A 100,461-nucleotide genomic window follows, 5' to 3' on the forward strand; every position below is an offset into this window, starting at 1 on the left:
GCCCAGGCCGTGCAGCGACGACTCCAGGTGCTGCAGTTCGACTGGGCGTCGGAGTGCGTACGGGAGGTGCTCGGACCGGCCGAGGGAACGGCGAGCGAGGCGGCGGAGCGGTGCCTCGGGGTGCTGCGACGGTTCTCGGAGGACATCACGGAGCTCGTGCGGTCCGAGACCGCGGACTGGATGGTCGAGTTCCGGGCCGGGCCGGCGCCGATGGGGATGCAGGCGCTGGTGTCCGGCAGCGGGGTCGGGGGGCGTACGGAGCACTGGGCGCCGCCGGGGCGGTTCCCGCTCCAGTCGATGACCCGTCCGAACATGCCGCGGCAGCGGCCCCCGGAGCCGCCGCGCTGATCGGTGACCGGCGATCGGTGGCTCCGGGCGGGCTGGTGGTTCCGGGACGGGGGCCCGGCCGTCGCGTCAGCTGAAGATGATCATTGAGCCTTGGGCGAGACTACGGGTCACCGCCGCGTGCAGGCCCAGCCAGACGTGCCGTTCCCGGGCGAACGGACTGTCGTCGTACGGAATCGGGCCCGCCGGCTCCTCCAGGGAGGTCGGTGCGGCGGGCGGTGCGGGGGCGGCCGGCGGGTTCGCCGGGTCGATGCCGATGGAGGGGGCGACGAACTCCAGCTCGCGCAGCAGCCCGTGTGCCGAGCCCAGCGGGCCGCCGCCCTCCAGCAGCTCGTCGTTGGTGAGCGGGGAGGGGAAGTCCACGGGGACGTACGCCCCCGCGTGGTCGTAGTGCCAGACCAGATGGGACTGCTGCGCGGCCGGCTCGAACATCTCCAGCAGCTGCTCGTAGTCCCCGCCCAGTTCGTCGACGGGTGTCACGGCGAGGCCGCTCAGCTGGAGCAGATAGGCGCGGCGCAGGAAGTGCAGGGCGTCGTAGTCGAAGCCCGCCACGGGGGCCACGTCGCCGGTCAGGCCCGGCATGTAGGCGTAGACGGGTACGGCCGGCAGTCCGGCATCGCCCAGCGCCTTGTCGTAGATGGCTATCTCTTCGGCGAACGGATTGTCGGGGCTGTGGCACAGCACATCGACGAGGGGGACCAGCCACAGGTCACAGGCCACGAAGTCTCGCTCTCCAACGGTTCCCGCAAGGGTGCGTGCGATGGTCGGGACAGCGTAATGCGATCGGCACGTTGCGCACAGTGGTCCCTCACGACCGGCTCGGGAATACCTTGCCGACGGGGCTGGTCGCCCCTACGGCGCCTTCGGCTTCCCGCCGTGTCCCGGGTGCGCCGGGTCGCCGGCCGCGAGCCGGTCCGCCCACATCAGCGCGTGGGCGTTGTAGTCGTCGATCGCCGCACGAACCGCGTCGTGCTCGCCCAGCGTGATGGCCGCGACCAGGGCGGGATGGCCGTTCCAGAGCCAGTCCCGCACGTCCACGTCGCTGCGCAGGTACGGCACGGCGAACACCCAGCACTGGACGCGCAGCCGGTGCAGGAAGTCGGTGATGTACGGGTTGCCGACGAGCGCGCCGAGCTCCCGCCAGAAGCGCAGGTCGTAGCCGATCAGGATGTCGAGGTCGCCGCCGCGCGCCGCCCGCGCGGCCTCATCGGCTCTGCGCCGCACCGAGACCAGGGACTCCCGGTACTTCGCCGCCCGCGCGCGCGAGGGCGGGGGTCCGGCGAAGATGTCGCGGATGACCCCGTCCATGACCAGGGTGCGGGCCTCGACCATCGCCCGGTAGTCGGCCACGGTGAACTCGTGCACCCGGAATCCGCGGTGCTGATCGGATTCGAGCAGGCCCTGCGCCGAGAGGTCGAAGAGCGCCTCGCGCACGGGCGTCGCGGAGACCCCGTACTGTTCGGCGATCTCCTTGACGGTGAACTCCCGCCCCTGCTGCATACGCCCGGCGAGCACCTCGTCACGCAGCGCGTCCGCGATCTGCTGCCGCAACGTACTGCGGGTCACAGTTCCGCCCGCGCCCATGGCGACCCTCCCTCTTCGGCTGCGGCCACCTTAAGCCAGGGCCGGTGTGCCCGGTTCCGGGCAGAGGGAGGGGCGCCGTACGGGATGCGTACGGATGTGTCGGCCGGATGCGTCAGACGGTGTGCTCGTCCGCGACCGACAGGGCCACGTCCAGTGCCGCCAGCCCCTCCTTGGCCTCGGCCTCCGTGACGTTGCAGGCCGGAACGGCGTGGGTGCGGTTCATGTTGATGAAGGGCCACAGGCCGTTCTTCTTGCACGCAGCGCCGAAGGCCGCCATCGGAGCGTTGGCCTCGCCCGACGCGTTGTACGGGACGAGGGGCTCGCGGGTCTCCCTGTCACGGACCAGTTCCAGCGCCCAGAACGCGCCGAGGCCGCGCACCTCGCCGACCGACGGGTGGCGCTCGGCGAGCTCGCGCAGGCCGGGACCGAGGACCGTCTCGCCGATGTGGGCCGCGTGCTCGACGACCTTCTCGTCCTCCATCACACCGATGGTGGCGACGGCGGCGGCGCAGGCCAGCGGGTGACCGGAATAGGTGAGTCCGCCGGGGTAGGGGCGGGTCTCGAAGGTGGCGGCGATCTCGGCGGAGACGGCGACGCCGCCGAGCGGCACATAACCCGAGTTGACGCCCTTGGCGAAGGTCATCAGGTCGGGCGTGACGTCGAAGTGCTCGGCGGCGAACCACTTGCCGGTGCGCCCGAATCCGGCCATCACCTCGTCGAGGACGAAGACGATGCCGTACCGGTCGCAGATCTCGCGGACACCGGCGAGGTAGCCGGGCGGCGGCGTCATGATCCCGGCCGTGCCGGGGATCGTCTCCAGGATGATCGCGGCGATGGTGGCGGGTCCCTCGAAGGCGAGGGTGTCCTCGAGGTGCTGGAGGGCGCGGGCGCACTCCTCGGCCTCGGTCTCGGCGTAGAACGGCGAGCGGTACAGGAACGGGGCCCAGAACCGGACGACGCCCGCCGAACCGTTGTCGGACGGCCAGCGGCGCGGGTCACCGGTCAGGTTGATGGCCGTCGAGGTGGCGCCGTGGTACGAGCGGTAGGCGGAGAGCACCTTCGTACGGCCGGTGTGCAATCGGGCCATCCGGACGGCGTTCTCGACGGCCTCGGCACCGCCGTTGGTGAAGAAGATCTTGTCCAGGTCGCCGGGGGTCCGCTCGGCGATGAGACGTGCGGCCTCGGAGCGGGCGTCGATCGCGAACGCGGGGGCGAAGGTGGCGAGCTTGCCCGCCTGCTCCTGGATCGCGGCGACGACGGTGGGGTGCTGGTACCCGATGTTGGTGAAGACGAGGCCGCTGGTGAAGTCCAGGTAGCGGTTGCCGTCGTAGTCCCAGAAGTACGCCCCCTCGGCGCCGGCGACGGCGAGCGGGTCGATCAGGCCCTGGGCGGACCAGGAGTGGAACACGTGGGCACGATCGGCGGCCTTCACGGCCGCACCGGCCGCGGAGTCGACCTGCGGAGCGTGGGATCCATGGGAGGCATGAGGGGTCATGCGGCGAGCGTAGGTCGTGCGGTGAGCGGCTCGACATGGCCATCTTGTATGGCGTGGGGCGGTTTGGTGGGCAGGGTGTCGGGTCGGCGGCTCGCGGTGTCCCGGCCCGGCCTTCCGCCGGACGCTATTCTCTGCCGCATCGGCGGCGTGTCGCCGGAGGGGGAAGGACTGCACACCATGGACAAGCTCGGCTCCGGGGATCCGCAACGCATCGGCGCATACCGCCTGCTGGGGCGGCTGGGCGCGGGCGGCATGGGGCAGGTCTACCTGGCCCGCTCCGACCGCGGCCGTACGGTCGCGATCAAGCTGGTACGCCGGGAGCTCGCCGAACAGCAGGAGTTCCGCGACCGCTTCCGTCAGGAGGTGCGGGCCGCCCGCCGGGTCGGGTCGGCCTGGACGGCCCCCGTGCTCGACGCCGACACCGAGGCCGCGGTGCCGTGGGTCGCGACCGGGTACGTCGCCGGACCTTCCCTCCAGGCCACCGTCTCCGGGCGTGCGGGCGTCCCGGCACCCCCTGGCCCCGGGGCGTACGGTCCGCTGCCCGAGCGTTCGGTCCGCATCCTGGGCGCCGGGCTGGCCCACGCACTCCGGTCCATCCACTCCGCCGACCTCATTCACCGGGACCTGAAGCCGTCCAACATCCTGCTGACGATCGACGGTCCGCGGGTCATCGACTTCGGCATAGCCCGGGCGCTCGACACGGTCACCGACGGGGGCCTCACCCGCACCGGCTCGCTGGTCGGATCGCCCGGCTTCATGGCGCCGGAGCAGGTGCGGGGCGAGCGGGTGACCGCGGCATGCGATGTGTTCTGCCTCGGCTCGGTGCTGGCGTACGCGTCGACGGGCCGGCTTCCGTTCAGTGGGGCGGACAACGAGGTCCATGCCCTCCTCTTCCGGATCGCGCAGGAGGAACCGGACCTGACCGGTGTCCCGGCGGACCTGGTCGGCCTCGTCCGGGACTGCCTCCGCAAGGACCCGGCCGACCGGCCGACCACGGGCGCCATCCTGGAGCGGCTGGTGGAGGGCGATACGGCCGAACCGTGGCTGCCGGGCGCGCTGATCGCCCAACTGGGCCGTCATGCGGTGGAGTTGCTGGACTCGGAGGACCCGGAGGAGTCGGCGGGGGCCGCTGAGCCGCAGGACGCGGTGCCACCCGCGGGCGATCCCCAGCCTCCGCCGGCCCAGGCGCCCGGCGCAGTCCACGCGCTCCCCACGGTGATCGGCGCCCAGCCCCCGGCCCCGGGCCCGGTTCCCGGTTTCGGACCGCCGCCCGGGCCCCTGCCGCCCGGACAGCCCGCCCCCGGGTACGGCTACCCGCAGCTGCCTGCACAACCGCACGCCGGCCAGGGCTACGGCTATCCGCAGCAGCACCCCGGCTTCGGCCCCACGCCCCCGTACGGCCCGCTCCACCCCATCGTCCCGCCCGGCGCGCAGCCTGCGCCGACGCGACGCAGCACGGGGTCGACCATCGCGCTCGTCGCGGTCGCGGTGCTCGTCGCGATCGGTGCCGGCGGCTCGGTGTACGCGCTCATGAGCGACGACGGCAAGGAGCCCGCCGCGTCGCCCACCACATCCCCCTCCGCCTCCTCCGGCCCGTCGGACTCCGCCACCCCCGACGACTCCCCGTCCTCCACCGGCCCGTCCCCCGGCGACGAGTCGAAGAACGGCGACGGCCCCATCCCCGAGGCCTACCTCGGCACCTGGTCCGGCACCATCGACAACGCCGCGGGCCACTCCACCCGTGAACTCGTCATCCAGCAGGGCAAGGTGGGCCAGGCCGTCCTCACCCTCACCGCGGAGGGCCCCGTCGACAGCGGTGGCACCTACCGCTGTGTCTTCCAGGCGGACCTGACCTCCGAACCCTCCCCCGACGAACCGATCCGCATCGGGCCCTCCACGGTGACGCTCGGCGAACCCATGTCGTCCTGCACCCCGGGCAAGGCCACCACACTCACCCTGCTCCCCGACGGCACTCTGCGCCGCGAGAACACGGAGACCGGCGAGCAACTCACGTACACGAAGGGCGGCTGACCCTCCGTCGGACCGGTCCGGCACCAGGCCGAGCGGGGCGTTGCGAGGCCGAGCGGGACGTTGCGGGGCCTGTCAGCCACCGGTCCCGCAAATGTGGGCGGCGTGTCATTGGCATGCCATAGCCTGCGATCCGGGCCGCGCCCCTCTCTCGTCTCCGGGTCCGTGCGGCCCTCTCTTACCGTGGGGGTAGACATCACTGTGCGTGCGCGCACAAACCGGTCTTCACCACGACCATGACGTACTACAAGAACCGCTCGCACAGGCTGAACCTGGAGATCTACTACCAGGGCAAGTGGTACGACGCGGGCTCGCAGTACTTCAAGCTCGGCACCAACGGCAAGTCCGCCGTGACGCTGGCCGGTACGCACGACACCGGCTACCGGATGCGCGTGCGCGCGTCGTACACCAACGGCTCGTCCGGCGACAGCATCAACTCCACCACCTACGGCGCCTGGAAGTACTTCTACTTCACGAAGTAACCGGGCGAGAGGGTCGGCTGCGGGGCCGGGCGGATGCTCGGCCCCGCAGTGCCGTCCCGTACGCATCGCGCACCACGGCCGGCTGCGGGTCGGCCGTCACACGGTTCCGGCGCCGTCCGCGACATCCAGCGCGTGGAACGCCAGCCACAAGTCGTGGCGTGCGCTCGGGGTCTGGAGCAGTGAGCGCTGAAGCACGGCTTCGAGCCGGGTGAGGCGTTTTCGGATTCCCGGTACGGAGATACCCAACGCGACTGCGGTCGGCCCGAGTTGGGCCTCGCACTTCAACCAGGTACGCAGGGTGGGCTCGGCCGCCGTGCCGGCCGCGGCGAGCGGGCGCAGCTGCTCGGCCGCCCACTGCCCGACGGCGGGACCCCGCAGGATCTCGTCGAGCGCGCCGGCCGGTACGGGCTCCGCGGGCCGGGCGGCGCGCGCGGGTACGGCCCTGATACGCAGGGCCAGGTCGAGCGCGGCCTGATCGGCGACCCGGTTGAGGTCCAGGCCGAGCAGCTCGCCGATCAACCGCAGTCGTGCGGCCAGGGTGTTGCGGTGGATCTTCAGGTGCTGCGTCGCATGCGACGAGAACGCCAGCCAGGAGGAGAGGGTCGCCGCCAGCTCCTGGCTGCCGGGGTCCTGGCTGCGTCGTGGCAGGTGTGTGAGCAGCGGTGCCAGCAAGGTGTCGGCCCACTGCGCGCCCGCCTCGCCGACGACCAGGGCCGGTTCCGGTGCCGAGCCGAACCGGGCGTGCCGCACGGGCATACCGCGCGCCACGGCCAGGGCGTGGAACGCCTGCCGGTATCCGGTCGCCGTGTCGCTCAGCGGCACGTCCTCGCTCACGCCCACGACGCAGTCGTCCACCACGGCGGCGACGTCGAGGCCGAGTCGCGGATCGGCGCCGTCCGGCCCGGCGGGCACGATGAGGATCAGGTGGCGTGCGTACACCGGGCACCGCACGATCCAGGACCGGCCGCCGGAGATGTCCGCGCACACCCGCGCCACCTCGTCCCGCCGGCCGCCCGAGCACTGCACCACACAGACCTGGACGGGGTCCGGCAGCGTGGGTTTCAGCGCGCCCGCCACCTGATGGGCGATGGAGAGCTGGCCGGTCATCAGCAGATGCAGCACCGCTTCCCGGCCGCGGGACTCGGCGAGGTCGACGCGGCGGCGCTTGCGTTCGACCGTCTCGGCCGCCCAGCACATGGTCAGGGGCATCGCCACATCCGCGAGAAGCGTGGCCAGCCCGTCCGGCAGCGGCCGGCGGGCGACGACGGCGAGGATCGGTGCGGGGGCGTCGGGAGTGCCGTCGAGAGGGAACAGCAGGGCGGTGTCCGGGCCCTTGTCGAGGGCGAAGGAGCGGCCGGGAAGAGCTGTCAGCTCCTTCACGCCCTCGGTGGCGAGCGCGAGGGCCGAGGCGCTCGTGAGGTCCGGGGTGCGGGCCACGCCGCGCAGGACGGTGCCGTCGCTGTCGAGCAGACCGGCCCAGCCGCCGGCCCGACCCGACACCCAGCGCAGCAGCTCCGGTGAGCCGCCGGCGCGGGCCAGGCGGTGCATCCGCAGCACGTCGTCGGCACGTTCCCCTGCTCGCACCGGTCCCTTGCTCCCTCCTCGTCCCGCACTCCGCAGAAAAGCGGAGTGCAGCGTACCGGTTTGACTGTGCGAACTGATACCCCTGTAACCCCCACACAGTGCGAATTGAATCTCCCTGCTGTCTACCCGCGGTCCTAGAGTCCGAACGTGTTCCGGGGGCGTCGGGGGAACACGCGGCCGCCTCGGACTCGGGGGACGACGGGGAGGCGCGGCGGCAGCGACCCACGGGGGTGGTCGCTGTCGTCGGCCGCACCGTCCCTGGGCCGATTGTCAGTGGCGCCGCCTAACGTCGGGTCATCACCTGGACCGACGGAGAGGGGCGCCCCGCCATGGAGTTCCGTATCGATCGCAGTGCACTGACCGATGCCGTGGCCTGGGCGGCCCGCGTGCTGCCTGCTCGCTCGCCCGTGCCGGTGCTCGGCGGACTGCTGCTGGAGGCGGACAGCGGGTGGCTGCGGATCTCCGGCCTCGACTACGAGGCGTCCGCCCGCATCGAGGTCGAGGCGGAGACCGTACGGGCCGGACGGGTGCTGGTCATGGGGAGACGGCTGCTCGATGTGTGCCGGGTGCTGCCCGAAGGTCCGGTGGTGTGCGCGGTGGAAGGTTCACGGTTCTCGGTGACCGGCGGCGGCGCCCGGTTCGGGCTGTCGGTGCTGCCGCTGGACGACTATCCGGCGCTGCCGCCGCTGCCCGGGGTGCTGGGGGCGGTGGACTCGGAGGAGTTCGCCGCGGCCGTCGCCCATGTGGCGGTGGCCGCGGGCCGGGACGACACACTGCCGACCCTCACCGGGATCCGGGTCGGACTCGACGGCGACACGATGACGCTGGCCGCCACCGACCGGTACCGCTTCGCGGTGCGCACGCTCGCATGGAAGCCGGCGACGGCGGACGTCTCGGCCGATGTGGTGGTGTCGGCCCGGCGCCTGACGGAGATCGCCCGTTCCTTCGGCCGCTCCGGCATGGTCAGCGTCGCCCTGGATGCCGGATCGGCCGGCTTCGAACTCGCCGGAATGCGCACCACGGTCCGGCTCCTGGACGGCCGGCTCCCCCGGCACGACAAGCTGTTCACGATGGCGGACCCGACGACCGCGGTGACGGACCGGGCGCCCCTGGTCGAGGCCGTCAAGCGCGTCGCGGTGGTCGCGGACGGCGACAGCCCGCTCCAACTGACCTTCTCCGGCGACTCGGTGCTGCTCCAGGCCGGGTACGAGGACGACGTCGCGTCCCAGCGGCTGTCTGCCGTCCTGGAGAGCGCCGATGAGCTGACGGTCGCTTTCAATCCCTCGTACCTGATGGACGCCCTGGCCTCGTTCGACGCCCCGGTCGTCCAGTTCGGTCTGATGGGTCCCGGCCAACGCGCCATGATCACCGGCCGGACGGCCGAGGGCGGCACGGCGGAGCCGGACCGGGACGCCGCACCTCGTCCGACGCACCGGCACCTGTTGATGTCGGTGAAACCACTGGTCTGAGGCCGCGAGGAACGACCGGACCTCTGCAACCGGAGCCTCCGGTGAACCCTCCTGGAACGCCGAAGCGGGGGCGCGTCCGGGCCCTGGCCGGACGCGCCCCCGTCGGGCGGAGGGATCCACAGGCTGTGGATCGGCAGGTCGGTTCAGCGGTGGGATCAGCAGCTCAGGTTCGAGCCGGGGGTGGTGCCGAGGATCTGCACGAAGGCCTGGTACCGGTCGATGCGGCTCTGGACCTGGGCCGGGTTGCCGCCGTTGCATTCCAGCGAGCCGTTGATGGAGCGGATCGTCTCGCCGAAGCCGGCGCCGTTGACCATCGCGTTGTGGGCGGTCATGGTGCCCGGACCGTTCTGGGTGTTCCAGTACCAAAGACCCGTCTTCCAGGCCACGGACGCGTTCTGCTCGACCAGGTACGGGTTGCCGAGCAGGTCGATGCCGAGCGCGTCACCCGCCGCCTTGTAGTTGAAGTTCCAGCTGAGCTGGATCGGGCCGCGGCCGTAGTACGCGGACTGCCCGGCCGGGCAGCCGTAGGGCTGCCCGGTGTCGCAGTAGTGCGGGTAGTTGGCCGTGTTCTGCTCGACCACGTACACGAGTCCGCCCGTCTCATGGCTGACGTTGGCGAGGAACGCCGCCGCCTCCTGGCGCTTGACCGTGTCGCTTCCGGTGTTGGCGAAGCCCGGATAGGCGCTCAGGGCCGCGGTCAGTCCGCTGTACGTGTAGAAGGGGTTCCGGCTCGGGAACATCTGGTTGAACTGCGCCTCGCTGACGACGAATCCCGACGGGGTGCCCGGATCCGTTCCGCCACCGCAGCTGCCCTGGTCCGCCCAGACGTCGGAACTGCCCGGCCGCTCGTTCTGGGTCCACCACTTCGCGGTCCAGTTGTGCCCGTTGTACGAGGCCGCCCCGCCGCCCGTATAGACGGACGAGGCGTTCCAGGGTGCCGCGCATTCGGCCGCCGATGCGGTGGAGGCGGGGAGAACGACGAGCATCGCGACGACCGCGCCCAGCGCGGCCATCATGCCCATGACGCGTCGCATCATGTGATCACTCCTTCGGCGCGGTGCACCGAGTTCATCGGTGCACCGCCATGGGGGGTGACCGTCACTCAAGCGCCGCTGGTCTGTACCTGTCAAGGTCTAGACCAGCGCGTGAAATCTTTCCGAAGAGGCGCCGCGGAGCGCGTTCACGACGAATGCGCCGCGCCGGAGAGGCCCTAAACAGGAGGAATTCCGGAAGGAGTTCATTCGGATCATGCGGCGTACAGACGGCCGGAGCCGAACGAAAAACCTTCGGGCCCGTCCAGCATGCGGAACGACGGACCGGCCGGCCCGCCGGACCCGGCGACTGCGCGAACACCAGGCGAACGTCAGCCGAAAGGATCCGGCCGGCCGCCCCAACTCCCCTACGGCGCACATACGGTGACCCGAACCGGAGTCCGGTGGCACACGCGTGCACGCGTTGGACGAGGGGAGCGCGAGGAAGCCGTGGAGTGGTTCAGCGCCGAGAACATCGTGGCCGTGTGCACCGCCGTGCTCGGTGTCCTGGCCTCCATCGGAGTGCTCTGGTACGAGCGCCGCGTACCCCGCCGCAAGCGCATCGGCTACCGGGTCCAGATGGACACCCCGATCGGCAGCGACGTCAGCGAGGGCCGGGCCAATGTCCGGCTCGGGCTCTTCAGCGAGACGCCCGACATGGCCGATGCCACGCTCGTCCTGCTGCGCGTCGAGAACGACGGCTCGCAGTCCATCGCCGACAACGACTACACGGGCCGTGAACTGCACGGACTGACCGTGGAGTTCACCGGCCGCACGGTACGCGGCATCGCGGTGACCCAGGCACCCGGCGCCGACCATCTGATGGAGCACTTCACCCCGGCGGGCGGGATGCGCCACAGCGGCCGGCTCATCCGGCTGCCGCGCGTCCCCCTCAACCGGGGAGAGCACTTCAAGCTGCTGGTGCTGCTCACCGGCTCGCACGTGGGCAGCCCCATCAGGATCACCGGCGGTATCCGGGACGGCGAGGTGACACCCAACAGCGCCGCCCGCCCCGACGAGAAGCCCCCGATGTTCGGCCGGGCCGCCCGGCTCATCACCGTGGCGCTGACCGTCTGCGTCATCACCCTGGCCTCGATCATCCTGGTCCGCGACGACACCCCGCCCCCGATGGGCTGCGCCCGGGGCACCCTGACGGTGACCGGATCGACCGCCTTCGAACCGGTCGTGCGGGAACTGGCGCAGAAGTACGAGAAGGAGTGCGAGGGTTCCACCGTCACCGTCGACGCGCACGGCAGCAACGCGGGGATACGGGAACTCGCCGACCGGGGCGCCGCCACCGGGAAGTCCGGCTCCCCCGCGCTGATCGCCCTCTCCGACGGCCCCAAACCGGACGGCTACCCGAAGCTGCGCGAGAACCGGGTCGCGGTCTCGCTCTTCCGCCTGGTCGTCAACGACCGGGTACCCGTCAAGAACCTCTCCCTGGCCACCGTCCGGAAGATCTACCGGGGCGACATCCGCAACTGGAAGGTGCTCGGCGGACCCGACCTGCCCGTACTCCTGGTCAGCAGGGATGCCAACTCCGGCACCCGCGAGGTCTTCCAGCGCCGCGTCCTCGGCCACAACGAACCCGCCCAGTCGTCCCGCGACTGTGCCACCAAGGACGACGCCGCGGCCCGGGTCATCCGCTGCGAACTCGACTCCACCGACCAGGTCCTGGCCACCGTCGGCCGGCTCGACGGCGCGATCGGCTACAGCGAGCTGCGCTCCGGAACCCCGCTGGAGGGGGCGCACCAGCTCGCCATCGACTCCACCGTCCCGTCCGTCGACTCGATCGGTTCCAGCACCTACCCGTACCGGGAGATCGAGTACGCCTACACGTACGGCCAGCCGCCCGCCGACTCGCTGGCCTCCAGCTTCCTGGGCTATCTGAGCCGCGGCAACGGCCAGGACGTCATCCGTACGCACGGGCATCTGCCGTGCGCGACGCCGAAGGGGCTGCGGATCTGCGGGGAGGAGTGAAAGCGCGGAGGGGGGCCGGGGCAACAGCCGCCCCGGCCCCCCTCCGCGTCGTCCGTCCTACAGGAACGAGTTGATCTCGATGGTCTCGGTACGGCCGGGGCCGACACCGATCGCGGAGATCGGGGCGCCGGACATGTCCTCCAGCGCCTTCACGTACGCCTGCGCGTTCTTCGGCAGATCGCTGAAGGTCTTGGCCTTCGTGATGTCCTCGGACCAGCCCGGCAGCATCTCGTAGACCGGCTTCGCGTGGTGGAAGTCGGTCTGGCTGTACGGGAGTTCCTCGACCCGCTTGCCGTCGATCTCGTACGCGACGCACACCGGGATCTGCTCCCAGCCGGTCAGCACGTCCAGCTTGGTGAGGAAGAAGTCGGTGAGGCCGTTGACCCGGGTCGCGTACCGCGCGATCACCGCGTCGAACCAGCCGCAGCGGCGGTCACGGCCGGTGGTGACACCGCGCTCGCCGCCGATCCGGCGCAGCGCCTCGCCGTCCTCGTCGAGCAGCTCCGTCGGGAACGGGCCGGCGCCGACGCGCGTCGTGTACGCCTTGAGGATGCCGATGACCCGGCTGATCTTCGTCGGGCCCACGCCGGAACCGGTGCAGGCGCCGCCCGCGGTCGGGTTCGAAGAGGTGACGAAGGGGTACGTGCCGTGGTCGACGTCGAGCAACGTGCCCTGACCGCCCTCGAAGAGGACGACCTTGCCCGCGTCGATGGCGTCGTTCAGGATCAGCGTGGTGTCTGCGACGTACGGCTTGATCTGATCCGCGTACTGGAGCATCTCCTCCACGATCTTCCCGGCCTCGATGGCACGCCGGTTGAAGACCTTGGCGAGGAGCTGGTTCTTCTGCTCCAGCGCGGCTTCGACCTTCTGCTCCAGGATCGACTCGTCGTAGAGGTCCTGGACGCGGATGCCGACCCGGTTGATCTTGTCGGCGTACGTCGGGCCGATGCCCCGGCCGGTCGTGCCGATCTTGCGCTTCCCGAGGAACCGTTCCGTCACCTTGTCGATCGTGACGTTGTACGGGGTGATCAAATGAGCGTTACCGCTGATCAGCAGCTTGGATGTGTCCACGCCGCGGTCGTTCAGCCCACTCAGCTCGGAGAGCAGGACGGCCGGGTCGACGACGACACCGTTACCGATGACCGGGGTACACCCCGGTGAAAGGATTCCGGAGGGGAGGAGATGAAGTGCGTACTTCTGGTCACCGACGACCACCGTGTGGCCGGCATTGTTGCCGCCCTGGTAACGCACCACATAGTCCACGGATCCACCGAGGAGGTCGGTGGCCTTTCCCTTGCCCTCGTCACCCCACTGAGCACCGAGCAGCACAAGTGCGGGCACAGGCGTACACCCCTTCCGGGCGGGGCATGTCCAAGGTCAGGGGGCGTACGTAAACGTCGTACACGCCGTACGACGATGTACGACGAAGCCTGAACCGTCGAACCGGGTGCCCCGGAATAGACGAAGCCCCTGGCGCAATAGCGCAAGGGGCTCTTGCACCAAGATGCTACCCGAGGAAGGACCGAGGTGTCGGCTGCCCAGCCCCCCGGCAACGGTGCGCACCAGCTGCTGGTGGTGATCGACCCGGTCGCCCGCCGGACCGACGGCGAGTCCGTCCGTATCGCGAAGGACGTGCTGAGCGCAGGTTCGCACGCAAAAATCTGCCTCCCGGACGGACCGGAGGAATTCGCGCGGGCCTTGTCCCGCCGGGGCAGTCGGCGTCCGGTGGTGGTCGGCGACGACCGGACACTGCTGCGCGTCGTGACGCTGCTGCACCGGGACAGGGAACTGACCGGTGAGGCGCTCGCACTGGTTCCGGTGGGCGCGGCGCCGATGCTGGAACTCGCGCATTCGCTCGGCGTGCCCATGGGTGCGGTGGCCGCAGCGCGCGCCGCGCTGGACGGTGCCGTACGCCGGCTCGACCTGCTGGTCGACGACAGCGACGGCGTCGTCCTGGGCGCCCTGTGCATCCCCGCCCTGCCCACGGCGCCGGGCTCGGCGGCCCCGCACACGGGCGTCACGGCGGTCTGGGACACCTGCCGCTCCCTCGTGCGCACCCTGGTGCGCCCCGCCCCGCCCACCTCACCCGCCGCACCTCGCACACATCGGCTGCGGGTCGAGACGGACGGGGTGGTGCTGAACGACCTGGACAGCCCGGTCGAATCGGTGACGGTGACCTCGCAGGGCGGCGGCGGAGGCCTCGCGGACGTGGTCGTCCACACCGCGAAGGGAGAAACGCTGACGGCGGAGGCCAAGGCCGTCACGGTCTCCGGCGCGGACTTCCGCTACCGGGCGGACCCCCAGGTCGCCGGGCCGGTCCGGACGCGGACCTGGACGGTGCGGGCGGGCGCGTGGGGACTGATGCTCCCGGTGGCCGAGGGGTAGCCACGCGTCGCGGGGCCGGCCGTGCGCGGGCGCGGGCGCGGGAACGGGCGCACTCTGGTAAGAGGTCCCGGAGGTGATGGTCATGATGAAGACCGCTGTCGGATGGCACATCGAGCTGGAATTCGAGGAAGACAACCACCGCACCCGCGCAGCTGCCCTCGTACGGCTCCCTGATGGCAACGAGGTACGTGCGCACGGGTACGCCAGCCGCCACCCCTCCGACTCCCAGCAGCCGAGGGTCGGCGAGGAGATCGCAGGAGCCAGAGCGATGAACGAACTCGCGATGAACCTGCTGACCAAGGCGCACGACGAGATCGACGAGGCGTCCGGCCGGACGTCTCACCCGCTGGCCTGAGCCGCCCCGGGGTTCAGGGGCCGGCGCTCCGTCCCCAGCCGTTCCGTCACGGGAGGTCGAACTTCTTGCGGTAGTCACGCCAGCGGTCCATCAGGCCGACCAGCTCCGTCTGCAGGAACTCGAAGAATTCCGCCGTCTCCGCGAGCCGCGCACCGGCGGGCGTGTCCTGGCCCAGGGTTCGTGCGCCCTCCCTGAGGGTGTGCTCCCAGCGGGTCAGGACACGGTCGCGACTGGCGAAGGTGGCGTACCAGATCTCGTTGTGCAGACGGTAGCGGTCCCGGCGCGAGCCGGGGTCGCGCTCGCGGCCGACCATGCTGACCTGGGTGAGGTAGTTGATCGCACCGGACACCGCCGCCGGGCTGATCTGCAGCTGCTCGCTGAGCTCCGCCGAGGTCATGGAGCCGTCGTCGTCCGCCAGCAGTGCGGCGAAGACGCGGGACGCCATGCGCTGCATGCCCGCCTCGGTCATCTCGGCGGCGAAGCGCTCCACGAACCGCGACACGGCCTCCTCGTCGCGGCCCTGCTCGGGTTCGTGCCCACGCCCGCCTGCGCCGGTTTCGCTGCTCATCGCCCCATCGTCTCCCCTGGAATTCCGGCGGGGATTCCCGGCCCGGACCACAACCCGACTTTATACGCTTCCTTAACTTCACAACTTTGTGAAAGTAGCGTACGTTCAAAAACATGACGAAGGCAATCACCGTGGCCGGACTGCACAAGTCGTTCGGGCGGACGCACGCACTGGACGGCCTCGACCTCGCGGTCGAGACCGGTGAGGTCCACGGCTTCCTCGGACCCAACGGTTCCGGGAAGTCCACCACCATCCGGATTCTGCTGGGCCTGCTGCGGGCCGACTCCGGCGCCGCCCAGCTGCTCGGCCGGGACCCGTGGAAGGACGCGGTCGAGCTGCACCGCCGGGTGGCGTACGTCCCCGGTGACGTCACCCTGTGGCGCAACCTCTCCGGCGGCGAGGTGATCGACCTCTACGGGCGGCTGCGCGGCGGCCTCGACAAGCAGCGGCGCGCCGACCTCGTCGAGCGGTTCGAGCTGGACCCCACCAAGAAGGGGCGGACGTACTCCAAGGGCAACCGCCAGAAGGTCGCCCTGGTCGCCGCACTCGCATCCGACGTCGACCTGCTGATCCTGGACGAGCCGACCTCCGGGCTCGACCCGCTGATGGAGGAGGTCTTCACGGACCTTGTGCGGGAGGCCGCCCGCGAACGCGGCCAGACCGTACTGCTCTCGTCACACATCCTGAGCGAGATCGAGACGCTCTGCGACCGGGTCAGCATCATCCGCCGGGGCGTCACGGTCGAGACCGGGTCCCTCGCGGACCTACGCCACCTGACCCGTACCAGCGTCACCGCCGAACTGGCCGCCGCGCCGAACGGGCTCGCACAGTTGCCCGGCGTCCACGACCTCGACGTCCAGGGCAGGCGGGTACGGCTCCAGGTGGACACCGACAAGCTCGACGCCGTACTGCGTTCGCTCACCACCTCGGGAGTACGGTCGCTGACCAGCACCCCGCCCACCCTGGAGGAGCTGTTCCTCCGGCACTACCAGGACGATGCGGCCCCGGCCGCGGAAGAGGCGATGTCGCGATGACTGCGGGAGTCGCGGTACGCGGCGGCGGCGCCGGCCAACTCACCGGAACCGATCCACTGTTCAGGCTCGCCCTGCGCCGGGACCGCATCATGCTTCCGGTGTGGGTCCTCGTGCTCACCCTGATGGTCGTCAGCGGCGGCTCGTCGATCGAGCAGCTCTACGACACTCCGGCCGCCCGCGCCGAGGTCGCCGTGTCCATGAGCGCGAACAGCTCCCTGCGCTCCATGTACGGACCGGTCTTCGGTGACTCGATCGGAGGTCTGGTGGCCTGGCGGTTCGGCGTCTTCGCCGCCACCCTGGCCGCCGTGATGAGCCTGATCATCGTCATCCGGCACACCCGCGAGGAGGAGGAGACAGGCCGTCAGGAACTGCTCTCCTCAGCGATGGTGGGGCGGCGCGCCCCGCTCACCTCGGCGCTGTTCACCGCCCTGGTCGCCAACGCGCTGGTGACGCTGTTCGTCACGGGCGGCCTCGCCGCACACGGCGGAGCAGGAGCGGCGGCGCTCGGACTCGCCGTCGGCGCGACCGGAATGCTCTTCGCCACCATGGCGGCGATCGTCGCGCAGCTCACCGAGAGCGCACGGCTCGCCAAGGGGATGACGGGCGGCGTGCTCGGCCTCGCCTTCCTGCTGCGGGCGGCCGGAGACTCCGGTGTGAACGACGGGTCGTCCGTGCTGACCTGGCTGTCGCCGATCGGCTGGGCGGAGAACATGCGGCCGTACGCCGGCGAGCGCTGGTGGGTGCTGCTGCTCTTCGGGGCGGCGATCGCGGCTCAGGCCGCGGCCGCGTACACACTGGCCGGGCGGCGCGACACCGGCATGGGCTTCCTCCCGGCACGTCCGGGCCCGGCCGAGGGCCGACTCGCCACCGCAGGTGGCCTGGCCTGGCGGCTGCAGCGCGGCACACTGCTCGGCTGGACCGTGGGCTTCGCCGTCGCGGGCGTCGTCTTCGGCGGCATGGCCGAAGGTGCGGCCGACCTGGTGGGTGACAACGAGCAGGCCAAGGAGATCTTCGCGCGGATGGGCGGACAGGAGGGCATGACCCAGGCCTTCCTGGCCGCGATGGTCGGGATGCTGGGGATGATGGCCGCGTTGTACGTGGTGGCATCGGTCCTCCGGCTGCACAGCGAGGAAACCTCGCAGCGTGCCGAACCGCTGCTCGCGAACCGCCTGGGGCGGTCGCGGTGGGCGGCCGGGCACCTGGTGATCGCGTTCGGCGGCGCGGTCGCCGTCATGCTGGTCGGCGGGCTCGGTCTGGCCGTCGGATACGGCAGCGAGTTCGGCGCGGTGCTCGGGGCGGCGCTGGTCCAGGTGCCCGCGATCTGGCTCCTCGGCGGTCTGGCGGTCCTGCTGTACGGAGCGTTTCCCAAAGCGGCCCCGGCGGCCTGGGGCGTGGTGGGAGCGTGCCTGCTGATCGGATGGATCGGCCCGGCCCTCGACCTGCCCCGGTCGGTGATGAACCTGTCGCCCTTCGGCCATCTGCCCAAGCTGCCGGGCACCGAGATGCAGTGGGCTCCGGTGCTGCTGCTCACCGCGATGGCGGTGGCGCTCACGGGCGCGGGGGTGGCGGCGTTGCGGCGGCGCGACCTCCTGACCTGAGCAACGGTCCGGCCGGCTGGACCGCATGCACGGCCGGACCTCCATGCGTCCGGCCCCCGGAAGGACAGAACCCTTCCGGGGGCCGGACGCTGCTCCTGGAGGAAGGCGGGGCCGTGCCCTGTCCGTGGCCCTGCTTGCGCCCACCGCCTTCGGTGCCGCGTCCGACGTCCTGGCGAGCCGGCGCCTCGTGCGCGGCCGGCGTGCCGGGCAGCGCTCGGCGGCTTCCCGTCACAGCTCCACGCGCAGCTCCTTCACGCCCCTGATCACGTAACCCGGGTTCCACTCCGGTTCGGCCGCCAGCCGCATCCCGGGCGCCCGGCGCAGCAACTCGCCGAAGGAGGCCGAGAGTTCGACCCGGGCCAGCGGGGCGCCCAGACAGAAGTGGATGCCGGCGCCGAACGAGACGTGCGGATTCTCCCGCCGGGACAGGTCCAGCGTCTCCGGGTCCGTGAAGCGGGCCGGGTCGCGGTTGGCCGAGCCGAAGAGCAGGGCCACCTCCGAGCCCCGCGGAATCACCGTGCCGTCGATCTCGATGTCGTCGAGGACCCAGCGCTCGAACATCTGCAACGGAGTGTCGTACCGCAGCAACTCCTCCACGGCCGTGGGCAGCAGCCCGTGGTCGGCGCGCAGGGCCGCCAGCTGCTCGGGGTGGCGCAGCAGCGTCCACCAGCCGTTCACGGTGGTGTTGACCGTCGCCTCGTGGCCCGCGTTCAGCAGCAGCACACAGGTGGAGACCATCTCCTGCTCACTCAGCCGCTCCCCCTCGTCGTACGCGGCGATGAGCGCGGAGATCAGATCCGTACCGGGGCTCCTGCGGCGCTCCGCGATCAGCTCCCGCAGATAGGCGGAGAATTCCACCGAGGCGCGAACGGCGGCGCTCGCGGTCTCCTCGGACGGGTTCAGTTCGAACATCCCGCAGATCGCCGCCGACCAGGGCCGCAGCGGAGCGCGGTCGGACGCGGGGATGCCCAGCATCTCGGCGATGACGGCGACGGGCAGCGGTTCGGCGACCGCGGTCAGCAGGTCGCCGCCGCCCGCCTCGACGAAGCTGTCGACCAGCTCGGCGGCCAGCCGCCGTACCGTCGGGACGAGCTGCTCGACCGTACGCGGGGTGAACGCCTTGGAGACCAGGCGCCGGATCCGGGTGTGGTCGGGGGCCTCCAGGTCGAGGAGCCCCTGCCCGTTGAGGGTGGTGAAGGGCTCGTACGCGGCGGGCGGGGGCGTGCGGCCGAACTCCTCGTGGGTGAAGCGGTGCAGATAGGTGCGGCCGAGGCGCCGGTCCCGCAGCAGCGCCGACACATCGGCGTGGTGCGGGACGAGCCACTGGTCCGTGGGCTCGAACCGGTGCACCCGGCCGGTGGCCCGCAGCGCGGCGTAGGCGGGGTACGGGTCGGCGACGAACGCCGGCGACCAGGGATCGAACGAAGCGGCGGACTCGGGCTGCGGAGACGGGTGCATGGGAGGACGCTAACCGCCCGGCCCGCCGGTGGGGCAGCTCAGGCCGGGGTGACCAGCCGCGCCTCGTACGCGAACACCGCCGCCTGGGTACGGTCCCGCAGACCCAGCTTCACCAGGATGCGGCTCACATGCGTCTTGATGGTGGACTCGGCGACCACCAGATGCGAGGCGATCTCCGCATTCGACAGGCCCTGCGCGATCAGAACGAGCACCTCCGTCTCGCGCTCCGTCAGATCGCCGATCCGGGTGAGCGCCGGCGGCCTCGGGGCCCCCGCGAGCCGGGAGAACTCGGTGATCAGCCGCTTCGTGACGGTCGGCGCCAGCAGCGCCTCCCCGGCCGCCACCACCCTTACCCCGTCGGCGAGCTGGCGGGCGGAGGCGTCCTTCAGCAGGAACCCGGACGCCCCGGCGCGCAGCGCCTGGTACACGTACTCGTCGAGGTCGAACGTGGTCAGCACGAGCACCTTGGCTGCCGCGTCGTTCGCGACGATCTCACGGGTCGCCTCGATGCCGTTGAGCTCCGGCATCCGGATGTCCATCAGCACCACGTCGGGCCGCAGCGCGGCGGCCTGGGCGATGGCCTGCCGGCCGTCGACGGCCTCGCCGACGACCTCGATGCCCGGCATCGCCCCCAGGAGCACCGAGAAGCCCTCGCGGACCATCATCTGGTCGTCGACGATCAGGACACGGATGTCGTTCATGAGGTCTCGCTCTGCGTCGGTTCCTGGGCCGGGGACACGGGGATGAACACGGCGATCTCGTACCCGCCGTCCGCGGTCGCCCCGGCGGTCATCTCGCCGTTCAGCATGGCGACCCGCTCCCGCATCCCCGTGATGCCGTGCCCGGCGCCCGGCGAGGGCTTCACCGGCCCGGTCGGCGGCCCGTTGACGACCCGCAGTCCGAGCCCGCCGAGCACATAGCCGATCTCGACCTTGGCGGTGGCGCCGGGCGCGTGCCGCAACGTGTTGCTGAGGGCTTCCTGGATGATCCGGTACGCCGACAGCTCGACGCCCTGGGGCAGTTCGCGTACCGCACCGGTGACGGTCTTCTCCGCCACCAGGCCCGCGTCCGCCACATTGGCGAGCAGTCCGTCCAGCTCGGCGAGGGTGGGCTGCGGGGCGTCCGGCGCCTCGTAGTCCTCGGCCCGTACGACGCCGAGGACCCGGCGCAGTTCGGTGAGGGCGGCGACGGCGTTCTCCCGGATGGTGACGAAGGCCTGCTCCAGCTCGGGCGGCGGGTTCTCCACCCGGTACGGGGCGGCCTCGGCCTGGATCGCGACCACCGACATGTGGTGGGCGACCACGTCGTGCAGCTCGCGGGCGATGGTGGTGCGCTCCTCCAGCAACGTGCGCCGGTCGCGCTCCACGGCGGTGACGGTGCGCTGCACGGTCACCTCACGCTCCGCCTCCCGGCGGGTCTGCACGACGGTCACCACGAGCAGGGCGAACGCGGAGGCCACGGCCATGGGCCCGGTGGTCGACGAGTAGTGCCAGCCGACGTTCTCCAGGAAGGTGCCGAGCACCACGGTCAGGACCCACATCCAGGCGGCGGTACGCGGCCGGGTCCGGGCCGCGACCACGACGAGCACCACCAGGTGCGAGAAGAACAAGCTCGGCACCCACGGCCAGTCGCCGCCGGTGATCACTGCTGTCACCGGAGTGAGCACCATCGACATCCAGAACGCGCCGACCGGCCGGAACAGCGTCATCGCGATGGTCAGTGCCGGGAGCAGCCCGGCCAGGACGATCTCGAACCCGGACCAGGGCCCGGGGCCGTCCGCCGCGCCGAGGCCTATGAGGGCCGTGATCAGCGCGGCCAGCCCGACCAGTGCGTGCGGCGTCCGGGCGGCCCGCGCGCGCATCCGCTCCGACAGCCGCCGGGTCAGTGCCCCGTCGGTCCGCATGGGCGCCAGCGGACGGTAGGCGAACGCATCATGGAAGAGGTCCTGCCGCAGGCCGCCTATCGCCCCTGCGGCCAGCCGGAACTCGGGGCTTCTGGTCTTGGTGGTCTCGGTCACGCTCCCAAGGTAGGCGGCCGGGCCCGCGACGTCGTCAGCAGTGATACGGATCCCGCGGCATCCGTCGCAAGGACTACTGGAGCCGGGAAATCGGTGACGAATGCGACTGCCGGATGCCTCCGGCGCCCCGTGTCACCATGCCAACTGGGCGATCTCCTCCGCCACCACCGCACACGCGTCCGCCGCCGGATCGATCAACGGGAAGTGCCCGACCTCCTCCAGGAGTGTCAGGCCCACCGTCTCGCCCGCCTTGGCCGCCGCGTCCACGAACGCCTCGGCGACCGCGTGCGGCACGGTCAGATCGGTGCGTCCCTGTACGACCGCGGTGGCGATCCCGGTCGGCAGCAGCGCGGCCGGATCGGCGTACGGGCTCCGTGCGGCGAAGTCCGCCTCCCGGCCCAGGAGTTGACCCACCGCGCCGGAGCAGACATCCAGCTCCACCGCCGTGGTGAAGTCGGCGATCGGCGCGAGGGCGACGACCCCGCGCAGCGGCGGCGCCGCGGCGAGCCGCCATGGCGACCCCTGCGGCAGTACGTGCCGGGCCGCGGCCCACAGTGCCAGCTGCCCGCCTGCGGAGTGCCCGGTGACGACGATCCGTCGCGCATCGGCCTCCGGAAGCGCGACGGCCAGCAGCCCGGGCAGCGCGTCCATCGCCGCGGCCACGTCGTCGAAGGTCTCCGGCCAACGGCCCGCGACCGGACCGGAACCCCGCTGCTGCGGGAGTTCGCTGCCGCGCCGGTACTCGACGTTGGCGACGGCGAACCCGCGGCGGGCCAGGAAGTCCGCGAACGGCGTCACATGGAGCCGGTCGTACGGCCCCCGCCACGCACCACCGTGCAGGACGACCACGACGGGCGCCCCGGCCCGCCCGTCGCGCGGGGCGTAGAAGTCGATCACCTGGTCGGGATGGTCGCCGTAGGCGGCCGAGACGTCGGGTGCGACGGCCGGATGCGAGAAGGCCGACTCGGTCTCGACTGCGTCCCGATCACGCGCGGCGGAATCCGACATGGTGCTCCAACCATCCGACAGAGGTGCCCAACTGGCCTGACCAGCGGGGACGGTATCAGCACGCGAGGCCGCGTCCCCACGGGGTTCACCGTGGGGACGCGGCAGGCGTCACACCTCGCCGAGCACCCCGTCGAGCGCCCTGCCCGACACCTCGCTCAGCACCTCACCCAGCACCCGCGCAGCCCGCTCCACATCCGCGAACCCCACGTACAGCGGGGTGAACCCGAACCTCAGCACATCCGGCCGCCGCAGGTCCCCGACGACGCCCCGCGCGATCAGCGTACGCATCACCGGCTCGGTGATCTCCGCGTCCACGCACCGCAACGACACCTGGCTGCCGCGCTCCGCGTGCGCCTGCGGGGTGACCGGAACGACCACACCCTCCGGCGCGTACGCCCGGACGCACTCCAGGAAGAAGTCCGTCAGGGCCAGCGACTTGGCCCGCACCGCCTCGACCGGCACCCCGTCCCACACGTCCAGCGCCGCTTCGAGCGCCAGCATGGACAGAATGTCGGGGGTTCCGACCCGGCCGCGTACGGAACCGTCCGCGGGCGCGTACCCGGGATCCATCGCGAACGGGTCGGCGTGCGACGTCCACCCCGGCAGCGGCGAGTCGAATGCCGCCTGATGCCGCTCGGCGACGTACAGGTACGCGGGCGAACCGGGCCCCCCGTTGAGGTACTTGTACGTACAGCCGACCGCCAGGTCCACCCCGTGCGCGTCCAGCCCCACGGGCAGCGCGCCCGCGCTGTGGCACAGGTCCCAGACGGCGAGGCCGCCCGCCGCGTGCACGGTGGCGGTGAGGCCGGGCAGGTCGTGCAGCCGGCCGGTGCGGAAGTCGACGTGGTTGAGCAGCACGACCGCGGTACGGGGCCCGACCGCGCCCGGCACGTCCCCGGGTGCGACGGGGACGAGCCGGTGCCCGGTCATCCGGGCGGCGGACTCCGCTATGTACCCGTCCGTGGGAAACGTCGTCGCGTCGACGAGGATCTCGTCGCGCCCCTCCGGTGCCAGCCGGCTCGCGGCGACGACGGCCTTGAAGACGTTCACGCTCGTCGAATCGCCGACGACGATCTGTCCGGCGGCGGCCCCGACGAGCGGGGCGATCCGGTCACCGATCCGCTCGGGCGCGGTCCACCAGCCGCTCTCGTCCCAGGACCGGATACGCAGCTCGCCCCACTCGCGGGTGAGGACCTCCTGCACCCGTGCGGGAACGTGTCGCGGCAGCGCGCCGAGCGAGTTGCCGTCGAGGTACACGCCGTCGTCGAGAGTGAACAGCTTGCGCAGATCCGCGAGTTCGTCGGCGGTGTCGAGTGCCGCGGCCCGCGCGGCGAAGGTCTCAGACATGGCTGCGCGCCGTCCACAGCTCGGGGAACACGTTCTTCGTGGCCCGCTTCTCCAGCCACGCGACCCCGGCGGAGCCGCCGGTCCCGGTCTTCGAGCCCATCGCACGCCGGGTGGCGACGAGGTGGTCGTTGCGCCAGCGCCACACCAGTTCGCCGACGTCGGTGAGCGCCTCACCGAGCCGGACGAGCTCGTCGTACCGCTCGGGGTCGGAGTAGATCTCCGTCCAGACGGCCTCGACCTCGGGGGAGGGCTCGTACTTCTGCGTCAGGTCGCGGCCGAGCACGGACTGCGGCACACCGTGGCCGCGCCGGGCGAGCAGGGCGAGCACCTCGTCGTACAGGCTCGGCTCGGCGAGCGCCTTCTCCAGCTCGGCGTGGACGCGGGGCGCGCCCCGGTGCGGTACGAGCATGGACGCGGACTTGTCGCCGAGCAGGAACTCCATCCGCCGGTACATCGCCGACTGGAAGCCGGAGCCCTCGCCGAGTGCGGCGCGGTAGGAGTTGAACTGGGCGGGGGTGAGCTGGGCGAGCGGCGTCCAGGACGCGTTGAGCGCCTCCAGTTCCCGTACCGACCGCTTCAGCGCATCGCGGGCGACCGGCAGCCGGTCCTCACGCAGGGCGTGCGCCGCGGTCTCCCACTCATGGACGATGACCGTGAACCACAGCTCCATGACCTGGGTGGTGACCAGGAAGACCATCTCGCCCGGATCGTCGGAGCGCAGGTGCTGGAGGTGGGTCAGGACATCCGCCTGGACATAGTCCTCGTACGGAGTCGTTCCCGCGAAGTCCAGGTGCGGGGTGTCCGCACCGGTGGCTTCGGGGTCGGGGTGGATCGTCGACATCGCTGTCTCCTCGACACGAGCTTCCGGGTAGCGGTCCGCCCCTTCCGTGAGGTGATGGAGCTCCGGTCCCCTGCCCGCATCCTAAGCGGACCCCGGGGAAACGTGCAGGCCCCGCAGACGGCGGTACGTCTGCGGGGCCTGCGACACCGTTGCGGAGGTCCTAACCCAGGATCTCGGCGGCGGTCGGCGACGAGTCGCGGAGGAACGTCGAGCAGCGCTCGTACTCCTCCTGCTCACCGATCGACTGGGCGGCGCGCGCGAGGGCGTGCAGGGCGCGCAGGAAGCCGCGGTTCGGCTCGTGCTCGAACGGTACGGGTCCGTGGCCCTTCCAGCCGGCCCTGCGCAGTGCGTCGAGGCCACGGTGGTAGCCGGTGCGGGCGTATGCGTACGACTCGATGACACGGCCGCCCTCGAACGCCTCGTCGGCGAGCTGCGCCCAGGCCAGCGAAGAGGTCGGGTACTTCGCGGCGACATCGGCCGGGGCCGTGCCCTTCGCGAGGAGCTCGCGCGGCTCGGGGTCGTCGGGCAGGTGGGTCGGGGGAGGTCCCCCGAGCAGGTTCTCGTGGATGGACATGGGTTCAAGTGTGCCTGGCACATGCCCGCCGGGGGTAGCCGGGCGTCCTCGGACCGGTCAGGTCCGGCCGGGGTCCCCGTTCTCGTCACGGGCGGGCCCCAGGGGAGGCGCCTCGACGGCGCAGTGCACGGTGCATGCGGGACGCGACTTGCCCTTCCGGACCGCGGGCGGTGTCCGTACGGTCGCCCAGGCGATCACCGAGCCCAGCACCATCAGGCCGGCACACATCGGCATGGCCCGCTTGAAGGCCGCTGCGAACTGACCGGCGTCGCGGTACGCCTCCGGGCCCATCCCGGCCAGCAGCGGCAGCGCGGCCACGGCGATCAGACCTGCGGCGCGGGCGGCGGCGTTGTTGATCCCGCTGGCCAGCCCGGCCCGCGCGGTGTCGACGGAGGCGAGGACGGTCGCGGTGAGCGGCGCCACCAAAGTGACCAGGCCGAAGCCGAGCACGGCGACGGCGGGCAGCACACGCTGTACGTACGCGGAGACGGTGGCGTCGCCGGGCCCCACCCGCAGCATCAGCAGCATCCCGGCTGCGGCGAACAGCGGCCCGACGGTGAGCGGGATACGCGGCCCGATCCGCTGCCCCAGCTCGCCCGACGAGGCGGAGAACAGCAGCATCAGCACAGTGGTCGGCAGGAGGGCGGTCCCGGCGCCGAGGGCGGAATACCCCGCCACGACCTGGAGCTGGATGGCGGAGAGGAAGAAATAGCCGCCGAGCGCCGCATACACACAGAGCGTGACGATGTTGACGGCGGTGAACTGCCGGGACCCGAACACGGACGGCGGCAGCATGGGGTTCGCCCGCCGCCGCTCCACCTGCACGAACGCCACCCCGAGCAGGACCCCTCCCACGGCCGCCCCGATCACCGCGGCGGACGCCCCCCGGCCTGGCGCCTCGATCAGCGCATACGTCACCAGGGCAAGAGCCAGCGCGCCGAGCACGGCCCCCAGAACGTCGAAGCGCCCGTGTGCCTGGGGGTCCCGCGTCTCGGGTACGTGACGCAGCGCGACCGGCACGCAGACGGCGGCCACCGGCACATTGATCAGAAACACCCAGCGCCAACCGGGGCCGTCGACCAGCCACCCCCCGACGAACGGCCCGACCGCTGCCCCAACCCCACCGAAGCCCGACCACAGCCCGACCGCACGCGCCCGGTCGTCCGGATGAAAACTTGCCTGGATCAACGCCAGCGAGCCGGGGGTGAGGAGCGCCCCGCCCACTCCCTGGAGGGTGCGGGCACCGATCAGAACCGCGGCATTCGGCGCAATGCCGCACAGCAACGAGGCACCGGCGAACCAGATCACCCCCACGACGAAGACCTTCCGCCGCCCGTACCGGTCCCCGAGCGCCCCACCGAGGAGGATCAGCCCGGCGAGCGTCAGCATGTAGGCGGTGACGGTCCACTGAAGGGCGGCCAGGTCGGTGCCGAGGTCCTTGCCGATGCGGGGCAGGGCCACGTTGATGACGGTGGAGTCGAGCATGGCCATGCTGGACCCGAGAACGGTGGTCAGGACGACCCAGCGCCCGGGTGCGGAGGCAGCACGGATCTCACCGGCCGGTGTCTCACCCATGCGAGCAGCATCGCCGCTACGGGGCACTCCGGCCAGTCCGGGTCCGGCCGCCCCGCTCGCCGCCTGCGCCCGCAGCACGTGAGCGCTGAGTAATGTGTGCGGAAATGTCCCGGTTCCGGAGATGGATTCCATGGATGACGACGAGATCCGCTCCGCAGACGCGGGTGCCGGCGCGGCCGCGGGCGCGGGCCCCCGCCGCAGCCGCAGCGCCGCCATCGCCCAGGTGGTACCGAGGACCGCCGTGATCGCCGGCGGCGGAGCGCTGGCGATCTGGGAGCCCGCCTTCACGCTCGGCGCCTACAACGTCGTCTTCTACTACCAGATGCTCACCCTCTGGGCCGTGTCGACCGCCGTGATGCTGACCGCCCTGCTGATGCGCGAACGCGGGCCGCGGCACGGCTGGATGTACTGGGCCTGTCTGGCCCTGCCCAGCGTGTGGATCGTCATCGCCACCGTCGTGCCCCGCCACAACGGCTGGCCGGACGAGACACTTTTCCTGGCGGGCGGCATCCTCAGCATCATCGGCACCCCGCTGCTGGTCTGGGTGCTCCTGCACCTTCTGCTCTTCGGGGAGTCGGAACTCTCCGCGCGCGAACGAAGGACGGTCATCGGCGTCGTCGTGATCGTCGGTGCGCTCGCCTACGGGCTCGGCCAGTTGAACCATGTCTTTCTCACCTGCGGAGACTTCGACATCAGCGGAAACAGCGTCCCGTCGGGATGCCGGCCGGGACACGCCTCCCCGCTCGGCTGACGCACGGCGCCCCAAGGGAGCGCGTTCGCGCCTCGCCGCCGGGCGGGCGGCCGTCGGCTACCTCACGGCCTTCAGCGCCCGCACCAGCGCGTCCACTCCCGCCTCGACCTTGCTCCGCGGGCACCCCACGTTCAGCCGCAGGAACCCTTCGGCCCCGTACACCGCACCCGGCATGATCGCGACCTTCTCGCGCTCGATCAGCATCCGCTGCAGCGCCTCGTCGTCCACACCCAGGGCGCGCAGATCGATCCACGCCAGATAGCCGGCCTGCGGAGGCTGCCAGGACAGTTCGGGGAACGCCGCGTTCAGGCGTTCCGCGACCAGGTCCAGGTTCCCGGCCACGTACGCGCGTACCGCGTCCAGCCACGGACCGCCCTGCCGGTACGCGGCTATGTGCGCGGTGAGCGACAGCACCGCCGGGGAGGCCAGGCCCTCCGCCGTTTCCATCCGGCGCAGGAACTCCGTCCGGTCGGCCGGATCGCCGATGATGCCGTACGAGCCGGTCAGCGCCGGGAAGTTGAAGGACTTGGACGCGGACGAGATCACCGCCCAGCGGGCGTCACCGGCCACCCGCGTCCACGGCACATGCCGGTGGCCGTCATGCACGAAGTCCGCGTGGATCTCGTCGCTGATCACCGCGACCCCATGGAGCGCGGCCAGAGCGGCTATGTCGACCAGCTCGGACTCGGTCCACACCCGGCCCGTCGGGTTGTGCGGCGAGCAGAGCACCAGCACCTTCGCGTCGGGGCGGGCCAGCTCCCTTTCCAGCGCCCCGGGGTCTCCCAGCGGCACGCCCCGCAGCTCGCGGCCGAGACCGGTGATCGCCTTGCGGAAGCCGTCGTACGTGGGGGTGTGGACGACCACGCCGTCGCCCTCGGCCGTCCACATCTGGAGGAGCTGAGAGAACTGACTGAGCACGGACGGGCCGTAGACCAGCCGGCCGGTGTCCAGCTCGGTGCCGTACCGGGTCTCGTACCAGTGCGCGATCGCCGACCGGAAGTCGTCGTGCTGCCAGCTGGTGTAGCCGAGTACGCCATGGTCGAGGCGGGTCCGCAGTGCGGTCAGGACCTCGGGGGCCGTCTCGAAGTCCATGTCGGAGATGGTGAACGGGAGCAGCCCGTCGACCCCGAACCGGTCGGCGACCCCGTCCCACTGGACACACCAGGTGCCCCTGCGGTCGATGACGGTGTCGAAGTCATAGCGCGCGTTCGCTTGCACAGTGGGCTCCTCATGCTCGTTCGCGGACATGCCGTGGGCCCGGCACCCCAGGGAGTACCGGGCCCACGGCCGCCGTTCGTACCTACTACTTCAGCTTGGTGCCGGTGGACCGCAGGTTGGCGCAGGCCTCCGTGACGCGCTTGGCCATGCCCGCCTCGGCGGACTTGCCCCAGCTGCGCGGGTCGTAGACCTTCTTGTTGCCGACCTCGCCGTCGACCTTCAGCACGCCGTCGTAGTTGCGGAACATGTGGTCCACGATCGGGCGGGTGAAGGCGTACTGGGTGTCGGTGTCGAGGTTCATCTTCACGACGCCGTTCTCCAGCGCGGTGGCGATCTCCTGCTCGGTGGAGCCGGAGCCGCCGTGGAAGACGAAGTCGAACGGAGACGACTTGCCGTACTTGGCGCCGACGCCCTCCTGGAGGTCCTTGAGGAGCTCGGGACGGAGCACGACGTTGCCCGGCTTGTAGACGCCGTGCACATTGCCGAAGGAAGCGGCCAGCAGGTAGCGGCCCTTCTCGCCCAGGCCGAGCGCCTCGGCGGTACGCAGCGCGTCGTCGACGGTCGTGTACAGCTCGTCGTTGATCTCGTGGGTGACGCCGTCCTCCTCGCCACCGGTCGGGGTGATCTCGACCTCGAGGATGATCTTCGCGGCGGCGGCCTTGGCCAGCAGCTCCTGGCCGATGGCCAGGTTGTCGGCGAGGGTCTCGGCCGAACCGTCCCACATGTGGGACTGGAACAGCGGGTTCAGGCCCTTGGCGACGCGCTCGGCGGAGATGTCGAGCAGCGGACGTACGTAACCGTCCAGCTTGTCCTTGGGGCAGTGGTCGGTGTGCAGCGCGACCGTGACGTCGTACTTGGCGGCGACGATGTGCGCGAACTCGGCGAGGGCGACGGCGCCCGTGACCATGTCCTTGTTGTACTGGCCGCCCAGGAACTCCGCCCCACCGGTGGAGATCTGGACGATGCCGTCGCTCTCCGCCTCCGCGAAGCCGCGCAGTGCAGCGTGCAGGGTCTGGGTCGACGTCACATTGATGGCCGGGTAGGCGAACTTGCCTGCCTTCGCCCGGTCGAGCATCTCGGCGTAGACCTCGGGGGTTGCGATGGGCATCTGTCCGCTCCTTGGGATGTGCGGGTGTGCGTTGCTGGTTCCCTGACCTGGGGGCGACGTCATCGTCGCCCCCATCTTCCCAGACTCTCGCTCCGGCTCCACCCGGCGTACTCCCTCAACGTTCGGACCCGGGGAACTGAAGGCATACGACAAGGGCGGACGGTTTCACGTGAAACCATCCGCCCTCGGAGAAAATCGCAGATCAGGCCGGCAATCAGGCCAGGTCGAGGTCCGCCACAGTGTAGGCGTGGACGTACGGGAGACCGGCCTCGGCAATGGCCGGAGCGGCACCCCGCTCCACGATCGTGGCGACCGCGACGACTTCGCCACCGGCCTCGCGCACCGCCTCGACGGCCGTCAGTGGCGAGCCGCCGGTGGTCGAGGTGTCCTCGACCACCAGGCAGCGGCGGCCCTTCACGTCCGTGCCCTCGATCCGGCGCTGCATGCCGTGTGCCTTCTGCGCCTTGCGGACGACGAAGGCGTCCAGCGTCTTCCCGCGGGCGGCGGAGGCGTGCAGCATCGACGTGGCCACCGGGTCGGCGCCCAGCGTCAGCCCGCCCACGCAGTCGTAGTCCAGCTCGGCGGTCTCGTCGAGCATGACCTGACCGACCATCGGAGCGGCCGTACCGTCCAGCGTGATGCGACGCAGGTCGATGTACCAGTCGGCTTCCAGACCCGAGGAGAGGGTCACCTTGCCGTGCACCACGGCCTTGTCCTTGATCTGCTGGAGCAGCTCAGCGCGTACGTCAGTCATGGCTACGAGCTTAGGGCGTGTCCGGCTCAGAGCCTGCGCCAGCTCCAGGTCGTCGCGATCTCCAGCGGCTCGATCGGGGTCACATACCGGGGCTCGGTGTTCAGGCCGTTCGGCGGGCCCGACTGCGGCTCCACGCAGACCGCCTCCGCCTGTTCGTCGTAGACGACGACCCATTCGGCCCGGCTCTTCACCTTCAACTCCAGCTGCTCCGGCCAGGTGAGCGTCACATCGACCCCGTCGGGCATCCCGAAGCAGTCGTCCCACGGGCCGGGCATGACCGGGATCCGGCGGCCGGTCGGCAGATGATCCTCGCCCCGCTCCTCCTGCCAGGCGGCGTCGAACGCGATCTGTACGTCGCCGCCGGTCCCGAGGTTCCGAAGGAACCACGGGTGCCAGCCGGCCTGCGCCGGGAACGAGTCCCCGTACGTCTCGACACCGAACGCGAGCGTGAGTGAGTCCTCGGCCAGTTCGAAGGTCTGGGTCACCCGGCCCGGATACGGCCACGGCTCGGTGAGGTCGTAGTAGAACGCGGCCTGCGACCCGCCGGCCTTGGCGGTGCGCCAGGCCGTGTCGCGGCCGGTGCCGTGAATGGCGTGCGGCGGGGAGTTCAGGGGCAGCTGATGAGGCACATCGCCGTTGAGGAAGTGGCCGTGCCCGGTCCGCCCGCACCACGGCACCATCGGGAAGCAGCCGTACCGCTCCCCCTGCCGCAGCAACTCGGTACCACCGATCCGGAGGCTGCTGATCCGGCAGCCGTTGGCGGGGTTCACGGTCAACTCGGTGTCGTCGACGGACAGCCGGACGTTCTTCTCGCTACTGCTCACACGACGACACTACTGGCGCCACTACCTCCGGCGCCGCAGCGCCCGCCCCACCACGACCGCGGAGGCGAGCGCGAGGGCGGCCGCCGGAGCCACCCAGCGCAGGGTGGTTCCCGCAGTGGTCGGGTCGGGCGACGGCACGGGGGCGTACCGCCCGCGCGGCGGCGCGTGGTCGACCTCCTCGGCACTGCGCCCGATCATGGTCCGTCGGGCATGCGCGGCCTCGGCGGGCGGTTCGTCGGGGACGGTGAACTCCATGTCCGCGACCGGGTCGAGCGACGGCGGGGGGACAGGTGCGTCGAAGACCGAACCGGTACCGGGGAGCGACCCGGCGGCGTCGTCCTGGGCGGGCTCACCCTCGGGGGACTCCCCCGCCGTCGTCTCGTCGGCCGTCTCCGCGGCCTCCTCGATCGCCCGGTCCACGGCTTCGTCGACGGCCAGGTCCACGACTGCCCCGGCCGGTCCGTCGGACTCGCCCGCCTCCCCGTCGGCGGCCGGACCGTGGGACGCCAGCGTCTCCGTCACCAGCTGCTGCGTGAAGCGGTCCAGCAGCCGATGGGCCGCCGCGAGCGTCGCCTCACGGTCCAGTTCCACGATGCGGCCCTCGCCGCCCGCCGTGCCCGTGAAACCGATCGTCGTACCGCCGTCCGTCTCCGTCAGGCGGATCGTCAGCGCGAGCTTCGCCGAGCCGCCGCCCCGCGCCTCGACGCCCTCGCCCTCGACGGAGATCCCGGCCCCGTCCGGCAGCGCGGCCGAAGTCAGCGTGCCGCGGTACGTGATCGTGTGGCTGCCGATCCGGACCTTGAGCCGGCCGGACAGGGGGCCCGCCGACGCGTCGGCGTCCTGCTGGAGGCCCGGCACACAGCGCGCGACCCGGGCAGGATCGCCCAGCGTCCGCCGAAGGGACAGGACCGGAACCGGAACGAACACCTCATGCTCCATGGAAACCGAGCCTACTCAGGCGCGGCCGCCCCGTCAGCGCTTCCGCACCCGGAAGCGGCACTCAGCACCCAAGACCTCCGCCGCACCCTCACGGCTCCTCCCAGTACCGCGGATGCACCAGCGTCGACGGCGCCTGCTCCGACAGCCGCCCCCGCTCCGCGTACCGGGCCGCGCCCGCCAGCGCCCCTTCCGTCAGGGAGCGGAGCTTCGGTGCCCGGGAGGACAGGCCGAGCGCCGGGGCTCGCGGCCCCCGGCGGGCGAGGACGAAGCCCCAGCCGTGCGGGGCCTTCGCCCGGTCCGTCGTGCGGTCCGGGCCCGTCGTGAAGCCGGTGCGGCGGCCGCCGATGCCGTACGGGCGGGTGCTCAGGCCAGCCGCCCGCACGGATGCCTCGACCGTCCAGAACGTCCGCGGCCGGTTGTTCGGCGGCCCCCCGTGCACCACCAGGCGGCCGCCCGGCGCCAGGGCCTCGGCGATCAGGCCGTAGAACTCCGCTGAGTACAGCTTCGTGCTCGTCGTGATGCAGGGATCGGGCAGATCGGAGATCACCACGTCGTAGCCGCCGTGCCCCGCCCGCAACCAGTTGAACGCGTCGGCCGTCACGGCCGTCAGCCGCGGGTCGCGGTACGCGTGCGCGTTCAGCGCGGAGAGCGCAGGGTCCGTACGGGCCAGTCGGGTGACGCCGGGATCGATCTCGACGAGCGTGACACTCCGTACGTCCATGTAGCGCAGCACCTCGCGGGCGGCCAGACCGTCGCCGCCGCCCAGGATCAGCACCCGCGCGTGACTCCCGTCCATCGCCGGGTGGACCAGCGCCTCGTGGTACCGGTACTCGTCCTGTGCGCTGAACCGCAGCCGCCCGTCCAGATAGAGGTCCAGGGATCTGCGGCCCGTCCCGGTGAGGACCACCTCCTGCACATCGGTCTGCACAGCGACCCGCACCTGGTCCCCGTACACCGCGCGCCGCGCCGCCCGCTCGAAGTCGTCGTCCAGGACCGTGGCGGTGGCCAGCAGGGCGATCACCGACACGTTGACGAGGATCAGCAGCCGACGCGACCGCGGGGTGAGGTCCCGGCGGAACACCCACAGCACCAGCGCACCGCCCGCCGCCGCGTTGACCATGCCGGTGAGGAGCGCCCCGGTGAGCTGACCGAGCACCGGCAGCAGCAGGAAGGGGAAGGCCAGTCCGCCGACGAGCGCCCCCACGTAGTCGGCGGCGAACAGATCCGCGACCGTCCCGCCCGCGTCCTGCCGGTCGACGCGCTGGATCAGGGTCATCAGCAACGGGATCTCCGCGCCGATGAGGACGCCTATCGCGAGCGAGAACCCGACCAGCGCGAACCGGGACTCCCCGATCCAGGCGAACGACGCGTACAGCACGAGCGCGGAGGAGCCGCCGATCAGTGCGAGCCCCGCCTCGATCAGCCCGAAGCCCACTGCTGCGTGGCTGCGTAACCGTTTCGCGAGCAGCGAGCCGATACCCATCGCGAAGACCATCACGGACAGCACCACGGAGGCCTGGGTGACGGAGTCTCCGATCAAGTAGGAGGCGAGTGCGACCAGTTCGAGCTCGTACACCAGTCCGCAGGCGGCGCAGACGAACACGGCGGCCAGCACGAGGAGCCGGCCGGTCCGCGGCCGCACGGGGATTCGCGCCGTGCCCACTCGCAGCGACACCTGCTGGTCGATCATGATGCGAACGCTACGTCACGACAGCGTCGCCACCTGTCACCCACAAGGGTGCAAGTGCCGCGCACGCAACGGTGCTCAGGAGATTTCAGTGAGCCACCGCCGGCGTCCGCACGCCCACGCGGGTGCGGGTCGCCACCAACTGGCCCTCCTGCGGGTACGCATGCCAGGTGCGCCACCGCACCTGGCCCTCCGTCCGCTGCGCGAGCATGGCGGTGAAGGCGTGCGGGCTGCCGGGAAACGTCCCGGCGAGGCCGTGCGGATGATCGGTCACGAGCGCGAGGAGTTCCTGCGCACGCCCCGCGAACGAGTCCGCGGAGAGCGTCTCGACGCGCGCCGCGAATTCGTACTCCCACTCCCCGAGCCGTTTGGCGACTCCGAGCGGCAGCGGTGTGCTGCTGCCGGGGATGCAGGCCACCGTCTCGGAGCAGCTGCCGCCGTCCTCCTCGAGAAGCACCTGATGGGAGGCGCCGAGCAGACGCAGTTGCAGTTGGGCACCGCCGAGCTGGAGGTCGAGCACGGCCAGGGCGGGGAGCGGTTCGCGCCCCAGCGCCCAGGCCAGGTCGGCAGCACGGGTGTCGGAATAGGCCGTCTGGAGGGTCGTGAGCATGGGTCGGCTCCGCAAAACACGCGTGGACACAGGGACAGGGGACGCCCCCGTGGCGATGTACGTGGGAGGTGGGGAGCGCCCGATCAGGTCCAACTGGAGTCCGAGGGCTGGATGTTCTCTCCAACGAGGGAATCACGAAGTGCGACGGTCCACAGCATTTTTGCCCAACTTGACGTGGTTTCCATCCCCTCGGGGGCCCTGCGGTTCAGGTGTTCACCGGAGACGCGCTGTCCGACCCAACAAAAAGGTGCCCGGCGGGAGTTCACCCGCCGGGCACCCGGTGACGCGGACCAGCTGCCCCGTGTCAGCTGCCTCCGCCGCATCCGCCCCCGCCGCACGACGAACCACCGCCGCACGAGGAGCCGCCCCCGCACGAGTGACCACCGGAGTGACCGCCCGAGTGACTGCTGCCTCCGCAGGACGCCCCGCCGCCCGCGTCGCCGCCCGCCCACCAGCTGCCGCCGGCGGCCGCGCCGCCGGCCGCGCCGCGGCGCCCGGAGCGCCGGGAGGACGACGACTTGCTGCCGTTCGCCGACCGCCACATCGCGACGACGAAGCCGATCACAACGATCCCGGCCACCACCCCGAAGAAAGCCCCCACCGACCTCACGTCCTTCCGTCCCCCGAAGCGAGGTCTCCCGCTTCATGTTCCTTCCGCTACTTGCGTGAGTGGGGGATGCCCCCGGCCCCGCGGAGCCAAAGCAGACTTGAGCAACTTCAGAGGGTTCTCTCGGGGCATCGACCCCTGACCTGCACAGAAGGGCAGTTCAAGGGCCGTCCGTGGGTCACTGGGCCGTCCGTGGGCCGTGATCTTCCTGGGAGACGCGCCGTCCTCAGTGGGCACGAACACCTCACCCTGACGCAGGCCGCATCCGGCCCCGATTGCGGTAGTCGACCCTGCCGGTCGCGTCGACAGCGCCGGTCAGGGAGCGCCGTGGACAGCGCAGGAAGTGCGTGCCGCCGTACTGCCGAACTCGGCCTTCCATGGATCGGGGCGTCGCCTCGCACGGCGTTGCGGCCGGCCGCATCCGGGCGGTCCATGAGCTACGGACCCGCGTTCAGCGGGCCTTCCTCGGGTCGAAGTTGGACCGGCGTTCGCGCACAGCTGCCACGGCCTTGGCGACCTGGGCGTCGAAAGCGTCGAGCTGCTCGACTTCGGCAGCACTCGCGACGAAGGTGCGTCGATCACAGGCTGTGCCCGCGCGCCATATCCGCTCGATCGCGCGTGTTGCGGTGATGTCCGTCAACGGATTACCGGACACGAGGACCAGGTCCGCGCGCTGCCCGGCCGCGATACGCCCTCGGTCGGTGAGGCCGAACACTCGTGCCGGTCCGGTTGTGGCAGCGGCCAGGGCCTGCGCCGGGCTGATGCCGCACCGGACAAGGAGTTCCAGCTCCCGGTGCAGGCTTGCTCCGAACACGGTCCCCGGGTTCGGGGCGTCGGTGCCCGCCAGCAGAGTGACCCCCGCATCGGCCAGTCGCCGCACGTTGTCCTCGGCCCGCGAGTAGGGCGGCATTCCCCGGCCACGCCATCCCGAGGCACTCGAGGTCAACCGGCGTGTCCAGGCGTCCCCGAGCGGCTCGGCGAGCCGGGGGTCACCTGCCACTGCCGCGCCACCCGGTTCACCGAGGGTGTTCTCGATGGTGGCCAGCGTCGGGCCGACTACGATTCCGGCTTCGGCGATGCGTCCGACCAGAGCCTTGTCCAGCTCGGCGTCCACCGGAACGTGGGCCACCACGTCGACACCGGCGGACACAACCTCCTCGACACCGGCCACCGAGCTCACATGAGCGACGACGACCAGGCCGCGGGCATGTGCGGCAGTGACCAGCGCCTGGATGGTTTCGGAGTCCAGCGACGGCCATAGCCCCCCGGTGCCGGAGATGATCTTCAGATAGTCCGAGCCCGCCGCGATCCGTTCCGCGACGAACTGCTCGGCCTGATCAGCGGCGGTCAACGTCGGGAATGGGGCATACATCATCGACGGGTGCCCGCCGGGCGCGGTGGCACCGACACCCGAGGAACGCACATCGGCCACGTCCGGACGGGAGCCGGCCTGCTCCTTGGCCGGCGTCACCAGGTCGGGTTTGCTGAACATGTCGAGAACGGTGGTGACGCCGAAGGTCAACGATTGGGCGAGGGCGCCGGGAACGAGGTGCACGTGCGCATCGATCAGACCGGGAAGCACGGTCCCGCCACGCGCATCGATCACTTCGTCGCCTTCTCGGGCGGCCGAGGCCGCCGAGCACTCGGTGATCAGCCCGTCAGCGAACCGGACCGAAGTCCAGTCCTGCGACATCGTCCCGTCGAACACCTTCGCGTTCACAATCGTTGTTGCCGCGGCCACGGCGTCCTCCCCCAAGGGATTCTGAATAACCGGGGCAGTGGAGGTTCACCCGACGTGGGGTCCCCCGGAGGTCCTCGACCTCGCGGCGGAAAAACCACCGCTGCGCAGGGAGTCTACGACCCACGCTCAGCCGAACAGCTCGACTCCTGCCGCGACCCGCAAGTCCTCCGGACACTCTGTCCGGGCCTCTGATCTCATACTTTGCGTGTCGAGGCCGGGCCGTCCGAAGGTGACCGACGACGACAGGTGACGACAGCGCCGCCGCTGCTCAGAGGCGGCACACGGTGCACTGGCACAGGCACCCATCGGTGAAGGTAAGTTGAGCAAATCCAGAGCTTCGGCACAGGATGGCGGTCATGACACAGGGACGACCGCTGCTCAACCGCCGCCTCGCCGAATTCGGCACGACGATCTTCGCGGAGATGTCGGCGCTGGCCGTACGGACCGGCTCCATCACCTCGGTCAGGGCTTCCCCGACACCGACGGCCCCGAAGAGATCCGGGAGGCCGCGGTCCGCGCACTGCGCGCCGGACACGGCAACCAGTACCCGCCGGGCCCCGGGGTTCCCGAGCTGCGCACCGCGATCGCCGCCCATCAGCAGCGGCGGTACGCGCTCACGTACGACCCGGACTCCGAAGTTCTCGTCACCGCGGGTGCCACCGAGGCCATCGCCGCCACCCTGCTCGCCCTCGTGGAACCCGGCGACGAGGTCGTCGCCCTGGAGCCGTACTACGACTCGTACGCCGCCTGCATCGCCATGGCGGGCGGCGTCCGCGTCCCGGTCACCCTGCACCCGGACGCGGAGAGCGGTACGTACCGGCTTGACATCGACGAGCTGCGCGCCGCCGTCACCCCCCGCACCCGGCTGATCCTCCTCAACACCCCGCACAACCCCACGGGCACCGTCCTGACCCGCGAGGAGCTGGCGGCGATCGCCGAACTCGCCTGCGAGCGGGACCTGCTCGTCGTCACCGACGAGGTGTACGAGCACCTGGTCTTCGAGGGTGAACACCTGCCGATCGCCGGGTTCCCCGGAATGCGCGAGCGGACCGTGACCATCGGTTCGGCGGGCAAGACGTTCTCGTTCACCGGGTGGAAGGTGGGGTGGGTTACCGCGAGCCCCGGGCTGGTGACGGCGGTCCGCTCGGCCAAGCAGTTCCTGACGTACGTCTCCGCGGGCCCGTTCCAGTACGCCGTCGCCGAGGCGCTGAACCTCCCCGACAGCTACTTCGAGGGGCTGCGCGCGGATCTGCGGGCCAAGCGGGATCTGTTGAGCGGTGGGCTGGCCGAGGCCGGTTTCGAGGTGTACCGGCCGGCCGGGACGTACTTCGTCACCACCGACATCCGTCCGCTCGGCGGCGGGACCGACGGCTTCGCCTTCTGCCGCGCGCTGCCCGAGCGGTGCGGGGTCGTCGCCATCCCCAATGCGGTGTTCTACGACGATCAGGAGGCCGGCCGCAGCAAGGTCCGGTTCGCCTTCTGCAAACGCGAGGACGTCCTGCGCGAGGCCGTTTCCCGGCTCAAGGGTCTGTGACCCCAGGGGAATTCACCATGCCGGAGCTCGCCTTCGTCCGGCGTGCGAAGTGACAGAAGCCCGGCCGGAGGCGGCGGTCATGGTGACCGTCGCCCCGGCCGGGCCGTCGTGCGCAGGCGCTCCGGATCAGGCGCTCGGCGCCGCGTCGTCGCCGTCGGTCTTCTCGGCCGGCTCCAGGCCCAGACGCTCCAGCAGCCACTTGTCGAACTCGATCGAGGCCCGCACCCAGCTGACCGTCGACGAGACGAAGTGCTCCAGGCTGACGCCCGTACCGATGAGCATCTGCGCCTCACCGATCAGGCGGACCGAGGTCTCGGTGTCCTCGGCGCCTTCCTCGGCCTCGTGGACGTGCGTGTAGACCTTCGGCCACAGCGTGCGGCGGTTCCAGTCGTCGATCGCGTCGAGGAGGACCGGACGCTGGTCCATGGCGTGGGGACGGTCGTAGAACGTACGCACCGAGAAGACCTGCTGCTCGTCCTCACCACGGAACATGAAGTACGTGCGGAACTCTTCCCACGGCGCCGCGAGGTCGCCCTCGTCGTCGACGACGTACTTCAGCTCCATCTGCTCGAGGAGCTGCTTGACGAGGTCCTGGTCAGGGACGACGGGGCCCTCCGGTCCTGCCGCCTGCGGTTCGGGCTGGCCCCCGAAATTCGGAATCGAGGACGGGTCGATGCTCACCGTGAATTTCCCTTCGTACGGTTGCCGCCATCCTCCCCCATGGCAGGCGGGGGATGGCAACCCCCAGCTGGGCCGATCAGCTACAGGCTGACACGATCCGGCCCGCGCGGTGCTCCGGGGGAGCCGGTCCGAAGGAGGGAATGTCACGGAAGGAACACCCGGACGGACTTATGCGGGCCCGGACAGTCGTGTACGAGGGCGGGCACCGCCCTCATACACGTCAACCCGTTCGGCGTCCGGCGCCCGCCGGGTCCGTCACCGCACAGCGCCCACGATCAGGCCGGCCTCCTCGTCCTCCCCGAACACGTCCACCCGTACGGTGTCCCCGTCCCTGACCTCGCCCGCGAGGATCTCCTTCGCCAGCCGGTCACCGATCGCGGTCTGGATGAGGCGACGCAGCGGCCGCGCCCCGTACGCCGGGTCGTTGCCCTCCTTCGCCAGCCAGGCCAGCGCGGCCGGGGTGACGTCGAGAGTGAGCCGCCGGTCGGCCAGCCGCTTGGCGAGCCGGTCGATCTGGAGCGCGGCAATGTGCGCGAGCTCGTCGCCGGAGAGGGCGGAGAAGACCACCAGGTCGTCGAGCCGGTTGAGGAACTCCGGCTTGAACGAGGCGCGTACGGCCTCCAGGACCCGCGCCTTCTTCTCCTCCGGCTTCATCAACGGATCGACCAGGAACTGGCTGCCCAGGTTCGATGTCAGGACCAGGATGGTGTTACGGAAGTCCACCGTCCGGCCCTGGCCGTCGGTGAGCCGTCCGTCGTCGAGCACCTGGAGCAGGATGTCGAAGACCTCGGGGTGGGCCTTCTCCACCTCGTCCAGCAGGATGACGCTGTACGGACGGCGGCGGACCGCCTCCGTGAGCTGGCCCCCCTCCTCGTACCCCACATAGCCGGGCGGGGCACCGACCAGCCGGGCGACGCTGTGCTTCTCGCCGTACTCGCTCATGTCGATGCGGACCATGGCCCGCTCGTCGTCGAACAGGAAGTCGGCGAGCGCCTTCGCCAGCTCGGTCTTGCCGACACCGGTCGGGCCGAGGAAGAGGAACGATCCGGTGGGCCGGTCCGGGTCGGCGATACCGGCCCTGGTGCGGCGTACCGCGTCCGACACCGCCTGCACGGCCTCGGCCTGGCCGATCAGCCGCTTGCCCAGCTCCTGCTCCATGCGCAGCAGCTTCTGCGTCTCGCCCTCCAGGAGCCGGCCGGCCGGGATGCCGGTCCAGGCGCCGACGACATCGGCGATGTCGTCCGGGCCGACCTCCTCCTTGACCATGGTGTCCTTGGCGGCCTCCTGCTCGGCCTCGTCGGCCTCCGCGAGCTCCCGCTCCAGGCCCGGGATCTCCCCGTACAGAAGCTTGGAGGCGGTGTCGAAGTCGCCGTCGCGCTGGGCGCGTTCGGCCTGGCCGCGCAGCTCGTCGAGGCGCTCCTTCAGCTCACCCACGCGGTTGAGGCTCTGCTTCTCCTTCTCCCAGCGGGCGGTGAGGCCGCGCAGCTCCTCCTCCTTGTCGGCGAGGTCGCGGCGGAGCTTCTCCAGACGCTGGACGGAAGCGGCGTCGGTCTCGTTCTTCAGCGCCAGCTCCTCCATCCGCAGACGGTCGACGGAGCGCTGCAGTTCGTCGATCTCGACGGGCGAGGAGTCGATCTCCATGCGCAGCCGGGACGCCGCCTCGTCGACCAGGTCGATGGCCTTGTCGGGGAGGAAGCGGGAGGTGATGTAGCGGTCGGACAGGGTCGCGGCGGCGACCAGCGCGGAGTCCGCGATCTGCACCTTGTGGTGCGCCTCGTACCGCCCCTTGAGCCCGCGCAGGATCGCGATGGTGTCCTCGACCGACGGCTCGGCGACGAGAACCTGCTGGAAGCGGCGCTCCAGGGCGGCGTCCTTCTCGATGCGCTCGCGGTACTCGTCGAGCGTCGTCGCGCCGACCATCCGCAGCTCACCACGGGCCAGCATCGGCTTGAGCATGTTGCCGGCGTCCATGGCGGAGTCCCCGCCCGCGCCTGCGCCCACGACGGTGTGCAGCTCGTCGATGAATGTGATGATCTGCCCGTCGCTCTCCTTGATCTCGGATAGGACGGACTTCAGCCGCTCCTCGAACTCACCGCGGTACTTGGCCCCGGCGACCATGGCCCCGAGGTCCAGCGAGACCAGCCGCTTGTTCCTCAGGCTCTCGGGCACGTCGCCCTTGACGATGCGTTGAGCGAGCCCTTCGACGACGGCCGTCTTGCCGACGCCGGGCTCGCCGATGAGCACGGGGTTGTTCTTCGTACGCCGCGACAGGACCTGCACGACACGCCGGATCTCGTGGTCACGCCCGATGACGGGGTCGAGCTTGCCCTCGCGCGCGGCCGCCGTGAAGTCGGTGCCGAACTTCTCCAGGGCCTTGTACTGGCCCTCCGGGTCGGGTGTGGTCACCCGGCGCCCTCCCCTGCTCTTCTCGAATGCGTCCAGCAGCTTCTTCGCACCGGCGCCCTGCTGGGTGAGGATCTCACCGGCGCGGCCGCCCTCGGCCGCGATACCGATCAGCAGATGCTCGGTGGAGAGGTAGTCGTCGCCGAGCTCCTTGGCTCGCTGCGAGGCATCGGAGATGACGGCGAGCAGCTCGCGGTTGGGCTGCGGCGGGGCGACGGTCGCCCCGGTGACGCTGGGCAACGACGCGAGCAGCCGGTCCGTCTGGGTCCGTACGGCGACCTGGTCGGCGTCGACGGCGGCGAGCAGGTCGGTGATGTTCTCGTTGTCCTCGCCCTCCAGCAGAGCGAGCAGCAGATGCCCCGGGGTCAGATCGGCGTGCCCGTCCTTCACGGCCCTGCTGGTGGCCGCATTGATGGCGTCCCGGCTCTTGTTCGTCAGCTCGGCGTCCACGTGCGCTCTCTCCTCCTTGCGGTGGCTGGTCCGTCCACTTCTTTCGCGACAACTGACTCAGTCAACGTCCACAAAGTTGAGTCTATTTCACTCAAGACAGGATCCTGCCGAAAACCACCGGCCTCCTGCGGCGACCACCGGCAGAAATCCGCTCGCGTCCGAGTCAACCGGCCGGACGACCCCTGCGCCACCGCAGGACCGGACGCCGGTTGCCTACCCTTTGTCCATGGCCGTAGACGTACGCAACCCCAGCCCCGAGTACCTCGCCTTCTGGCGCGAGTACCACGTGTGCACCCTGACCACCCTCCGCCCCGACGGCACCCCTCATGTGGTGCCGGTCGGCGTGACGTACGACCCCGAGGCCGGGCTCGCGCGCATCATCACCAACAAGAGCAGCAGAAAGGTCGCCCACGTCCTGGCCGCCGGCCCGGACGGGGCACGGGTGGCGGTCTGCCAGGTCGACCGGGGCCGCTGGGCGACGCTGGAGGGCCGGGCCACGATCCGCACGGAACAGGACGTGGTCGACGACGCCGTACGCCGCTACGCGGAACGCTACGAGCGCACCCCGGCACCCAACCCGGACCGGGTCGTCATCGAGATCACCCTCGACCGGGCCCTCGGACGGGGCGCACCGGTCCGCACGGCCTGACCGCCGGCAGCTCCCGCCCACCCGCACCCGGACAGCACAGCGGCGCCACCGTGTTCAGGTCACGATGGCGCCGCTGTGTGGGGGAAGTGTCTGAGCGACATGGAACGACGGGGGATCGCTCAGGCACTGCGGGGGGTGGCGGTGATGGTTTCGGGTTCGATCAGCTGGTGGTCACGCTGATCGAGGTTGACGAAGATCATTCCGTACCGGATGGCACAACGAACGGGCTGCGGCGCCCCGCGGGGTCGACGAAGGCACCGGTAGGCGCGGACCTCTTCGTCGTCCTCCAGGACGACGACGATCGGCTCCCCGAGCAGGGTGACCATCAACGAATCGCCATGGCGGGGGAGTGCCGTGAGCAGATCGATGAAGTGCCACCCTGAGCGGTAGGCAGAGGCCATCTCCCGCCGGAAAACCCGGTCGTCCGGCGGGATGGTCATGCGCCCGCCAGATCCGCCGGGATGCTGTCCCAGCCGACATCGGAACCCTGGACACCGATGGCGGAACCGGACTGCACGCTGTCCCAGCCGACGTCCGCGGTGGACATGTTCGCTGCGAGCAGCAGCGCAGCAGCGGCAAAAGCAGTGGCAAGCACTGAGCGAAGCATTCGCTTGTACATAGTCGGCTTCGTCCTCACTTGATGGTTTCCTCTCCCCCGCCTGACAAGACGATGGCTCATTCAGGCACGTCAATGCCACAGGAGCGATGCATCATGTTCCTGCACGTACAGGACCCTGGGGGGTGGAGATTTGCCTACAACCAACACGAAACCGACACATACTCACCCGGTCACGGACCTGTGCACCGAGGGGGCTCGGCTGTACGCCAGCGCCTTGAGTGTCGGACGCATCGCCCGCGCCGAGGTGGAACCCGCACCCTGCCTCATCGAACTCGGGCTGCTGCTGCCCGATCCGGACGACGCATCGTGGCTCCGCCCGGTTCCGCCCTCCGCCGCCCTGGCTCAGCGGCTCCATCCGCTGGAACGTGAGATCCAGGACCGCAGACGGACGTCCGTGGAACTGACCGAGGCCTTCGAGCCCTTCATGGCCATCAGCGCCCAGAGTCCGGCACCCACGCACGCGATCACTGTGCTGGAAGGCATCGACCGGATCAACGGAGCACTCGATCTGGCCATCGCCGAGAGCCGCACGGAGGTACTGACCATCCAGCCCGGCGGCGGACGCAGCGAGGATGTCCTCAGCGAAGCCCTGACCCGCAGCAAACCCCTGATAGACCGTGGCATCAGTGTCCGCACCCTCTACCAGCACACGGTCCGGCACAGCCAGCGCACGTTCGCCTACGTGGAACTGATGGCCGGCGCCAAACTGCAGATACGCACACTCGAAGAACTCATCGAGCGTCTGATCATCTGCGACGAGACCGTCGCCTTCATCCCGGCCAGGGACGACCGCCGTATCGCACTCGAGCTACGGCATCCCGGTCTGGTCGCGTACCTGACGAAGGTCTTCGAACAACTCTGGCGCCGGGCCCTCCCGTTGAACGAAGCAGCCCCGTACAACCCGGCCCCCGACGGCATCACGGGCGTCCAGCGCGCCATTGCAACCCTGCTGGTCGAGGGGTACGTCGACGAGGCGATAGCCCGCCGCCTCGGCATGAACGTCCGCACCTGCCGTGCGCATGTCGCCAAGCTGTCCTCCACTCTCGGCAGCAGCAGTCGAGCCCAACTCGGCTATCTGATAGCGCGGTCAGGAATCCTGGAACAGGGTTCCTGACCGTTCGCAGCCACACCGCCCCAGCCGTCGGCCGACTGCGTGGCCACACGACAGGGGGAGCATGGTCACGCCCTCGGTGCACCAAGGGAGTTCTCCGTTCCCGGGACGTCACCACACTCTCCCGAGGGCTAGTCTTTTCGCCACCGTCATCTTGTTGCACTGCACACAGTGGGGGGGTCCCCGATGGGCACGTTGGAGGGCAAAACAGGCCACCCGCACGGAGCCGCCGAACTCTGCGAACCGGCGATCCGCCTCTACTCCGAAGCCCTGCGCAACGGGCGCATTGCCCGGATCGAGGTCGCCCCGGCTCCATGCCTCATCGAGATGGCCCTGCTCCACCACGATCCGCACGACGCCGCTTGGATGCGTCCCGTACCGCCATCGGCCGCCATGGCGCACCTGTTGCAGCCCGTCACCCGGGAGATTCTCGACCGGATACAGATCACCACCGCCCTGGCCGCATCCCTGGCGCCTCTGATGGCTCTTGCCAGCGAGGACCCCAACCTCGGGATCACAGTGCTCGAAGGCAAGCCGGTGATCAATGCCGCCCTGGAGCATGCATCGGCATCCGTACGGGAGGAGGCGCTGACCGCACAGCCGGGCGGCGTACGGCAGCAACACCTCATGCACCGAGCCCGCAGCAATGGTCTGACAGCCGTCAACCGGGGAGCTCGGCTCCGCCACATCTACCAGCATCCCGCGCGCTACAGCACGTTCCTCAGGGATTATCTGGAGGTACTGCCTCCCGACCGCGTGCAAGTGCGTACGGCGGAACAGACCATCGAGCGGCTCATCATCTTCGACCGCGCCGTGGCCTTCATCCCTGCCAACGCCGAGCGGGACATCGCCCTGGAGATCCGCCACCCCGCCCTGATCCGTTTCCTCGTGCAGGTGTACGAAGTCCTCTGGGAGCAGGCGACGCCGCTCACCGAGCCCCTGCCCACATCGTCCCCCGGCACCCCCGTCACCGCCGTACAACGCAGCATCGCGCGCCTCCTGGTCGAAGGCCACGTCGACGACGCGGTGGCCCGCAAGCTGGGCATCAGCGTCCGCACCTGCCGGTCCCACATCGCCAAACTCATGCAGGCACTCGACGCCTCCAGCCGGACCCAACTGGGCGCGCTCATCGTCCAGTCGGGCATCGCCGAGCCGGACGGCGCCGCCGCCGCCCGCACCGACGCGGAAGGCCCGCCACCCGCTTCCGGGTGACGGGCCTCGGCCGTCGTACGTGCGCCGTAACCGCGCTTATTCCTTCGGCCTCTTCGGCCGCCAGACGACCAACGCACTCGTCTGCTGCACATCCTGATACGGCACCAGATCACGCCGGTACGACGCGTGCACCTGCGCCTCGCGCTGCTGCATCGCCGCCGCCGCGCCGTCCACCGCCGCGGAGAGTTCGGCGACGCGCTGCTGGAGCGCTGCGACCTGGTTCTCCAGCTCGATGATGCGCTTGATGCCCGCCAGGTTGATGCCCTCGTCCTGCGACAGTTGCTGCACGGTGCGCAGCAGCTCGATGTCGCGGGCCGAGTAGCGCCGGCCGCGGCCGGCCGTGCGGTCCGGGGAGACCAGACCGAGGCGGTCGTACTGGCGCAGTGTCTGCGGATGCAGGCCCGAGAGCTGGGCCGCGATCGAGATCACGTACACCGGTGAGTCGTCGGTCAGTTGGTACGGATTACGTCGTCGGCCGTCCACATCATGCTCCCTTCGCGGCCTGGAACAGCTCCGCCCGCGGGTCCTCCCCCGCGGTCGCCTTCCGGTAGGCCTCCAGCGCGTCCTGCGCCTCGGGACCGAGTTCCTTCGGCACGGCCACCTCGACGGTGACCAACAGGTCGCCCCGGGTGCCGTCCTTGCGCACCGCACCCTTGCCCCGGGCGCGCATCGTACGCCCGTTGGGGGTACCGGCCGGCAGTTTCAGGGTGACCGGAGGTCCGCCGAGCGTGGGGACCTTCACCTCACCGCCGAGTGCCGCCTCCACGAAGGTGACGGGCACGGTGACCGTGAGGTTGTCGTCCCTGCGGCCGAAGACCGGGTGGGCGTCGACATGGACGACGACGTACAGATCGCCGGCCGGACCGCCGCGCTCGCCCGGGGCGCCCTTGCCACGCAGCCGGATCCGCTGGCCGTCGGAGACGCCCGCCGGAATCCTGACCTGCATGGTGCGCGACGAACGCGCCCGCCCGCTGCCCTTGCAGACGTCGCACGGGTCCTGGGCGATGAGGCCCCGGCCCTTGCAGTCCACGCAGGGATCGGTGAGCGAGAACCCGCCGCCGCTGCCACGCGACACCTGGCCGGTGCCGACACAGGTCGGGCAGACCCTCGGGGTGCCGTTCTTGTCGCCGGTGCCCGAACACGCCTTGCAGGGCGCCTGGCTGGACATCCGCAGCGGGACCGTGGCCCCGTCGACCGCCTCGGTGAAGCTGAGCGTCACCTCGGACTCGATGTCCTGGCCCCGGCGCGGCTGCACGCGTGTCCCCGCGCCGCCGCCCCGGTTGAACAGGCCGCCGAAGACATCGCCGAGACCGCCGCCGCCACCGAAACCACCGGGGCCGCCGGCTCCGCCGCCCTGGGTGCCTCCGAAGAGGTCGCCCAGGTCGAAGTTGAAGTTGCCTCCCGCACCACCGGGACCGGCCCGGAAGCCGCCGTTCCCGAAGAGGGCGCGCGCCTCGTCGTACTCCTTGCGCTTCTTGGAGTCGCCGAGGATGTCATTGGCCTCGGAGATCTCCTTGAAGCGCTCCTCCGCCTTGTCGTCGCCCTTGTTGGCGTCCGGGTGGAACTCGCGGGCGAGCTTGCGGTACGCCTTCTTGATCTCGGCGTCGGTGGCGTCCTTGGGGACGCCGAGGACCTTGTAGTAGTCCTTCTCGACGAAGTCCTTCGTGCTCATCGACGTCCCTCCTTCCGGACGATCGGCCGGGCGACCGGCCCGAGGGCCGGTCGCCGGGGCAGACGGTGGGCCCCTCGGTGGTCGGACGAAATGTCAGACCTCCTCGGTGCCACCGCTCTCCTCGTCGTCTGTCTTCTCTTCTTTCGCCGCGGCAGGGGCCGCCCCCGGCTGGGGTTCGGCCACCGCCACCCGCGCGGGGCGGATGGTGCGCTCGCCGATGCGATACCCCGGCTGGAGGATCGCCACGCAGGTCGTCTCGGTTACGTCCGGCGCGTACGAGTGCATCAGCGCCTCGTGGATCGTCGGGTCGAAGGGCTCGCCCTCCTTGCCGAACTGCTGCAGGCCCAGCTTGGCGACGACCGTCTCGAGCGATTCGGCCACCGACTTGAACCCGCCCACGAGCTCGCCGTGTTCCCTGGCGCGACCGACGTCGTCGAGCACGGGCAGGAGCTCGGACAGGAGACCCGCGACAGCGATCTCCTTGACCGTGACCCGGTCCCGCTCGACGCGGCGGCGGTAGTTCTGGTACTCGGCCTGGAGCCGCTGGAGGTCGCCCGTGCGCTCGGAGAGCGCGGTGCGGACCTGGTCCAGCTGGGCGGTGAGGCCGACTGTCTGTACTGAGTCCCCGGCCGGGGACGCCCCCTCCTCCGAAGAGGGGGCGGCGTCCTTCGGCTCAGCTCCGTCAGGGGTGGCGCCGGAGGGGACGTCAGGCTTCTCCTCGAAGCCCGGAGTCTCCTCGGTCACACCGCACCGCCCTTGGCGTCCCGCTCGTCGTCCACGATCTCGGCGTCGACGACGTCGTCCGCGCCGTCGGCGTGCGCCTGGCCGGGCTGCGGGTCACCCTGCGGGCCGCCCTCGGCCTGTGCGTTGGCGTACATCGCCTGGCCCAGCTTCTGCGAGACGGCCGCGACCTTCTCGGTGGCGGTACGGATCTCGGCGGTGTCCTCGCCCTTGAGCTTCTCCTTCAGCTCGGTGAGCGCGGCCTCCACCTCTGTCTTCACGTCACCGGGGACCTTGTCCTCGTTGTCCTTGAGGAACTTCTCCGTCTGGTAGACGAGCTGCTCACCCTGGTTGCGGGACTCGGCGGCCTCGCGACGGCGGTGGTCCTCCTCCGCGTACTGCTCGGCCTCCTCACGCATCCGGTTGACCTCGTCCTTCGGCAGCGAGGAGCCACCGGTGACGGTCATCTTCTGCTCCTTGCCGGTGCCGAGGTCCTTGGCAGCGACGTGCATGATGCCGTTGGCGTCGATGTCGAACGCGACCTCGATCTGCGGGACACCACGCGGGGCCGGCGGCAGACCGGTCAGCTCGAACATGCCGAGCTTCTTGTTGTACGCCGCGATCTCGCGCTCGCCCTGGTAGACCTGGATCTGCACCGACGGCTGGTTGTCCTCGGCCGTCGTGAAGATCTCGGACCGCTTGGTCGGGATCGTGGTGTTGCGCTCGATGAGCTTCGTCATGATGCCGCCCTTGGTCTCGATACCGAGGGACAGCGGCGTGACGTCGAGGAGCAGGACGTCCTTGACCTCACCCTTGAGGACACCGGCCTGGAGCGAGGCGCCGATGGCGACGACCTCGTCCGGGTTCACGCCCTTGTTGGCCTCCTGGCCACCGGTCAGCTCCTTGACGAGCTCGGCGACGGCCGGCATACGGGTCGAGCCACCGACGAGAACGACGTGGTCGATCTCGGAGAGCTGGATGCCCGCGTCCTTGATGACGTTGTGGAACGGGTTCTTGCAGCGGTCCAGCAGGTCCGCGGTGAGCTGCTGGAACTGGGCGCGCGTGAGCTTCTCGTCCAGGTGCAGCGGGCCCTCGGCGGATGCCGTGATGTAGGGCAGGTTGATCGTGGTCTCCGTCGAGGAGGACAGCTCGATCTTCGCCTTCTCCGCGGCCTCACGGAGACGCTGGAGAGCCATCTTGTCCTTGGACAGGTCCACACCGTGACCGTTGGCGAACTGCTTCACCAGGTAGTCGACGACGCGCTGGTCCCAGTCGTCACCACCGAGGTGGTTGTCACCGTTGGTGGCCTTCACCTCGACGACACCGTCGCCGATCTCCAGCAGCGACACGTCGAAGGTACCGCCACCGAGGTCGAAGACGAGGATCGTCTGGTCGTCCTTGTCGAGCCCGTACGCCAGCGCGGCGGCGGTCGGCTCGTTGACGATACGCAGGACGTTCAGGCCCGCGATCTCGCCGGCCTCCTTCGTCGCCTGACGCTCGGAGTCGTTGAAGTACGCCGGGACGGTGATCACCGCGTCGGTGACCTTCTCGCCCAGGTACGCCTCCGCGTCGCGCTTCAGCTTCTGCAGGATGAAGGCGCTCATCTGCTGCGGGTTGAAGCTCTTGCCGTCGAGGTCGATCTTCCAGTCGGTGCCCATGTGGCGCTTGACCGACCGGATGGTCCTGTCGACGTTGGTCACCGCCTGGCGCTTGGCGACCTCGCCGACCAGCACCTCGCCGTTCTTCGCGAAGGCGACGACGGACGGCGTGGTCCTGGCGCCTTCGGCGTTGGTGATGACGGTGGGCTCGCCGCCTTCGAGAACGCTGACGACGGAGTTAGTCGTGCCCAGGTCGATGCCGACCGCACGTGCCATTTCAATTCCTCCAACTGACTACTTGAGTGGATCTGGCTCAAGGATGCATGACACCCGCCCCAGAGTCAACAGACCTGAGTGTGGTCGACTCAACTATCGTGCACACGCCACGCGCCACCTGGGGTTTGTCCGAGATGCGGGGGGCATATCCGGGCACACACCCACCGACCGATGCCGGCGATCGAGGGTGACACCTGCCGACCCGACGGCCCACACGCCCCGCTCCATCATCGCCGCATGGGATCGTTCTGTCACAAAATGCCGCGAGATGTACAAAAGCGGCATCCGATCCGTCCCACCCGGCAGGTGTGCACGATGCAGACGCAGATCACGGCGAAGCGCGCGCTGGATCTGGCCCTCGGCTCGGTCCTGCTCGTCCTGGCCGCCCCCCTGCTCGCCGCAGGGGCCGTCGCGCTCGCCGCACGGCGGCCCCCCGACGGCGTACTGACCCGCTCCGTGCGGATCGGTCTGGCCGGCCGGCCCTTCGTACTGCGCACCCTGCGCACCCGCCGGCTGCGCCTGGACCTGCTCTCCCGGCTGCCCCATGTCGTACGGGGAGAGCTCTCCCTCGTCGGACCGGAGCCACTCGCCCCGGACGACGAGCGGACCGGAACCGGCGAAGGCGCCGCGGGCGGGGCCGGCGCGCAACACTGGCGGCAGGAGCTGAGACCCGGCCTGACCGGCCTGGCTCAGGTCCGCTCCCGCTCGGGGATGCCGTGGGACGAACCGGCCCTGCTCGACCAGCACTATGCCGAGCACCACTGGCTGGGGCTCGATCTGACGATCCTGGCGGCGGCGGTACACATTCCGCTGCGCACCGCGGTCCGCAGGCTCACCCACCACGGCAAGGCACACCTGAGCGACACAGATCACCGGCTGCGCGGCTACAGCGCGGCGGAATAAGTGGATAGTGTCAGCACAGACTGATTAAGTTACTGCTTAGTAATCGCTTGTACTCCGACACGTCCCACAAGTGCCGGATCCCACCCTCGCAGGCCCGAGGAGCCCCCAAATGCAACTCGCCGCGATCATCGTGTCGCTGGTGCTGACTGTGGTCGGCGTTGCGCTCATCGCCCGAGCCGTCGCGCAGATCTACCGGTTCGTCAAACTCGGACAGCCGGTCCCGGCAGGCAGCCGCACCGACAACCCGAAGCAGCGCACGATCACCCTGGTCAAGGAATTCCTCGGCCATACCCGGATGAACCGGTGGGGGATCGTCGGCTTCGCGCACTGGTTCGTCGCCATCGGCTTCCTGACGCTGCCGCCGACGCTGCTCCAGGCGTACGGACAGCTCTTCAAGGCCGACTGGGTGCTGCCGATCATCGGCGAATGGCTGCCGTTCGAGCTCTACATCGAGTTCATCGGCCTGATGACGACGGTCGGCATCCTCGTGCTGATCGCCATCCGGCTGCTCAACCTGCCTTCCCGGGCCGGCCGCAAGTCCCGGTTCGCGGGCTCCAAGGCCTGGCAGGCGTACTTCGTCGAGTACGTCATCCTCGTCATCGGCCTGGCGATCCTGACCCTGCGCGGTCTCGAGGGCGCGATCCACCACGTGGAGGGCTACGAAGCCGCGTACTTCGTCTCGTACCCCCTGGTCCTCGCCTTCAAGGGGCTCGGCCTCGGCGCGCTCCAGAACCTCATCTACTTCACCGCGATGATCAAGATCGGCACCTCGCTGATCTGGATGATCACGGTGTCGCTCAACACCAACATGGGTGTGGCCTGGCACCGCTTCCTCGCCTTCCCGAACATCTGGTTCAAGCGGAACGCGGACGGCGCGGTCGCGCTCGGCGCGCTGCAGCCGATGACGTCGGGCGGCAAGGAGATCGACTTCGAGGACCCGGGCGAGGACGACGTCTTCGGTGTCTCCCAGGTCGAGCAGTTCTCCTGGAAGGGCATCCTCGACTTCTCCACGTGCACGGAGTGCGGTCGCTGCCAGTCGCAGTGCCCCGCCTGGAACACCGGCAAGCCGCTCTCTCCGAAGCTCCTGATCATGTCGCTGCGCGACCACGCGCACGCCAAGGCCCCGTACCTGCTCGCCGGTGGCGGCAAGGACATGGAGGGCAACGAGAAGGCGTCCGAGGAGCAGCTGAAGGACGTCCCGGCCGCGGCCCTCGCCGAGGCCGAACGCCCCCTCATCGGCACGGTCGAGGAGAACGGCGTCATCGACCCGGACGTGCTCTGGTCCTGCACCACCTGCGGTGCGTGCGTGGAGCAGTGCCCGGTCGACATCGAGCACATCGACCACATCGTCGACATGCGCCGCTACCAGGTGATGATCGAGTCCGCGTTCCCGTCCGAGGCGGGCACGATGCTCAAGAACCTGGAGAAGAAGGGCAACCCCTGGGGGCTCGCCAAGAAGCAGCGCGTCGAGTGGACCAAGGAGGTCGACTTCGAGGTCCCGATCGTCGGCAAGGACGTCGAGGACCTGTCGGAGATCGACTACCTCTACTGGGTCGGCTGCGCGGGTGCCCTGGAGGACCGGGCCAAGAAGACCACCAAGGCCTTCGCCGAGCTGCTGCACATCGCGGGCGTGAAGTTCGCGATCATGGGTGGCGACGAGAAGTGCACGGGTGACTCGGCCCGCCGTCTGGGCAACGAGCCGCTGTTCCAGCAGCTCGGCCAGGAGAACGTCGCGATGCTGAACATGGCGTTCGGCGAGGACGACGAGGACGAGACGACGAAGAAGCCCAAGTCGTCCAAGAAGATCGTCGCGACCTGCCCGCACTGCTTCAACACCATCGCGAACGAGTACCCCCAGCTCGGTGGCGAGTACGAGGTCATCCACCACACGCAGCTGCTCCAGCACCTGGTGGACGAGGGCAAGCTGATCCCGGTGACCCCGGTCGAGGGTCTGATCACCTACCACGACCCGTGCTACCTGGGCCGGCACAACAAGATCTACACGCCGCCGCGGGAGATCATCGCGAAGGTGCCGGGTCTGCGGAACGAGGAGATGCACCGCCACAAGGAGCGCGGCTTCTGCTGCGGCGCCGGTGGTGCCCGGATGTGGATGGAGGAGCGGATCGGCAAGCGCATCAACAACGAGCGCGTCGACGAAGCCCTCTCCCTCAACCCGGACATCGTCTCCACCGCCTGCCCGTTCTGCCTCGTCATGCTGACCGACTCGGTCAACGGCAAGAAGAACGACGGCAAGGCGAAGGAGTCGGTCCAGGTGGTCGACGTCTCGCAGCTGCTGCTCGACTCGGTGAAGACCCCGGCGGACCCGGCGGGTGAGCCGGAGTCCGAGAGCGCGCCGGAGCCGGAGCCGGTGAAGTAGCTTTCGCCCGCAGGAGGGGCTGATGGGGAACTCCCCCATCAGCCCCTCCTGCCATTTCCGGCCCCTTGGCTCCCACCGCTTCACACTGCTGCCCGGACGACGCTCCTGGTGTGCCGTCCACCGACGGCGAGGAGTCGGCCTACGCGGAGAACGACGGGCCGCCCGGCAGCGGAGCCGGGGCTTTCGGGACGGTTTCGTACAGGGCGGTGCCCGGCCGGCGGCGGGAGCCTCCGGGGAGGCCCCGCGCCTCCCCTCTCCCGCCATCACCTCCCGCTCCAGAAATAGTTGCGACCCCCATACAACCCTCCCGCCCCACCGCGAGTCTCCTGTTCGCCAACCGCAGGGTTACACCTGGGACAACTCCCGGCAAACACTCACGGAACGCACCCCATTGACTGCGGATGCCCGCCAGGCATCCCCGCATGCTGCAGGAGAACCCGCATGCAGAAGCACCTGCGTATCGCCCTCGCAACGGCCGCCGCGGCCGCGCTGACGGGCGGACTGCTCTCCCTCTCGACGGGCGTGGCCGGCGCCGCGGACTCCGTCCATCACCCCATGGCCGACTTCAACGGCGACCACATCGGTGACGTCGCCTTCTCCGCCGGCTGGGCGACCGTCGGCGGCAAGAAGGACGCCGGCCAGATCGTCGCCCTGTACGGCTCCGCGAACGGCGTGACGTCCACCGCCCGCAAGACGGTCAGCCAGAACACGACCGGCGTCCCCGGCAGCGCCGAGACCGGCGACGCCTTCGGCTGGGTCAGCGCGTACGGCGACTTCAACTCCGACGGTTTCGACGACCTGGCCGTCTCCGCGCGCTATGAGGACGTGGACGGCGACACCGACGGCGGCACCGTCGCGATCATGTGGGGTTCCTCCTCGGGCCTCACCGGCGGCACGACGATCAAGGACCCGGCCGTCTCCTCGCACGACCAGTGGGGCCGCACGCTCGCCGCGGGCGACTTCGACAACGACGGCAAGGACGACCTCGCGATCGGATCCACGGCGAGCACGATCTACGTCTACAAGGGCGGCATCGCCAAGACGGGCACCTCGGGCGGCCGGTACACCGTCAAGCCGCCGATCCAGTCCGGCGGCAGCAGCGGCCCGATCAACCTCACCGCGGGCGATGTGAACGGCGACGGCGCCACCGACCTCGTGGTCGACGGCTACGAGACCACGACCGACTACGGCTGGAACACCAACTACTACGTTCCCGGCTCCGCATCCGGCCTGAACGCCTCGTCCTCGAAGGCGCTGAAGCCCGGCATCATCACCGGCATCGGCGACGTCAACGGGGACGGCTACGGCGACATCGTGACCGGCCAGGAGTGGGACAAGCCCAAGGACGGCAGCCCGGTGCTGCCCGGCACGGTCGACGGCGGCAAGGTCAACATCACGTACGGCTCCGCCGGCGGCCCCGCCACGACCACCGCCATCAACCAGGACACCGGCAACGTTCCCGGTGGCTCCGAGCGCGGCGACTACTTCGGCGGCGAGCTGTCCCTCGGCGACATCAACGGCGACAGCTTCCAGGACCTGGTCGTCGGCGCCCCGGGCGAGAACCTGGGCAAGGCCGTGGACACCGGCTCCGTGACGGTCCTGTACGGCTCCGCATCCGGCATCAACACCCAGTCCGGCGGCCAGTTCTTCGCCCAGTCCACGGCCGGCGTCCCCGGCTCGGACGAGTCGAAGGACTACTTCGGCAACGAGGTCAAGCTCACCGACGTCACCGGCGACGGCAAGGCCGACCTGACGATCGGCGCGTACGGCGAGAACGGCGGCAACGGCGCGCTGACCTACCTCCCGTCCAACGGCACCCGCATCACCACGACGGGCGCGCGCTCGCTCTCGACGACGTCGGTGGGCGTGTCCACCGACGCCTACCCGGGACTGGGCGGCAACGCGGCCAACTGACCGGCCGCTTCGAGTTGTCGGGCCCGCACCGTGGGCAGGCCCGACCTCGCCGTCGGCACACCGGGTGAACACGCCCACGGCGCCAGCCGCGCCACCGGTGGTGTCTGGGTGTTCCAGGCCTCCTCAACGGGTCTGAACCTCGCCACGTCCTACAGCGTCATGGCCGGCTCCGTGGGTCTGCCCACGAGCACAGACACCTCCTGGTCGTCCGTACTCGCTCCGTGACCCCCACACGCCGCCCATTCCCTGGAGAAGTAACTGCCATGCGTCTTCGCACCACCACGGCCCTGGCCGCCCTCGTCGCGGCGGGCCTGACCCCCCTCGCCCTGCCCACCACACCTGCCTCCGCCGGTACCGCGAAGTACGCGGACGACTTCAACGGCGACGGGTACCGCGACCTCGCGGCCGCCGCCGTCGGTGTCACCGTGGGCGGTGCGAGCCGCGCCGGCGCCGTAGTGGTCAACTACGGTTCGGCATCCGGCATCAGCGCCTCCCGGCGCACGGTCCTCAGCCAGAACTCCAGCGGTGTACCCGGCACCGGTGAGAAGAACGACGCCTTCGGTTCCGTACTCGCGTCCGGCGACCTGAACAACGACGGATACGCCGACCTCGTCGTCGGGACCGGCGGCGAGGACGTCGGCGCCGACACCAACGGCGGCACGGTCGTGGTCCTCTGGGGCAGCGCCCGTGGTCTGTCCGGCGGGACGACCATCGGCGATCCGGACCCGTCCGGCCACGATCTCTTCGGCAAGTCCCTGGCCGTGGGGGACTTCACCGGCGACGGCAGAGCCGACCTCGCGGTGGGCAGCACGGGCAGCGCAGTCTGGATCTACAAGGGGGGATTCACCAAGTCATCCGGAGCCGCTTCCAAGTTCAAGCTGAGCACCGACCTGGAACCCGGCACGTCCCACGGGGCCAGGACGCTCACCTCCGGGGACTTCAACGCGGACGGCTACAGCGACCTGCTGGTCACAGGCTTCTACAACCCGAACAGCTACAGCGCCGCCGACGGCAGTCTGGTCTATCTGGGGTCCGCGACCGGCATGGCCTATCAGGACATCCTCGCCGAGGGAGACACCGTGGCCACCGGTGACCTCGACGCCGACGGCTACGACGACGTGATCGTCAGCTGGGCCTCGGGTGGCAGCCAGGGCGACGCAGGCGGTTCTATCGTCACCTACCTAGGTGGCGCCGAGGGGGTGCGTACCGGCACGGCACGAGTCATCGACCAGGACACCCCAGGTGTGCCCGGCGACGACGAGTCGAGCGACTACTTCGGTACCGCGATCTCCATCGGCGACATCGACGGTGACGGACACGACGACGCCGCCGTCTCCAGTTACTACGAGAGCATCGGCGACGCCGCGCTGGCCGGCAGCGTCACCGTGTTCCGCGGGAACTTGCGCGGCCTGTCCACGGACGGGGTCAAGGTGTTCCACCAGGGCACCACCGGAGTCCCCGGCGCCAACGAGGACAACGATCACTTCGGTTCGGCCGTGCGGCTCGCCGACCTCAACGCGGATGGCCGCGCGGACCTCTCTGTCGGCGCGGACGGCGAGAACAGCGCGGACGGCGCCATCTGGAGCCTGCGCGGCACCTCTTCGGGCGTAACCACCAAGGGCGCCGTCAGCTTCGGCGCGTCGGCCGTGGGCATCTCCACGGCCGGATACCCGTTCTTCGGAAACGTGATGGCCGACTGACCACGCGCGTGCCGTATGAGCGCAGCGAGCCCGTCCCGGGTGGACAGCCACCCGGGACGGGCTCGTCGCTTTCACAGGGAAGAGCCTGTTCCCGGCCCTGCGTGGCCCTGCGTGGTCCTGGCCGCACGACCCTGGCAGCGCCCGGATCAGCCAGGTCACCCCCGGCATTGCTCGCGTCGCCGAGGCCCGGGACCTCTTCGGAACCTCCTGCCGGCGCGGCGGCTACGGCGGCTGCGGCAACGGTCTGCCCGACGCGCTCGGCGCGCCCCGGCAGCTGCGCGGCACCGAGAACGCCGTGCCCAGCGCGTTCCCGCGCGGGCTCGGACTGCCCCCGGCCGTCGAACCCTTCCAGCACCGAACCCCGCTCCCGACCGCCCCGTAGGCACCCCTCACAGCTGCCACGGGACACCCTTAGGGGATGTCACAGCTCGGCCGCAAAGCCGGGCCCGATCCTCCGGGCCCGGCACCTCACTGTCCCGGACCAGGTACGTTCGATTACGTGGCTGGATTCAGGATCGGACGCGGCCGGGACAACCGCACCCCGCAGCAAGGGCAACAGCAACCGCGGCAGCAGCCGTACGGCACGCAGGCACCACCGCCGCCGTACGGTCAGCAGCCATGGCCGCCGACGGGAGGCAACGGCACCCCGTACACAGCCGGCCGGCCCGGGGCACATCAGGGCAACGGCGGCTACGGCGGCGCACACGGCGAGCCCGAATACTTCGGCGACCCGTACCACCAGCCCCAGCACCCCCACCGAGGCGACCCGTACGCCAACAACCCGGGTCACACCCAAGCGTTCAGCATCGACGAGGACCCGTACGGCGACGGCAACACCTACCGCGCCGGCCAGGCCCCCGCCCAGCCCGCAGGCCCCCGCCTGCACTGGAAGGATCTGCTGAGCGGCATCGTGCTGCGCCCCGGCCCGACGTTCTGGCAGATGCGCGACTACCCCGTCTGGGGTCCGGCGCTCATCGTCACGTTCCTCTACGGCCTGCTGGCACTCTTCGGCTTCGACCAGGCCCGCGACGACGCGATCCACGCGACGCTCTCCACAGCCGTCCCGTACGTCGTCCTCACCGGCATCGGCTTCGTCATCGGCGGCCTCGTCCTCGGCGCGGTCACCCACACCCTCGCCCGCCAGCTCGGCGGCGACGGCGCCTGGCAGCCGACGGTCGGCCTCTCCATGCTGATCATGTCGATCACGGACGCACCGCGCCTGATATTCGCGCTGTTCCTGGGCGGCGAGAACTCCCTGGTCCAGGTCCTCGGCTGGGTGACCTGGCTGGCCTCGGCCGCACTCTTCACCTCGATGGTCAGCAAGTCGCACGACCTGCCCTGGCCGAAGGCACTGGGCGCATCCGCGATCCAGCTGATCGCGCTTCTGTCGATCATCAAGCTCGGCACCATCTGACGCACCCACCCGCACCACAGAACTGACCCCCGGCGCCGCGGCACCGGGGGTCATTCATTTGCCACTGCTGCTCCCGCCTCAGGCGTCGAGAAAGACCGTACACCTGGTGGCGAATGCGCCCCGTCGCCGCGATGAGCGTGGCTTTCCTGCTGGTGCTCGCCGTGCCCTGGCTTCAGGACTTCTTCGCGCTGAAGCCGGCCGGGGTGAATGCCGTGGGCCGCGGTGGGTATCGCCGTGGTGGCGGCGGCCACCCTGGAGCTCGTGTGGAGGTGGGTCGACCGCCGCTTTCCCGCGTGAATCCGTTAACCCGTTACGAGCGCCGCGTCTACTGGGCTATGGGCTACTTCACGTCGGCTCACCTCACGCCGGCTTACTTCACGTCGACGTAGTCACCCGCGGCGCTGACCGTCGCGGTGGACGCGATACCCGCGTAGGTGAAGCGGTAATAGCCGTCGGTGGACGCCGTGACCGTGGTCTTCAGCGCGCCGCCCGTGGCCGACTTGATGCCCTTGACGTTGGTGTAGTTGGTGGTGCCCGCCTTGCGGAACTGCAGCACCACCGACTGGCCGCTGAGGCCCACGTACTTGTTCGACTCCCAGTCGGCACGGGTCAGCGCGCCGGTGACCGTGATGGTCTTGCCCTTCACCACAGGCTCCGGGGACGCGTTGACCGTCAGCTTCGACATGCGCTGCAGGCTGAAGCCCTTGACGTTGTCCTTCTGGACGTAGTCAGCGTCCGTGCCCTGAGCGATCGCCCAGACCTTCCAGCCACCGGCCAGCTTGTTCAGCAGGTCGTAGTTGGCGTCGACAGTGAAGGTGTGCTTGCAGGTGGAGGTCGTGTCGTTGACCTTGGTGCAGACGGCCTCGTCCTCGTTGGGCACCACGCCGCCGTCGAGGTTGTCGAAGGTCGAACCGTGCCACAGCACCGCTGTCGCCCACTCGATGCCCGAGTCATCCGTGGCGGTGAAGCTGACCGTGACGGTCTTCTTCGTGGTCGCACCCATGACGACGGCCTTGCCGCCGTTTACGACCACGTTCGAGATCGTGGTGTCTCCGCTGACGTCGTCGGCCGGGTCGACCGCCGCGTCGGTCTCGACGTTCCGCGTGAACGAGGAGACGGTGTGGCTGTCATCCGCCTGCGCCGCCGGGACGGCGAGGGCGGAGAGGGCCAGGGCGCCTGTCACTGCAGCGACAGAGGCACGAATGCGCATGTGTTTCCCCACGTCTGAAAAAGGGGCGCACGGCTCAGCTCTGTTGCATGCTTCCGCGGCGCCCGATCCAGTCAGTCTCTGGAGTCTGTTGACTCCACCGATCAGACATGGGGCACCAGTGAATGGTTGCGCGAGTCCGTGAAATTTTTTCGAGTACGCGTTTATGCGGGTCATTACGGAGTCCGTTACCCACTGCCATTAACCGACCATGGGTAACGAATCTGGAATTACAGATTAAGGGTTGCGGAATACTGCATGCCGACTTGATGGACGTCGAGTTACTGTACGTCGACGTAGTCACCCGAGCGTGGTCGTCCTAACGCTCCCGGACGCGGCTGCGGACGAAGTGATCACCGCCTCGGAGCCGGGTCGTCGCGGACAGCCCACAGGACGTGTCTCAGGCCGCCATCGGCAAGATCGTGGACAAGAGCAGCGTCATCAGCGCGGCCACTCTCGACACCGTCCGAGGCTGCTCGGCAACGGCCATCACCGACGAAGACATAGCCGTTCTCGTGTCATGGACTTGGCAGGTCAGCCGCGATCCGCATACGGGATCTTCCAAACTGGTGCTCCAGCTTCCAACAGCGTCGCTCGACTGAGCAACTGAGACCCCACCAACCCGGAAGAGGGTGCGGCTGCGGGCAAGGGACCACTGCGTCGCGGGCAACCTCCTGATGGCAAAGCTCGCAGGAGCTGCCCGCGCCCCGAGCGGCGGCCGTGGCCTTGGCCTGTCGCGGTAGGTCCGCCTTGCACCCCGCCGTTGACGCACTGATCACCACTCGGGCATACTCCTCACTCGCCACGCACGGCTCCCCCCACGCCGCAGGTCGTGCCAGTTCCTGGTGGAACGCACCCCACACCCCTTACACACCGGAACAGGAATCGCGACGTGGCAAGTAAAGACATCGCCGTCGGCCTGCTCATAGGCGGCACGTTGGTCTGGTTCCAACTCCTGCCCCTGCGGCTTCAGAGAGGGAAGCTCGCCGGCCCCGATCCCGCTCTCCGACGCGCGATTGTCGCCGCCTCCGTCGGCGTCTGGAAGCCGGCCGCGGAGCTGCTGGCCGGGGCCGCACAGGACTGGGAACGGCGTGCCCTCTACGTCGGTAATCTGGCCTCCCTCACCGGGTGGATGGGCGGCCGCTGGCTGCGGGCCTGGGACGCCGCCCGCCCCGGCGATCCGGATGTGGCACTTGTCAAAGCACGCGCCCGGATCCACCGCGCGTGGAAGAAGCGCGGTGCCGCCTACGCCCACCGGACTTCCGCCTGGCGCATAAGAGCCTTCCATCGGGAACTGCTTGCCTCCCGCGAGGAGATAGCGGTGGCAGCTTCCCTCAGTCCGGACGACCCGACGCCGCATAGTGCCGAAATCTTGACAGCGCTCGGCCTCGGCTATTCCCACGACCTGATGAGCGAGTTGTGGGCGGAAGTCACCGCACGGTCACCGCATCACTTCGAGGCGCATTTCAACGCGTTGCAGTACTGGAGTGCGAAGTGGCGCGGCTCGAACGAACTGGCGTGCGCATTCGCGCAGCAGGCGTCCACCGGCGCGCCGAAAGGCAGCCTGATGGCCGCATTGCCCCTGTTCGCCTGGTACGAGGCCTACTTTTCGAGGTCTGACTTGCTGCCCGGCCCCCGGTCACCGGAAGTCCGCGTCATGATTGATGCCACCCTGGAAGACGTGAACGCGGCCGACGACCACCCCCGACTGTCAGACGTACGCCACCTACTGGCGTACTGCCTGCACAAGCAGGGCCGGCATCGGGAAGCGCTGGAGCAGTTCCGCCACGTGGACGGGTACGTCGACGCCCTTCCTTGGCACTACACGGGCTACCGACGAATTTACTACCGGGCGATCCGCACAGCGGCAGCCCGCGGCGCACTGATCGAATCCCTGCGCCGCTGATCCACCCCAGAAGTCCGCGTCGGTGGCGGGCGGTCCTGACTTTCCGGACCGTGCGTCGGCAGGGCTCCTCGTGGGCACTAGCGAGCCGTCCGTGTCGCTGCAGCCCGTGTTGCCGGGCCGACAGACTTCACTGGCCGTCGCACCGAAATTCGCATCGAGGGGCTCGCTTGCCGCTGCGGGAGTGGGCGCAGGTCAGAGCGCTTCCTTGCTCTCCTTGGGCGCCACTCCCGAACTTATGTACTGGCAAGACACCCCAGGCTGACAAGCCGAGCCGGGTGCCGTGGAAGGCGTCGCCCTCCTCGGCGGCTACACGGGTGCGTACTGCTTCAGCTCACCGTCCCGCATCATCCACAGACGGAAGAACGCCTCCTCCTGATCCATGATCAAGAGTTGTACGGCATTCGGTTCCTGCCAGGGCATCCCGGCGAACCGTCGCCGGAGCGCACCAAGGTCGGCATGGTTGAGAGCGCCGGCCCAGATCTCGCATTCGGGGTTCTTTCCGCCGCCCCACGCGGCATCCGGGCCCGTAATGAGTCGGAGGGAACCGACGCCGACAACGCCCGGCGGCTGACACTGCCGGGCTTCATCTCGAAGCCAGTCGCTCAGTACCTCGACGTTCTTCCAGTCCGAGGCATCGGCGGAAACCATCACGTTGGCTGCCCAACTCACGGACCCGGCCCCTCTCCCCGCCGTCACCCGCAGATCAGAGCGCTTCCTTGTTCTCCCTGAGCGCCTCGCCGGACCTATGTACTGGAGGCAAGACACTCCACGGGAAGTTGATCCAGCGATCGGTCTTCTTCCACACGTACTCGCACTTCACGAGCGAATGTGACTTCTCGTAGATGACCGCGCTGCGCACCTCGGCAACGTGATCGATGCAGAAATCACGGACCAGCTTCAGCGTCTTGCCCGTATCGGCGACGTCGTCGGCGATCAGGACCTTCTTGTCCGAGAAATCAATGACATTCGGAACGGGCGCCAGCATGACCGGCATCTCCAGAGTCGTCCCGACCCCGGTGTAGAACTCCACATTCACCAGGTGGATGTTCTTGCAGTCCAGCGCATACGCCAGCCCGCCCGCGACGAAAACCCCGCCCCGCGCGATGCTGAGCACCACATCCGGCTCGTATCCGTCGTCGGCCACGGTCTGCGCGAGTTCCCGCACGGCATGACCGAACGCCTCGTACGTCAGGTTCTCTCGTACATCATTCATGGTCCGGCATCACACCTGGGTCCGATGGAAGTTCATGAACGAACGCGAGGCCGTCGGCCCACGCTGCCCCTGGTAGCGCGACCCGTACCGCTCCGAGCCGTACGGGAACTCCGACGGAGAACTCAGCCGGAACATGCACAGCTGGCCGATCTTCATTCCCGGCCACAGCTTGATCGGCAGCGTCGCGAGATTCGACAGCTCCAGGGTCACATGCCCGGAGAACCCGGGGTCGATGAACCCGGCCGTCGAATGCGTCACCAGCCCGAGCCGGCCGAGCGAGCTCTTGCCCTCCAGGCGCGACGCAAGATCGTCGGGCAGCGAGATGACCTCGTACGTCGAGGCGAGCACGAATTCGCCGGGGTGCAGGATGAATGCCTCGTCCCCGTCCGGCTCGACCGTACGGGTCAGGTCCGCCTGCTCGATGGCTGGGTCAATATGCGGATAGCGGTGGTTCTCGAACACCCGGAAGTAGCGGTCGAGCCGCACGTCGATGCTCGAGGGCTGCACCATCGACGGATCGAACGGATCAATGCGGACCCGCCCGGCGTCGATCTCGGCCCGGATGTCCTTGTCTGAGAGAAGCACGTCCCGAGGATACGCAGAACGCGCGGGCCCGCCCCAACCGGACCGCCCGCGCGCTCTGGCACAACCGTCTGCCGACGCCTCTACCGCTCCTCGAACACCACAGGAACGGCATGCCGCAACCGGGCGCAACGCGGGCAGCGGATAAGCCTCCCGGGACCGATCCGACCGGCCCCGAGCTGCTGCAGCGGGAACGAAGCGGTAGCGAAAATGTGCCCTTCGGCACAGCGGACGACGGTGCGCTCCATGGAGTCCATCAAGTCCCTTCCCCAACAAGCCTTGGACGAGAACGCCACATTAGGGGATGAAGAGGACGCCGCTCCAGGCGGCACTCCGACTACGTACGCTACGCCCCAACTCCCGCCCCCGGCAGCCACATCCACACCTCGGACACGACACCCAGGCCCCCGGCTCACGCGCCGGGGCCTGCCATGGGGTAGAGTGTGCGACGGTGAGCGTTGATCGATCAGCGCTCCGCGCGGGTGTAGTTTAATGGTAGAACATGAGCTTCCCAAGCTCAGAGCGCGAGTTCGATTCTCGTCACCCGCTCTTGAATGAAGGCCCAGGTCAAAGACCTGGGCCTTCTTCGTTGTCTAGACCTATCCGACCTTACCGTGCCCTCCGCGTGCCCCAACTCCGAGAAATGCGCAGGTTAAACGGCCGCTGCCGCACCACATCGGTGGTGCGGCGACGGCAAGTCTCGCATAGTGAGATCCATTTTATGTGGCCTGCGTCACTTCATCATGGGGAAGCGTTTCGTTTCGTCCGCAAAGTTCCGGGTCATCGGACCACCGACAACTGCGGTCGATGCGCGGCCTCAGAGCGGATACCGCTGCGTCCGCCATCCTGCGCGGTGACCACCAGGCCGAAGATAAGGTCGCTGAGATCAGCGGGTCTCAGCTGAAGGTCACGGGCGACATCCGTCAGCGATGTGCCCTCGGCCCGCAGGGCGGTGAAGACCTTCCCCAGCACCTGTGAAGTCTCGCGGGCCAGCCCACTCTGCGGTTCCGCCTTGCGGTACCCCTGACGCCCAAGCTCCACGCAGTGGGTGCGGTACTGCCACTCCGTGGTGAGGTTCAACTCATGCAGGCGATGCGCCAGCGCCATGGCCGCGACCTTCCAGCGCCGCTTCGCCTGCAGGATCCAACTGGTGCTCGGGTTACGGGGGGTGCACGCGAGGACGTCCGCCGCCGGCATCATCAGAGCCGCAGCGAAACGATGAGCCTCGCCTTCGGCATGAGGGCCATGGGGTACCTGCTCCTCGCCGTGCAGGACGAGGTGGCCCAGCTCGTGGGCCGCGTCAAAGCGACCCCGCTCGGCGGTCTTCCCCGTGCTCAGCAGCACGAAGGGGACACCCCTGTCCCAGAAGGAAAAGGCGTCGACCTCGGGGCAGTCGCGGGACAACGAGAACACTCTCACCCCGTGCGCCTCCAGAAGATGGACCATGTTGGGAACGGGGGCGACACCCAATCCCCACCGAGCACGGACGAGTTCGGCTGCGCGCTCGGCCGGACAATCCGCGGAGGCTGCCTCTCCTGGAAATGGAACCTGCTCGGCATCGCTGAGACGGCTGAAGGAAGTCAAGGAGGGCAGAGCCGGGGTCGGCAGCCGGAAGCGGGCCGCGATCCAGTCCTGCAGGATCCGGGCCAGACGCCCACCGCTGAGCGCGATATCCCGCTGCGAGGCGGTCATCTTGCTCAATGCTCTGAAGCTCACCGACTCCACGGGCAGGTCCGCGACTTCCCCAGCGCTGAAGAACGACTCCGGGAATTCGAGTGCCTCGGCCAGGGCCGCCAGGGAAGGTGCGCTGGGATGCGCACGTCCGTTCTCGAAGTCCGAGAGCCGTCGGGCGGTGAGTCCGGCCATCTGGGCGAGGCGGGTGACGGTGAGCCCGCGGCGCTTGCGCGCCAGGACGATCCGGGATGCGGTGATCATGAGAGTGCCAATGGGTTGGGGGTGGGACGTGTCAGCCCAGGCGTTCGATGGGGATGTCGATGTCGCCCTCGCCGTCGTCGTCTTGCGGGAAGGGGTTGAAGCCCTCGAAGTCGAGGTAGGGGAAGATGATCCGCTCGTGCCAGCTGTCGATCTTGCCACGGCTGCCCGCATTGTTCGGCAGGGAAAGCTCGTAGTACAGCCTCGTCCCGGTCGGGGTATTCACGTGCTGGTAGAGCAGAAACCAGGTGGGAATGCCACCGCCCACGTCATGCTGGTCGGGCTCGGCCTCGTAGTCGGAGAGCATCAGCTGCCGATTGGTCTCCACCCTGCGGATGACGGCGGAGCCTTTCGCGTAACGCGTGGACGGAATGAGCGCGGCATAGCCAGCACCCTTGCTGCCGCTGGAGGCCGTGATGGCGAAGTCGTCTGCAGGCGAGAGGAGCAGCGACACGTTGTTGGGGCTCGCACTACGCCATCCCTGAGGGATGTGCGCCTCACGCAGGAAGCGAATCGTCCGCCCCCAGAAGATGTTGCCCGGCAGCGATACGGGGTCGAGCGGGGTGCAGAAGTTCCGCTCCGCTTCCGCGCGCCGCAGCACGTCCTCGATCGTTTCGACCGAGAGCCCCAGCTCAGTGAGCCTGTCCCGACCGCGAGACTCCTCAACGTGCACGACTGCCATGCCCAGCCCCCGACCACAGAGAGTGATTTCCGGAAATCCTCCCTCAAATGAGGTAGGAAATCAAGAAGTTTCACTGGTCAATCGCCTGCGATGCGCGCATGACTAACTGGTTGGGGTGGGCACGGAACCCACCCCAACCAGTTCGTCATGCCTTGCGACCGGTAGCTTTCTTCTCCGCCCGTCGCCGCAGCTCGCGCACCCTGGCATCGATCCCGTCCGCGACTTCGACCTGACGCTCGCCGTTGGAGTGCTGGTAGATCAGCGCCGCCTTCTCCGAAGACTGGCCGGCTCGGACCATCGTGTCCTTGAGCGTGGCGCCGGACTGGGTGGACAAGGTGTGGCCGGTGTGGCGGAGGTCGTAGAAGCGGAAGCCCTCCGGCAGACCGACCTTGGCCCGTGCCCTGCGCCACTTGCGACCGAAGGTGGACCGTCGGAAGGGGGCGCCCTTCTCGCCGACGAACAGAAGCCCGTTGGGGTCCTTCTCGGCGTACCAGTCCAGGTGGCGCTTCACCTCGATGTGCAGGAAGGCCGGGAGGGAGACGGTGCGCCTACCGGCGGTCGACTTCGTGTCGCCTTCGACTCGACGGCCGGTGGTCAGCTCGGGCGCTGCGTCACTGATCTTGACCGCGAGGGGTTCGAGCGTGACGTCGGGCCGTCGCAGGGCCGCTTGCTCCTCCGGTCGCATCGGCCCGTAGGCACCGAAGTACACCATCAGCCGCCACCTCGGCCCCATGGCATCAGCAAGCGCGTCGACCTGTTCGACAGTGGCCGTCGGGCGTTCCTTGGCTTTCTCGCTGCCGGCGCTCCTGATCCGACAGGGATTACGACGGATCAGCTCGTCGTCGGTCGCCGTCTCCATGATGGCTTTGAGCAAGCGGTACGACTTTGCGACCGTCGTTGCGCCGGTCGCCTCCAGCCGCTCGGCTCGCCAGGTGCGCACCCCAGGCGGCGTGATGTCGTCCAAGTTCACGGAGCTGAACGCGGGCAGCAGGTGCAGTCGCAGCAGCCTGAGGTACAGCTCCTCCGTGGTGGCGGAGAGCCCACGCTCCTCGACCCACTTCGCGGCATACGCCTCGAAGTTCACTGCGCCGGCGTCGGGGTCCACCCAGTGCTTGCGCTCGATGTCGGCCTGGGTGAGCGTGAGCCAGGTCTGGGCTTCGGTGCGGGTCGCGAAGGTCTCCTGGGCAGTCCGGCGGCTGCCGTCAGGGGCCCAGTAGCGCGCCTGCCACCGGCCCGACGGGAGCTGGCGGACGGTGCCGAATTCACGCCGCCGTTGCGGCTTGCGGCCCGCCATCAGGCTGCCTTCCCGAAGCGGGACTGCGCCTCGCGGAGGGTCGGCACCGTGCGCTCGGCGATGTACGTGTCGATCACACTGCGGGGGATGCGGACGGGCTTGCCGAGCTTCACGTAGCGGATGCGACGTTCCTGGATGAGGCGCCGGATGAAGCGGACGCCTGTTCCAAGTCGTTCGGCGGCCTCCTCCACGGTGAGGAGGCGGTCAGCCGTGTGTGTCACCTCCTCCGCAGCACGCGCAGTCTGTGTGGAGGCAGGGGTTATTGCCGGTCGGCGCAAGGGGAGTCCTCTCCTGGCAGTCATGGGCGCGGCAACGCCGGTCTGCCGGGGTTGATCGAAAGGGATGGCGGTTGTGCTGACCCGTTCCTGGGGGTTTGCGAGCCCAGGGGGTCGGAGTCGGGGCTACGCCTCTGTGGCGGAGCCGTGCTGGTCGGCGTCCGGGTGTTCGCCGGGCGGGGCCCCGTAAGCCTGCAGCAGGTGGCTGCTGGCTGCTTCGGCCATGGCGTTGGAGACCATCACATCGGCCTCTTCGCGGATGTCGGGGTGCTCGGCGAGGTAGGCGTCGAGGGCGTCGCGTGCCCGTGTGAAGGCGGCGTTGGCTCGCTGCGTCTGGCGGTACGCGTCGACGACGTCGTCGATGAGTTCCATGGCTCGGGCCATGGCCGCGAGCCGGGGAGGGCCGACCAGGTTGCGCAGCGAGACGCCGAAGACCTCGGCAAACCCGATCGCTTCGTCCACGTTGATACGGCGCTTGCGGTTCTCGATGCGCCAGACCGCGGACGGGTTCATCTCGAACCCGGCCTCGTTCATTCGGTCGGACAGGGAGTTGGTGCTCCAGCCGCGCGCTTCGCGTTCCAGCTTGATCCGTACCGCGACGTTCTCTTCGCCGCTGAGCAGGACCCCCTGGGGGGAGCCTTCGTCAGCCATGCCCACCTCCTTCCGTACGTAGTGCGTCGCTGCCATTTGCAACGAGATCAACAGTAGCACGTCCCTGCGAAATGCAGAATAATTCTGCAATCGGCAATTCGTGTGGCATGGTGGTGCAGCAGCAGCGGACCGAAGGAGTCGTACGCCCCGCTCTCCGCACGAAAAAGCCCCCCGGCACAGCCGGGGGGCCAAGCGCAAACCTCTCAACCGCCATCCCTAGCGATCAACCTGCGAGGCCGGGATTGCCGTCCCATGTGGCCCGCAAGCAGAGGAGCTCGTGTCCAGTATGGACGAAGCCACCCCGAAGACGCCATCCCTCTCCGCCGCGCCCGTCGCATGGCCGACCGTTGCCATACCCGGCCAGCCGGCCGAGCCAGCATCCTCCACGCCGCCGTCCGCGGAGCCGCCCGCCGACGAGCCCGATCCCGCCCCGGCCTCCGAGGGGGAACAGGTTCTGGCAGACCTGCGGGCGCAGATCCGACGGTATGTCGTGCTGCCGAACGAGGAAGCCTTCACGGCCGTGACCCTGTGGGTTGCGGCTACCCACCTGCAGACCGCGTGGCAGCACGCGCCGCGGCTGGCCGTGGTCGGGCCGGCCAAACGGTGCGGCAAGTCGCGGCTCCTGGACGTGATCACCGAAACCGTCCACGCCCCGCTGATCACGGTCAACGCCTCGGCCGCAGCGGTCTTCCGGTCGATCACCGAGGCCCCGCCCACCCTGCTGGTCGATGAGGCCGACACCCTCTTCGGATCCGCGAAGGTCGCGGAGAAGAATGAGGAAATGCGCGGCCTGCTCAACGCGGGGCACCAGCGCAACCGCCCCACTCTGCGGGTCTCCGGACCCAACCACGAAGTGGCCAAGTTCCCCACCTTCGCCATGGCGGCCCTCGCGGGCATCGGTGACCTGCCCGACACGATCATGGACCGGTCGGTCGTCATCCGGATGCGCCGACGCAGGCCGGGCGAGAAGGTGGCGGAGTTCCGCACCGTCCGTGACACCCCCACGCTCCACGCGCTGCGCGACCGGCTTGTGGCGTGGCTGGTCCCACTCCACGCCGATGCGATGGAGCTGACGCCGACCATGCCGGTCGAGGACCGGGCAGCCGACACCTGGGAGCCGCTGGTCGCCATCGCCGACCTCGGCGGCGGTCAGTGGCCCGACCTCGCCCGCGCCGCTTGCCTGGCCATGACGAGGCATGAGGCCCAGCAGGACCAAGACAGCAGCGGCCTGGGAATCCGGCTCCTGGTCGACATCCGCCGCGCCTTCGTGGCCGAAGGCAACCCGCCGGTGATTCGCACCAGCCGCCTCCTCGACATCCTCAACAAGGACGACGAGACCCCCTGGCCGGAGTACACCGCCAACGGCCTCACACCTCGCGGACTGCAGCTCCTGCTGAGGGACTACGGCATCAGCTCTGCCAACCGCCGTTTCCACGGCGACGTCCAAGCCAAGGGCTTCGCCCGCCTGCAGTTCTCCGACTCCTGGGCGCGTTACTGCCCCGAGTCCACACCGGAACCCACGACCGGCGCCTGACCCGACACGACTCGTCGCGACTCGTCTCCGCGCAGGTCAGCGCGGGGACGAGTCGGAGACCGGCAACGAGTCGACTCGACATCACCACCGCACCCGTACCTGCCCTGAACAGGCATGCAACGAGTCGCGACGAGTCTCCCCCACCACGGCCACATCAGCCGCCTCCGCATCCCTGGAGCACCACCCTTGCCTTCTCCCACCACCGCCATCGCCCCACCCGCTGCCCCGGCGCCACTGGCCGCCGCGATCCGCACGGGTGTGGCGCTGCTGGCCGTGGCAGCCTTCGCGCTCTCCTACGACGCCCTGCGCCAGATGGCCGTCGCCAGCCACATCCACCGGGCTCTCACCTACGCCTTCCCCCTCGTCATCGACGGCTTCATCGCCATCGGGATCGGCGCCCTGCTCATCCTGCGGACCGCACCGCTGCCCGCTCGCCTCTATGTCTCGGCGCTGGTCGGCATCGCCACCGCCACGAGCATCTGGGCCAACGTCCTGCATGCCATCCGCCTCAACCAGCAAGGCAGCCACACCGGACTTGCCCTCGACGACATCACCGTCGGCGTCATCTCCGCCATCGCCCCACTCGCCCTGGCCGGAGCCGTCCACCTCTACCTCCTCGTCGCCCGGCGCCCGACCACTCCCGACAGCCACAACGGCAAGGGCCACAACGCCAACAACGGCCACAAACCCGCTGCGGTAAACAAGGACAGCGCTACAGCACCGCCAACAGCTACGAAGGCCAACAACGTGACGCAAGCAACCACGACGGAAGCGGCGAAAACCGAGAACCGGCCTGGTAAGCCGGGAGGTCACCAGACAAGCGTCTCCCTGGAGCAGGCCATCGGCATCGGTCGCACAGCCCCCCTCGGACGGGCTGGCCGCGTCTCGCGCCGCAACGTCGAGAAGGCGATCCGGGATAAAGGTTTCGGCATCTCCCGGAGCCGCCTGGATGAGGTCAAGAACCTGCTGCAGACAGAACTCGACGAGGCCACCACCGGCACCGACTGAACTCCGCAGCCCTCGTCACCCCAGCCCGCCGCTCCCGCAAATCAGCGCAGGAGGGGCGGGCCCTCATCCCACCACCGCTTACAGGAGTCCCTATGCATGGCCTCGACCGCGAACTCCACGCACCACAGGAGCAGATGACCTTCACCCCAGCCCCAGACGGAGCAAGCTGTAGCGCTGGACCGTCCAAGGGCCGGTCCAGCGCGCTTGCCCCCGCCCCGGGGGTGGCGGGGGAGGTCCTGCGCCAGGGGGCGCCGGACCAGGAACTGGTGGCCGAGGGCGGCCACCAGCAGGAGAATCAAACAGTCAGGCGGGGCCGTCGACGCCCCCGCCAGCCCCGCCAGCGCGTGAAACGCCTGACCTTCCGCGCCAGCGAGGCCGAAGAAGCCGAGATCCAGGCCGCCGCCGACGCAAAGGGGGTCTCCAAAGCCCGATTCATCGCTCAGGCAGTCCACGCTCAGCTCCACAACCGGACCGGGCTCGACCAGGACGAGGCTCTCGACCGGCTCGAAGCCGCCCGCGTCGACCTGGCCCGTGTCGGCAACAACATCAATCAGATGGCTCGGATCCTGAACTCCGGCGGTGACGTCATCCACCTCGCTCGCGCCACTAGCGAGGTCTGCGAGGCCGCAGCCATGGTGAAGGCTGCCGCCCGGAAGCTGGTCAGCTGACGCTATGGTCCCGGACATCAACCCGCCGGGCGGCCGAACGATCGGCCTGCTCAAGTATCTCTACCGAACCAGCGACATCGAAGCCCACGTCGACCCGCACATCGTCGCCGCCTACGACCCCTTCATCGCCGATCCCGGACGCGATCCGAGCGCCACGCTCAGCGAGCTCGCTTCCGATCTCAACCACTGGGTCGACGCCCTGAAGAACAGGGCCCCGGCCAAGCACGTCTGGCATTGTTCGGTGCGCACCGCAGACACCGACCGCGTCCTCGGCGACGAAGAATGGGCCACCGTCGCACGCCGCATCGTCAACGCCACCGGCATCGCCCCCGAAGGCGATGAGCAAGCATGCCGCTGGATTGCGGTCCGGCACGCTCCCGACCACATCCATCTCGTCGCCACGCTCGTACGCGCCGACCGCACCCAGCCACGCCGACACAAGGACGCCACTCGCGCCCAGGCGGAGTGCCGCAAAATCGAGAAGGAGTTCGGCCTGCGACAGCTGAAGAAGGGGGACGGCACCGCCGCCAAGCGCCCCACAAGCGCCGAGCGCCGCAAAGCCGAACGTCTCGGCCAGGAGGCCACCTCCCGCGAGCTGCTGCGAGAACACGTCCACCGCGCCCTCGCCGGCGCCGTCGACGAGACCGAGTTCTTCGACCGCCTTGGCGCCGAAGGTGTACGGATCAAGAAGCGCATCGCCCCATCGGGTGACTTGCTCGGCTACTCCGTAGCGATCGTCGGTGACCGCAACGCCGAGCAGGAGCCGATCTGGTACTCCGGCTCGAAGCTCGCACCAGACCTGTCCTTGCCCAAAATTCGTGAGCGCTTCAGTACCGGAGGAGACACCCCCGAGCCCCCGGCCCTCATGGAACGATTTGGCGAATCCGCCCCGGGCCGCGCCCGCCGCTTCGCCGCCGAAGCCGTCGATACGGCGCTCACCGCGCTCGCCTCCCCCGACGACGAGGCCGTGGCTACCCACCTCGTCGGGGTGGGCGAAGTCCTCGACGCCCTCGCCCAAACCACCCTGGGCCGTCCACATAAGGAACTCCAAGACGCCGCACGGACCTTCGAGCGGGCAGTGCGCTCCCACATTCGCGGCGAGCAGACCCAGATGTACGCCCTGCGACGGGCGGCCCGCCAGATCGTCCACTCCGGGCATGCCCTCGGACGCGGCGCAGATGGCGCCGCCACCGCTCTGGTCCTGGATCTTCTGATTCTCACCGTCATCGCCGCCGGACGCTGGCACGCCGCCCACCATCACGCCCAACAAGCCGAAGCCGCACGCCGAACCGCCATACACCTGCGCGCGGCGTACCGGGCTGCTGCTGCAGACCCGTTGGCCGACATGTGCGCTTACGGCGAAAAGCTCACCGCCCGCACGCAGCAGCATCACGCCGACACGATCAGCTCTGCACTGCCCGAGCTGGCCGACCGCGTCCAGGCCGAGGCCGGTTGGCCTGCCCTGGCGGCCGTACTCGACCAGGCACAGCGCGCCGGCCACGACACCACGGCCCTCCTGCGTAAGGTCTCGGCGCAGCGGGAGCTCTACAGCGCAGACTCTGTCAGCGAGGTGCTTGTCTGGCGCCTGTACCGGCTGGACCTCGTACCCGCCAAGACGCTCACCGCTGCACCAGCAAACCAGCGCACGGCGGCACAGGGCCTGCACACCGTCCCTCCGGCCACCCTCGCGAGTACACACGGTGCGCGCTCTCGCCAGCGTTGAGCACAACGTCGGCGTCGATGACGTGACGCCGATCGGCAGTCCGTTCGCCTGACCCTCATCAGGCGAACGGACATCGATCAGCCGAGCAGACGGGCAACCTGCTTTCGCAGGGGTGCTTCGAGCTCCAGGTTGTTACCGCGCTCCATGCCCTGGAGGTACTCGCTGGCCACGACCAGTTGGGCGAAGTGCCCCGCGGTCGACTCAAGCGTGGACTTGAACTCCTGAAAGACGCGGTCGGCGACGGCAGGGGCGGCGAGGCTGGAGACGTAGAGAGTGGCTTCGTCGTACCCGGCCGGAGCCAGCCCCCACCGCTCCCAGTCCAGGATGCAGAGGCCGGGACCGGCCAGATTCGACCACTGGACATCGGCGTGTGCAGTGCTCCACTCCATGACCTCGGTGCTGACGTCCGCACCTAGGAACCGGGGCAGGGCCCAGTGAAGCCGTTCTTGGCGGACAGCTACGCGGCGCGTGGACACAAGCGAGATTGCGTCCAGCGCATCGTGCAGCGCTGCCCACCAGATGTCGGAGAGGTCCAGCCCCGGTGGCGGCAAGGGCGAATGGCTGAGTGGCCGGCCGTCGACGCGGTTGTGGACCTCGGCACGGTAGGCGTACTCGCCCGCCGACCACTCGAAGGCGCCGCGGAAGCGAGGCCGAGGAACGCGATCCGGCATCGCTTCGTGTGCTTCTTCCGGTCCCTTCCAGGATGCGCCAGCCGCTTTCTCCGCCCGGGTCGCGGCCACCCGGAGCCAGAGGCGGCCGCTGGCCGGACCGCTCAGGGTCTTTCCGTCCCACCCCCACGTCTCCTCTCTGCCGGCGGCATTGAGGGAGAAGGCCGTAGCGGCGTACTCGAATGCTTGGCGCATTCGTTCTGCTGTGGCGTGGTCAGGCGCGGAAGGCATCGACGATCTTTCTCAGTGCGGTGCTGTCGAAGGGGCGTGAGAGGGATGGGGTAGCGGACGGTGCTGCTGCCGTCCAGTGTCGTGCGGAGCTGGCCGACAGGAGGATCCGCGTCACACCGGGCGTAGAAGCGACCGTTCCCAGAACCAGTTGTATGGGAGCAGTCCCGGGAAGCACTTCCTGCGCAACGGTGGGAGTGACTATCTCCAGCAGCTCTCCGCCATGGAGCGGCGCCGAACCGAAGACTTCCAGACCGGCGGCACGGGCATCGAAGAGAACACCCCGGCCGTCCAGCGCATCGGCGATGGGCCCCAACTGCACGAGGCTCAACGGGAGCTGGATCGCTGCGAACTTGTGCGATGCGCCTCCAGCCATGTGAGCCAGCTCCATGAGGCGGTCGACAGTCAGCGACCCGTCGTGCAGCGCCGACCATGTGGCCACCCCGTACGCCTTGATCAGCCCTTGCTGGCAGCACTCTTCCAGCGTCCGAAAGCCTCTGATGAGGCGGGCGTCGAGATCGTGTGGCTCTGGTCCGCCGTGTTCGGGGTTGTGGACGAACGTGATGTCGGGGATCCGGCGGAGGGCAGCCTTGCTCTGCGCCGCCTGCCAACTCACATATGACGGTTCGAGGCAGTACCCCTTCCCGGTCCGTGAAGGGGTGAGCACTCCCGCCTTCGTCGCCCGTTCCTGGCGGGCAGCATCCAGGAAGCCGACCTTCGTAGACACACGCACGGACGGTAACGCATCCAGCACGGGAGCCAGCTGCTCCTCGGCCGTGCCGCGCTGGTAATTCGGGGCCGTATCGATCCACGACACACCATGGTCGATCGCGACCTCGGCTGCGGCCGCAACATCGGTCGTTCGATAGGTACCCAGGCCGAGTTCGGCACCGCTCACAGCGCACCTCCGATCGAGGCGACCTGGCCGCTCACAAGTTCGCCGACCACGGCAGCTGCCTGTCCCAGAGTGAGCTGGGTGTCACTGATGAGGTCGGCGAGCCGGTGTTCCGATCGATCGGCGAGGCGCTCCAGCAAGGGCAGCGCGGGCGCCGCGAAGGTCCAGGACTCGCCGCCTGCCGTCAGCACGGCGTTGCCGTCGTCCGTAGTGCTGAGCGTGTGGCGCGCGGTGAGCATCCGCGCCTTGAGATCAGGATCGGCCGGCACCGCGTCCACGAAGGGAAGACTGGGCCGGAACCGTACGCGCTCGTCCGCATCCCGGTGCTGGAAGTAGCGGTCGATCAGACTGCCGTCAGCCATCTCCTTGGCCACAAGATCGCGCAACTGGTCGACGACGAGCTGCTTCTCGACGGCCGTCCCGAAATGGGGAAGATCCGCTCGGACTGTCTGCTCTGCGCGCAGAGTGTCGAGGACCCAGGACACGAGGTCAACACCGGTCGTGGAGCTGAGCCCACACGTCAGGTGCAGCGACCGGTCCCCCTCGGAGGCCGAGACGGCGTGCCACCAGCCGCGGGGCAAGTAGAGGACGTCTCCGGGAGTGAGGACGAACTCGGCAACGGGCTCCTCGGGCGGCGGATCGGTCTCGGCCACATCGCGGTACATGGGGGCGACGCGCGTCGGCCCGTAGATCTTCCAGCGCTTTCGCCCATCCACCTGGACGACGACCACGTCGTGGTCGTCCCAGTGAACTCCGAAGCCCTCGCGCGGTTTCCAGGAGGCGTACAGATTCACCTGGACTTTCGTGCGGAGCCTGGCCTCAAGGGCATGGGCAAGACCGTGTACTCCTGTGTGCAGTTCATCGAACGAGTCGATCACCATGGTGGCGCCCTGGGCAAGCTGCTCGTGTAGGGACGCCGGGTGGACGCGGTGCCATACGGTTCGGCGTCTGGCCACCTCCCGCACGGTGTAGGCGTCGAGGGGCACGACCACGCCGTCGGCGGAGAGGCGGAGCCGCGGTGGCTCCAGGCGGTGCCGGGCGATGATCTCGTTGAGGTCGTCCCAGTTGAGGATTCCGGCGATGGACTGTGCGTCGCCGGGGATGACGCGGAAGGTGCGGCCGAACGCCTCGGCGAGGAAGTCCTCGCCGAGGCGGGCGACGACCGCATGGGGCTCAGCGGTCATGTGTCCAGTCCTGTCAGGTGTCGTTGCCGTCGGTACGGCCGCCGGTGTTGTCGGACGGGATGAACACGCGCTCTCGCGCGGCCTTCATCTGGGTACGGGCGACGAGCAGACTGCCTCCCGTTGTGGGCGCCGCCATGGGGGCGGTCGCCGAGTCCGCGGTCGTTTCGTGCTGGATCTCCATCGTTGATTCCTCCCTTGCATTTGCCAGTCGAGTACAGAGCGGTTCCCCGTACTCGTCGTGCGCCCGCCCGACTGTCGACCGTCACGAGAACAGCCGGGCGGGGGTCCGGGCCCGCCTCCAAGACTTCCGGCATCCAGGGCCGTGGGTGGTCCGTCGGAGGCAGAGTCTGTGGGTCTAGCGGTCGCCGAAATGCCAGATCAGGAGGCCGATCGGGGCAGTGACGAGCAAGGGAAACAGAGCCCCCGCCCACTCCCGCCAGTCGTACAGCCGCCGCTTCTCCCTCACCATCCGCGCCACACGGCCAGGACGAGCGAGCCGCCGACGGTGGTCAGGCACGCGATGTAGGCGATCTGCCGGTGCAGCTCGCTCACGCCTCCTCCTCCATGGGGAGCGGCAGGGGTCTGCGTTCCGGGGGAAGCCCGCTGGGGACGAGGTAGAGCCGCCTGGCCTCGGATGTTGCTGGGCGCGAAGCCTGGGAGTCTCGCCTCGGAAGTGGCGCCATCTGGCTGCTACTCATCGCTCGCGCCCTCCTGATGGTGCTCGCGATAGAGGCTTACGAAGCGTCTCGTCAGACGGCCGAGCTCACACATGTACTCGTAGGCGGTGAACTGGGGGGTGTCAGCCGTGGGCCGGGCGTTCAGCTCCAACAGGCGGTGGGCATCCCTGTACATCTGCCGAACGGTCGGTTCCGTATCGAACCCCAGGTCTTCAGCCACAAACAGGTTCAGCGAACCCCGCAACTGGCTGGCTGTCAGATCGATTTCTTGCCGGTCGGGCATGGCCAGCGTGATGGCCAAAGCCTTCGTCACGACGTCGCTGATGCCCTCCACGTCGATCGGCAATGCCTCCGGATCGGCAGCGTTGACGCTCGGGGATCGGTCTTTGTCTGTCACGGCGGTCATCACGCGCTCCTCTCGTGTCCGCTTTTGGTTGCGGCGTGTGAAGAGCTAACTGCGGGACGTGCCTGTCCGGGTACCGTAAGAGGGAGGCGTGACCGTGAAAGCCGTGAATTCTCCGGGAGTTGGCAATGGCCAAGGAACCCCAGGACGACCGCAATACGGGACTGGAAAACCTGCTTGAGCAGGCGCAATGGTCGCGTACGCAGCTCGCCAACGCTGTGAATCGCACCGGTGGTCAGGTCGGTATGACCTTGAAGTACGACCACTCCGCGGTGTCGCACTGGCTGAGCGGTACACAGCCCAGGGAGCAGGTCAGGCGGGTAATCATCGAGGTACTCGAACGCAAGATCGGTCGCCCGGTGACCTATGCGGAAGCGGGCCTGCAGCCCCCGAAGGGCGGAGAGGACTCCGACAGCGGAGACACTGTCGAGTCCCTCTTGGATCTAGGCAGGGCTGATATGGACCCCTCACGACGCGGCGTGCTCGCCGCCGGCTTGTACTCGGCTGCTCTCGTCGTACCCCTGTTCGCGGGCGAGGCACACGCAGAGGAACGCGAACGTGCCACGAAACCCACGGGCCGTATCGGGCCGGGCGAAGTCGCGACCGTACGGACCATGACCGACCGCATCGCGGACATCCTCGACGAGCTGGGCGGGGGCCACGCCCGCCCGATGGCCGCGGCGTTCCTCGTCAACACCGTGGCGCCCTACCTGCGGGCCCAGGCCACCGAGCCGGTCCGCAACGACATGCTGGCCGCCGCCTCCGACCTGACCTACCTGACCGGCTGGATGGCGATGTACGAGCGCGAGCACGGCCTCGGACAGCAGTACTACCTCAAGGCTTTGAAACTCGCCAAGGCGGCCAGTGACCACGTCACTTATTGCCGCACCCTGCGCGGAATGAGCCTGCAGGCATCGAATCTGCGCCACGGACAGACAGCATTGAAACTCGCGGACTCGGCCGCCGAAGCGGCGCCGAAGGCCGGCCCGCGGCTGGTGGCATTCCTCCGAGGCCAGCAGGCCCACGCCGCAGCCATGGTCGGCGACCAGAAACAGGCGTTCGACCGTCTGCGTGAAGCCGAGGTGGCACTCTCGAAGGCCGATTCACGACGAGACGCCGTCGGCGGGTACGACCAGGCGGCCTACCAGTTCCACGTCGCCCACGTCCTGTACGAGACAAAAGATCTGGCGGGCTCGATCGCAGCCCTGAAGACTTCGGTCCGGGCGCAGCCCAAGCAGGAGCGGCAGGGCCGACTCCACACCAACGGCGTGATGGCCCAGCGCCAGTACGAGTTGGGACACATCGAGGAAGCGTGCAGCACCTGGAATACGTTCCTCGACGACTACGTGGGCCTGTCGACCGCCCGTGGCGACGAGCACTTCGAAACGATGCGGAAGCGACTCGCCCCCTACCGGAAGGTCCGAGCCGTAGGAGAACTGGCGGAACGCGCCCGCCAGGTCGCGATGTTGAAGAGGTAGCACCTCGCGACAGGCAGTATCTGTCGGCACCTCTTCGGTCACTGAGAGCGGTCGTTGAGACGCGGGGGAACCGAAGCCGGAGGCCGATGCCATGTTCCACGCGATCGCCGCGCTCCGGTCCACGCAGCCAGCACTGCCGCAGCCAGCGACGCACCGGCGAGCGCAGCAAAGAGTCCGGGGTAGCCGCCCAGGGGCCCGGCGAGTGTGGCTCCGGCCCAGGGTGCGAGGGCTGCCGCGATGGTGGCGGGCGCCGCGAGGAGGGCGGAAAGACGGCCGTACTGGGTGGTGCCCCAGCGGTCAGTGATGGCAGTGGCCTGGAGTTGAGATTGCCGCGCACTACTCCGGCGAGGACGGCGAGGGCGATCAGCAGGGGCATCGGGCCGGGGACGAAGGCCAGTGCTGCCGTGGTGGCTCCGCCTGCGGCGATCAGGGTGCTGGATCGGGCGGTGACACCGGTCCTGCGGGCCAGGGTGGCATAGAGCGTTCGGCCCAGAGTCTGTCCAGCTCCGCCGAGTCCGAGTGCCCAAGCGGCCGTTGACGCGTCAGCACCGCGTTCCGTCAACAGCGGTATCAGGCCGATGACGACGGCGTACACCGCGAAGCCCGAAAGGGTGAAGGCGACTGCCAGGAGGATGAAGGGCCGGCTACGGGTGACCGGGGCATTGCCGCTGGTCTCCAGCGGGCACTTGAGGCCAGGGCGCCCGCAGCGCGAGGGCGTGGGCGGGGATGGTGACGAGGGCGAGGATCGCAGCGAGGACGGCGTAGGTGGTGCGCCAGTCGAGGTGGTCGGCGAGAGTGGCAGTCAGGGGCGCGAAGACAGTGCTGGCCAGACCTCCCGCGAGGGTGAGGATTGTGAGGGCACGGACGCGGTCGGGCCCCCACCAGCGCGTGAGTGCGGCGAATGCAGGCTGGTAGAACGTGGCGGCCATGGCGAAGCCAGCAAGGATCCAGCCGGCGGTGAAGACGACCAGGTTGGGCGCGTAGGCCAGGGTGAGCACTGAGAGGACTGCGAGAACGGAGCCTGCGGTCATCACAGCCCGAGGGCCCCGGTGGTCCAGGACGCGGCCCACGGGGATCCCCGCCGCAGCCGAGACGAGAAGTCCCAGGGAGAAAGCTGCGGTGGCGCCGCCAGTGGACCAGCCTGTGTCAGCGGTCAGGTACGGCAGCAGGACGGGAAAGGCGTAGTAGACGATGCCCCAGCTGGTGATCTGAGTAGCGCAGAGAGCGGGGAGTGCGGCGCGTGGCCGTGACCCAAAATGCAGTCGGGTCACGGCCACGTCGCGCTTGGCACTGGTCATGGTTGGCGGTCAGCAGCCGCAGGAGATGGCGGCGGGAGCGCCGATGCCGATCTGGAGTGTGCTCGGGGCGGCGCAGCAGCCGCCGTCGCCCTCGGACTGGGTGGCCCTCGGGGCGTCGAAGAGTCCCGCGCCGCCGCAGACACCGGTCTCGGGCAGGGCCAGTTCGACACGCTCGGCGGCCTCCCTGTCTCCCGCGAGGGCGGCGGCGACGGAGCGGACCTGCTCGTATCCGGTCATGGCGAGGAAGGTCGGGGCGCGGCCGTAGGACTTCATGCCGACGACGTACACGTCCCGCTCCGGGTGGGCCAGTTCCTTGGCGCCGTGCGGGTAGACCGTGCCGCAGGAATGCTGGTTGGGGTCGATGAGCGGGGCCAGTTCCACCGGGGCCTGGAGGCGCTCGTCGAGGTTCAGGCGGAGTTCGGACAGGATGCCGGTGTCGGGGCGGAAGCCGGTCAGGGCGATGACCTCGTCGACCGGATCGAGGCGGTGGCCGTCCTCGGCGACGAGCACCAGGCCGTCACCGGTGCTCTCGACGGCGGCGCCACGGAAGCCGGTGACGGCGTCGGCGTGTCCGTTGTCGACGGCCGCCTTGGCCGCGAGGCCGAGAGCACCGCGGGCCGGGAGCTGGTCGGCGGTGCCGCCGCCGAAGGTGGAGCGACGGGGGCACCCGTACGTGCGGGTGCCCCCGTCGCTTGCTGACCAGACCACGAGATCAGCAGTCGTCCAAGATCTGCTTGATCGCTGCCTTTCGCGCTCGGGGCAAACTACGCGGAAGTCGACTTAGCCTGCCGACCGCTGCGGAAACCCATTCCGGGTCCCCGAGGCGTGAGGCCTCGTCACGCTCGGTCACCTGACCAAGAAATCCAGCCAGGATCCTGATCTCCCGAGGGGGATACCAACGCGCATGATGTGTGAACTCCGCCTCCCAATACCCACGTGGATCGCGCAAGTGCGCCATCAAGCGAGCAGGTCCACCACCGGAGGAAGATGCCCCCGACAGATTCATGGCAATCCGCGAGAACCTGGCCAACCCCTTGGAATTCCCTAGACGTGTGGCGACAGCATAGAGGCGTAGGTCCATGAACAGGGTCCAGGGAACCAATGGCGACGCCGCACCTCCAATCCAATGCGAAAGTCCGTCCCGTTCGAACCGCAAATGATCTCCGCTTGGATCACCAACGACCCATGAGTCGTCTGTGCGCTCCAAGGGACCGAGTCGATCAGTCATCTATTGATCTCCTGCGAACTGCCACGCGGAACCGACGGAAGCCTCGAATCCTCGCATGATCCACTTTTCGGTGTTGCCTTGCTCGAAGATTCTATCCCCGACTCTCATGTGCCTAGCCGCTTGGGCCATTGGTATTCCTACAGCCACCTTTCCGAAAGCGTAGTCCTTCGCCAGATCCGTTACGAATGCGCCAACTTTCCTACGCCGACTTCCAATGATTCCGTTGTCGTATGCGCTCTTGAAGACTGAAGCGCCCAAGGCAATCCCGCCGACGACCGCGCACCCCACTCCTGCGGTGAAGAGGCACACTCCGATTGAGGCGTAGCCCGCCCATGTGGCTATATCGGCCCGGTGCTCGACGATCCATTGGGCTGGGGCTGATTGTTTTGCGTTGTCCCAGGCAGCGCCGAAGTTTCCCTTCTTGATGCTTCCCCAGATGCCGTCCTTCTTCCTGCGTTCCGCATCGGCCTTGGCCTTGGCCGCCTTGATGGCTTGGGCGCGGGCTGCGGCCTGCTGCTTGGCGCGGGCCTGCGCGTGACCGTCGTCGATCATGTAGTGGGCGGGGTTCGCCTGGTAGGCGGCGTACTTCTGGCGGGAGGACTTGTCCTTCTTGGGGGTCTGCTTCCAGACCCATTTGCCGTTCTTGTAGGTGTAGCCGGCGGACATGCCCCGGTCGGCGGCCCATCGGTCGTCAGCCGCCTGGCCGCCGTCGGTGGGGCCGAGGGGGCGCAGTCCGTCGGGGTCGGACTTGGTGACCGGGTTGTTGTGGGCGTAGGAGTAGGCGTTCATCTGCGCCGGGTCGTCGTGGTCGATGACGGGGTCGACGGAGAGGAAGCGGCCGAGGTTGGGGTCGTACTCGCGGGCGCCGAGATGGGTCAGGCCGGTCGGGTCGGTGGTGCCGCCGACAAATCCCTGAGTGCCGGGGAAGGCGCTGCTGCCTGCTGAGCGGATCTCGCCGAAGGGATCCTGTTTGCGGCGGGTGATGTCCAGGGTGGCGGAGGCGACCGCGGCCATCGAGGTGCCCTGGTGGTCGGTGAAGAGGTAGGAGATTCCCTTGCTGGTGCGGACGGCGACGGTGTCGCCGTTGTGGTTGTAGTAGCGGGTGCCGGCTTTGGTGCCGGTGGTGGTCAGCGTGATCTCGTTGCCGTTCGGCAGGGTGAGGGTGCTGGTGCCGTCGCCGTTCTTGGCGAGCAGGCGGTTGCCATCGGCGTCGTAGAGGTAGCTGGTGGTCTTGCCGCTCTCGGTGAGGGTGGCGAGGTGGCCTTCGGCGTCCCAGGTGAGGTCCTGACTCCGGGTGCCGATGACGCGCTTGGTGGTGTTGCCTGCCTTGTCGTAGCCGAAGGTGGACTTCTGGCCGTTGTTCGGGCCGCCGCTGATGGTGGCTTCCTGGACCGCGTGGGGCAGGTCGGTCTTGGGGGCGGGATGGGTATAGGTGGTCGTGGCGTCGGTGCCGGCTTGGGTGCCGGTGCCGTGCTCGACGAGCTTGGTTCGGTTGCCCAGGGCGTCGTAGCTGTAGGTCTGCCAGTAGGCGTCCGGGCCGCCGGCCGTGGTCGCTGAAGGTGCCGTCGAGCAGTCCGTCTTCGCTGTCCAGGCTTCGGTCAGACGGCCCAGCTTGTCGTCCGTGAAGCACTGGGTGTCGACGGACTGGGCGGCGTCCTGACCGCTGGCAGTCGTGATCCCGGTGACGTTGCCCGCCGGGTCGTAGGCGTAGGTGCTGTCGTCGATGCGCTGCGGCGCCAGGTCCCGGTCGGTGGTCTGCCGGGTCATGAGGCCCGTGAACTCGTCGTAGACCTGCGACTGGTAGACCTGCTTGCCCAACGCGCCGAACTCGGTGCGCGTGGGGCGGGAGAACACGTCGTACAGCGTGTTGGAGACCAGCGCTGCGCCGGCCCGACTGGTGCGGATCGGCAGGTCATCGCTGTTGTAGTTGACCGTCACGCGTTCCGAGGTGACGTCCCCGATGGCCGGGTTCATGGTCCAGTCGAGCAGTCCGGTGGCGGCGTCGTAGCCGTAGGTCCATCCGTAGCTGCCGGCCAGGCTGCCCGCACCGGCGGGGATGGTGACGGTGGTCGAGGTGGGCTGGTAGCGGTCGGTGAATCCTCCGGTGGCGGTGGTGTAGGCGGAGCCGTCGGCGTAGCGGGTGCTGGAGGTCAGCTGGCCCTTGGCGACGGTGTCGTAGGTCCACTCGGACAGCACGGTGCTGCCCTGCTTCAGCTGGGTCTGTCGGCCGAGCTTGTCGTACGCAGTGGTCAGCGTGGTGCCGCGCTCATCCGTGCTGCTGGTCTCCCGGCCTACCTTGTCGTAGGCAGTGGTGACGACGCCCTTGTCCGGATCGTCGGCCTTGGTCTGCTGGCCGCGCCCGTCGAAGGTGTACACCCACTCGTTGCCGGACGGGTCGGTGACCTTGGTCGGCTCGTCGTACTTGCCGTAGGCGTACGTCGTCTTCTGCGACGCGGTCCGATCGGCGTTGGTGTACTCCAGGAGGTCTGTGGTGCGTCCCAGCGCGTCCACGATGGTAGTGGTGGCGGTCCCACCCGACGGGGGGATGACCGTGGTGCGGTCGCCGTCGTAGGTGGTGGTGGTGCGCCACTTCTCGTCGCCGAATTTGCGGGAGATGGCGGCGGTCACCCTGCCGAGCCCGTCGTAGACGTTCTCGGCGGCGGTCGGTACCTGGTTGTCCGCGCCGGTCACCAGCGTGGTGGACGGGGCGCCGTCGGCGTAGTAGGCGCCGTAGGTCTTCCAGACGGAGCCGCGAGTGTCGTACTTCTTCTCGGTGATGATGCGGTTGCTGGTGCCGATGGCCGGGGCCTGGGTCTCCCGCTCGCGCATCAGCCCGTCGTACAGAGTGTATGCAGTCGCGTAACTGCCGTCTCGCTTAAGAGACTTCGTGGTGACGACGTTCGGCTCGGTCTTGGAGATCTTGTAGCTGTACTCCTGGGAGGGCTGGTCCGAGTGGTCGGCCTTGGCCCAGCCGGGGGTCCATACCTTCAGTACGCGGCCGAGGCCGTCATGGACGGCGTCGGTGCGCTTGCCGTTGGCGTCGATGTTGGCCGTGGCCACACCGCGGACCGGGTCGTACTCAGTGGTGGTGATGTGGCCGAGCGCGTTGGTCTCCGTCTTCTTGGTCGGCGCCTCACCGGTGGTGGGGGTGTAGGCGGTGGTGGTCGTGTTCCCCAGGGCGTCGGCGGTGGTCAGCTCCCGGCCGTGGATGTCGTAGGTGTCGGTGGAGGTGGTCAGGTAGCCGGTGCCGGCCTCGTCCTGCTCCTCCAGCTTGGTGACGTCGCCCTTGGTGGGGGCGGTGTCCAGCGAGGTGGCGTTGTCGTAGTAGTGCCGCTCCACGGAGACCAGGTCGGCCGGCAGTGACGGGGTGGTGCCACATGCCTTGGCGACCGTCCGGTTCTCCTTGATCAGGGTGAGGATGTTCGCCGTGGTGTTCCGGGCGTAGCTGGTCGTGGTGCACTGCTCATCGCCGCTCTTGGCGGTGTCGCCGAGCTGGGATTCCGAGGTGATCTGGCCGTAGCCGTCGAACTCCCGATCGACCTGGGTGGAGCGCCAGCCGGAGCCGACCGCGGTACGGGTCTTCTGCGATGTACTACCGGTCGCGTAGGCGTGCAGGGTCGATAGTCCGGTGCGGGCCTGGGTGGCGGTGGCGGCGCTGTGCCACGGCTGGTAGGCGGTGGTGGTTTGCAGGGTGCCGCCGTCGCCGTCGAAGGTTGCTTCCTCGCGGGTCATTCCGGCAAAGGCGGGGTGGTCGGTGACCTTGATGCCCTCGTGGTCGGCGACTTCGGCGCCGTCGATGCCGCGGAAGTAGCGGTACTCCTTCAGCGTCTGCTTACCCTCGGCCGGGGCTCCGGTGCGGACCTGGACGCGGCCGTAGCCCTTGCGGTCGCCGTAGGTGAGGTACTTGGACTTGGTGAACTCGTCCTCGGCCTTCGCCCAGCCCAGACCGTCCAGGTAGTTGTAGTCGGTCTCCTTCACCGGCGCGCCAGCGGTGTTGTCGGACTCCAGCACCTGGGTGACCACATAGGTGTGGAACCAGTCCAGGTACGGCTCGTAGTTCTCGGCCGGGGCGTCCGGCGGGGACCAGATGACCGGGTAGCAGCGGCGGGTGTTGGTCGCCGGGCTCGGCATGTCGCCGGCCTTGCAGTCGGCCGGGGAGTAGGTCACGCCCAGGGTGCCGCCGGTCTCCGTCTTGATGGCGTAGATGCGGTAGCGGATCAGCGGGGGCACGGGGTCGGGGTCACCGCCGGTGGTGGCACCTTCGACACGGTTGGCGAGCTTGACGCCGTAGGTCGCGACCGACGGCAGGGTGATGTCGCCGGCGCCCGTGTGACCGGTGCGCGTGATGGCGGCCAGCCACAGTGCGGGCGAGGTGCCGTCTCCGGTGGAGGGGAACTGCTGGGTCAGCGCCCAGGTGTCCACGGGCTTGAAAGCACCGCCGGTGTACACCGAGGTGTCGATCTTCGTCAGGCGCTTGCGGGTCCAGAACGACGGCGAATAACGGTCTTTGCACTCATCGCCGGACTTGCAGTACTGATCGAATGGAACGTCCGGCCAGTTCGCCGCGTTGGCCGAGTCGAAAGTGGTGCAGGTGGTAAGGCAGCGTTCGGAGACGGTGAAGTCGACCTTGGCTGCGGCCTGTCCGTAGAAGTTGCTGGAGCGCAGGCCGTACTCGATGCGCTTGAGGTAGCCGCCGCGGTCGTAGACGGTGGCGGTGGAGGCGCCGGTGGTGTCGTTGACGTTGCGGCCGTAGTAGTTGGATTCCTTGTCCCAGTAGTAGGTCATGGCGTCGCCGTGCGGGTCGATGACCGCATCCAGGTTCCACCGCCATGCCTGCTGGCACCACGAGTCCTTGAACTCGGTGGCGTGGCAGGGCTCCCCGGTCTGGTTACCGTAGACCGGTACCGTCCAGGCGGAGTTGGTGTCGTCCTTTCCGGTGGCCCAGCCGGAGGGCCGGTTGTAGCCGAAGTAGTAGCGGGTGCCGTCCGGCGTCGTGATCCGCCAGTACTCACCGTTGTCATCGCCGTTGGCCAGTGCGGTGTTGGTGAGCTTCTCGGCCTTGGTGCCGTCGTCGCTCTCCAGGTGCCACTCGCCGGTGGTGTCGTCCTTGACCAGTGTGTTCGTTTGGCCGCCGAGGTTGAGGACGGCGTTGTCCTTCTTCCAGCACAGATCGCCGACCTTGGCGGTGGTGTTGCTGTCGGTCGTGTCGTCGGTGCAGGAGACGTATTGGCGCTCGATGTAGCCCGGCTCCATCGACCAGCCGTCGCCGATCCAGTTGGACTGGTTGTTGGTCGCCGCGGTCCGGCCGTCCACGGCCTGTGAGGAGTAGGACAGGCTCAGGTCCGGCTCGGCGCCGCCTGGCACCTCGGGGGTGTCGATGTCGTAGGTCCAGGAGAAGCCGCCGTTGCTGCCACCGGCCGACCAGGAAGCAGACGGCGCGAGCGAGGTGGCCTTGAAGTCGCCGGCGGAACCGGATGCCGCGGCCGTCGCGGCCAGCAGAACCGTGCCTGCACCAGCGGACAGGCCGGTAACCGAGCGCTCACCGGAAAGCGCCTTGCTCACCGGCATCGACGTTTCGTCGTCAGCGGATGCTTCATCGCCGACGGGAGCCGCAGCGGGGAGGGCGACGGACGCGGTGAGGGTGCCGTCCTTGGTGTCGTTGGCCGTCGCCAGGGCCTTGCCGAGTCCGCAGTTCTTGGCCTCAGGGATCGTCAGGGCGCAGGACGGCAGCGGCCGCAACACGAGCCGCGAGGCCCAGTCGCCTCCGTAGGCGTGACGGAAGCCGGAGTAATCGACCTCCACGTCGACCTTGCCCTTTGCGCCCGCGACGGGCTGGACGGCGAGCAGTACGCCCTCCACGCCGAGCTTCCTGGCGGTCTTGCGATCCAGCACCTGAACCTGCGCGCGCTCAGGTCCCGCCGAAGCCTTGCCGGCTTTTCCTGGAGTGCGCCCGAGGCGCACGTGCGAGGAACCGGCGGCGACCGTACCGGACTTGGGGAGAGTCGCTGTGCTCGCTCCGGGCTGCGGCCAGCTGACAGTGGGTGCGGACTTCCAGGCGTTCCGACCCGCCTGGTCCGGCTTTGATATTTGACGCTTCGTCACACTCGACGTCGATACCGGGTCCGGCTTCTTTAGCTTCAGCAGGCTCAGCTCGGCAGCGGCCGCCACCGGGCCCGCAAGCAATCCCGCAAAGAGATACACCACGAGAGATACGGCAACCAGCCGCACACTCGTCACACGTCTTCTGGCGCCACGCCGAAATAGGCGGGCACCTCCAGCCGGAAATCCGGACACAAATTCCCCCAACAGGAGAAGCGCAGAGTCGATTAACCCCGGGACATTAACACCACTAATCAACTGCGTAGCCCCCTCGATGGATGCAGCGGTGATTCCTTAACCAACCCGTAAGCGAAATTGATCAAGATGTGGCGAGAAGGGCAATTTGCCCCATGCGGCGCCGTCACGGAGTAGGCCGAGGTCGCACTTGACCTGGCGTTATGACGCCCGTGCGACGCCCCCGACGCCAACCGGACGATACCGGAAATAGACACCTCTATGGGGCGAAATATGTCATCTCGAAATGCGCGAAGCCGGGACCGAGCCTCAATCAATTGCCCTGTATGGTGCGCCAGAAAGCTGTGAACGGTCCGAAAGGGAACCCAGTGGGAAGTCTGCGAAAGAGAACGGGGCGCACCGCGTCCCGGCGCATATCATTGGCCGCAGTGGCGGCCCTTGTCGCAGTGGTGCCAGTCGTAACTGCCTTGCCCGCTGCGGCCGATGAGGGCAATCCTGCCACGTCGTCGACCGGCCTTGAGCGCAACTCCGAAGAGGCGCAGGCCCTCACCGAAGCCGCCAATTCTGGTGAGCCATCTGAATTGTTGTCCCGCCGGACCGAGACCACCCAGATATTCGCGAATCCTGACGGTTCGTTCACTCAGGACACATACACACTTCCGCAGTTCGTGCGGAAGTCCGGAGCGCTCGTACAGATCGACACCAGCCTGAAGACCAACGCCGACGGTTCCTATTCACCGAAGGCCGCCGAGGTAGGCGTGCAGTTCTCCGGCGGCGGTGACGGACCGCTCGCCACCATCGAGCGCGACGGCCGCAGCATGTCGTGGAGTTGGCCCAAGCCGCTCCCCAAGCCGACTGTCGACGGCGACTCGGTCACTTACGCAAACGTCCTGGAGGATGTTGACCTGAAGCTCAAGGCGGGCTCCGCCGGCTTCGGGCAACTGCTTGTGGTCAAGAGTGCCTTGGGGGCCGCAAACCCGGCGCTGGGCGAGATCAAGCTCCCGCTGACCACCGACGGACTGACCGTGAACGCCGACGAAAACGGCAACATCCGCGCCGTCAACCCGGCCGGCCAGGAGATCTTCACCGCCCCCACCCCGATGATGTGGGACAGCACCCAGCCGCCTGCCAGCCGCAGCGCGGAGCCCGCGCCTCCGCCTCAGGCCCATGAGCTCGAGGCCCCATACGGGGCGCAGCAAGCCGCCCTGGACGTCGATATCGCCGGCGGCGCCCTGTCCCTCACCCCGGACCCGGATGTACTCAAGGGCGCGGACACCACGTATCCCGTTTATATCGATCCGTCCATCTCGGGTGCGCGGGAAGCGTGGACCATCGCCTACAGCAGTTCCCCGAGCACCGCGTACTACAACGGCAACGGCTGGGACGAGGGCGACGGCAACAAGGTCACCAGCTATGCGCGCGTCGGTAATCCCGGTGACGGCACCTCTCGTTCGTTCTTCCGGATGGACTCCGACAACCTCTGGAACACCAACAAGGTGATCTCCAGCTCCACCTTCCGGATCACGAACAGCTACTCCTACTCGTGCACCAAGCGAGAGGTGCAGGCGTGGCTGACCGGGACCATCACCTCGTCCAATACCTGGAGCAACCAGCCGACGTGGTCGCGGAAGCTGGACACCGTCTCCGACGCCAAGGGATGGTCCTCGGCCTGCCCGGCCGGCAACCTCGCCTTCGATGCCACCTCCGCGGCCAAGGACGCCGCCTCCGGGCACTGGCACAACATCACCATCGGCCTGCGCGCCACCACCGAAAGCGACGCGTACGCCTATAAGCGCTTCACCGCCAGCAGCGCCGTACTCTCCACCACCTACAACACCGTTCCCAACCTGCCCTCCGCCCTGGACACCATCCCCAGCACCAAGAACTCCGCCGGTTGCGGCGACACCGCTCCCTACGGCCTGATCGGCAACACCGACATCTACCTCACGGCGAAGGTCTCCGATTCCGACGGCGGCACCGTCAAGGCCCAGTTCAACCTCTGGCCCACCGGCCACCACCCCAACGACGACCCCAACGGCGTGATCATTGTCAGCAAATGGGTCTCCGTCACCTCCGGCACCGTCGCCAGACTGAAGGTCACCAAGGCGGAGCTGACCCCCTATCTGTCGATGGCGAACGGCAACTTCTCCTGGAAGGCGCAGGCCGAGGACGGGACACTCTCGTCCGACTGGGTTCCCGCCAGCGGCAAGCCCGGCTGCCGCTTCGTCTTTGACCCCACCCGGCCTTCCACCCCGCCGGCCGTCACCTCCAGCCAGTTCCCCGACGGCTCCGACGGCTGGCCCGCCACCACCGGCAAGGCACGCACCGAGGGAACCTTCACCGTCAGCAGCGGAGGCGTCACCGACGTCACCAAGTACGAGTACTGGACCGACTGGGACGGCACTGTCCGCAGCGCCGCACCCAGCGCCCAGGGCGGCTCAGTCGCCATCAAGCTCACCCCGCTCGCCACGGGCAACCACACCCTCTATGCGCGCAGCATCGACAAGGCCGGCAACATCTCCGACCACGCCGTCTACATCTTCTACGCCGACAGCCCCGGCATCACCGACAAGCCCGGTGACCTCAACGGCGACGGCAACACCGACATGTACGGGGTTCGCACCGACGGCGCCCTGTGGTTCTACCCCGGCCAGGGCAACGGCCAGCACGCCCCCTACACCGTCGCCAGCGGCACGAACTTCAACGGGGCCTCCATCAGCCACCGCGGGGACTGGACCAACGACGGCTACGAAGACCTCGTCGCCGCCCAGCCCCAGGCAGACAGCCTGAAGAACCTGTACGTCTACCCGAACAACGGCCTCGGCTACGCCTGTACCTCTCGCGGTGAAGAAGCCAACGGCGCCTCCCAGGCGTGCACCTACGACCGGCAGCCACTCACCGTCTACAACCCCGAGAACAACCACTGGGCAAACGCCGCCCAGGTCCTGGCGATCGGCGATGTCGACGGCCCGCTCGACACCGACGCCGACGGCACACCAGACGTCCCCGGACACACCGACCTGCTGGTCAAGGAGGGCAACTACCTCTGGCTGTACTACGGGTCGGACACTTTCTACCTCGACGAGTACGCCGACCCCATCCTCATCGGCAACGGCAGCTGGGGCGACTACGACATGATCGCTCCCGGCGATGTCAACGCAGACAGCCGGGTCGACATGATCGCCAGGCACAGGACGGATGGCCGCCTGCGCCTCTACACAGGTACCGGACCCGCTGGCGAGGGACTCGGCAGCAGCACCGTCACCATCAACGCCACCGGCTGGGACAACACCACCCACCCCCTGATCACCTCTGAAGGCGACGCCAACGGCGACAACAAGCCCGACCTCTTCGCCACCAGCCACGACACCGGCAAGGAGCTCTACTTCTATCCCGGCATCACCCCGACCGGCATCGGTACACCCACTGCCGTCGGCACCAGCGGCTGGCTCAACTTCCAGCAGCTCAGCTGACCCAACCGCCTGATCCAACTGTGGGCCGCTCCTCATCGGAGCGGCCCACAGCCTCATACAGTGCTGCCCCAGTTGATTCACCTCCCGGCTCACGCGGGCATGAGTGGATTCCGCCGACGGAATCCTGTGTGAGGCCCAGACATGGCGCCCGGCGCCCCCTCTTGCACGTGCGAAAGAGGCGCTGCCTCACGTCTCCGGCCTTCGCCCGAGGCGTGGAGGGCGGCGTTCGCTGCGCCGCCTCCGCCCAGCCACGGAGCCGTGCCCTATTCGTGCCCTTAGGAGCGGCCCACAGCGGTCAACAAGGGTGCCTACGTACCCTCATCACGGACTGCCCAATGACCTGTATACGCAGGTCAGGGGCCTCATCGTTGCCCTGAGCGCCGGTGATTCCCAAGCTCAGAGCGCGAGTTCGATTCTCGTCACCCGCTCCATGCAAGAGCCCCAGGCCCTCGGCCGGGGGCTTTCTTGTTGCCTAGACCGGTCTAAGCGTCGCGCACCACCTCCGCACCACCTTGACCGTCTTTCCGCTCTTCAGCGCCCTTGCCCCGAGCGGCTCGGACCATCTTGTCCAGCCCGCTCGCGACCTCTTTTTGCCGCTCGTGATGCGAGTGCTGATAGATCAGCGCAGCTTTCTCAGACGACTGTCCGGCCCGGACCATCGTGCCTTTGAGCGTCGCCCCTGAGCGCGTGGCCAGCGTGTGGCCGGTGTGACGAAGGTCGTAGAAACAAAAGCTGTCTGGCATGCCGACCGTCCGTCGCGCCTTGCGCCACTTCCGCCCGAAGGATGAGCGGCGGAACGGCGCTCCCTGCTCACCTACGAACAGAAGTCACTCTGGTCCCTTCTCCGCGTACCAGTCGAGATGCCTTCGCAGATCCAGGTGCAGAAAGGCGGGCAGGACGACGTACCGCTTGCCCGCCGAGCACAGCTTCCAACTACGGAACACTCGCACAGGCGATGCGGCGGGCGTGACGATGAGCGAGCGTGGATTCCCGCCGATTGGTGATCGCCTCCAGGGCATGAATCTGGCAGCTGGCGACTCCGCGGAGTTCCACATGGTCGGTGCTGCTGCATGGTCGATTCCATCCACGTACGTGACTTGGGACGGCCACGACGAGGAGGTTCCGGTGCCCGTCCCAAGCAGGTGGTGATTAATCGTTAGCCCTGATCGTGTGTCCAAGTGGTGCCGCACTTGGTGCATAGGACGGTGGAGGGCGGCGCCGGCTCCTCCGTGGAGGTCGAGGGGTCCGTCGCAGATCGGGCAGAGGATGTCGAGGCGGGCGCGGTTGTCCCGACGTCGAGGGCGCGTTCGGCCGAGTGGGCGGACACTGCGGCGACGACGTCGATGCGGTGCTGCTGCTCATCGGTGAGTGGCCGCCAGCGCGTCCTGTGGGCGGCGCGCCATCAGAGTTCGCCGCCCCTTCGGCGCGCCGTTGTCCGATGTTGCGTCCCGTCCTGTGTCATGCCGTCTATCAAAGATCTTGCACCCAAAGAGATATGACGGTACATCACATGATGAGATCTGCTGGTCGGGCTCGTACGGTCGTCGCCGCGGCGGCCACCGTGGGTGCGGTGGTCGCGAGTGCGGGTCTCGGGCAGGCAACCGCGCTGGACAAGGTCCGGTTGGCTGACGATGTGTCCGTGGCACCGGGCATCAGTTACCGGGCGTTCTCGGTGACGGGCTCGCACGGGGTGGTGTCCGGGCATCTGGTCACCGCCGACCTCACCGACCGGCATGTCTCGGTGGACCTGCTCACCCCCGGCACTGTCTCCAGCCGCGTCAAGCTGTCCCGGATGGCCGCCGCCCAGGGCGCGGTGGCGGGCGTCAACGCGGACTTCTTCAACATCGAGGAGTCCCAGCACGTGGGGGTGGCCCCGACCAACTCCGCGGTCGGCCCGGCGATTGCTCACGGTGAGGCACTCAAGGCGGCTGTGCCGGACGGCCAGCGGTTCGGTCCCGGTCTGCCGCCCGGCACATCGACGCGCGATGTGATCGGAGTGGGCTCCGACAAGCGGGCCCGGCTGGACGAGTTGACGCTCAAGGGAAGCGTCAGCACCAAGTCCGGTTCGTTCGACCTGGGCGGCTTCAACCAGTACGCCATCCCGGTGAACGGGGTGGGAGTATTCACCCCGAAGTGGGGCGAGGTCTCGCGGCAGCGCTCGGTGTGCGGGACCGACACCGTCCGGGCTGCGGCCTGCTCCACGGACACCTACGAGGTCACCGTCCACAACGGCCGGGTGGTCTCCGGATCCCCGACGATCGGGGCCGGCGCGATCGCCGAGGACACCGTGGTGCTGGTCGGCCGGGAGGCCGGCGCGGACCGGCTGCGCGCGCTCCGGACCGGGGACAAGGTCGAGGTCGCCGACCAGCTGAAGACGGCGAGCGGCAAGCAGTTCCAGTTCGCCGTGGGCGGCTTCCCGGTGCTCCGGGACGGCGAGCCGCTGCCCGGCCTGGACACCAAGACCGCCGCGACCCGGACCGGCGCGGGTGTCGGTGACCACGGTCAGCTGCTCTACTTGCTGGTACTGGACGGAAGTGCGGAGAGCGGCTCGGGCCTGACGGTCGCCGAGGTCGCCGACGTACTCGGCACCGTGGGCGCCGACGCGGGCGTGAACCTGGACGGGGGCGGCTCGTCCACCCTGGTGACCCGGGACCCGGTGACCGGCACCCCCCTCGTCCGCAACCACCCGACCGGTGGCGCAGAACGCCCGGTCCCGGAGGGCATCGGGCTCTTCTCGCGCTGATCCAATGGCCGGGCGGGCCATGGTGCGTGGCACGTGGCTCGTCCAGCCGCGGTCGGCAGGAGCGGTCAGTCGCCGCGGTCATCACTGCCAGAGGGAACGGCACCCCGGAAAACTCGCCCCACCTCACCCCTGAAGCGGATGTCGCAGGTTTGAGTCCTGCCGGGGCCCCAGAGCGAAGGGCCCGGACCGATCACGCTCTGGGGCCGGTGGAGAACAGCTCGGTGTCACATGAGCGGCCGGTCCCGCCGACCAGGCAGGGGACCGGCCGTCATCTGCCGGGATGCACTCCCCTGATCAGTGGGGGAAAGGACCGCTGACCTGGGTGTACGGCAGCTTGAGCGAGATCACGGTGTACGACTTCGAGCCGGTGCCGGTAGTCCCGGACGTCGAGCCCTTCAGCATGTGGACAAGGCCCGACCGGGTGTTGTCCAGCCAGTCGTTCGTGTCCACCATGAGGTCGGCGCGACCATCCCGGGTGTAGTCGGTGAGCTTGAGGTTTCGTCCGAAGTAGTCGTCGTCCTCCACGCCGCCCGCGATACCGGAGGTGCTCTGGTCGTACGCCTTGGCTCCGCTGCCGGACAAACCCCCCGCACGCCCGAGCAGCACCGTGACCATGCCGGCCTGGCGCTTGCCCGCCAAGTCCTCGCCGGGGGCCCCGATGGCGAGGTCCGCGTATCCGTCGCCGTTGACGTCGCCGGCGGCGACGGCGGCGCCGAAGTAGTCCTCGTTCTCCGAAGCGCCGGGTACGCCCGCCGTGTCCTGAGTGAACTTCACCGGCTTGCGTGCCGTGTTCGGCCCGGCGGAGCCGCCGTACTGGACTGTGACGTAGCCCCGTTCCCCGTCCGGCACCTCGTAACCGCGGCCGATGGCGAGGTCGCCGTAGCCATCCTTGTCGAAGTCGCCGATGGTGGTTATGGGACCGCCGCCGATCTGGTGGCCGGCGTCGTCGGGCACGCGTATCTCGCCCGCGCGCCGGGTGAAATCGCTGCCTCCGCGGTGGAAGTAGGCCCGCAGGTCCACGTCGTCGTAGCCGCCCTGGAGATCGCTGCCAAGGATGTACAGGTCGGTGGCGGCATCCGCGGTGACCCGGCCTGCCACCAGCTGGGAGGCGTTCAGATAGCCGTAGCCGTCGCCGAGGGACTGCCAGCCGCCGCGTCCGCCGGTGCGGGTGAAGGGGCCCTTGAGCAGGACGACACCAGCCCGGCTGCCGCTGAGAGCGGTGAGGTCCTGGTCACCGTCGCCGTCGAAGTCGCCGGCCACGACGTCCAGCCCGAACCCGTCGCCCTGGCCCGGGTGCTCCGGCGCGACGGGCGAGTGGAAGACGGTGCCGGAGCCGAGGCCCTTGGCACCGCCCCATACGACGGTCAGCCCCCCGCGGCCCTGGATGTCGCCGACGTCCTCGCCCGGTGAGGCGACGACGAGGTCGGCGTAGCCGTCGCGGTCCAGGTCGGCGCTGGTGGCGGCGAATCCCCAATCGTCACCCTGCTCCACCGCGCCGGGTATGCCGGGCGAGTCCTGGTGGATGGTCTGGACTCGCGTGCCGGGGCCGGTCGACGTGCCGTAGACGACGGTGACCCTGCCGTCCTTGCCGTGCGACCCGCCGAGCATGACGAAGTCACGGTAGCCGTCACCATTGAAGTCGTCGGCCAGCTTGGCGGGAGCCGCGACCGCCGAGGGGGCAGCGAGGAGCGGGCTGCAAACCGCTGCCGCGAGCGCCGCGGCAGTGGCGAGGACGGTACGTGTGACGCGCATGGTTCTCCGTTGTCCGATAGCGGGCGGTGGCGCTTGAACGGCGATCTTCAGACCGGTACGGATGCCCAATGGTTGTACGTCAATGACGGGCGTGGTCGCTGTGCGGCGGCGTCAGCGGTCTGCAGGGCCGTCTCCGGGTTGTCCGAGGTCGCTCAGCAGTAATCGGCAATGCCCAATGACGACTGCTCAGGCAGACGTGGCGAAGCCCCGGAGCTGCAGGAACGCAGGCCCCCGAGAGTGCGGCCGAAACGTGGCGAGCGTCGTGGGCTCCCCTCCCGACCACCTCCGACCCAGGCGGAGCCGAGCAGCCGCGGCCCAGGGCGTCAAGATCGTTCGTACGGTGGCGCCCCCCATCTTGACGCGCTGAACCACGCCCGCTCCGGGTGTGTGGGCTCCTGCGACCGGTCGTGGTGAACCTTTCGACGCGAGTCGCAATGGCGTACTCCGCTTGGGTAGTAGCCCCCCGCGTGGGCCGGAACACGGCGTAGGCGAGTCGGGTGACGTGGGGAGTAGATGGTTAGCCTGAGCTGACCAGGAGCCCAGCAACGTCAGGGGTTACACGTGGCAAGGCTGGGAGCGTGGAAGTGGTTGGGGAAGCGGGGCCGCCTGCTGCCGGCCATCCTGCTTCTCATTGCCGTAGTGATTGATCTCAGCACGCCTCGCACCGTCAGCGCTGCAGCCCTCTATGCTGCCGCGATCTTGTCGGCCGCTCCACTGCTGTCTCTGCGGGGCACCGTCCTCACCGGGGTGTTCGCGCTCCTCATCGACTGGATGATGTTCTGGTATTTCGGCTATCGCCGGAGTGCGATCGCGATCAGCGAGCTGATCATGGTTGCGACGGTGACCGGGATCGCGGGCTTCCTCAATCGCATCTTGTACCACCGGAAAATGCAGCTGGAGTCCGTACGTGACATCGCTGCGGCTGTTCAGCATGCTGTCCTGCCACACCCTCCGGGCAGAATCGGTCCGCTGCGCTTTGCCGCACGTTACGAGGCTGCCCAGGCGGATGCGCAGATCGGCGGGGACCTCTACCTGGTGGTCGACACTCCGTTCGGCGTGCGCTGTGTGATCGGTGATGTGCGTGGCAAGGGGATAGGGGCAGTCAGGGCAGTCGCGCTCAGTATCGGGACTTTTCGGGAGGCGGCCCTGCACGAGCCCACCTTGACCGGTCTCGTGGGACGGCTGGAGCAGGCCCTCGTCCTCGAGGCTCAGCAATCAGGGATCCTGACCGAACTCGAAGGGTTCGTCACAGGCGTATTGGTCGAGTTCCCCCGGCGGGGAAACGAAGTTCGGTTGGTCAACCGCGGCCACCCGGCGCCCCTGCTCATCGTGGGAGACACGGTGCAGTACGTCGAGCCCGGTAGGCGAAGTTTGCCCCTGGGCCTGGGGGCCCTCGACGCCGCCCCTGAGTGCGTCGACACGATGACGTTCCCCGAGGGGGCCACTCTGCTGCTCTACACCGACGGACTCATCGAAGCCCGGGACGAGACGGGTACCTTTTACGACCCTGTCGGCAAGTGCACGGGGCGTCGCCATGCCGGCCCGGATGCTCTTCTTGACGCTCTGATCGCCGACCACTGCCGGCACACCGGCGGCCGGAGAACTGATGACATAGCGCTGCTGGCCATCACCCATGCACCCAACAACCCGTGACCGACGAGCGTCCGCCGGCACAACGGTGGACGACAGCGGACCGCGTCGTGCTGGGCGGACGCTACCGGGCCTTGGCCGAAGGGCCTTTGGGCGGCCCTCAGACCGGCATACGCGTATACCTGCCGGGGGCAGTTCCACATGACTGGCGCACTCGCCGCCTCAATCAGGTCTCACGGCTCAAGCCAACGACCGGTGAGCGGGCGGACGACCGAAGCTACGTCCCGTCGTGCCCGACGTGTGCCCGGTCGAGCGACGAGGATGAAGCGACCGGCAGACCGCCGAACGGGGTCGGGGCGGACGGGACTTCTGAGGCCACTGTGACGGTTGCTGAAGCTCCTGCGCTTCCTCAGTGAGGCTTTGATTGCCTCTCAAGAGATTGCGTTTCATCCGACTTGACCCTCAAGGGCGCATGTGTCGCGTGCTTGGTCGGTCGAGATCAAAATACTCCTTTGGGAGAAACCTTGACGAGAAGCACCATGCCGAGACGAATACTGGCCCGACGCCCAGCCGGGGGATCCGGAACTGGTGTTCAGCGGGACCGACAACGGGACCGAGAAATGGTGTGACGCCAACTCCGGCTCCTTCACCATCGAGCACATCGCGTTCGGCCGCTACGGCTACGTCCGTGAACTCGATGCCACCTTCGAGCAGTACTGCAACGGGTCGACGGTGCCTCTGCGCGGTGCGGTTCACGCGGTCATGCCCGAACCTCCGGTTGAACTCGCCATGGGGATGGACGTCGCCCCCGAGGGCGCGGTGAACGTCTCGGATGGTCGGATCACCGTCGGCGGCACCGTGACGTGCAACAAGCCTGCGAGCGTCTCGCTCGTCGGCCAGGTCTTCCAGGTCCAGAAGAAGGGGACGCCGGGCGCGTCCTATGAGACCACCGTGGCCTGCACCCCGGGCGCGCCCGTCCCATGGTCCGTCAGCCTCACCAGCCAGGAACCTGGCACCTCGTTCCACCCCGGCACCGCGACGATGCGCAGCAGGGCCCGGGCAGACGACCGGGACTACCCGGTGACCGTCGACACCGGACAAGAGGAGTCACAGGTCACGCTTTCCAAGGCCTGACCATGGCTGCAGGATCAGCTGAATCGCGGAGCCGCGCGAGGACCGGTGTGACCACAGCCGCTCTGTATAGAGCTACGGACCAGAAGTTCCCCGTGCCGTACCCGTGCCAGATCCAGCGGGGACTCACAGGAACCGCGGCTGCTGACGGTGGCCGAAGCCAGTAGCCGTCGAAGTCGGCATCCCACAGGTCGGGCCCAACCCGTCCCACGCCGCTCCTGAACCGGTGTAGCCGGACCTGGCGTCCAGGTACGTTCACGCAGAGGGGGTGCGCCCTCCACCTTGACGCGCTGACCATGCCCCCTCCACGGTGTGTGGGCCGAAGGCGGCCGGGATGGGAGCTGGGGTGAGCGGCGGGTTGGGGTGAGCCATTGAGCCCGCCTGACCGGCCTCGATGTACGGGCCGATAGGTCATCGCGGCAAAGGGGGAACACGGGTGAGCCGAAGACGGTACGTGGCCAGAGGGGTCCCAGGTGGCTATCGCATCTGGGACAACAAGGGGCGCCGATGGTGGGGCGACCACTACGAACTCTGTCCTGATGATCTCCTGACCGAACTGAACGGCGCCGCCGACCATGTGAAGATCACAGCTCTTCTCAGGCGATACAGGGCCCAGAAGCGCTGAGTCGCGCCCGCTGCGCACCCGACACAGCGGCTTTCCAGGGGGACCAAGGGAATCCACGGGGAATCAGCCAGGACCGAGCAGGTCAGCGGCCTGCCGGGTCATCGGCATGCCGCGTACCGGGTTTTCCGAACTGCTGCTCCAAAGCCCTCGCGCCGGCGCTTGACCGAGCCATCAACACCGGCTCGGGGGGCCTTCTCGTTTCACAGAGGCGATCACGACGGATACGACGGCGGTCACGACGAGGCTCCCCACCATGACCATCCCTACGCCGACCATGAAGAGGCCGCTGGAGTCGTCCGACCAGTCGTAATAGGCGGCAATGGTCAGGCCGGCCGTGATGCCGAGCACAGCACCTGCGATGTAGCGCCGGGATGCCGCCCAGTACACCATCGCCAGCAGAGTCACGACGAGCCCGATCACCTGCCACGCCTCGTACGGGCCGGTCGTCGAACCATCAGGTTGCACGTCACGATGTTGGTCCCAGCCCAGCCAGGCAGCCCACACCCCTGGCGTCACCACAGCCAGCACGAGGACCGCCAACAGTTGGGGAACGAGTTTCAGTGGTCGTTGTCGCATGGCCCAAGCGTTCCGGCTCGCACCGTGGCCGACCTGAGCGCAAGTACTCAACTCCGCCCGAGTATTTGGTCGACATCTGGTGTCGGTCGGGCTTCGGAAGCTGCCGTCCCACGCGCATCGGATCCCACCCCCGCTGGAGTGGGGCCTGCGCGAGGCGGAGCAGGTTGTCCACGGGCGTTGACTAGCACACAACGCCGCACGCGCGGGCACACCACAGAGCTTCCCCGCGGCGGCTTCCGAGTGAGTGGCAGGTCGAGATCTTCGTGCCTCTTGACGCCTGCTCATAGCGTTCACTTTTGATCCATTGCAACGCATGAGTAGCCGTCGTTGCGTTAGCCTTGCGCGCCGTTGCAACGATTTCCCGGCCTTCACCAGCACTGATGGCGATTATGCGCAACAACCCTATTGAAGGACTCTTGAACGCAACGTAGCTTTTCCATCATCGGAAACACCGAACCGAAGGAGAGCACGATGCAGAAGTTCGACACCGCCGCCCCGATCTCCGCCGTCCTCGACGTCCCCGCGGGACGCATCCGGTTCATTGCCGCCGACCGGGCCGACACCGCGGTCGAGGTCCGGCCGGCGGACGCCTCGAAGGGCCGCGACGTGAAGGCGGCGGAGCAGATCTCGGTCCAATACGGAGACGGCGTCCTGCGGGTCGAGGCCGCACCGGCGAAGAACCGGATCCTCGGTAACTCCGGATCCGTCGAGGTGACCATCCAGCTGCCCGTAGGCTCCCGCATCGAGGCCAAGGCGGCCAGCGCCGAGTTCCGGGGGGTCGGACGGCTCGGCGACGTCGCTTTCGAGGGCGCGCAGGGCTCGGTCAAGCTCGACGAGACCGCGAGCGCCCGCCTCACCCTCCTCGCCGGTGACGTCTCGGTCGGCCGCCTGGGCGGCCCCGCGGAGATCAGCACCCAGAAGGGCGACATCCGGATCGCGGAGGCCGTGGGCGGCACGGTCGTGCTGCACACCGAGGCCGGTGAGGTGTCGGTCGGCGCCGCCCGCGGGGTCTCCGCCTCCCTGGACGCCGGCACCGCCTACGGCCGGATCCACAACGCACTCAAGAACACCGACGGCGCCGCCGCCGGCCTGAACATCCGCGCGACCACCGCCTACGGCGACATCGTCGCCCGCAGCCTCTGAAAAGGAGCCCCACTCATGACCAACCCGGCCATCGCGGCGAACGGGCTGCGCAAGTCCTACGGCGACAAGGTCGTGCTCGACGGCATCGACCTGACCGTCCCCGAAGGCACGATCTTCTCCCTGCTCGGGCCGAACGGCGCCGGCAAGACCACCGTCGTGAATATCCTCTC

General features: G+C 68.9%; 81 protein-coding genes, 1 tRNA gene and 6 pseudogenes (1 of these 88 cut by a window edge). 36 read left to right on the forward strand and 52 right to left on the reverse strand.

Translation table 11 applies throughout. The features are described 5' to 3' along the window. Window positions 1-348: the end of an SLATT domain-containing protein gene (locus tag ACFYP5_RS28845; protein WP_389041473.1), read on the forward strand. It extends 462 nt beyond the left edge of the window; only the last 348 of its 810 coding nucleotides appear in the window; its start codon lies beyond the left edge, outside the window; the stop codon is at window positions 346-348. A gap of 66 nt (window positions 349-414) precedes the next feature. Here the strand turns inward: ACFYP5_RS28845 and ACFYP5_RS28850 are convergent, their stop codons facing one another. From ACFYP5_RS28850 to ACFYP5_RS28860, 3 genes are all read right to left on the reverse strand, one after another. Beyond that, window positions 415-1,065: a hypothetical protein gene (locus tag ACFYP5_RS28850; protein ID WP_389041475.1), complete on the reverse strand. Its 651-nt coding sequence runs from the start codon at window positions 1,063-1,065 to the stop codon at window positions 415-417. Window positions 1,066-1,197: 132 nt separating this feature from the next. Beyond that, window positions 1,198-1,929: a GntR family transcriptional regulator gene (locus tag ACFYP5_RS28855; protein WP_389041477.1), complete on the reverse strand. Its 732-nt coding sequence runs from the start codon at window positions 1,927-1,929 to the stop codon at window positions 1,198-1,200. 112 nt (window positions 1,930-2,041) lie between these two features. Beyond that, complete coding sequence (locus ACFYP5_RS28860) at window positions 2,042-3,424, reverse strand: aspartate aminotransferase family protein (RefSeq protein ID WP_389041479.1); 1,383 nt, start codon at window positions 3,422-3,424, stop codon at window positions 2,042-2,044. Window positions 3,425-3,601: 177 nt separating this feature from the next. Here ACFYP5_RS28860 and ACFYP5_RS28865 point away from each other — a divergent pair, with 177 nt between their 5' ends. Then, complete coding sequence (locus ACFYP5_RS28865; RefSeq protein WP_389041481.1) at window positions 3,602-5,455, forward strand: serine/threonine-protein kinase; 1,854 nt, start codon at window positions 3,602-3,604, stop codon at window positions 5,453-5,455. 215 nt (window positions 5,456-5,670) lie between these two features. Beyond that, window positions 5,671-5,934: pseudogene (locus tag ACFYP5_RS28870) on the forward strand (Ig-like domain repeat protein); the annotation flags it as partial. Window positions 5,935-6,030: 96 nt separating this feature from the next. Here ACFYP5_RS28870 and ACFYP5_RS28875 read toward each other — a convergent pair. Then, window positions 6,031-7,482: a helix-turn-helix domain-containing protein gene (locus ACFYP5_RS28875; protein WP_389041613.1), complete on the reverse strand. Its 1,452-nt coding sequence runs from the start codon at window positions 7,480-7,482 to the stop codon at window positions 6,031-6,033. 365 nt (window positions 7,483-7,847) lie between these two features. Between ACFYP5_RS28875 and dnaN the strand changes: the two genes are divergently transcribed. Then, window positions 7,848-8,987 carry a DNA polymerase III subunit beta gene (gene dnaN / locus ACFYP5_RS28880; protein WP_389041483.1) on the forward strand — a complete coding sequence of 380 codons (1,140 nt, stop codon included), beginning with the start codon at window positions 7,848-7,850 and terminating at the stop codon, window positions 8,985-8,987. 155 nt (window positions 8,988-9,142) lie between these two features. Here the strand turns inward: dnaN and ACFYP5_RS28885 are convergent, their stop codons facing one another. After that, a complete protein-coding gene (locus ACFYP5_RS28885; RefSeq protein ID WP_389041485.1) occupies window positions 9,143-10,024 on the reverse strand; it encodes a glycoside hydrolase family 19 protein in 882 nt (293 codons plus the stop codon). A 444-nt stretch (window positions 10,025-10,468) separates the two neighbouring features. Between ACFYP5_RS28885 and ACFYP5_RS28890 the strand changes: the two genes are divergently transcribed. Further along, complete coding sequence (locus ACFYP5_RS28890) at window positions 10,469-11,998, forward strand: substrate-binding domain-containing protein (RefSeq protein ID WP_389041486.1); 1,530 nt, start codon at window positions 10,469-10,471, stop codon at window positions 11,996-11,998. Window positions 11,999-12,055: 57 nt separating this feature from the next. Here ACFYP5_RS28890 and ACFYP5_RS28895 read toward each other — a convergent pair whose 3' ends face one another. Further along, window positions 12,056-13,339: an adenylosuccinate synthase gene (locus tag ACFYP5_RS28895; protein WP_389041488.1), complete on the reverse strand. Its 1,284-nt coding sequence runs from the start codon at window positions 13,337-13,339 to the stop codon at window positions 12,056-12,058. Window positions 13,340-13,525: 186 nt separating this feature from the next. Here ACFYP5_RS28895 and ACFYP5_RS28900 point away from each other — a divergent pair, with 186 nt between their 5' ends. Further along, window positions 13,526-14,383, forward strand: coding sequence for a diacylglycerol kinase (locus ACFYP5_RS28900; protein WP_389041490.1), 858 nt, complete (start codon window positions 13,526-13,528; stop codon window positions 14,381-14,383). Between the two features lie 82 nt (window positions 14,384-14,465). Further along, on the forward strand, window positions 14,466-14,738 hold the full coding sequence (locus tag ACFYP5_RS28905) for a DUF1876 domain-containing protein (RefSeq protein ID WP_355994427.1): 273 nt from the start codon (window positions 14,466-14,468) through the stop codon (window positions 14,736-14,738). Between the two features lie 46 nt (window positions 14,739-14,784). On the opposite strand, the gene ACFYP5_RS28910 is transcribed toward ACFYP5_RS28905, so the two are convergent. Beyond that, window positions 14,785-15,306, reverse strand: a complete 522-nt coding sequence (locus tag ACFYP5_RS28910) for a GbsR/MarR family transcriptional regulator (RefSeq protein WP_389041492.1) — start codon at window positions 15,304-15,306, stop codon at window positions 14,785-14,787. Between the two features lie 113 nt (window positions 15,307-15,419). On the opposite strand from ACFYP5_RS28910, the gene ACFYP5_RS28915 reads away from it, so the two are divergent. Together ACFYP5_RS28915 and ACFYP5_RS28920 are read left to right on the forward strand one after the other, a co-directional pair. Then, window positions 15,420-16,340 (forward strand): ATP-binding cassette domain-containing protein, encoded by a 921-nt coding sequence (locus tag ACFYP5_RS28915; RefSeq protein WP_389041494.1) that lies wholly within the window; start codon window positions 15,420-15,422, stop codon window positions 16,338-16,340. Next, window positions 16,337-17,938 (forward strand): ABC transporter permease, encoded by a 1,602-nt coding sequence (locus tag ACFYP5_RS28920; protein ID WP_389041496.1) that lies wholly within the window; start codon window positions 16,337-16,339, stop codon window positions 17,936-17,938. Before ACFYP5_RS28915 ends, ACFYP5_RS28920 begins: the two co-directional genes overlap by 4 nt. Window positions 17,939-18,166: 228 nt before the next feature. On the opposite strand, the gene ACFYP5_RS28925 is transcribed toward ACFYP5_RS28920, so the two are convergent. The 8 genes from ACFYP5_RS28925 to ACFYP5_RS28960 form a co-directional block, all read right to left on the reverse strand. Then, window positions 18,167-19,396: a cytochrome P450 gene (locus ACFYP5_RS28925; protein WP_389041498.1), complete on the reverse strand. Its 1,230-nt coding sequence runs from the start codon at window positions 19,394-19,396 to the stop codon at window positions 18,167-18,169. A gap of 38 nt (window positions 19,397-19,434) precedes the next feature. Then, complete coding sequence (locus ACFYP5_RS28930) at window positions 19,435-20,097, reverse strand: response regulator (RefSeq protein ID WP_389041500.1); 663 nt, start codon at window positions 20,095-20,097, stop codon at window positions 19,435-19,437. After that, the gene (locus tag ACFYP5_RS28935) at window positions 20,094-21,413 is read right to left on the reverse strand and encodes a sensor histidine kinase (protein WP_389041502.1); all 1,320 of its coding nucleotides are present in this window, start codon (window positions 21,411-21,413) and stop codon (window positions 20,094-20,096) included. Before ACFYP5_RS28935 ends, ACFYP5_RS28930 begins: the two co-directional genes overlap by 4 nt. Before the next feature lie 132 nt (window positions 21,414-21,545). Next, the gene (locus ACFYP5_RS28940; protein ID WP_389041504.1) at window positions 21,546-22,421 is read right to left on the reverse strand and encodes an alpha/beta hydrolase family protein; all 876 of its coding nucleotides are present in this window, start codon (window positions 22,419-22,421) and stop codon (window positions 21,546-21,548) included. 108 nt (window positions 22,422-22,529) lie between these two features. Beyond that, window positions 22,530-23,768: a kynureninase gene (gene kynU, locus ACFYP5_RS28945; protein ID WP_389041506.1), complete on the reverse strand. Its 1,239-nt coding sequence runs from the start codon at window positions 23,766-23,768 to the stop codon at window positions 22,530-22,532. Then, window positions 23,761-24,609 carry a tryptophan 2,3-dioxygenase family protein gene (locus ACFYP5_RS28950; protein WP_326604967.1) on the reverse strand — a complete coding sequence of 283 codons (849 nt, stop codon included), beginning with the start codon at window positions 24,607-24,609 and terminating at the stop codon, window positions 23,761-23,763. Before ACFYP5_RS28950 ends, kynU begins: the two co-directional genes overlap by 8 nt. A gap of 160 nt (window positions 24,610-24,769) precedes the next feature. Beyond that, entirely contained in the window at window positions 24,770-25,183 is a 414-nt protein-coding gene (locus ACFYP5_RS28955) for a DUF3151 domain-containing protein (RefSeq protein ID WP_389041509.1), read from the reverse strand. A gap of 57 nt (window positions 25,184-25,240) precedes the next feature. Then, window positions 25,241-26,758 carry an MFS transporter gene (locus tag ACFYP5_RS28960; RefSeq protein WP_389041511.1) on the reverse strand — a complete coding sequence of 506 codons (1,518 nt, stop codon included), beginning with the start codon at window positions 26,756-26,758 and terminating at the stop codon, window positions 25,241-25,243. 130 nt (window positions 26,759-26,888) lie between these two features. Between ACFYP5_RS28960 and ACFYP5_RS28965 the strand changes: the two genes are divergently transcribed. After that, window positions 26,889-27,509 (forward strand): hypothetical protein, encoded by a 621-nt coding sequence (locus tag ACFYP5_RS28965; RefSeq protein ID WP_389041513.1) that lies wholly within the window; start codon window positions 26,889-26,891, stop codon window positions 27,507-27,509. A gap of 57 nt (window positions 27,510-27,566) precedes the next feature. Here the strand turns inward: ACFYP5_RS28965 and ACFYP5_RS28970 are convergent, their stop codons facing one another. The 9 genes from ACFYP5_RS28970 to ACFYP5_RS29010 all read right to left on the reverse strand — a co-directional run bounded on the left by ACFYP5_RS28970 (window position 27,567) and on the right by ACFYP5_RS29010 (window position 36,997). Then, on the reverse strand, window positions 27,567-28,757 hold the full coding sequence (locus ACFYP5_RS28970) for a MalY/PatB family protein (protein WP_389041515.1): 1,191 nt from the start codon (window positions 28,755-28,757) through the stop codon (window positions 27,567-27,569). A gap of 55 nt (window positions 28,758-28,812) precedes the next feature. After that, the gene (gene fbaA / locus ACFYP5_RS28975) at window positions 28,813-29,835 is read right to left on the reverse strand and encodes a class II fructose-bisphosphate aldolase (RefSeq protein WP_327126065.1); all 1,023 of its coding nucleotides are present in this window, start codon (window positions 29,833-29,835) and stop codon (window positions 28,813-28,815) included. A 214-nt stretch (window positions 29,836-30,049) separates the two neighbouring features. Continuing rightward, the gene (pyrE, locus tag ACFYP5_RS28980) at window positions 30,050-30,589 is read right to left on the reverse strand and encodes an orotate phosphoribosyltransferase (protein WP_267003667.1); all 540 of its coding nucleotides are present in this window, start codon (window positions 30,587-30,589) and stop codon (window positions 30,050-30,052) included. Between the two features lie 26 nt (window positions 30,590-30,615). Beyond that, complete coding sequence (locus ACFYP5_RS28985) at window positions 30,616-31,413, reverse strand: aldose 1-epimerase (protein WP_389041517.1); 798 nt, start codon at window positions 31,411-31,413, stop codon at window positions 30,616-30,618. Between the two features lie 21 nt (window positions 31,414-31,434). Next, the gene (locus ACFYP5_RS28990) at window positions 31,435-32,352 is read right to left on the reverse strand and encodes an SRPBCC domain-containing protein (RefSeq protein WP_389041519.1); all 918 of its coding nucleotides are present in this window, start codon (window positions 32,350-32,352) and stop codon (window positions 31,435-31,437) included. Between the two features lie 88 nt (window positions 32,353-32,440). Next, window positions 32,441-34,042, reverse strand: coding sequence for a polyamine aminopropyltransferase (locus tag ACFYP5_RS28995; protein ID WP_389041521.1), 1,602 nt, complete (start codon window positions 34,040-34,042; stop codon window positions 32,441-32,443). Window positions 34,043-34,127: 85 nt separating this feature from the next. Then, window positions 34,128-34,649 (reverse strand): DUF2617 family protein, encoded by a 522-nt coding sequence (locus ACFYP5_RS29000; RefSeq protein WP_389041523.1) that lies wholly within the window; start codon window positions 34,647-34,649, stop codon window positions 34,128-34,130. Between the two features lie 304 nt (window positions 34,650-34,953). Next, the gene (locus tag ACFYP5_RS29005; protein ID WP_389041525.1) at window positions 34,954-35,250 is read right to left on the reverse strand and encodes a hypothetical protein; all 297 of its coding nucleotides are present in this window, start codon (window positions 35,248-35,250) and stop codon (window positions 34,954-34,956) included. Between the two features lie 457 nt (window positions 35,251-35,707). Next, the gene (locus ACFYP5_RS29010; protein ID WP_389041527.1) at window positions 35,708-36,997 is read right to left on the reverse strand and encodes an amidohydrolase family protein; all 1,290 of its coding nucleotides are present in this window, start codon (window positions 36,995-36,997) and stop codon (window positions 35,708-35,710) included. Window positions 36,998-37,353: 356 nt separating this feature from the next. Here ACFYP5_RS29010 and ACFYP5_RS29015 point away from each other — a divergent pair. Further along, window positions 37,354-38,531, forward strand: a pseudogene (locus ACFYP5_RS29015) (pyridoxal phosphate-dependent aminotransferase). Window positions 38,532-38,657: 126 nt separating this feature from the next. On the opposite strand, the gene ACFYP5_RS29020 reads toward ACFYP5_RS29015, so the two are convergent. Both ACFYP5_RS29020 and clpB read right to left on the reverse strand, forming a co-directional pair. Beyond that, a complete protein-coding gene (locus ACFYP5_RS29020) occupies window positions 38,658-39,212 on the reverse strand; it encodes a YbjN domain-containing protein (protein ID WP_389041529.1) in 555 nt (184 codons plus the stop codon). 255 nt (window positions 39,213-39,467) lie between these two features. Then, entirely contained in the window at window positions 39,468-42,065 is a 2,598-nt protein-coding gene (gene clpB / locus ACFYP5_RS29025) for an ATP-dependent chaperone ClpB (protein ID WP_389041531.1), read from the reverse strand. Between the two features lie 226 nt (window positions 42,066-42,291). On the opposite strand from clpB, the gene ACFYP5_RS29030 reads away from it, so the two are divergent. Continuing rightward, window positions 42,292-42,714 (forward strand): pyridoxamine 5'-phosphate oxidase family protein, encoded by a 423-nt coding sequence (locus ACFYP5_RS29030; RefSeq protein ID WP_030929307.1) that lies wholly within the window; start codon window positions 42,292-42,294, stop codon window positions 42,712-42,714. 119 nt (window positions 42,715-42,833) lie between these two features. Here the strand turns inward: ACFYP5_RS29030 and ACFYP5_RS29035 are convergent, their stop codons facing one another. Both ACFYP5_RS29035 and ACFYP5_RS29040 read right to left on the reverse strand, forming a co-directional pair. Then, entirely contained in the window at window positions 42,834-43,154 is a 321-nt protein-coding gene (locus ACFYP5_RS29035; RefSeq protein ID WP_030929305.1) for a hypothetical protein, read from the reverse strand. Then, window positions 43,151-43,309 (reverse strand): hypothetical protein, encoded by a 159-nt coding sequence (locus tag ACFYP5_RS29040; RefSeq protein ID WP_389041534.1) that lies wholly within the window; start codon window positions 43,307-43,309, stop codon window positions 43,151-43,153. Before ACFYP5_RS29040 ends, ACFYP5_RS29035 begins: the two co-directional genes overlap by 4 nt. A gap of 154 nt (window positions 43,310-43,463) precedes the next feature. Here ACFYP5_RS29040 and ACFYP5_RS29045 point away from each other — a divergent pair, with 154 nt between their 5' ends. Both ACFYP5_RS29045 and ACFYP5_RS29050 read left to right on the forward strand, forming a co-directional pair. Next, entirely contained in the window at window positions 43,464-44,447 is a 984-nt protein-coding gene (locus ACFYP5_RS29045; RefSeq protein ID WP_327126055.1) for a helix-turn-helix transcriptional regulator, read from the forward strand. A gap of 183 nt (window positions 44,448-44,630) precedes the next feature. Next, window positions 44,631-45,656 (forward strand): LuxR C-terminal-related transcriptional regulator, encoded by a 1,026-nt coding sequence (locus ACFYP5_RS29050; protein WP_389041536.1) that lies wholly within the window; start codon window positions 44,631-44,633, stop codon window positions 45,654-45,656. A 36-nt stretch (window positions 45,657-45,692) separates the two neighbouring features. On the opposite strand, the gene ACFYP5_RS29055 is transcribed toward ACFYP5_RS29050, so the two are convergent. The 4 genes from ACFYP5_RS29055 to dnaK form a co-directional block, all read right to left on the reverse strand. Further along, window positions 45,693-46,139: a heat shock protein transcriptional repressor HspR gene (locus ACFYP5_RS29055; RefSeq protein WP_030929299.1), complete on the reverse strand. Its 447-nt coding sequence runs from the start codon at window positions 46,137-46,139 to the stop codon at window positions 45,693-45,695. A gap of 1 nt (window position 46,140) precedes the next feature. Further along, window positions 46,141-47,328 carry a molecular chaperone DnaJ gene (gene dnaJ, locus ACFYP5_RS29060; protein ID WP_313938427.1) on the reverse strand — a complete coding sequence of 396 codons (1,188 nt, stop codon included), beginning with the start codon at window positions 47,326-47,328 and terminating at the stop codon, window positions 46,141-46,143. Between the two features lie 93 nt (window positions 47,329-47,421). Then, window positions 47,422-48,072, reverse strand: a complete 651-nt coding sequence (gene grpE / locus ACFYP5_RS29065) for a nucleotide exchange factor GrpE (RefSeq protein ID WP_093773565.1) — start codon at window positions 48,070-48,072, stop codon at window positions 47,422-47,424. Further along, on the reverse strand, window positions 48,069-49,922 hold the full coding sequence (gene dnaK, locus ACFYP5_RS29070; RefSeq protein ID WP_267003703.1) for a molecular chaperone DnaK: 1,854 nt from the start codon (window positions 49,920-49,922) through the stop codon (window positions 48,069-48,071). The genes grpE and dnaK overlap by 4 nt, the downstream gene beginning before the upstream one ends. A 315-nt stretch (window positions 49,923-50,237) precedes the next feature. Between dnaK and ACFYP5_RS29075 the strand changes: the two genes are divergently transcribed. The 7 genes and pseudogenes from ACFYP5_RS29075 to ACFYP5_RS29105 form a co-directional block, all read left to right on the forward strand. Beyond that, entirely contained in the window at window positions 50,238-50,825 is a 588-nt protein-coding gene (locus ACFYP5_RS29075) for a sugar transferase (protein WP_389041539.1), read from the forward strand. A 109-nt stretch (window positions 50,826-50,934) separates the two neighbouring features. Next, window positions 50,935-53,202 carry a (Fe-S)-binding protein gene (locus tag ACFYP5_RS29080; RefSeq protein WP_389041541.1) on the forward strand — a complete coding sequence of 756 codons (2,268 nt, stop codon included), beginning with the start codon at window positions 50,935-50,937 and terminating at the stop codon, window positions 53,200-53,202. Window positions 53,203-53,643: 441 nt separating this feature from the next. Next, entirely contained in the window at window positions 53,644-55,116 is a 1,473-nt protein-coding gene (locus ACFYP5_RS29085; RefSeq protein WP_389041543.1) for a VCBS repeat-containing protein, read from the forward strand. A gap of 30 nt (window positions 55,117-55,146) precedes the next feature. Then, on the forward strand, window positions 55,147-55,341 hold the full coding sequence (locus tag ACFYP5_RS29090) for a hypothetical protein (protein WP_389041545.1): 195 nt from the start codon (window positions 55,147-55,149) through the stop codon (window positions 55,339-55,341). A gap of 38 nt (window positions 55,342-55,379) precedes the next feature. After that, complete coding sequence (locus ACFYP5_RS29095) at window positions 55,380-56,816, forward strand: FG-GAP repeat domain-containing protein (protein WP_389041547.1); 1,437 nt, start codon at window positions 55,380-55,382, stop codon at window positions 56,814-56,816. A 499-nt stretch (window positions 56,817-57,315) separates the two neighbouring features. After that, window positions 57,316-58,230: a Yip1 family protein gene (locus ACFYP5_RS29100; protein ID WP_389041548.1), complete on the forward strand. Its 915-nt coding sequence runs from the start codon at window positions 57,316-57,318 to the stop codon at window positions 58,228-58,230. A 92-nt stretch (window positions 58,231-58,322) separates the two neighbouring features. Beyond that, window positions 58,323-58,527: pseudogene (locus ACFYP5_RS29105) on the forward strand (hypothetical protein); the annotation flags it as partial. A 73-nt stretch (window positions 58,528-58,600) separates the two neighbouring features. Here ACFYP5_RS29105 and ACFYP5_RS29110 read toward each other — a convergent pair. Then, window positions 58,601-59,440: a DUF5707 domain-containing protein gene (locus ACFYP5_RS29110; RefSeq protein ID WP_389041550.1), complete on the reverse strand. Its 840-nt coding sequence runs from the start codon at window positions 59,438-59,440 to the stop codon at window positions 58,601-58,603. Between the two features lie 392 nt (window positions 59,441-59,832). Between ACFYP5_RS29110 and ACFYP5_RS29115 the strand changes: the two genes are divergently transcribed. Together ACFYP5_RS29115 and ACFYP5_RS29120 are read left to right on the forward strand one after the other, a co-directional pair. Then, window positions 59,833-60,039, forward strand: coding sequence for a hypothetical protein (locus ACFYP5_RS29115; protein WP_389041552.1), 207 nt, complete (start codon window positions 59,833-59,835; stop codon window positions 60,037-60,039). 290 nt (window positions 60,040-60,329) lie between these two features. Continuing rightward, window positions 60,330-61,343 carry a hypothetical protein gene (locus tag ACFYP5_RS29120; RefSeq protein ID WP_389041554.1) on the forward strand — a complete coding sequence of 338 codons (1,014 nt, stop codon included), beginning with the start codon at window positions 60,330-60,332 and terminating at the stop codon, window positions 61,341-61,343. Window positions 61,344-61,649: 306 nt separating this feature from the next. Here the strand turns inward: ACFYP5_RS29120 and ACFYP5_RS29125 are convergent, their stop codons facing one another. Genes ACFYP5_RS29125 through dcd form a run of 3 tightly spaced genes read right to left on the reverse strand, consistent with a single transcriptional unit; the run spans window position 61,650 to window position 63,141 of the window. Next, window positions 61,650-62,012, reverse strand: a complete 363-nt coding sequence (locus tag ACFYP5_RS29125) for a squamosa promoter-binding protein 15 (RefSeq protein ID WP_389041556.1) — start codon at window positions 62,010-62,012, stop codon at window positions 61,650-61,652. Between the two features lie 34 nt (window positions 62,013-62,046). After that, window positions 62,047-62,556, reverse strand: a complete 510-nt coding sequence (locus ACFYP5_RS29130) for a phosphoribosyltransferase (RefSeq protein ID WP_389041558.1) — start codon at window positions 62,554-62,556, stop codon at window positions 62,047-62,049. A gap of 9 nt (window positions 62,557-62,565) precedes the next feature. Further along, complete coding sequence (dcd, locus tag ACFYP5_RS29135; protein ID WP_030929269.1) at window positions 62,566-63,141, reverse strand: dCTP deaminase; 576 nt, start codon at window positions 63,139-63,141, stop codon at window positions 62,566-62,568. 475 nt (window positions 63,142-63,616) lie between these two features. On the opposite strand from dcd, the gene ACFYP5_RS29140 reads away from it, so the two are divergent. Then, window positions 63,617-63,687, forward strand: a tRNA-Gly gene (locus tag ACFYP5_RS29140). A 231-nt stretch (window positions 63,688-63,918) separates the two neighbouring features. Here ACFYP5_RS29140 and ACFYP5_RS29145 read toward each other — a convergent pair. From ACFYP5_RS29145 to ACFYP5_RS29165, 5 genes are all read right to left on the reverse strand, one after another. Then, a complete protein-coding gene (locus ACFYP5_RS29145) occupies window positions 63,919-65,073 on the reverse strand; it encodes a helix-turn-helix domain-containing protein (RefSeq protein WP_389041560.1) in 1,155 nt (384 codons plus the stop codon). Between the two features lie 31 nt (window positions 65,074-65,104). After that, window positions 65,105-65,752, reverse strand: coding sequence for a hypothetical protein (locus ACFYP5_RS29150; protein ID WP_389041562.1), 648 nt, complete (start codon window positions 65,750-65,752; stop codon window positions 65,105-65,107). A gap of 145 nt (window positions 65,753-65,897) precedes the next feature. Further along, entirely contained in the window at window positions 65,898-67,046 is a 1,149-nt protein-coding gene (locus ACFYP5_RS29155; protein WP_389041564.1) for a tyrosine-type recombinase/integrase, read from the reverse strand. Next, on the reverse strand, window positions 67,046-67,267 hold the full coding sequence (locus tag ACFYP5_RS29160) for a helix-turn-helix domain-containing protein (RefSeq protein WP_389041566.1): 222 nt from the start codon (window positions 67,265-67,267) through the stop codon (window positions 67,046-67,048). The genes ACFYP5_RS29155 and ACFYP5_RS29160 overlap by 1 nt, the downstream gene beginning before the upstream one ends. A 180-nt stretch (window positions 67,268-67,447) precedes the next feature. Further along, a complete protein-coding gene (locus ACFYP5_RS29165) occupies window positions 67,448-67,972 on the reverse strand; it encodes a helix-turn-helix domain-containing protein (protein WP_389041568.1) in 525 nt (174 codons plus the stop codon). 286 nt (window positions 67,973-68,258) lie between these two features. Between ACFYP5_RS29165 and ACFYP5_RS29170 the strand changes: the two genes are divergently transcribed. The 4 genes from ACFYP5_RS29170 (at window position 68,259) to ACFYP5_RS29185 (ending at window position 72,905) form a co-directional block, all read left to right on the forward strand. Then, window positions 68,259-69,506, forward strand: coding sequence for a DUF3631 domain-containing protein (locus ACFYP5_RS29170; protein ID WP_389041615.1), 1,248 nt, complete (start codon window positions 68,259-68,261; stop codon window positions 69,504-69,506). 186 nt (window positions 69,507-69,692) lie between these two features. Then, the gene (locus tag ACFYP5_RS29175; protein WP_389041570.1) at window positions 69,693-70,514 is read left to right on the forward strand and encodes a DUF2637 domain-containing protein; all 822 of its coding nucleotides are present in this window, start codon (window positions 69,693-69,695) and stop codon (window positions 70,512-70,514) included. A gap of 92 nt (window positions 70,515-70,606) precedes the next feature. Next, the gene (locus ACFYP5_RS29180; RefSeq protein ID WP_389041572.1) at window positions 70,607-71,182 is read left to right on the forward strand and encodes a plasmid mobilization protein; all 576 of its coding nucleotides are present in this window, start codon (window positions 70,607-70,609) and stop codon (window positions 71,180-71,182) included. 4 nt (window positions 71,183-71,186) lie between these two features. After that, a complete protein-coding gene (locus ACFYP5_RS29185) occupies window positions 71,187-72,905 on the forward strand; it encodes a relaxase/mobilization nuclease domain-containing protein (protein ID WP_389041574.1) in 1,719 nt (572 codons plus the stop codon). 77 nt (window positions 72,906-72,982) lie between these two features. Here the strand turns inward: ACFYP5_RS29185 and ACFYP5_RS29190 are convergent, their stop codons facing one another. The 5 genes from ACFYP5_RS29190 to ACFYP5_RS29210 form a co-directional block, all read right to left on the reverse strand. After that, the gene (locus ACFYP5_RS29190) at window positions 72,983-73,576 is read right to left on the reverse strand and encodes a hypothetical protein (RefSeq protein ID WP_389041576.1); all 594 of its coding nucleotides are present in this window, start codon (window positions 73,574-73,576) and stop codon (window positions 72,983-72,985) included. A 211-nt stretch (window positions 73,577-73,787) separates the two neighbouring features. Beyond that, complete coding sequence (locus ACFYP5_RS29195) at window positions 73,788-74,699, reverse strand: aldo/keto reductase (protein WP_389041578.1); 912 nt, start codon at window positions 74,697-74,699, stop codon at window positions 73,788-73,790. Continuing rightward, window positions 74,696-75,880, reverse strand: coding sequence for a JmjC domain-containing protein (locus tag ACFYP5_RS29200; protein WP_389041580.1), 1,185 nt, complete (start codon window positions 75,878-75,880; stop codon window positions 74,696-74,698). The genes ACFYP5_RS29195 and ACFYP5_RS29200 overlap by 4 nt, the downstream gene beginning before the upstream one ends. Window positions 75,881-75,893: 13 nt before the next feature. After that, window positions 75,894-76,061: a hypothetical protein gene (locus ACFYP5_RS29205; RefSeq protein WP_389041581.1), complete on the reverse strand. Its 168-nt coding sequence runs from the start codon at window positions 76,059-76,061 to the stop codon at window positions 75,894-75,896. A 509-nt stretch (window positions 76,062-76,570) separates the two neighbouring features. After that, window positions 76,571-76,963: a hypothetical protein gene (locus tag ACFYP5_RS29210; protein WP_389041583.1), complete on the reverse strand. Its 393-nt coding sequence runs from the start codon at window positions 76,961-76,963 to the stop codon at window positions 76,571-76,573. A 125-nt stretch (window positions 76,964-77,088) separates the two neighbouring features. Here ACFYP5_RS29210 and ACFYP5_RS29215 point away from each other — a divergent pair, with 125 nt between their 5' ends. Further along, window positions 77,089-78,438: a hypothetical protein gene (locus tag ACFYP5_RS29215; protein WP_389041585.1), complete on the forward strand. Its 1,350-nt coding sequence runs from the start codon at window positions 77,089-77,091 to the stop codon at window positions 78,436-78,438. Window positions 78,439-78,476: 38 nt separating this feature from the next. Here ACFYP5_RS29215 and ACFYP5_RS29220 read toward each other — a convergent pair. The 3 genes and pseudogenes from ACFYP5_RS29220 to ACFYP5_RS29230 all read right to left on the reverse strand — a co-directional run bounded on the left by ACFYP5_RS29220 (window position 78,477) and on the right by ACFYP5_RS29230 (window position 86,856). After that, a pseudogene (locus ACFYP5_RS29220) lies at window positions 78,477-79,736 on the reverse strand (MFS transporter). Window positions 79,737-79,745: 9 nt separating this feature from the next. Further along, window positions 79,746-80,390, reverse strand: a pseudogene (locus ACFYP5_RS29225) (flavoprotein); the annotation flags it as partial. A 574-nt stretch (window positions 80,391-80,964) separates the two neighbouring features. Continuing rightward, a complete protein-coding gene (locus ACFYP5_RS29230; RefSeq protein WP_389041587.1) occupies window positions 80,965-86,856 on the reverse strand; it encodes an RHS repeat domain-containing protein in 5,892 nt (1,963 codons plus the stop codon). Between the two features lie 1,070 nt (window positions 86,857-87,926). Between ACFYP5_RS29230 and ACFYP5_RS29235 the strand changes: the two genes are divergently transcribed. Then, on the forward strand, window positions 87,927-90,731 hold the full coding sequence (locus tag ACFYP5_RS29235) for an FG-GAP-like repeat-containing protein (RefSeq protein WP_389041589.1): 2,805 nt from the start codon (window positions 87,927-87,929) through the stop codon (window positions 90,729-90,731). A gap of 482 nt (window positions 90,732-91,213) precedes the next feature. Here ACFYP5_RS29235 and ACFYP5_RS29240 read toward each other — a convergent pair. Continuing rightward, window positions 91,214-91,648: pseudogene (locus ACFYP5_RS29240) on the reverse strand (site-specific integrase); the annotation flags it as partial. A gap of 593 nt (window positions 91,649-92,241) precedes the next feature. Here ACFYP5_RS29240 and ACFYP5_RS29245 point away from each other — a divergent pair. Continuing rightward, window positions 92,242-93,474, forward strand: a complete 1,233-nt coding sequence (locus tag ACFYP5_RS29245) for a phosphodiester glycosidase family protein (protein ID WP_389041591.1) — start codon at window positions 92,242-92,244, stop codon at window positions 93,472-93,474. A 294-nt stretch (window positions 93,475-93,768) separates the two neighbouring features. Here ACFYP5_RS29245 and ACFYP5_RS29250 read toward each other — a convergent pair whose 3' ends face one another. Beyond that, window positions 93,769-95,226 (reverse strand): FG-GAP and VCBS repeat-containing protein, encoded by a 1,458-nt coding sequence (locus ACFYP5_RS29250; protein WP_389041593.1) that lies wholly within the window; start codon window positions 95,224-95,226, stop codon window positions 93,769-93,771. Window positions 95,227-95,787: 561 nt separating this feature from the next. Between ACFYP5_RS29250 and ACFYP5_RS29255 the strand changes: the two genes are divergently transcribed. The 3 genes from ACFYP5_RS29255 (at window position 95,788) to ACFYP5_RS29265 (ending at window position 98,572) form a co-directional block, all read left to right on the forward strand. Beyond that, complete coding sequence (locus ACFYP5_RS29255; RefSeq protein WP_389041595.1) at window positions 95,788-96,879, forward strand: PP2C family protein-serine/threonine phosphatase; 1,092 nt, start codon at window positions 95,788-95,790, stop codon at window positions 96,877-96,879. Between the two features lie 525 nt (window positions 96,880-97,404). Then, window positions 97,405-97,950, forward strand: coding sequence for a hypothetical protein (locus tag ACFYP5_RS29260; protein ID WP_389041597.1), 546 nt, complete (start codon window positions 97,405-97,407; stop codon window positions 97,948-97,950). A 433-nt stretch (window positions 97,951-98,383) separates the two neighbouring features. After that, window positions 98,384-98,572 carry a hypothetical protein gene (locus ACFYP5_RS29265; protein WP_389041599.1) on the forward strand — a complete coding sequence of 63 codons (189 nt, stop codon included), beginning with the start codon at window positions 98,384-98,386 and terminating at the stop codon, window positions 98,570-98,572. 171 nt (window positions 98,573-98,743) lie between these two features. On the opposite strand, the gene ACFYP5_RS29270 is transcribed toward ACFYP5_RS29265, so the two are convergent. Further along, complete coding sequence (locus ACFYP5_RS29270) at window positions 98,744-99,148, reverse strand: hypothetical protein (protein WP_389041601.1); 405 nt, start codon at window positions 99,146-99,148, stop codon at window positions 98,744-98,746. A gap of 471 nt (window positions 99,149-99,619) precedes the next feature. Here ACFYP5_RS29270 and ACFYP5_RS29275 point away from each other — a divergent pair, with 471 nt between their 5' ends. Continuing rightward, window positions 99,620-100,291, forward strand: a complete 672-nt coding sequence (locus tag ACFYP5_RS29275; protein ID WP_389041603.1) for a DUF4097 family beta strand repeat-containing protein — start codon at window positions 99,620-99,622, stop codon at window positions 100,289-100,291. Window positions 100,292-100,306: 15 nt separating this feature from the next. Continuing rightward, window positions 100,307-100,461 (forward strand): ATP-binding cassette domain-containing protein (locus tag ACFYP5_RS29280; RefSeq protein ID WP_389041617.1); only part of this gene is annotated, 155 nt, incomplete at its 3' end.

The sequence above is a fragment of the Streptomyces sp. NPDC005262 genome (genome assembly GCF_042872425.1).
GTDB lineage: Bacteria > Actinomycetota > Actinomycetes > Streptomycetales > Streptomycetaceae > Streptomyces.

What these genes read in the sequence shown, in the direction of transcription:
- ACFYP5_RS28855 (WP_389041477.1), bottom strand. Translation starts at nt 1,929, where the DNA reads ATGGGCGCGGGCGGAACTGTGACCCGCAGTACGTTGCGGCAGCAGATC.
- ACFYP5_RS28860 (WP_389041479.1), bottom strand. Translation starts at nt 3,424, where the DNA reads ATGACCCCTCATGCCTCCCATGGATCCCACGCTCCGCAGGTCGACTCC.
- ACFYP5_RS28865 (WP_389041481.1), top strand. Translation starts at nt 3,602, where the DNA reads ATGGACAAGCTCGGCTCCGGGGATCCGCAACGCATCGGCGCATACCGC.
- ACFYP5_RS28875 (WP_389041613.1), bottom strand. Translation starts at nt 7,482, where the DNA reads ATGCACCGCCTGGCCCGCGCCGGCGGCTCACCGGAGCTGCTGCGCTGG.
- dnaN (WP_389041483.1), top strand. Translation starts at nt 7,848, where the DNA reads ATGGAGTTCCGTATCGATCGCAGTGCACTGACCGATGCCGTGGCCTGG.
- ACFYP5_RS28885 (WP_389041485.1), bottom strand. Translation starts at nt 10,024, where the DNA reads ATGATGCGACGCGTCATGGGCATGATGGCCGCGCTGGGCGCGGTCGTC.
- ACFYP5_RS28905 (WP_355994427.1), top strand. Translation starts at nt 14,466, where the DNA reads ATGATGAAGACCGCTGTCGGATGGCACATCGAGCTGGAATTCGAGGAA.
- ACFYP5_RS28910 (WP_389041492.1), bottom strand. Translation starts at nt 15,306, where the DNA reads ATGAGCAGCGAAACCGGCGCAGGCGGGCGTGGGCACGAACCCGAGCAG.
- ACFYP5_RS28915 (WP_389041494.1), top strand. Translation starts at nt 15,420, where the DNA reads ATGACGAAGGCAATCACCGTGGCCGGACTGCACAAGTCGTTCGGGCGG.
- ACFYP5_RS28920 (WP_389041496.1), top strand. Translation starts at nt 16,337, where the DNA reads ATGACTGCGGGAGTCGCGGTACGCGGCGGCGGCGCCGGCCAACTCACC.
- ACFYP5_RS28925 (WP_389041498.1), bottom strand. Translation starts at nt 19,396, where the DNA reads ATGCACCCGTCTCCGCAGCCCGAGTCCGCCGCTTCGTTCGATCCCTGG.
- ACFYP5_RS28930 (WP_389041500.1), bottom strand. Translation starts at nt 20,097, where the DNA reads ATGAACGACATCCGTGTCCTGATCGTCGACGACCAGATGATGGTCCGC.
- ACFYP5_RS28940 (WP_389041504.1), bottom strand. Translation starts at nt 22,421, where the DNA reads ATGTCGGATTCCGCCGCGCGTGATCGGGACGCAGTCGAGACCGAGTCG.
- kynU (WP_389041506.1), bottom strand. Translation starts at nt 23,768, where the DNA reads ATGTCTGAGACCTTCGCCGCGCGGGCCGCGGCACTCGACACCGCCGAC.
- ACFYP5_RS28950 (WP_326604967.1), bottom strand. Translation starts at nt 24,609, where the DNA reads ATGTCGACGATCCACCCCGACCCCGAAGCCACCGGTGCGGACACCCCG.
- ACFYP5_RS28955 (WP_389041509.1), bottom strand. Translation starts at nt 25,183, where the DNA reads ATGTCCATCCACGAGAACCTGCTCGGGGGACCTCCCCCGACCCACCTG.
- ACFYP5_RS28960 (WP_389041511.1), bottom strand. Translation starts at nt 26,758, where the DNA reads ATGGGTGAGACACCGGCCGGTGAGATCCGTGCTGCCTCCGCACCCGGG.
- ACFYP5_RS28965 (WP_389041513.1), top strand. Translation starts at nt 26,889, where the DNA reads ATGGATGACGACGAGATCCGCTCCGCAGACGCGGGTGCCGGCGCGGCC.
- ACFYP5_RS28970 (WP_389041515.1), bottom strand. Translation starts at nt 28,757, where the DNA reads ATGTCCGCGAACGAGCATGAGGAGCCCACTGTGCAAGCGAACGCGCGC.
- fbaA (WP_327126065.1), bottom strand. Translation starts at nt 29,835, where the DNA reads ATGCCCATCGCAACCCCCGAGGTCTACGCCGAGATGCTCGACCGGGCG.
- pyrE (WP_267003667.1), bottom strand. Translation starts at nt 30,589, where the DNA reads ATGACTGACGTACGCGCTGAGCTGCTCCAGCAGATCAAGGACAAGGCC.
- ACFYP5_RS28990 (WP_389041519.1), bottom strand. Translation starts at nt 32,352, where the DNA reads ATGGAGCATGAGGTGTTCGTTCCGGTTCCGGTCCTGTCCCTTCGGCGG.
- ACFYP5_RS28995 (WP_389041521.1), bottom strand. Translation starts at nt 34,042, where the DNA reads ATGATCGACCAGCAGGTGTCGCTGCGAGTGGGCACGGCGCGAATCCCC.
- ACFYP5_RS29000 (WP_389041523.1), bottom strand. Translation starts at nt 34,649, where the DNA reads ATGCTCACGACCCTCCAGACGGCCTATTCCGACACCCGTGCTGCCGAC.
- ACFYP5_RS29030 (WP_030929307.1), top strand. Translation starts at nt 42,292, where the DNA reads ATGGCCGTAGACGTACGCAACCCCAGCCCCGAGTACCTCGCCTTCTGG.
- ACFYP5_RS29035 (WP_030929305.1), bottom strand. Translation starts at nt 43,154, where the DNA reads ATGACCATCCCGCCGGACGACCGGGTTTTCCGGCGGGAGATGGCCTCT.
- ACFYP5_RS29050 (WP_389041536.1), top strand. Translation starts at nt 44,631, where the DNA reads ATGGGCACGTTGGAGGGCAAAACAGGCCACCCGCACGGAGCCGCCGAA.
- dnaJ (WP_313938427.1), bottom strand. Translation starts at nt 47,328, where the DNA reads ATGAGCACGAAGGACTTCGTCGAGAAGGACTACTACAAGGTCCTCGGC.
- dnaK (WP_267003703.1), bottom strand. Translation starts at nt 49,922, where the DNA reads ATGGCACGTGCGGTCGGCATCGACCTGGGCACGACTAACTCCGTCGTC.
- ACFYP5_RS29075 (WP_389041539.1), top strand. Translation starts at nt 50,238, where the DNA reads ATGCAGACGCAGATCACGGCGAAGCGCGCGCTGGATCTGGCCCTCGGC.
- ACFYP5_RS29080 (WP_389041541.1), top strand. Translation starts at nt 50,935, where the DNA reads ATGCAACTCGCCGCGATCATCGTGTCGCTGGTGCTGACTGTGGTCGGC.
- ACFYP5_RS29085 (WP_389041543.1), top strand. Translation starts at nt 53,644, where the DNA reads ATGCAGAAGCACCTGCGTATCGCCCTCGCAACGGCCGCCGCGGCCGCG.
- ACFYP5_RS29095 (WP_389041547.1), top strand. Translation starts at nt 55,380, where the DNA reads ATGCGTCTTCGCACCACCACGGCCCTGGCCGCCCTCGTCGCGGCGGGC.
- ACFYP5_RS29110 (WP_389041550.1), bottom strand. Translation starts at nt 59,440, where the DNA reads ATGCGCATTCGTGCCTCTGTCGCTGCAGTGACAGGCGCCCTGGCCCTC.
- ACFYP5_RS29130 (WP_389041558.1), bottom strand. Translation starts at nt 62,556, where the DNA reads ATGAATGATGTACGAGAGAACCTGACGTACGAGGCGTTCGGTCATGCC.
- ACFYP5_RS29145 (WP_389041560.1), bottom strand. Translation starts at nt 65,073, where the DNA reads ATGATCACCGCATCCCGGATCGTCCTGGCGCGCAAGCGCCGCGGGCTC.
- ACFYP5_RS29150 (WP_389041562.1), bottom strand. Translation starts at nt 65,752, where the DNA reads ATGGCAGTCGTGCACGTTGAGGAGTCTCGCGGTCGGGACAGGCTCACT.
- ACFYP5_RS29155 (WP_389041564.1), bottom strand. Translation starts at nt 67,046, where the DNA reads ATGGCGGGCCGCAAGCCGCAACGGCGGCGTGAATTCGGCACCGTCCGC.
- ACFYP5_RS29165 (WP_389041568.1), bottom strand. Translation starts at nt 67,972, where the DNA reads ATGGCTGACGAAGGCTCCCCCCAGGGGGTCCTGCTCAGCGGCGAAGAG.
- ACFYP5_RS29170 (WP_389041615.1), top strand. Translation starts at nt 68,259, where the DNA reads ATGGACGAAGCCACCCCGAAGACGCCATCCCTCTCCGCCGCGCCCGTC.
- ACFYP5_RS29180 (WP_389041572.1), top strand. Translation starts at nt 70,607, where the DNA reads ATGCATGGCCTCGACCGCGAACTCCACGCACCACAGGAGCAGATGACC.
- ACFYP5_RS29185 (WP_389041574.1), top strand. Translation starts at nt 71,187, where the DNA reads ATGGTCCCGGACATCAACCCGCCGGGCGGCCGAACGATCGGCCTGCTC.
- ACFYP5_RS29190 (WP_389041576.1), bottom strand. Translation starts at nt 73,576, where the DNA reads ATGCCGGATCGCGTTCCTCGGCCTCGCTTCCGCGGCGCCTTCGAGTGG.
- ACFYP5_RS29200 (WP_389041580.1), bottom strand. Translation starts at nt 75,880, where the DNA reads ATGACCGCTGAGCCCCATGCGGTCGTCGCCCGCCTCGGCGAGGACTTC.
- ACFYP5_RS29205 (WP_389041581.1), bottom strand. Translation starts at nt 76,061, where the DNA reads ATGGAGATCCAGCACGAAACGACCGCGGACTCGGCGACCGCCCCCATG.
- ACFYP5_RS29210 (WP_389041583.1), bottom strand. Translation starts at nt 76,963, where the DNA reads ATGACCGCCGTGACAGACAAAGACCGATCCCCGAGCGTCAACGCTGCC.
- ACFYP5_RS29215 (WP_389041585.1), top strand. Translation starts at nt 77,089, where the DNA reads ATGGCCAAGGAACCCCAGGACGACCGCAATACGGGACTGGAAAACCTG.
- ACFYP5_RS29245 (WP_389041591.1), top strand. Translation starts at nt 92,242, where the DNA reads ATGATGAGATCTGCTGGTCGGGCTCGTACGGTCGTCGCCGCGGCGGCC.
- ACFYP5_RS29250 (WP_389041593.1), bottom strand. Translation starts at nt 95,226, where the DNA reads ATGCGCGTCACACGTACCGTCCTCGCCACTGCCGCGGCGCTCGCGGCA.
- ACFYP5_RS29270 (WP_389041601.1), bottom strand. Translation starts at nt 99,148, where the DNA reads ATGCGACAACGACCACTGAAACTCGTTCCCCAACTGTTGGCGGTCCTC.
- ACFYP5_RS29275 (WP_389041603.1), top strand. Translation starts at nt 99,620, where the DNA reads ATGCAGAAGTTCGACACCGCCGCCCCGATCTCCGCCGTCCTCGACGTC.